This is a genomic window from Rhodospirillales bacterium, from assembly GCA_023898785.1.
Classification (GTDB): domain Bacteria; phylum Pseudomonadota; class Alphaproteobacteria; order Micavibrionales; family Micavibrionaceae; genus TMED27.
This window is the reverse complement of sequence record CP060239.1, coordinates 171,132-286,474: the sequence shown is the minus strand read 5'-3', so window position 1 is coordinate 286,474 and position 115,343 is coordinate 171,132. Positions and strand designations below refer to the sequence as shown.

The window sequence follows — 115,343 nt, the reverse complement described above, 5'->3', positions numbered from 1 at the left end:
TCGCTCTTTGGCCATAATCAGCCGCGAAACCGCCGAATTGCGCAAATCCACAACCATGTCCCAGCGCATCTCGACAACCTGTCGCCACAACTTGACCCAATGCATATTATGCTTTTCTTTCTTAAAGGAAACCAGGCGCTCTAAAAGCGGATAGCCCTCAAATAACGAAGCCGCAAGCGGCCCACAAACAACAGTGACCCGCGCATCTGGATAGCGCTGCTCGATATGGCGCAACAATCCGGTCGATAAAACGGCATCGCCAATGCGCGAAGATGTGATAAAAAGGATCTTCATGGAAACCAATATGCCAGAAAAACCATTCTTCGTAACCCTGAAAAACCGCGGTCTTATCTACTTGGATGGCCCAGACCGTTACGCCTTCCTCCAAGGCCTCATCACCAACGATATTGAAAAACTAACCCCTGAAAAATCACTCTATGCCTGCCTGCTTAGCCCGCAAGGCAAATTTCTGCATGATTTTTTTGTAATTGAAAGCGTTGAAGAGACAACTCTCATCGACTGTGAAGGCGGGGCGCGCGCCCGCGATCTTTTTGAACGTTTAAACACATACAAACTTCGTAAATCGGTCACACTCTCACTCGATGAACATAAAGATGTCTATGCGGTATTCGGTCGAAACTACGGCTGGCCGGATCCTCGCCACTCCAAAATGGGAGACCGCTGCTTTTTTATAGATCAAAGAGATCAAAAAAATATGCCAGAAAAACCATTTGAAGAATGGGACCGCTGCCGCATTGAGCTGACCATCCCCGATGGCAGCCGCGATCTCATCCCCGAAAAATCAACAATGGATGAAGGAAATATGGACCGCTTCAATGCGATTGATTACCAAAAGGGTTGTTATGTCGGACAAGAACTCACCGCCCGCATGCACTATCGCGGCCTCGGTAAAAAGCGCCTGCAAACCGTCTCGCTCAGCGACCTGCCCAACGGCGCAGAACTACGCTCCACCTGCGGTGATATCGGAATAGCTTTAGTGAAATCCTAAATAATCTCTGGCGCCAACTTAACCGCCAACGTAAAAATTAAAAATGCAATAACAAAGGCCATCACGAAAATTACATCTTTACGGCTGAAGAAATGATACATATCGAAGGTTTTCAGAACTTCCCCGTTCTTCTGCTCGCCTTTTTCGCCATGCTTACAGCCACAATGGCCGCCGCAACCACCATCTTTTTCTTTTTTGTCCGTATTTTCACTCATAACACCATCCCTTTTATCACTGTGAGAAAGGCCGTAAGACCGAGGAAGTAATCCATATTCTAGATTGCTTCGCTATCGCTCGCAATGACGATTATAAATTTAAGCCGCCTTTTGCGCCCCGTTTGCCTTAGTCGAGGCCTCAGACTTTCCCAGACGCCCCTCTTCCTGCACCCGAAGGGATGCCTGCGCTGCCGCCAACCGTGCAATCGGTACGCGGTAAGGTGAACAGGACACATAATCAAGACCGACGCGTTCACAAAATGCAATCGAGGCCGGATCGCCGCCATGTTCGCCGCAAATCCCCAGCTTGATTGTCGCATTCGTCTGCCGCCCGCCATGTATCGCCACTTCGATCAAACGCCCGACCCCGTCAACATCCAAAGATGCAAACGGATCGCGTTCATAAATCCCTTGCCCGACATAGGCGGGAAGGAAGTTCGCCGCATCATCCCGGCTCATTCCCAAACACGTTTGCGTCAAATCATTCGTGCCAAAACTAAAGAAATCAGCCGCCTGCGCAATTTCATCCGCCGTCAGCGCCGCGCGCGGCAGCTCAATCATCGTCCCGATCATGTAATCCAGACTCTCACCTTTTTCTTCAAATACCTGCGCCGCCACCGCTTCAACCTTGCCACGTAAAATCTCCAGCTCACGGACCGCACCAACCAGAGGAATCATAATCTCCGGTACAGGCGGCTTGCCAGTCTTGTCCGCAGCCTCCAGCGCACCTTCAAAAATCGCCCGTGCCTGCATCTCGTAAATTTCCGGATAAGTAATCCCGAGGCGGCAACCCCGGTGCCCCAGCATCGGATTGAATTCATGCAGCTCATTCAAACGCTGGCGCACATCCGCCTGGGAAATCCCTGCCGTCTTGGCAAACTGGTCAATATCATCCTGCGCATGCGGCAAAAATTCATGCAACGGCGGATCAAGTAAACGCACCGTCACAGGCAAACCGTTCATGATTTCGAACAACGAGGCAAAATCCCCGCGCTGCGCCGGAAGCAATTTATCCAAAGCCGCCCGGCGTTCCTCCTCATCATTCGCAAAAATCATCTCGCGCACATTCTGAATACGCTCAGCATCAAAAAACATATGCTCGGTCCGGCACAACCCAATCCCTTCCGCTCCGAATTCCCGCGCGGTCTTGGCATCCAAAGGCGTTTCCGCGTTCGTGCGCACTTTCATCCGGCGGCGCTTATCCGCCCATTCCATCAGCATCCCAAAATCACCAGACAACTCAGGCTGAATGGTCGCAACCTCGCCAAACATTACCTCACCGGAAGATCCGTCAATCGTGAGTGTCTCACCTTCTCTGATTTCACGTTCACCAACACGGATCACCTTGCCCTGTACATCGATATGAAGCTCACCGGCTCCAGCCACGCAGCATGTCCCCATGCCCCGCGCCACCACAGCCGCATGAGAGGTCATTCCACCGCGTGAGGTTAAAATCCCGCGCGCCGCATGCATCCCGGCAATATCTTCGGGCGAAGTTTCCTGACGGCACAAAATCACATTTTCCTCGCCATGAGCTCTGACTTCCGCTTCCTCGGAGGTAAACACAACCTTCCCACACGCCGCCCCGGGTGAAGCCGGAAGGCCTCGCGTCAAAACATCCTTTTCGGCTTTTGGATCCAAAGTGGGATGAAGCAGCTGATCCAGACTTTGCGGATCAACGCGCAAAAGCGCCTCATCTTGTGTAATTAAACCTTCTTCAACCATATCCACAGCAACCTTGAGTGCCGCTTTCGCTGTACGCTTGCCACTACGGGTTTGCAGCATGAAAAGCTGGTCCTTTTGCACCGTAAACTCAAGGTCCTGCATATCTTTATAATGTGTCTCAAGCTTGATCCGCACATCATCAAGCTGCTTGAAAACCTCAGGCATAGTCTCTTCCATCGACGGCAGATCACTGCATTCTTTCTCACGGCCCTTCTTGGTCAAAGATTGCGGCGTCCGAATCCCCGCCACAACATCTTCGCCCTGTGCATTAATCAGATATTCGCCATAAAAGTAATTCTCACCCGTAGCCGGATCGCGTGTAAAAGCCACGCCGGTCGCACAATCATCGCCCATATTCCCAAACACCATGGATTGCACATTAACAGCCGTGCCCCAATCTCCTGGAATTTCATTGATCTTACGATAGGTAATCGCGCGCGGCGCCATCCATGAACCAAACACAGCGCCCACAGCGCCCCAAAGCTGCTCATGCGGATCACTCGGAAAAGGCTTGCCGGTTTCACGCTCAACCACCGTCTTATATTCATCGACAATCTCCTGCCAACCTTCAGCAGAGATATCGGTATCCTGAACCAGATCCTCATCACGCTTATAACGTGCAATCACATCTTCAAATTCATGATGATCGACTCCCAAAACCACATCGCCATACATCTGGATAAACCGGCGATACGAATCCCACGCAAAACGCGCATCACCAGAGCGCGCCTCAAGGCCTTTAACCGTCTCGTCATTCAGCCCCAAATTGAGCACCGTATCCATCATCCCCGGCATAGATACGCGCGCACCAGAGCGCACAGACACCAAAAGCGGGTTCTCGGCATTCCCGAACTTCGCGCCCATCTGCGCCTCAATCCGCTCCACCCCCTCTTCAAGTTGTGCTTTAAGCTCCGCCGGATATTGTTCCTCATTCTCGTAATAAGCCGTGCAAACTTCGGTGGTAATCGTAAAACCCGGCGGCACAGGAAGCCCCAAACCGGCCATCTCCGCCAAATTCGCCCCTTTTCCACCCAAAAGATTACACATCGTGGCATCACCTTCATTATGCTCTTTACCGAAGCTATATACCCATTTAGTCATACTCTGCATTCTCCTTGAAGACGACCTTAAAACGCCCAGAACTCATATCATTCACGCAGGGTTTAGCATATTCTTTTAACTTTGCAAATCTTTCACCAGCATCAAACACAGATCGTTATCCACAGGCCGGAATTCCCCGAATGCGACCGGCTGGCGATCATACGTTACACCATGCCCGTCAGGGACATAACCCAGCTTAAAATACAGCCGCTGCGCCGAACCATAAGACGCCGTCAGTCCGACACTGATTCCCATATGAGAGTGGCCTTTTTCCCGCGCCAAACCCTCACATTTTTCAATCATCGCACTAGCTATCCCGCGCTGGCGAAAATCAGGCAGCACGTTCAAATCCTGAATTTCCGGATACCCCATCGCCCGGTAAAACGCATATTTCGGATTCCATGCCAGCATGCAATACCCGGCCATCTGCCCTTCATACTCGGCAATAAAAACCAACCGTTCACCCGCATCCTGATACTCCATTGCCGTTTCAAAATACCCGACATCCTTGGCCGCCTTCATTGCCATCGCCATATCGTGCAACCGCGAAAGATCATCCACGCCTGCTCGCACAATTCTTAGATTTTCCATTTGCATCCCAAAGGCTCCCTTTCGTAATATAAGGCCCATGAATCGCCTCATCACAACCATTTTTTGTTTAAGCCTCCTCATCGCCTTTCCTGCACAGGCCCAGCAGCGCGAGTATAAATCAGGCCTAAACTACACCACACTGGGTAGCAAACCCAAACCTGCGCCTGCGCCAAAACCACAAGTCCACCCAGCCGAAAACGCCATAGAAAGTGAAGAAACACCGGTGACAGAGTTAGAGGATAAAGCAAAAGAATCCCCCGATCCCGCCACGCGCATCTGGAACAAATATAAAGAACTTGCCACAGGCACCGCTGGTGAAAAAGAACAAGCCGCCAAAACAGAAAATAACAAACCGGAAGCACCAGAAAAACCTGATGTACCGCTGAAGCCAAAAACAAAACTCACAAAACAAAGCGCACAAGACCCAAAGCCAAATAATGGGTTCGGTGCAATCCTTGAAAACTGGAAAAATACCAAAGACACCCGCCGCGACATGCGCTCCATGAGCTTTAAAACTCCCGACCTGCCTACCAAACCGTCTGTCGAAAAACCGCAAACACCCTAATGGTCTTGCCTCACACGCAAAAAACTGATTTAAAACTATGTATGACCAAAACCGCTACCCAAAAGGCTGACGCCAGCCCGCTTGATGAATTGAGCGCCCTGCTCGATTCTGATATGCGTGCGGTTAACGCGATGATTTTGGCGCGCATGGACAGCCCCGTAAAACTTATCCCGCAGCTCGCCTCATACCTCATCGCTGCTGGCGGTAAACGGGTCCGCCCGCTCCTGACACTGGCCAGCACAGCCATGTATGAAGGTGAAATGACCCGCGCCCACCGCCTCGCCGCCAGCGTCGAGTTCATCCATACCGCTACCCTGCTCCACGATGATGTCGTTGATGAAAGCCGGGAGCGCCGTGGACAAGACGCTGCCAATCTCATCTTCGGCAATCAGGCCAGCGTACTGGTCGGCGACTTCCTCTTTTCCCGCGCCTTTCAACTGATGACCGAAGACGGTTCGCTCGACATATTGCGCATTCTCTCCGATACTTCGGCCATCATCGCTCAAGGCGAAGTTATGCAGCTCACCACCGCCAACAATCTCAAAACCACAATGAATGATTATATTGAAGTCATTAAAGCCAAAACCGCCGCCCTCTTCGCCGCCGCCTGCGAAGTCGGACCCGTGATCGCCGGGGCGAATACCGCAGCCGCCAGAGCCATGGCCGCCTATGGCATGAATATCGGTATCGCTTTTCAAATCGCCGACGACGCGCTCGATTATATGGCCGCACGTGAAGATCTCGGCAAAACCATCGGCGATGACTTCCGCGAAGGCAAAATGACCGCCCCCGTACTCTTCGCCTTACAAAATGCCAACGATGAAGAGCGTGCATTCTGGACCCGCACCATGAGCAACCGCGAAATCAACGACGATGATTTTGACCACGCCCGTACCTTGATTGAACAAGGCAACATTATCCAACAATGTTTTGATTTAGCCTATACGTACCGTGACAAAGCGATTGAAGCTTTAAAACAAGCGCCCGCATGCGAAATTCGCGACCTGCTCGAATCCCTGACCGATTACACGATCAATCGTAAATCTTAATCTGCAACCACAGCCTCTTCACCAAGATACTCACACCACAGCGCACTGATATTGTCTGTCAATGCACCCAAATCCAACGGCTTGTGAATCACCCCGATGACGCCAAGAGGTTTATAGCGCTCAAGCATCTCCAGTTTTATACTGCCCGTCACAAAGACAATCGGAATATTCCTGCCCATTTCATGCATTTTCAACTGAGCAATTGTCGCAGGACCATCCATATCCGGCATTTTTAAATCCAGCAAAATCAACTCTGGCTGCAATACCCGTAAACGTTGCAACAACTCTTTTCCAGACCCGCACGTTGCCAATGCACCTTCATAACCAAAGCTCTCAAGAGTAACCCGCAGAATTTCCCGTAAATCCTGCTCATCATCAACATAAACAATACGTTCCGGAAGTCTAACCATAAAAATCCCCCTGCATCTTAAGTATAGTATACATACGCGAATATCCGCAAGACCTTGAAAGCTCTTGCCATATACCCTATGGGGGTATATGGTGACAGACATGAGCGACAAACACCCCTGCCACAAAGCTGAAATCCCGAAATTAAACCGTATCACCGGACAAGTTGAGGGCATAAAACGCATGATTGAAGACAGGCGCTATTGCACAGACATTCTCGCCCAACTCCGTGCCGCACGCGCGGCCATCCGGACGGTTGAAGCGCATGTACTCGAAACCCACCTGCATCATTGCGTAACCGAAGCCATGACAGCCGAAAACGCACAAAAAAAAATTGACGAAATCAAAGACCTGTTCAAACGCTATGATGAAGTTTAACCCATGAACGATTGCTGCCATACCTCTACTCAGGAAACCAGCACTAAAAAACGCTTCGACACTATCATGTTCGGCGCGCTTACAATCATAATTGTTACACTGATATTAAATGCGTTTGACTTAAATATCCCCGGCCTGGCAACCTTTGCCAAAACCCAAATCGAACTTCTTATGGCCATGTCATGGGGAGTCGCGCTTGGCCTGCTCAGTGTTGGGCTGATGAATAAAATCCCGCGCACCTATTTCACTGCCATCCTCGGCAATGGAGATAAATTCACAGACATACTCAAAGCCGCCATTGCGGGCGTAATCCTTGATCTATGCAATCATGGCATTCTTGTCATATCAGGAAAATTATACGAACGCGGCCTGTCCATCGCCCAGGTCCTGACCTTTCTCATCGCCAGCCCGTGGAACTCGCTCAGCCTTACATTCATTCTCATCGCGCTTATCGGTTTAAAATGGACGCTGGTTTTCACTCTCGCCTCCGTGGTAATCGCGGTTATTTCCGGTATGATCTACTTAAGACTAGTCAAAGCCGGTAAACTGCCTACCAACCCACACAGTGAAGAAATTCCAGAAGATTTTGACATCCGCGCCGATATGAAAGCCCGGCTCAAAGGCTGGCGCCCGTCATTGAAATGGGCCGGAGAAATCGTGCACGATGGCTGGAAAGACGGACAGATGATCATCCGCTGGATTCTCTTCGGCGCAGTTGTCGCCGCCGCCATGCGCGCATTCATCCCGGCCGAAATGTTCACCCACTGGTTTGGCCCGTCCCTGCTGGGCCTTGGTATCACCATGATCGCCGCCACTATTATTGAGGTTTGTTCCGAAGGCTCCGCACCCATTGCCACTGAAATTATGAACACAGGCGGTGCCCCCGGAAACGGCTTTGCCTTCCTGATGGCAGGGGTTTCAACCGACTACACAGAAATATTAATCGTACGCGAGTTTACAAAATCCTGGAAAATCGCCCTGTCCCTGCCGCTGATTACCGTACCACAAATCATCGTGCTGGGCCTGATTTTTAACACTATACACTAGGGGTCAGCCCCTAATCACTTGCCTCACACGGATAAGCGGAAAACAACCCCAACGCTACGCCGGGAGCCGCAATAAACGGTCCTTGCTCATGATGATGGCTTGCAATATAGCCCCATACTTTTTGATGAATTTCTTTTAAAGGAGTCCCTTCCGGCACACAAAAATCCACACTCGGCGCGGCACCTAACGAACGGATCAAATTATGATAGTCCATTACCCCGGAAATATAAGCCTGACACGCAATATGCCCCCCGGGCAACAATTCCTTGCCCTGCTCGTCTGATCCACAAACCTGCAAAAGATAGTCGCCAGAAAACCGCGCAGCCTGCACAGAGGGAAAATGCATCAAAAAAACAAGAAAAAATAAAAGAGCTCTACTTTTTTTCATTCGACTTTTGCTTGAGTTGTTCAAGCACGGCAAACGGTGAATCTTCAAGGCGTTTCTCAGGTCCTGTACTCATAATTTTAGGACTACGATTAGCTGTCTTGCTCCGCTTGCCTTTGGGCTTATCCTTGAAATTCTTACCTTGCTTTCCTTGTGATTGTTTAAACACAGGTTTATTTTTAGAAAACGCTTTCCCCTTCTTCAACCGAAACGTTGCCAGCTCCGGCTTAACCTGCTCAGCCTTTTCCTGCTCCGGCTTTTCTTGTAGAGCCTTCTCATCTTTTGCTGCGTTCCCAGCATCAGCCTCAGCCACAACTTCTTCTTCCAGAGACTTCACCGCGACCTCAGATTGCGCTTCGCGTCCAGCCTCTTCTACTGCCTCAGCCGGATCATAAACCTTCTGATGCCCCATCGCTTCCAGAACTTCATAAAGCCCTTCGATAGAACAGCCCAGCCATTCAGCCCATTGATGCGCAGCCTTAAACTTGCCGCCTTCCGCCGCGTCATAAACTCCGCTAATCACCCGGTCCAACATATCAATTCGAATTGCGCGCCCGCCATAAACCGGATAGGCAATCGCCTGATAAAACGCTTTATCAACCGCCTTTGAATCAACCGCAAAAGATACAATTCCGTCTTTCGGACAATCCATCGGCAAATCTTTATCGTTCCACAGCCCCCAAAGCAGTGCCCGCAACCGCACCGCCGCAGGCTTGTTCAGAGCCGGAATAAACACCAAAATCGGCCCCAGCCGAATTTTCTTCGCCCGCAAATCCTGCCGATCATCCGCATCCAGTTCACCAATCAAATCCTCAAGCTGTTCACGCGCCGCAATCCCCAGCGCCTGATATACCTGAAACGCAATACCTTTCACCGGAGCCTTGGCATCACCCATATCTTCAAGCGCCACCAACGGCTCCAGAACATTGGCAATATGCCGCTCAAGCCACCCTTCCAGATGTGCACGCAAAGCCACTCTATCAACATCGCCAATTGAAGCCCCGTCCAGCATTACGACCTTGGGCTTCAAAATACGCTCGCCTTTAACCAGCATCGCGATTGCCTCGCCAGGCAGCGGGTTGCTGACTTGTGGCTGATAATGAATCTGAGCGTCTTCCTTCAGCGTATATTGTGTGTCTTGCGCGTTTAACATTGTTCCTTGCAAACCCCATATCAATAAGGCTTCGATATAAACGTAAAGCCGCGCGGATGTCCAATTAAAACATTCATAGCATCCTTATAGATTTTTTGTTTAAATACCCGGGAAAACTTTCCAACCAATTTTGAAAGTGACACTGGTGCTAAAAATAACGCAAACACTTATCCTGGCATTTGTAATCCTCAGCGCATGGCCAACAATGCCCTGCGCACAGGAAATAAATGAAACAGGCGCACAGCACCTCCAAACCATACTCCAAAATATTCTGGATACGCGCGAGCGGCAACGCAGCGAACAAGATAAAAGTACATTCGAAATCGACGGCACCATAGCCGTCGAAGCCGCCGAAACCTATTACGCCATTACCTGGCCGCAAATGAAGCTCCACAGCGTGAATGGAGACACAATCAAAATAGGCCTCATCGCCATGAACGCCGTGCCGCATGATAAACCCGGCCAATATAAAATCACCACCGCCATCCCCACACCGATTATCGGACAGGACAAAGACGGACAGGAAATTCTGCGTATTACCATCGGCATGCAAAAAGCAGCCGGTATTTTTGATGAATCCTTAAATAATTTCATCAAAATAAATACACAACTCAATGATATACAAATTACATTCGATGGTGGCAAAACTTTAGCAACAATTCCAAAACTACAACTCAGCTATAATTTCAGCGAAGATGATAATGCCCGCTGGTCTGGCCCATCATATTTCGAAATTTCAGACCTCAAGCTCACCCGCCCCAGTGAAAGCGCAGCACTTTCCATTGAAAAATTCATTGTCACTAGCCATCTTGACAGCTTTGCAGCACAAGCCTTAAACGGTGGCATACAGCACGGCAAACAAGCCCCGCTTTCGCCGTTGCAATTCTCCGATGGCGCAGAGATAACGCTCGCTATATCAGGCTTGAGTGCATCCAGCCCAAATAGCCCCGAAAAAAACAATAAGAAAAACGAAAGCTTTAGCCTGCAATCAGGCGCTTTTAATTTCAGATACGAAAACGCCTTAAGCGGATCTGCCAAAGCCCATACATCATTCAACTTCCAGAACTTGATTACGAACGACATCCCGCAAGACTTACAAATGCTGCTTCCCCGCACCGGAAGTTTTAGCCTGACGCAACATAACATCCCACTGGCGGAAATTGACGAAACGCTGCAAAATAGCACTGGAGTCTCCGGAAAAATTTTAAGTCTGCCGCTACTTTTAAAAATCCCTTCCATCCTCGCCCAAGCCGGAAGCTATCTGGAAATTCGTGAAGCCTTCTTCGAAAACCCGGAATACCGCATCGATTTTGACAGCATTCTGCACGCCGACCTCACCGCCGTAAACAGCGCCACAGCGACCGGAACACTGCGTTTTGCCGGACTGGATAAAATCCTCTCCCGCGCACAAGTCATCGGCACAAACATTAACAGCTCACCTTACGCATTGCCCGTGCGCGAGTTGGCACGTTTTCTCGAACGCCTAAAACCATTGGGCCGCGTTGAAACCAATGCCGAAGATGGCTTCGTCCACATCTTTAATTTAGAAATGAATAAAAAGGGACAATTTCTGATTAACGGCCAAAACGCCAGCGCACTTTTACAAGAGCCCAAAGAACCTATGCTGCCTGCCCAACAAAAGATTCAGCCTTAAGAATATAAGGAATGAGCGCATTAAGCCGCAACATGCCCTCACGGCTCAATCGCATTTTATCATCATCCAACAAAACCCAACCCTCATTTTGAACAATCTGCAACCGTTCCATATCAATAAATGCGTGCCAATCCTGCCCGCCCTGCACACTTAAATGCTTAAGCTCCACACCTTCACGCAGCCGCAAACCCATCATAAACGCTTCCATAAACCGCTCTTCGCGCGAAAGCATCTGCGCCGGATGCCCCACGTATCCATTCGCCTCAACCCGATCCAGCCAGACCTGCGGCGCACTATGCTCACGCGTTGCCACCCTGCTACCATCATCGCGGCTTAAACGCCCGTGCGCCCCCGGACCAATACCAACATAATCACCATAATGCCAATAAATCAGATTATGCCGCGATTCTTGCCCCGCCCGCGCATGGTTTGACACCTCATAGGCGGGCAGTCCAGCCCCTTCCAAAACATCCTGCGTTAAATTGTAAAACGAGCACGCCTGCTCTTCACCCGGCAAAGCAAACAACCCGCGCGCATGATCAAAATAAAACGGCGTATTGCGCTCAATTATAAGCTGATATAAGGACAAATGCCCACCAGCCAGTTCCACCGCCAGATCAAGTTCCGCCCGCCAAGCCTCCAAGGATTGATTGGGCCGCGCATATATCAAATCAAAGCTGAAACGATCAAAAATTTTGTGCGCAATTTCAATCGCCGTCAGCGCCTCCGCTGCGCTATGCTGGCGGCCTAGAAATTGCAAATCCGTATCATTAAGCGCCTGCACCCCGACAGATACGCGGTTCACACCCGCCGCTTTAAATGCCGCAAACTTCTGCCCTTCAATCGAGGTTGGATTTGCCTCCAGCGTAACCTCCAGATCATTGACCTGCGGCCACAACGCCCGTGCCTTATCAATAATCGCGCCCACAGTTTCCGGCATCATCAACGACGGTGTCCCGCCGCCAAAGAAAATCGAGGTTAACGTTCGCCCGCGCAATTGCTCCGCATAATGCTCCAGCGCCCGCAAATACGCCACCTGCCAGCGCACATGATCAATCGTGTCATGCACATGGGAATTAAAATCACAATACGGACACTTGGACAAACAAAAAGGCCAGTGGATATACACTCCAATCTGGCCTTGAATGTTCATATTTAAAACAATCCGTTAAACTTAATTAACGTTAAACTTCGCTCTGTTGAGCGCTGCCGGCTCAATAGATGCCCCGGTTGTCCCAATCGTATTAAGCATCGATTCAAACACGATAGGTAAAGCAAAGAGCGCTCCACCGGCGGCCAAACGAATAGCCCCATCCTTCAATGGAGTCTGCGATGGGTTTTCAACGTGATCTTTAAGTTTCATCACACCCAAAACACCCATTAACAAACCAATCATATAAGAAATGGATGTAACCATCCCTGGCAATTCTTCAACCGACTCGGTAATATTCCGGGCAATATCACTAAAATCATGCCCCGCGCCAATCTGCGCATTCGCATTCGTCGTACTTGTCAAAAAACCAACAACAAAAGCAGCCTGCAAGTGAACAGCTTTATTTTTTAAAATCTTAAACATTACAACCTCCTTGAATACGCTTTAACACCTTGCATATTGCAGCGATTTTATATAATAAAAATCGCCCAAAAGTCAACTTTTCAGCAAATCCCAATAAAATCTTATGGGCGTAACCCTACACCGCTTCGTCCTCAAAAGTCGCAGCAACAAGCTGGCGAAAAGCGTCAGCGCGGTGCGACATTGCATGCTTCTGATCCGGTTCCATCTGTGCAAAAGTTATCGTCTGCCCCTGAGGGACAAAAATAGGATCATACCCAAAGCCATGCGTTCCACGCGGGGGAAATTCCAGATGACCTTCGGCCCGCCCTTCAAAAATCTCAACATGTCCGTCTGGCCAGGCCAAACAAAGTGCGCAAACAAATGCTGCCGATCTGTCCTCAGCCGTCCCCAGAGCCTCTTCAACCTTATTCATCGCATAGCTAAAATCGCGCGTTCCATCCGGTTTTTGCGCCCAGCGCGCCGAATAAATCCCCGGATCACCGCCCAGCGCCGTAACGCTCAAACCACTATCATCCGCCAGCGCCGGCTTCCCTGAAGCCTTCGCCGCTGCCAAAGCCTTCAACCGTGCATTCCCGGCAAACGTACTTTCCGTTTCTTCCGGTTCAGGCAAGCCCAACTCCCCGGCAGTGTAAAATGTCGAAATATAAGGCCCCAGCAAATCCGCAATCTCACGCGCCTTACCCGCATTATGCGTTGCAAGAACAAGAGATAAAATTTCACGTGCCACTGTCATTCCTCATCGTACATAAATCTAATCTAAAATCAGGATAGAAACTCAGCAGCATACAGTAAAGTAAGAGAACACTAAAAACTAAGACATAAAACAAGGAGCACAACTTATTAAATTATTTACACAACGCTGATCTTCCTCTCTCATAAGAGAAAAGTCATTACCAAAATTCATCAGAGATTCAACGGAATCGCCTTCCAGCTCTTTTAGTAATTCCACGGGCAAAACCGCCGGGGAATGCCCTCCAAAGCCAACAAAAAAGCCTATTCTTTTAACAGCTTGACTAATTTCACCCTCCACATCTTTCACTAACAAACTATTTGCTTCGTCTTCATTTCCTATAGCCATAGCAGCTAAAAAAGCAATAGACATATTAGAAAGTTCTTTCGTCTCATCTGAGTTCAATAACATAACATTTCTCCAACTAAAAAATATTTTCATAACGCAAAAATCGTTCGCCTGCAAGAACAAACGATCTAAAGCCCCAAAACATCTTTCTGAACCGCCGTCAATTCTGCACACCCCTTCTTGGCCAATTCCAGCAATTTCAAAAACTCTTCTTCACTAAACGGCTCTTTTTCCGCAGTCCCTTGAATTTCGACAATTCCGCCACTACCCGTCATCACGAAATTCGCATCCGTTTGCGCTGCGCTATCCTCATCATAATCAAGATCCGAAATACCCGCGCCTTCATAAATCCCGCACGAAACCGCCGAGACTGTATCGTTAATCGGTACAGAAGCCATCGCGCCGGTTTCCACCCAATGCTGAAACGCCAGATGCATTGCCACAAACCCGCCGGTAATCGCCGCCGTACGCGTTCCACCGTCAGCCTGCAACACATCACAATCCACGCGCACCTGCCGCTCGCCCATCTTTTCAAAATCCACGACGGAACGCAGCGCCCGGCCAATCAAACGCTGAATTTCCTGCGTCCGTCCTGATTGCTTGCCTTTTGCAGCTTCCCGGTCCATTCGTAAGCCGGTCGAACGTGGCAACATGCCATATTCTCCCGTTACCCAGCCCGTGCCCGTGCCTTTCATCCAGCCCGGCACACGCTCCTCTGCCGTAGCCAGACACAGCACATGCGTATCTCCAAATTTAATCAGGCAAGAGCCTTCTGCGTGCTTGTTCACATGTGGAAGTATTTCAACATCGCGCATTTCATCAAATGCTCTGCCAGATGGTCGGGCCATAAATAAACTCCAAGATTAAGTGTAATTAACTGTCGCCAGACTAAGCATCACATCCTCCCATCTCAAGAACTTTATTCTACAAAGGTCGTGGATGAACCTGCATTCAGATTGCTGAAACCCTTGCCTGCCTCAAGCATTCTTGGCACGATAAAGGCTCAAAATTGCTGATAGCCATCGGATTAAAGACCATGAAAAAACTGCTCACCCTTGCCCTGCTCCTGTGTTTCCTACACACTGGATTTTCCCCTGACGCCAACGCTCAACTAAGCTTTGACCGCGATGATAACGTCAAAAACTACAATAACGATAACAACAGCGACAGCGACGAAATTGATTTCGACTTCGATTTCAGCGGCGATGGTGAAAAAGACGAAGGCCCTAAAGTCATCAACCCCTTTGATGATAAATACAAACCGGACCTGACAGCCGAAGAAACGGAAGGCGTCAATCTAACCCCCAACTACTTTTATTATTTCACAATACTTCGCAAACCGGATGCTTCCCCGGATGATATAAACCTGTTCATCTTTTCTCCCGGCACCATTGTCGGCTGCCTGAGCAAAGAACCGGCAAGCCTGGAAACAGTTAAATTCAGCCCGACCATGCAAATCAAACTCACAGAAGGGCAAACTGATGTTGATCGCGAAACCGTTCGCTACTTTCACTATGAATGCAAGCCCGAAACCGGCATGGTCGAAATGTATATCACGCTCAGCAAAAAGCAGCTAATCAAAGACAAAATCAAAAAACTCGTTCTGTTAAGTGAAGCCGTCGGCCCCTTCAGTGATATTATTATTGATTTCCATGATAACCATATCGACATAGAATCAAAACTCCACGACCTCGGCTGCTTCGGACTAAAAACTCACGGCATACCGAAAAAATTCACATACTGGCTTTACCCGGAAAATACCATGGTCCTGTTTTCATCCTCTGCAGATATAAAAGAGAAAAAAACGCGTGACAAAGTCATTGCTTTAGCCCGGCGCCATGGCTTAACGCCCCTGGATGAAATTATCCCCGAATTCGAAAAAAGCCACTACCACGATGACAAGCTCTTCGTTGTTGACACAGCCGGGAACTATAAAGACAAACTGCCAAGCATAAGAGACAGATTTGCATTCGGAAAAATACAGGATTCAGAAACATATTTCGGCGCTAAAGGCCCATATACTAAAGTCACAGAAAAAATGATTTATGCGCGCAGCCCCGATATTCACGAATAAACATGAAACCAACAGCGAACTCCTGCCTTGATTCTTCACATGAAAACGGGAATTATGCCTGCATTTAAAGCATACCAAGAAAAAACTTAAGACACATGAACACACCGACACCTGAAAAACCCGCCACTTCCGAACGCGAAGAAACTCTGGCTGAGCGCTCGGCCCGTCTCGAATCCGAAGCAGCCGGCCTGTATAACAAGGACGAACAAGACCCGCTCGCCCCGGAAGCCATCGCAGAAACAGACGAAGAAAGGCAAGACGCTCCGGCAACCGCTTCCGGCGTAGAGCTAGTAGAACTAAAAGCGCTGCAAGAAGAACTCGCCGCCACGCGCGACCAGGCCAAACGCGCTCTGGCCGAAGCCGAAAACACCCGCCGCCGCGCTATCAAAGAACGCGAAGACGCTTCAAAATTCGCAGTCTCCGGATTCGCAAAAGATTTACTGGACGTTTCAGACAACCTGCGCCGCGCTCTGGAAGCCGTGCCCACCGATCTGCTGGAAAGCGCGCCGCGCCTCAAAAACCTTGTCGATGGCATCGAAGCCACGGAGCGCACCCTCCTGCGCACCTTCGAAAAACACGGCATCGAAAAAATCGAACCGCTCGACCAGCCCTTCGACCCGAATTATCACGAAGTGATGTTTGAAGCCCCGGTTCCCGGCAAACCGGCAGGCACCGTTATGCAAGTTATGGAATCCGGATATGTCTTGAATGGCCGTATCCTGCGCCCGGCGCGCGTCGGCGTCGTTAAGGATGATGGCACCACCCCGCCCACAGGCGAAACACCCCCCGGCGGCCATATTGATACGCAGGCTTAAAAAACATCGGTAGAACCAAAGGTCACAAAATGTCTAAACTTCTTTCTTGGGCCTTTTTAACAACATGCGTTTTTTTTACATTACTCCTTGGGTTTTTATATCTGCTCTACATGGAAAGAAGCATCAGTCCGTATGCCCCCCAAATATCCTTCCTTAACTTCCTGTCAGGAGTAAATGTTCTTCCGAAAACACTGAGCACCGTACACCCTGTTATTCAAATCACAAGTCTCACAAGTCTTTTTTTATTTGCCCAACTGGCATATGCACTACTCATACAAAAAACACTTATATGCTCGAAACAAGAAACCAATATTTTTCAAAGTTACAAATGGGCATACAAAACAATTTTCTCAACAAAATGGTTTGTTGTAAGCATAAGCGGCATATTGTGCTTCTTACTTACAGCCCCGAATTTTTATTATTCATACAATATACTACAAGTAGCAACGTTCCTCGCTACAATCTGGCTTGTGGCAATTTTTCCTCTAAGCGCATTCAATCAAGACATAATACACTCAAATCAACCCAAAAACTGGTTAAAACCAGTATGGCCAGGATTTGAAACATATTCTTTATTTCTGCTGTTTTCCTGTTTTTATGTACTGGCAATAGTTAAAGAAATCACCCCCGAAAATCTTATACTCACAGCATTAGCAATAGTTTTCAGCATATCAGGAACATTTATATTCACTTACTTATCTTTTCAAATTCTGCACAACCGATCAGTATATAAAAACGTTTTCAAAACCATTAAAAGAACACTGCCTTCCAGAATTTACATTGGCTGGCTCGCGCTTTTCATCTTACTGCCGTTCTTCGCCGCTATCCCCTTCCTCATAATATTATTTTTCTTATCATGGGGATACAGTGACATATTGCCAAAACTTGTAAGCAGATATAAAAACACTGACATAAACCTTTCAGAGACCTTTAAAAGCTTTCTTAATTGGCTTGATAATTTTTCTTATGGATACGCCGAAAGCACTTATATGCTGATTTGCACTCTACTATTGACGTTTCTAACACTATCTACTGGCAGATATTTTTACTTGTCTTTACAAAACAACACAAAGAAAGAAAGCTAAAAATCACGCCTGTAGAACTTGCAATTTTAAACAACGCTCTTATATTACTCCTTAAGAAGTGCTGTGAAAAACGGGCTTTGAAGTATATAAATCTTGCTTAAGTTAAGGAGATTAAAATGAGCAAAATTATCGGTATCGACCTTGGTACAACCAATTCCTGCGTCGCTGTTATGGACGGCAAGGAAACCCGAATCATCGAAAACGCCGAAGGCGCGCGCACCACCCCATCCATGATCGCCTTTTCCAAAGACGGTGAACGCCTCGTCGGCCAGCCTGCCAAGCGTCAGGCCGTCACCAATCCCGAAAACACGCTTTACGCGATTAAACGCCTGATTGGCCGCCCTTTTAAAGACAAACAGGTCCAGGACATGGCCTCAAAAGCCCCCTTCAAAATTATCGAAGGCGAAAACGGCGATGCCTGGGTTGAAGTAAACGGCGAAAAATACGCCCCATCACAAATCTCGGCGATGCTCCTGCAAAAAATGAAAGAAACCGCGGAAAACTTCCTCGGCGAAAAAGTCACAAAGGCCGTGATCACGGTTCCCGCATACTTCAACGACTCCCAGCGCCAGGCCACCAAAGACGCCGGTAAAATCGCCGGTCTGGAGGTCGAGCGTATTATCAACGAACCCACAGCCGCCGCGCTTGCCTATGGTCTCGATAAAAAAGAACACGGCACGATTGTTGTCTACGACCTTGGCGGCGGGACTTTCGACGTCTCCGTCCTCGAAATCGGCGATGGTGTTTTTGAAGTTAAATCCACCAACGGCGACACATTCCTTGGCGGTGAAGACTTTGACTTGCGCATTATCGATTACCTCGCCGATGAGTTCAAAAAATCCGACTCCATTGATTTGCGTAAAGACAAGCTAGCCCTGCAACGCCTGAAAGAAGCAGCGGAAAAGGCCAAGATTGAACTCTCTTCCACCACGCAAACCGAGGTCAACCTGCCATTCGTCACGGCTGATGCCAACGGACCAAAGCACCTGCAAGTGTCCTTAAGCCGAGCCAAACTCGAAAGTCTGGTTGAAGACCTCATCAAGCGCTCCATCGATCCGGTGAAAAAGGCGCTCAAAGATGCAGGCCTAAAACCCGCCGATATTGACGACATAATCTTGGTCGGCGGAATGACCCGCATGCCGAAAGTCATCGAAACGGTCAAAAACTATTTTGGCAAAGATCCGCACAAAGGTGTTAATCCTGATGAAGTCGTCGCCGACGGCGCAGCTATTCAGGGCGGCGTACTGCAAGGCGACGTTAAAGACGTGCTGCTTCTTGATGTTACCCCGCTCTCACTCGGCATTGAAACCTTAGGCGGCGTCTTCACCCGCCTGATCGAACGCAACACAACCATCCCTACCAAAAAATCGCAAGTCTTCTCCACCGCAGAGGACAGCCAAAACGCAGTAACAATCCGCGTCTTCCAGGGCGAGCGTGAAATGGCCGCTGACAATAAAATTCTCGGCCAGTTTGACCTCGTGGGCATTCCCCCTGCTCCGCGCGGTATCCCACAAATCGAAGTCACTTTCGACATCGATGCCAACGGGATCGTCAATGTCTCTGCAAAAGACAAGGCTACAAACAAGGAACAGCAAATCCGCATTCAAGCCTCTGGCGGCTTATCAGACGCCGATATTGATCAAATGGTCAAAGACGCAGAAAGCCATGCCGATGAGGATAAAAAGAAACGCGAAACTGTTGAAGCCAAAAATGTAGGCGAAAGCATGATTCATGCGACCGAAAAGTCGCTGGAAGAACTTGGCGGAGATTTGCCGAACGACGAAAAAAACAAAGTTGAACAAGCAATTCAGGATCTCAAAGACGTACTCGAAAGCGGAAATGCCGAAGACATCAAAGCCAAAACGGAAAGCCTGTCTCAAGCCAGCATGAAACTGGGGGAACTGGCCTACCGCAAGGCCCAGGAAGAGGCAGCTGGTGAAGCAGAAACGCAAGAAGCCGAACCTGTAGACGCCGATGAAGACGAAGTCATTGAAGCCGATTTCACCGATCTTGAGATCGAAGATGAAGACGGCAAAGATCAAAAGTCTGCTTAAATTAATCCATTACGTCATTGCGAGCGCAAGCGAAGCAATCTAGTATCTGGATTGCCGCGTCGGGCCGAAAAGCCCTCCTCGCAATGACGATTGTTAAAAACTGGGAATACAGGCGTGAAAAACAATACATCATATTACGAGATCCTCAACATCTCTCCGAAAGCTTCGGACGATGAAATCCGCCGTGCCTATCATACACTGGCCAAAAAGTTCCACCCGGATCGAAACCCGCAAAATCGAAGACTGGCCGAACTCCGCTTCCGCGTTATCAGCGAAGCCTATGCCAATCTCAAAACCCGGGAAAAACGCGCCGCCTATAATCGCACCCGCCGTCTACAGGCCCAAAACGACAACAAAAACACTGGCAATTTTTTCTCTCAAATCAGTGAGATTTTTAAGCCCAAAAACAAAGAGATTAAAAATTAATGCCCAATGATTTATACAAAACCCTCGGAGTCGATAAAACCGCCAGCGCCGATGAGCTTAAAAAAGCCTATCGCAAACTGGCTATGAAATATCACCCAGACCAAAATAAAGACAACGCCGAGGCTGAAGCTAAATTCAAAGAAGTCAGCCACGCCTATGATATTCTCAAAGACGAACAAAAACGCGCCGCTTACGACCGTTATGGCGAAGCCGCATTCGACGGTTCTATGGGTACCGGCGGTGCTGGCGGCCCTAGCGGATTCGGCGCAAACGCAGGCGCCTTTTCCGACATCTTCGAAGACATGTTCGGCGAATTCATGGGCGGACGCGCAGGCGCAGGCCGCAGCGGCAAGGCCCGCGGCTCCGACATCCAATACACGTTAGAACTCACACTTGAAGACGCCTACAAGGGCAAAGACGCGCAAATCAAAATCCCCGTCAATGATACCTGCGAAGCGTGCAAAGGCTCTGGCGCACAGAGCGGCACAAGCGCCGGGGATTGCTCAACCTGCGATGGCCAGGGCCGCGTTCGCCAACAACAGGGATTCTTCACCATCGAACGCACCTGCCCGACCTGCCACGGCGCTGGAAAGATCATCACCGACCCGTGCAAAAAGTGCCACGGTCAGGGCCGCATCAAAAAAGACAAAACGCTCAAAGTCAAAATCCCGCCCGGCGTTGATACCGGCCGGCGCATCCGCCTGTCCGGCGAAGGTGAAGCCGGTGTCCAAGGCGGCCCGCGCGGCGATCTTTATGTCTTGCTGGCGATCAAACCGCACAAACTCTTCAAGCGCGATGGCGCAAACCTGTTCTGCCGCGTGCCCATCACCGTTACAAAGGCTGCGCTAGGGGGTGATCTAGAAGTCCCCACCATCGAAGGCAAGGCCACAAAAGTCAAAATCCCGCCCGGCACCCAGACCGGCCAGCAATTCCGCCTCAAAGGCAAAGGTATGCCCATTCTGGGAAGCGACTCAAAAGGCGATCTTTACATCGAAACCTTTGTCGAAACCCCGGTCAACCTGAACAAAAAACAACAAGACATCCTTAAACAACTCGACAAGGATTTCAGCGAAAATAACGGCGGAGGCAAACACTCCCCCGAAGCCAGCGGCTTTTTCACCAAAGTCCGTGAATTCTGGGATGACTTGAAGGATTAGGCTTAATAATTCCCATGGCCCTGGACACCCTTATAACCCCGCTAAATTTCAACGATGCCATCATTGGCAAATCGATCAATGACAAAAAAAGCGGCCTCGACATTATCGTGGGCTATATCAGCGGCATGCCTCCAGATCTGGCAGAAATGGTCGAACAATTTGATTCCATCGGCCTCGCCTTGATGAACCGCGGTATCGGTCAGCATGAACTTGACCAGGCCTGCCAAAAACTGGCCGAACAATGCCAAAATGAAATTTCTTCTCTGCTCATAACCAAAAGCGACCTCCCCTTTGATGCCAGATGGTATCTCATCGGCGATCTTCTCCAGATGCTCGAACTTGCGCGAAAAGACATAATTTCTTTGCCTTTTAGCGATTTCCTGTATGATGAGCTTTCAGATTTTTTAAGAACATATAGATGATAAGTAATTATAATTAATATATTTTTCAGACAGAACGCAAAGGAACGACAAAATGAAAATAGGTGTTACAGGATGCACGGGCCGAGTCGGAAGCCTGATCACGAAAGAACTCCTTTCCGGAGACTGGAAAGAATTAGAGCTGGCTGGCGGCACAGTGCTCAACGAAGATGAAATCACCGATGACTTCTTCATGACCACCGACGCAGAAGACCTCTTCGCCCGCGCCGATACGATCATCGACTTCACATCGCCAAGGGCCGTCCCGACCCACACCGAACTGGCCGCCAAACACGGCACCATTCTGATTATCGGCACCAGCGGCCTGAGCGAAGCTGACGAAGCCCTCGTTAAACAGGCCGCCACAAAAACCCCCGTTGTCTATGCCGCCAATATGAGCGTCGGCGTCAATCTATTGATCGCCTTGGTCGAACAGGCCGCCCGGCGTCTCGATGATAGCTGGGATGCGGAAATCCTCGACTTGCATCATAAATATAAAGTCGATGCCCCTTCCGGCACATCTTACGCCTTAGCCAAAGCCATCCAAAAAGGACGCGGTAAAGCGTTCGACAAACAAGATCTCACATTAGCGCGTGAAGGCCATACCGGTGCGCGCGAAGCTGGAAAGATCGGCTTTTCCGTTCAGCGCGGCGGCGATGTCGTTGCTGAAAATTCCACCATTTTCTTTGGCATGGGGGAACGCCTCGAAATCACGCACAAAGCCACAGACCGCGCCATTTTCGCACGCGGCGCTCTGCGAGCCGCACTCTGGGCCAAGGGCCGCCCCGCCGGCCTGTATTCCATGAATGATGTTTTGGGGCTATAGAGTCAAAACTTATAGCTTCTCCATCCGAAGAATCTTGCGCTTTAAATCCGCGCCCCAGCCATAATTCCCCAGCGCACCGGATTTTTGTACCACGCGGTGACACGGCACGATTAAAGACACGGGGTTTTCCCCCACCGCGCTTCCAACGGCGCGCGCCGCCGCAGGGCGTCCAATATCATTCGCCACATCACCATAACAAAGCTTTTGCCCTTTACGAATCTTCAAAAGCGCCTTCCACACTGCCTTTTGAAACACGCTGCCATGCAAATCAAGCGCAATTTCATTCTCACGCCCCTGCGCCCAGGCCTCCATCACCTGATCCCCCAGATCGCGCAGCTCATCATCATCATGAACAAATTCTGCGCCTTTAAAATGCGCCCGCATCCGCTCCAGCCCATCGCCCTTATATCCGGCGACCATAAAACCGAGCCAGCACAATCCCTTCTCCGTCTTTCCAAGCACCATTTCCCCAAGGCTGGATGGATAAAATCCGTAAATAATTTTTTCCATGACGAATCCCCTTTTGCTTGTTATGTGTTGACCATGACTCTATCGCAAAAAAATATCCAACTTTTTTTCTCCCGCCTGCGCAAAATTCAGCCTGAGCCAAAAAGCGATCTTAAATGGACCAACGCCTACACCTTGCTGGTCGCCGTTACGCTTTCAGCCCAGGCTACCGATGCCGGCGTCAACAAAGCCACGCATGAATTGTTCAAAATCGCCGACACGCCGCAAAAAATGTTGGGACTCGGAATCGACGGCCTTAAAGAGCACATCAAAACCATCGGCCTGTATAACAACAAAGCCAAAAACATCATCGCCATGGCTGAAATTCTGGTCAATGAATATGACGGGCAAGTGCCCGACAGCAGAGATAAACTCATGAAGCTTCCCGGCGTAGGCCGCAAAACCGCCAATGTCGTACTCAATATTGTTTTTAAACAACCGACCATGGCCGTCGACACGCATATTTTCCGCGTCGCCAATCGCACCGGCATGGCTCCGGGCAAAACACCTGAAGCCGTCGAACAAGCCTTGCTGAAAGCCGTGCCCGATGAATTCGCCCTCCACGCCCATCACTGGCTCATCCTGCACGGACGCTATACCTGCAAAGCGCGCAAGCCCGATTGTCCAAGCTGCATTGTCGCAGATCTATGCGAATTTAAAGAAAAAACACATCCGGACTAAAAACTATAAATTTTATAGAAAACTGTAAGATCAGTTCTCGGTTTCATGGGGTGCAATCAGCACCGTCTCATCGAAAAGCAATATGTCGTTAAACAAACATTGCGCACCGACCTTAGGGATATAATATTGCCGAGCCCAGCCTTGTTGCGCTTCAAATTCTTTTCGGCATTTATCGGCGCACTGCGTTTCAGACATCGCAAACAATATCCGCAGACCCGATCCATAGCTGTCTTCATTTTCCGGATCCATATAGCTTTTAAGCTCAACCGTACAATGATTGCGATAAATTTGCGTACACGCAGGCGGATTCAGACATGTTTCGTGCTGCCAGGCACCGCATTTCCCTTGCACGCACTTTAACATGATCTCTCCGGCATATTTCTCGCTCTGCTCCCCGGGAGCAGACACCGCACAATCCATCGCTCTGGGATCAAGCCCACGCTTATTATAATAATAATCCTCGGCAGCCTTATAGTGGTCCTGCGATACGGCAAGCAGGGAATTACAGCCGATATACATCAGTCGGCAGTCCTGATCCGCATCACATGCCCGCCATCGCCCCTTGGGCGGCCAGCCTGCAAATACATCGAGATCAATCTGCCCCACAAGAGAATCGTCCCGATGAGCAAAGAATGAATCGACGAAGGCGATATTCTCTGGATTTTCCATCCCATTTTCATATTGAAGGATTCTAGAGCCAGTCATAACCGTATCGCCAAGATAAAGCCATTTCTGTCCGGGAGAAAAACGAACATGACAGGAACTGCTGCCCGGCTGAACCGTAAAAACATTTCCGGCTGATGCGTTTTTATAGCCCTTTTCAATATTGAAAACGACCTCGCTTTCTTTGAGGCTTTGCACCACTCCTATAAAAACAACGTCTGCCTGATTATAAAGCGTCTCAAAATCCTGTGGTATATAACGGCATGCCCGTGCGGGCGTATAAGCAATTAAAAACAGGAAAAGTAATAACAAAAATTTCATGCTGGCAGTTTTATCAACTTTTCATGTTTTTTCATAGAGTTAATCTCAAACCCTTAGTTCGACTTATAAAATCCATCCAGCCGCACGAAACGCGCCTCCGCATTTGCACGAACCAGATTCTCAAGACACTCCTCCTGAACGTCCTGATCGCTCATGCCTTTTTGGCGCGCCCGCACTTCATAATGCGCCACAGGAGCCTCTGACACCTTTTTCACACCGTCAGCAACCGTAAAATATACATCCAAAACGCACACCTTATTACGATATTGCCAAATCACCGTTGGCAAATCCCGGCGCACCAACTCAGGCTGGCTCAAAACTACACGCACATCGCGAGCGCTAAGAGACAAAAGGCTTTCACTCCCCCCCAACATCACCCGGCGAAGAGCCCGCTTATCGGCGCGCGAATACTCGGCATCACGCACAATCATCTTACCTGCCAAGCCGCTTGCTGCCTGTGCCTGTCCGTAATCTTGTTTCAAACTATGAATAGCAAAGAAAAATCCAACAATAACAAACAATACTATCAGTAAATTCAGCTTACTTTGGTACATAAATAACCGCTCTCTTGTGATTTTTTATTTGCGCCATCAAAGCGCTATCGGCATTTTTGGATATATGGCCCCATCAGGCCCGGTTACAAAAACGTAAAAACGCCCGCCTCAAAAATGCGCCCTTCCCGCATAGCTACATACAAGAAGCCAGGCCCTTATAAAGCCTGGCTTCCAAATGTTCAACAAAAATATCAAGTGTAGCAGTATAAAACCACCTCAAAACGCCTATTCAGCAGCGGCAGCAGCCTTACTGAACAAACCTTCATCATTGTTAGCAGGCTCAGGTTGCCGCTCAACTTTCTCTACTTTGGGCACTGCCGACTTCGTGACCTTTGGAGCTGCCGATGGCTTTTTTGCCGCCGACGGAGCCGCTGACAAAGGCGTAAGCTTACCATCAATAATTGCTCCCGCTTCCAGAGCTATCTCTTTATAAGAGATAGACCCAGTTACTGTTCCCGTTGATGAAACAGTTAAACGGCCACTCACAGTGATATCACCTTCAAAACGACCTGCGATATTGGCTTCGTTGATTTCAACAGTGCCATAGAATGTCCCGCTCTCTGCAATTTCCAGAACATTCGCGCCTTTAAGCGCAGCTTCAACCGTCCCTTCCACCAGCAAATAATCACAAGACTCGATTTCACCAGACATTGTGATACCAGACCCGATTGTCAACCGACGATCAGAACCGGTATCCGCAGGACTGCCGCCCAAACCAGGGTAAGCACCGGGATAACCGCCCGCTGCGCGAACCGGAGCCTGCCCGGGGCGTTGATATGCTCCCATCACTGCTGGCGCACTGCCTTCTTGTTCTGTTGCTGTTTTATCTTGATCTGTCATGGTCCCTTGATCCTCTTCTTGGGGTGTTTCTACTGTGCTTGTTGATGACTTTGGCTCAGCCTTCTCATCTGAGTCAGGCCCTTTAAACTCGGTAATATCGTCCCGCGTCTGTCTCTGAGCATCCTGCTCGTCTGTGGTAGGAGCGGAAACCTTTTCCGGCTCTTGGTCTTCTGATTTAACACGATGAAACATATGGCACGTACCTCTCGATAAAAAAATTTCGCTTGAGCACTCTCTCCAGATTTCAAGCGGTGGTTTAACGATTACTGAGTATAGACCGAACGCTAGCATGCGATCAAAAACACCGCAAGACCCGTTTTAAGAACTTTCTTATAATCCACTGAATTCAATAAATATTTTTTTGTGAACTAAGATTCTATCTTAACAAAAAATTAACCTAAATTATGAATAATGGTGGGACGATAATAGGGGAAGTGTAAAACACGATGGCAAAGTCAGGTTTCAGTTTTTTAAGCTTGCTGGGCATTACCGATTCACCGGAAAGCTCACCGGAAAGCTTGCCTAAAAACGCAGCCAACAATCACGTTTACGACGTTCAGATTGTCCCTGGTGAAAGTAAAGCCGAAAGCACCGCAAAAATTACCGTCGACAAAGGCGCCGTTGAACAGATTGAAGGCGACACACTTGAAGACAAAGCTCAAGCCATTGAAAAAGAACTCAATGAGGCGAACCAGCAATACGACATCGCCGGTCCAGCAGAATATGACGTTGCCATCGTCTGCGACGACACATCCCCTCAATCAACCGCACCGGTTGCGCCTGCTGCACCCGTAGAGATCAAACATTTCCGCCAGGAAGAATCTGTTATGGGCATTCAAAGCTATCTCATCGGCAGAGGCCATGAACGTGTTGGAGATAAACACAATAATCCCGACGGAATGTTCGGCAACGGCTCAAACAAAGCTCTGGCCGAAGAAATCAAAAGCTTTCAACAACAAAACGGCATAGAGCCAACCGGCGAATACAATGACGCAACCCGTCAAGCCTATCTGACACAAGCTGCAAAAATGGAAGGCGGCTCGGCCGGGCGCGATGCCCTTGAAGGGTTCGTCGAAGGGCTTGATGCTATGAAAAATAAAGACATTGATGGTCACAGTGCCCTTGATCGTGTTTACCACCCGGAACAAGCTGTAGAACAAGCCCCACAAGCAGGTATGTGTAAAATCACAATCGATACCTCCATACTGGATAGCACGTTTAGCGTCAAACCCACTTAGAAATAACCAGCACGCTCCACTCAATGAAAATAGTCATAAATAACCTGTGCAAGAGATTCTGAAATACCTTCAACCTTTTGCAGATCTTCCACCCCCGCGCCAGCCACCGCCTTAGCCGATCCAAAATAATTGAGCAACGCCTTCTTGCGCTTTCCCCCCACGCCAGGCACCCCGTCAAGCGGCGAAGCGTTAATCTGTTTTTGCCGCCGCGCCCGGTGCGTCCCAATAGCAAACCGGTGCGCCTCATCACGCAAACGCTGCAAATAATGCAAAACCGGATCATTCACCGGCAATTGAAAACTCGCCCGTCCAACCATATGAAACTGTTCACGGCCCGCATTACGATCCGGTCCCTTTGAAATCGCCACCAGCGTGAGCGCATCAAGTACGCCGTAATCCTCCAACACTTCGGCACAAGCGCTAAGCTGCCCTTTACCGCCATCAATCAATAATAAATCCGGCCAATTCGGTCCGGACATTTCCGGCGCCTCTTTCAGCGCACGCTTAAAGCGCCGCTCCAGAACTTCGCGCATCATGCCGTAATCATCGCCGGCTTCAGCCCGTTTAATATTAAATTTCCTATACGCCCCCGTATTAAACCCGTCCGGCCCGGCCACAATCATACCGCCGACCATATTCGTCCCCGAAATATGCGAGTTATCATAAACTTCGATCCGCTTGGGAAGCTCATCCATCCCGAACAGATCCGCCACCCCGGCGAGCAACTTCGCCTCACCGGCTTTTTCAACCAGATTACGGGCCAGCGCCTCACGCGCATTGCGCAGGGCAAAATCGACAATCCGCTTACGCCCGCCTCGCTGGGGCTTTGAAATCACAACCTTATGCGAAACCTTTGAGCTAAACGCCTCCTCAAGCAACGCCTTCTCTTCCGGCAATACATTAACCAGCACATTTTTAGGAACCAGCTTATTCTCATAGAACTGCGCCATAAACGCCGCCATCACATTCGCAGGCTCCTCATCCCGGTCATGACGGGGAAAATAAGACCAGTTACCGTAATTGCGCCCGCCGCGAAAGAAAAACACCTGCACACAAGACCGCCCCTCTTTCTGCGCCAGCGCCATCACATCGACATTCCCCAGCCCGGCAACATTAATGTCCTGCCGCGCATGAATAGAGCTAAGCGCCTGAATCCTGTCCCGATACACCGCCGCCGCTTCATAATTCTGCGCACTACAGGCCGTCTGCATTTTCTCCACCATGCGCGTTTGTACGGCCTGACTTTTACCATCGAGAAAATCTTGCGCTTCCATAATCTGCCGCGCATATTCTTTCTTGCTCACCTTCCCCACACACGGCGCAGTGCAGCGCTTAATATGATACTGCAAACATGGCCGCGTGCGCTGTGCAAAATAACCATCCGAACAATTACGAAGCAAAAACACCCGCTGCAAAACCCCAATCGTCCGGTTGACATCACCCGCACTCGCAAACGGCCCGTAATATTGCCCTTTGCGCTTTTTTGCCCCGCGATGCTTCACCACCTGCGGGAAATCATGATCCTCCGTCATCAGGATATAGGGAAAACTCTTATCATCACGCAAAAGCACATTATATTTAGGATTAAACTTCTTAATCAGGTTCGATTCCAGCAATAACGCTTCGGCTTCCGTATGCGTATGAACAAACTCCATAGCTCTGGTGATGCTAATCATCCGCTGTAACCGGATCGGCAATGTTTCAGGGCGCGTATAATTCACCACGCGTTTTTTCAGGGATTTTGCTTTACCGACATAAAGAACCTCCCCGCCCTCGCAAAGCATTCGATACACCCCCGGCGTATCAGGCAGCTTTTTCACATAGCCCTTAATAATACGTGCGCCGAGTTCAACCGGCGAAATTTTAACTACATCATCCATGGCCGTTAATTTAAGACCTCCCCCTTCAGGATGCAATGGCGCGGCAGCACAACCACCATACCAAAGGTTACATAACATTTTTCCCTTGACATCCAAAAGGAAATATCAACTATTAGTTGCATAAAAAAACAAAACAAAAAGCAACACCATAATTTAAGGTGTGACGTGTGTTCAAAAAATACCAAGGGAGGATTTCATGCAACACCACCAAATCCGGTCTACTGTAGACAATACCGTTCTGTTTGAAGGACGCTTTGAAAACTTCAAAGCCTGTCTCGAACAAGCGGTTGCAGATCGGGTTGCACTTCACTGTGTAAACCTGCGTAACCAAAACCTGACCAACGCCAATCTCGACGATGCGCTCATGCCCGGTGCCGATTTTTCCGGCACCAACCTCACCGGCGCTAATATGTCAGAATCCTATCTTAAGGGCGCAGACTTCAAAAGCACCGTGCTCTATAACACCTGCTTCTACGATTCAAACCTAAGCGCCTGCAATTTCGAAGGTGCCGCCTTCGGGGCCACAGATATTCACGGCACCATCCTCAGCCACGCGCAATTTTCAACGCTCTCATGTTTCTGTCTCGACTTCGTGCGCGCCAGAGCCATGAGCGGCTGCATCTTCATTAACCCCGATGGCCGTATATGCGAAATGTCCAAGCCACCCATCGTCGTACGCGGCGCTGGAAATGCCCCTATTATTTTGCTCGACAACAAAATCAAATCTGGCCACAACATCATCGACCACAAACGACTGCGCCCGCTGATAGAAAAGCTCTCTGTTCGCACCCTGCGAAAGCGCATTGCCACGTGAATTTTGTATTTTGTGTATTGTTTTGCGCTTTTGGAAATTGAATGGCTTGAAAATAACGCCCGCACGCCCTATGAATGAACGCTGCATGGGCCTGTGGCGGAATGGTAGACGCTGCGGACTTAAAATCCGTTGGGAGTAATCCCGTGGGGGTTCAAGTCCCCCCAGGCCCACCATCTAAACTTAATCGCCATCAATCATCCACAGGCACCTGAAAGCTCAAACTCTGCGCACCACCGCCACAGCGCTCTACCAACGCCAAAACCTCCTTCGTCGCCGCGCGAATAGTCGCCTCATCAGTTCCGCGCAAAACCACGCTCACATTCAACGCCCCTCCGCGAAAGGACGGGTAACTCCCGATATCAACCGTTTCATAACGCCCCTGAATTTCGCGCAGCCCTTCCGCCACAATGCTTTCTTTCAGATCACAAAACACAGTATTGGATAAAATCGCCGCGCCTGGCTTAATCTCGGCAATCACATGCTCCAGCATCGCGCGCATAATCCGCGGTACGCCGGCCATCACAAACACATTTTCAATTGCAAACCCCGGCGCACCCGACACAGGGTTAAGCAACAAACGCGCCCCGCGCGGCATATTGGCCATGCGCGCGCGTGTCTCGTTCAACTCATCCGGCCCATAATAATCCAGCAACACATGATACGCTTCCGCATGCCGCTCAAACACAACTCCCATCGCCTTGGCTATGCTGGTTGCCGTAATATCGTCATGTGTCGGACCAATCCCACCCGTCGTAAACACGTAATCATATTCGTCGCGCAAAACATTCACCGCCTCAATAATCTTTTCCTCAATATCCGGCACCACGCGCACCTCAGCCAAAGGCACGCCATGTTTAGTCATATGCTCGGCAATCCAGTTAATATTCTTGTCAGACGTGCGCCCGGAAAGAATTTCATTACCGATAACAACAAGTGAAGATCTCTGTCCCATCCAGAATTTCCTTGGTTTTTATACTGCTCACACTATTATAGGCGTTCTGGGATAAAGATATATTGAATTTTAAAGCAGATAGACCGATTTATGAACACCGCCAATACATACACATCAGAAGGTATCGAACTCCACGCCGACAACGCCGACTTCGAAGGCATGCGGAGAGCCGGAAAACTCGCCGCTACTATTCTCGATGAAGTCACACCACTTGTCGTGCCCGGCGTCACTACCGAAGAGCTCGATAAATTCTGTCATGAATACGCCCTCAAACATAACGCCATCCCCGCCCCGCTGGGTTACGGCGAAGGACCGGGCCGCCCCCCCTTCCCCAAGGCCACCTGCACCTCGGTCAATCATGTCGTATGCCACGGTATCCCGAACGAGAAAACCTTACGCGAAGGCGACATCGTCAATATCGACGTCACCGTCATCCTCGATGGCTGGCACGGCGATACCTCGCGTATGTATATGGTGGGCAATAAACATTCGGTCAAAGCCAAGCGGCTTGTAGACGTCACCTATGACGCCATGATGCGCGGCATCGAGGCCGTTAAGCCCGGTGCAACCCTCGGCGATGTTGGCTACGCCATCCAGTCTTATGCCGAAAGTGAGCGCTTTGGCGTTGTCACCGATTTCTGCGGTCACGGGCTGGGCAAGGTCTTCCATGCGCCCCCTTCCGTCATGCATATCGGCCAGCCCGGCAAAGGCACGGTGTTAGAGCCCGGCATGTTCTTCACGATTGAGCCCATGATCAACGCGGGAGATTATCGCACCAAAGTCCTGCCCGATGGCTGGACCGCCATTACCAAAGACCGCTCGCTATCGGCGCAGTTCGAACATTCCCTCGCCGTCACTGACGACGGCTTCGAAATCTTCACCCTTTCTCCAAAGGGGTACACAAAGCCTCCTTATGAATAAGGATGAGATGAAATGATGTTTGAGATAATATCCGCTGTTTGGCTTATAACCTTTGCTATAAATTACCTATATATTACACGACATGATGAAGAAGCCTCTCAAACATTTGTCTTGTTTATGCTTCCTCTTTCAGGAAAACCAATCCAGATAATAGTGTCGTTTGTTGCAAGCTCAATAATGACCGGATGTGTTGCAGTCTTATTAATTATGGTAGACCATTATTTTTTGGATACACAGTTTTGAGTTTTTAAATTAAGCCATGACCGCCGCACAGAAAGCACAAAAACCACACTATCGCGGCCACCGTGATCGCCTGCGTGAACGCTTCGCCAAAACCCCTGACGCACTGGCCGATTACGAACTGCTCGAACTCGTTCTTTTCCTCGCCATCCCGCAAAAAGACGTCAAACCGCTGGCTAAAGACCTCCTCAAACGCTTCGGCAGCCTGTCCGAAATCATGCACGCGCCCATCGAAGAACTCACCCGCGTCGAAGGCATAAAAGACAAAACCGCGCTGGCCCTCAAATCCATCACCGCGCTATCCAACCGCGCCGCCAAAAACGAACTGATAAACAAACCCGTCCTCAATTCCTGGACCCGCCTGATGGATTATTGCCACGCCACAATGGCCCATGAAACGCGGGAGCATTTCCGCATTCTCTTCCTCAATAAAAAGAACGAACTCATCGCCGATGAAATTCAGGGCTCCGGCACGGTTGACCACACCCCGGCCTATCCGCGTGAAATCATGAAACGCGCACTTGAACTCGGCGCGACCGCGCTCATCCTCATGCATAACCACCCCAGCGGCGATCCCAAACCCTCCCAAGCCGATGTCGATATGACCACCCAGATCATCAGCGCCGGGCAGCCTTTCAACATCGTTATCCACGACCATATCGTCATGTCCAAAAACGGCTATTCCAGTTTTAAAAATATGGGATTACTCTAAAGGCCATGCTCTCCATAATCCGTCATTGCGAGCGTAGCGAAGCAATCCAGAATCTGGATTGCCGCGTCAGACCTCCGGTCTTCCTCGCTTGCACCCTTCAGGGTGCAATGACGATACTAGCATGTCTTATCTTATCCGCCTGCGCGCCGCAGCTTCCCACTTCGGAAAAGCTGGAACAGATCCGCCTCGCCAAACAGGACGCTTTGGCCACTGAAATAACCGCCAGCGGCCTGACACTGGGCCAACCCACTTACATCCGCGTCTTCAAATCCGAAAATCTCGTCGAAACATGGGTGCAAGATGAAACAACCGGCCGCTACGCCCCGTTCAAAACCTACCCCATCTGCAATTACTCCGGCCTGCTCGGCCCCAAACTGATGGAAGGCGACCGCCAGGCCCCCGAAGGCTTCTATACCGTCACAGCCCGGCAAATGAACCCGTGGAGCCAATACCACCTGTCCTTTGACATCGGCTACCCCAACGCATTCGACCGCGCATTGGGGCACACCGGCTCAAACCTGATGATCCATGGCGACTGCAAATCCGACGGCTGCTATGCGCTCACCGATCCGGCCATCGAAGAAGTCTACCTCCTCACCGAAGCCTCAATCCGCGAAGGCCACCCCGTGCCCGTGCACATCTTCCCGTTCCGCATGCATGCCCGGAATATGGCCCAGCACAACGCCAGTCCATGGTCCCCCTTCTGGCAGAACCTGCGCGAAGGCTACGACGCCTTTGAAATCACCAGAATTCCACCGGAAATTCGCGTTCAAACCGACCTTACCGGCGCAATGTACATATTCGAAGAACAAAACTTTAAAACAGCCTTGTATTAGAAAGTTAATCCAAATGAGCCTAAGTGACAAAAATCCCTCAATTGATCGCTTCTTCGATCCAGTTATAAACTGCACATCTCACAACGAACTCAGAACATGGCTTAAAAAACAAAATGAAGAGGACATCAGAACTTTTTTAGACACATATAATTTTGACACCAACCAGGCGGAAAAAAGTATTTTACGACAAGAGTTAGAAAGACGAAGCTCTATTAAAAATCAAAAAGACAAATGGATTGACAGAATTATCGGATTTGTATTTGGAATATTATCTGGATTTTTAATCAACTCATTTTAAATGTCATTGCGAGCGCAGCGAAGCAATCCGGAATCCGGATTGCTTCGCTGCGCTCGCAATGACAATAAATAATAAATGCCCCTTGGTGCCTTGGTGTCTTGGTGGTAAAACTCTCTCGCAACAAACAATTCTAAAGAGACGAACAATGATCCCACGCTATTCCCGCCCTGAAATGGCCAATATTTTCGAACAAGAAAACAAATTCAGCATCTGGCTGGAGGTAGAGACTCTCGCCCTTGAAAAAATGGCCGATCTCGGTATCGTCCCTGAAAGCGCAGCCATTGCCCTGCGCGGAAAAGGCGACTTCGACATCGCCCGCATCGATGAGATCGAGGCCGAAGTCAAACACGACGTCATCGCCTTCCTCACCTCCGTCGCCGAACATGTCGGCGAGGAATCCCGCTTCGTCCATCAAGGCATGACCAGCTCCGACGTGATCGACACCTCTTTCGCCGTCATGCTGACCCAGGCCGCCGATCTGATTATCGAGGATCTCGACAAACTCCTCGCTGCGCTCAAGAAACAGGCTCTGGCCCATAAAGACACGCTGTGCATTGGCCGCTCCCACGGTATTCAGGGCGAGCCCACAACCTTTGGCCTGAAAATGGCCGGCCACTACGCCGCCTTCGCCCGCGCGAAAAAGCGCATGATCGCCGCGAAAGAAGAAATCTCAACCATTACAATCTCAGGCGCTGTAGGCACCTACCCCGTCCTGCCGCCAGAAGTCGAACAATATGTGGCCGATAAACTCGGCCTCAAGCCCGAAACCGTCGCCACACAAGTCATCCCCCGCGACCGCCACGCCATGTTCTTTGCCACGCTCGGCGTCATCGCCAGCTCAATCGAAAACCTCGCCGTCGAGATCCGCCACCTCCAGCGCACCGAAGTCCGCGAGGCGGAAGAATATTTCGACCCTGGTCAGAAAGGCTCCTCTGCCATGCCGCATAAGCGAAATCCCATCGGCAGCGAAAACATGACCGGGCAAGCCCGCATCATCCGCGCCGCCGTCATTCCGGCCCTCGAAAATGTCGCCCTGTGGCATGAACGCGACATCTCACACTCCTCCGTTGAGCGCACGATATTGCCCGATGCCCTCATCTCGGCTGACTACGCAATCAATCGCCTCGCCGGAATTATCGACCGCCTGCTCGTTTACCCAGAGCGCATGATACACAATCTGGAAATGACCGGCGGACTGCTCTTCTCTCAACGCGTCATGCTCGCCCTCACCCAGGAAGGTATCTCCCGCGAGGACGCCTACCGCATCGTTCAGAAAAACGCCATGGCCGTTTGGGAAGACCGCGCCAACGGCAAAGGCTCCAAAACCTTACGCGGCGAACTGGAAAACGACGCGGCTGTCACGGATAAACTTGACTCCGCCGCCTTTGAGGCTATCTTCAACTACGATGCTTACACCAAAAATATCGAAAGCATCATCAACCGCGCACTTGCTTAAGGAGACCTGCCATGAAAGGTGACAAAAAAGTAATCCAATACCTCAATGATGCCCTCAAAAAAGAGCTCGGCGCGATCAACCAGTATTTCCTGCATTCGCGCATACTCGAAGATTGGGGCATCACCAAACTCGCCAAACACGAATACAACGAATCGATCGAGGAAATGCACCACGCTGATGAACTCATCAAACGCATTCTCTTCCTTGGCGGCCTGCCAAACCTGCAGGAAGTCGCCAAGCTTTATATCGGCGAAACCGTCAAGGAAACCCTTGAATGCGACCTCAAAATTGAACTCGAAGGCGTAACCGGTTACAAAGAAGGCATTAAATACTGCCGTGAAGTCGACGACTTCGTAACCGAAGATCTGTTCAAAAAAATCCTCGCAGAAGAAGAAGGCCACGTCGATTATCTCGAAACCCAGCTTGAAATGATCCAGCAAATGGGCCTCGAAAACTACATTCAGATCAACTCCCAAAGTCCGCTCGACACCGAAGGAGAATAGGACTTTGAAGGAATCATCCCTCCTTCAGCTTCGCTTAAGCTTGAAATGAGAAAATAAAGCTATTGAGAATGATTTTCATTACTGATATTGTGACGATAATGATTCTTAATAACAGCTTTTAAACCCAAGGATTGAGTGTCCACAATGTTCGTGTGTCTATGTCACCCCTTCAACGATAAAAAGGTTAAAGACCATCTCGACGGCCACGGAAAACGTGCCCGTGTCGGTGACACCTACCGCGCCTGCTCCGGCGGCGAAAACCCCGAATGCTGCCAATGTCTCTCCACCCTCAAAGACATCGTCAAAGATCACAACAAAACTGTGACAGCTTAAACACACCAACTCGCGCTACAAACGCATTCTCTCTTGCATTCCCCACACCCCTATGGCACCACTTTAGAACACATTTTTTTAAACAATATTAGGGGAATACCACATGTTTAAGAAACTCATTCTGACTGCCGGGAGCTTGCTACTCATGACCACAACATCAAACGCGGCCAGTGACGCCGATACTCTGAAACTCGAACTATCAACCGGAGGAACGGTCAGCATCGAAATGCTGCCCGACCGTGCGCCTGCACATGTTGAGCGCATCAAAAAACTCACCCGCGAAGGCTTTTACGACGGCATCGTCTTTCACCGCGTTATCGACGGCTTCATGGCCCAAACCGGCGACCCAACCGGCACCGGAACAGGCGGTTCAAGCGAGCCTGACCTGCCTGCCGAATTCACCGACTACGCATACAAACGCGGCACAATCGGCATGGCCCGCACAGCCAACCCAAACAGCGCGAATTCTCAGTTTTTCATATGCTTTTCCGATGATGGCTGCTCCTTCCTGACCGGCCAATACACGGTATGGGGCCAGGTTACAGGCGGTATGGAATTTGTTGATGCGATTACCCGCGGTGAGCCGCCTGCCAACCCTGACAAAATCATCAAAGCGATGATTGCCAGCGACGCGACAAATAATTCAGCCGCAGCAGAGACACCTGCTGCGCCAGAAACCAAAGCGCCTGCCGAAGCTGAAATCACAGAACCTGCCGCTGGTGAACCTTCTGCAGAAGAATCCGACAACAGCGAAGCCGCTGCTGAGTAAACGGCTAAAATGAAAACGATTGGAATACTTGGAGGGATGAGCTGGGTATCATCCCTCCATTACTACAAATGGCTCAATGAACTGGCGCAGGACCACCTTGGTCCGATCAATAATTCCAAAATCCTGCTCAATTCCGTAGACTGGCAAAAAATCCAAAAATTTCAGAAAGACGACGACTGGAATGACGCTGGCAATTACTTGGCCGCCGAAGCCAGAAAACTCGAATCCATCGGCGCGGAACTAATGCTCATCGGCACCAACACCATGCACAAAGTCGCAGATCAGATCCAGGCCGCAATCAATATCCCGCTACTCCACATCGCTGACGCCGCTGCCATGCGCATCAAAGCGCAAGGCCTAAACACCATCGCCCTGCTCGGCACTACCTTCACCATGGAACAAGACTTTTACAAATCCCGCCTCGAAAATTCAGGCATCAAAGTCCTTATCCCCGAAAATCAAAACGACCGCGACAAAATCAACGCGATCATTTTTGACGAACTCTGCCAGAACGTTAAAAAAACAGAATCAAAAACCGAATATATCCGCATCACTCAGGAAATGCTCGACCAAGGCGCCCAAGGCCTCATCATGGGCTGCACCGAAATCACCACCCTGATCGGCGCGGACGATTTTGACAAACCCGTTTTCGACACCACCCGCATCCATGTCGAAGAAGCTTTCGAACTCGCACAGGAGAACTAATCCATGTCTAACAACTGGTGGCGCGGTGCCGCCATTTACCAAATCTACCCCCGTTCCTTCTTCGACACCAACGGCGACGGCATCGGCGATCTTCCCGGCATTACCGAAAAACTCGATTACATCGCCTCACTAGGCGTTGACGGAATCTGGATTTCACCCTTTTTCACCTCACCGATGAAAGATTTTGGCTATGACGTATCCGATTACCATGACGTCGACCCCATGTTCGGATCGCTCGAAGACTTCAAAACCATGCTCGTCAAAGCCCACAAGCTTAACCTCAAAGTCATCATTGATCTCGTTCTGTCCCATACCTCCGACCAACACCCATGGTTTAAAGACCCCCCAAAAAAAGACTGGTATATCTGGGCCGACCCTCGGCCCGACATGTTCGGCGAAAGAGTCCCGCCCAATAACTGGGTCTCCGTCTTCGGCGGCCCGGCCTGGACATATGACGAAAACCGCGGCCAATACTACCTGCACAACTTCCTTCCCGAACAACCCGACCTGAATTTCCACAACCCCGATGTCCAAAATGCCATGCTTGATGTCTGCAAATTCTGGCTGTATATCGGCGTCGACGGATTCCGCCTTGATGTCGTCAATTTCTACTTCCATGACCGGGAATTGCGCGACAACCCACCGCGCGACGCCGACCTTGGCCCAGCCACCCAATACGAAGGCGACGATCCCTACTCTGCCCAAAACCACATCTACGACAAAACTCGCCCCGAAAACCCGATATTCATACAGCGCGTCCGCGCACTAATAGACCAATACCCTGAACGCATTATCATCGGTGAAGGCGGCGACGATCACTTCTTCAAACTCGCCGCCGATTATTGCAGCGGCGACAAACGCCTTCATACCATATACAGCCCCCAACTCTGCGCCGGAGCCCATAAGCGCCTCACCGCCGATCTTATCCGCGATCCCGTTGAAAATTTTCTAAACCAGGCCCCCGGCGCATGGCCCACATGGGCCTTTTCCAACCACGATGTTGTCCGCGCCGCTTCACGCTGGTGCGATAAAGGCGAAGGATTCGACCATAACCCGCGTCTGTCCAAAACCCTCATCGCACTACTGGGATGCCTGCAAGGCTCTTTCTTCCTCTATCAAGGCGAGGAGCTCGGCCTGCCAGAAGCAAAGCTGAAATTCGAAGATTTACAAGATCCATGGGGCAAACATCTCTGGCCCGACTGGCAAGGCCGTGATGGCTGCCGAACCCCCCTGCCGTGGAATAAAATGCCGCAAGCCGGTTTTACAACCGGCAAGCCATGGCTGCCAATGGCCGAAACACACCTGCCCCTCAACATTGAAAAACAAGACAGCGATCCAACCTCCGCACTCAATTTTACCCGCAAATTTCTAAGCTGGCGCAAAAATCAGCCCGCCCTCATTTCCGGCACCATCACCTTTCTCGAAACAGACTCAGATACTCTGCTGGCCCTTGAGCGTAAAAATAAAGGTCAAACTCTGATCTGCATTTTTAATCTGGAAAATGCCAGCCAGACACTGCCGCCATTTCTTTTACCCGATAATATAGAAACAACCTTCCCGACCAAAAACCAATCCACAGCCCCCATGGCCCCGTATGACTTTCAAATCTGGAGATACACTTAATCTCTAGGCTTAGCTTTCTTTTGTGAACTCTTCTGAGTCTTCTCAACAGGCTCAGTCTCTTCTTTTTGCGGCTGCGGCTCTGACTCTTCACCATCGCCCGCATCAAGATCATCATCCTCAAGCTGCAAGCCACTTGCGCCCGCCTCCACCGTATCATCAAGCACCAAAGAAGAATCTTTCCCCACCCCGCGCACCTCTTCCGCCTTAAGCTTTTTGGCTTCATCGGAAGACACTTCCAAGGTCTTCGCCGCCTTCAACAATAGCTTCACAAACCTGTCCAAATATTCTGCAGAAATCATAGGATCGGCCATATCAACGCGCAATAACATCCGATCCCCCTTGAAGATTAAAACCATACAAGAGTTTTTAATCTTCATAAGTTTGACAAGTAATTCAATCCGCTCATCTGTAAGATATGCATCCAAAACAAACCGGTTATCCCCCACAACCAAATATTCCAGGCTCCAATCTTTGTGCTTAGGGCGAACTTCCATCTTAAAATTCAACGTTTTGATGAAGGAAATCATCTGACCACTCGCAATAGCACCGTCTATCGGCATAGTGCTATGCAACCCGACCTCAACAGCCGTCAATTTACGGCTTGAACGCATATCGGGATTCAAATGCTCACTGGTAAAAAAACTGACCTTATAGGAATCAATGTTCCCTTCCATCTCCGCCCCCTCCATCATGGAGTTAGGCTTAAAGCGCAATTTATGCTTGGCGGCAAAGGCTTTCCACGTCTTCTTCTGCTGATACAAAATCAACAAAGACCACCCTAAAAAACCAAGCAAAGCCGCAGAGATAAAAAACCAAAGTACAAACCAGATCGACAAGACGAAAACTCCTTGAACATATACGCAAAAACGCTGCGCACATCTCTTTCTACAAAAAGTTTAATCAATCATCGCACCCTTGGCCAGCGCCGTAAAAAGATATAAACGAAAAAAGCTATTCTACACAAAGACAGCCATATATCACGATGACGAAAACAAGGAATGTTCCAACGCGTCCAAATCCCGTGACAATGCTTTCAGCAAATCTTCCATCATTTCGCGACGCGCCGGATCTGTTTCAGAACCGCAATCAACAAAATAATGAGTCGCACAAAGCTGTGCTACACAAAGACGGCACCGTTCCAGCGCCAATTCTTGACAGAATCGGGGGTATTCCATAATAACTCTCCACACACAAAAAAAATTCAACTAGAGCATTCTAATATTTCATTTTAAAAAATAATGCAAGTTTTCTTTCAATCCCTCTTTGACTTTTTCGCTCATATAAATAGATTACTAATATAAAAAGGATGTAAGCACACATGATCTCAATCGAACAATGCAGAGGCGCACGCGGAATCCTGGGATGGACTCAGCAAAACCTCGCTGATGCCTCTGGACTTTCCAAAACGGCTATCAATAATTTTGAAAAAGGTCATTCCGACATCAAGGCAGAATCCCTGCGCGCGATCCGCATGGCCTTCGAAAGCGCCGAAATGGAATTCCTGGGGCAAAACGGTATTCGCAAGAAAACCGAAGATGTTCGCATCCTCCACGGACCGGAATCCATGAGCATCCTCCTCGAAGACATCCAAAGCACCATGGCTGCGCGAAACGGAGAAATCCTGATCATGAACGCTAACAACAACCTGTCCAGCCAGGTTCCAACGCAAAAACTCTTTGATCACATTGATCTGATTAAAACCAACCATATCCGCCAACGCATTTTATGCCCTGAAGGCACCAAAAACATACTCAGCCCGAATGATGAATGTCGCTGGGTTCCTGCAGACATAGGCCAGCGCTGCATACTCACATTCATATACACTGGCAAAGTAGCCTTCCAGCTTTGGGATCAATCTATAATCATCATCATCGACAGCAACATCGCTCACGAATCCGAGAAAAAACGCTTCGAACATATCTGGGCAAACGCCATGCCCTCCACAGAGCAAAAAAGCAACGCCTCAAAACAAGTACAAACATAAAAATACGGGTCCTACCTAAGCAGGGCCCGTATTTTATTTCTCACGCAATATCAATAAATCGACACGCGAATTTTACGCCTTAATGATAGTGGACCTCTTCTTGATCTGCAAATCCACTTTGCAATGAAAATTGTTGTAAATTTCGTGGCATATTAAGATGTAACGCCTGCCCGGATACCGGTATATTTTGAATCTCCTGCTGTATCTGGATCTTTGACGCCAAATCACCAACCTGAGACAAAAGATCCTCAGCATGAGCAACCAGAGCTTCAGCCTTACCGGTACTGATCAGATCATGCGCAGCCGATTTCTCCATTTTCTCAGCCACAATCTCTTCATGCCCGCTAACCAAATCAACCTTTTTCTCCAGTTTGTGAATAGCATCACTAAAGAAACCGGTCTGCTGATCAACAACACTGACCTTTTTATCAAGCTTGGCCACCGTATCGCTAAACACATTGGCCTGTTCACCAACATTGTTAACCTTGGCATCCAACGCCGTAATCGACTCGCTGAATTTACTGGCCTGGCCATCAACAACATCAACTTTTTGCTCCAGCTTGTGAATAGCATCGCTGAAAAAACCAGTCTGTTTGCTGATAATTTCAAACCCGTTCCGAAGCCTTTCAAACCCGGCCCCAAGAACCAGAGACGTTCCAACGGCGGCAACCGCGGAGAACACAGCCATCATTAGTGAGACAGCCACTATAGTTTCGACATCCATTGTCATGAATACACCCTTTCTCTTATGTTATAAAATATGATAACCAAGGGACTTTCTTTTGCACTTTACGAAGACCTCTCAGCCATTTACAGTGATACATTGATCACAAAATTTAAGATGCCGTGAACGCACCCATAATTATTATGTTAAATATAATCGTTTAATTTTTGGTGAGTTTTCAATCCAATAAACATCAAAACTATTTCAAATTTGAACAAGCCCCTTGGTTTTTACGTGCCTATAAAGTTTTTCAAAACTTTTAAATACACAAAGAGAAATTCGGCGAAAATTTGAGTTTTCGAGAACCGAAACAGAACATACATAAAAGTATTTGAGTATCGGAAGCGCAGAAAACTCAAATTTGCAACCAATTTATCACAGTGTATTTGAAAGTTTTATTTTTCCTGCTGCTCACGGAAGATCTCTTCCGCTTTTTGTGGCTGCGGCTCCACAGGCGCAGGAATATCTTCAATAATGTCCTTGGTTTCCTGCAATGGCTGCGGCGCCGGACGTGCAGCCACAGGCTGCAACTTCATCTCTTTTTTGGGCAACATCTTCGCCAAAACATAAGCATGCCCACTCCCAGCTGTACGCTGATTGCCATATGGAAACATAGTGTCGGTTTGAACCAGTTCAAATCCCTCCCCGCAAGCGCCAAGCAAAAATGGAGAAACCAAAAGAAGTGCACGAGCCGTTTTCATCGCAAAAAATCCTGAAATATCAATGTTAAAACAAGGAAAGCAGTGAGGATGCATGAACACCATCCAAGCCCTACTATAGCGCGATCAACATAAAATCACAATGGCTTATAAAATATAAGATTTTTACAAACACCCACAGATATACTCACAGCCTTATTCAGATGATTATGATGCGCGGTACAAAACCAGATGCCCCATCGGATGCCCTTTGCGCAAAGTCGGATACGCAAAATCCCCATCCTCGTCGCGCACCATCCCGATTTTCTCCATCAACTGAATAGAGCGTGTATTGTCATACACCGTAAACCCGACAATCTCTTTAAGCTTCAAATCCGTGAGGCCATAATCCAAAACAGCGCTCGCCGCCTCACTGCCATAGCCCTTTCCCCAAAACTCATAATCCAGACGCCATGCAATTTCCGTCGCAGGCTTCTTCGGCGATGTAAAATGCGCGGTAAAACGCACAGTATCAAGCCCGACAAACCCGGCGAACTGCCCGCTTTCTTTGACCTCAACGGCAAATAACCCATATCCTTTCCGCGCAAGGTGATCTTCAAAATGCCCAACCAGCTTATTACTGGCTTTTTCATCCAGTGGCCGCGGCATATATTCCATCACCAGCGGATCGGCATTCAGCCGCGCAAACGGCGCACGGTCTTCCTCTTTCCAATCACGCAAAAGCAGACGATCTGTCTCAATATAAATATTCATGGCGCAAAACTATCCCTATAATCCCTTCCAAACAAGCCCGAACTTTTCTCCTCCCCATAAAAACATCATACAATTTGTATGACTTGTGGAAATAGACTGACAAAACATTGCCCCGAACCTGCAAAAATGCCAGAATAGCGCAGGGAGGACATAATGAAATTTCTTTTAGCGCTCTCATGCGCAGCCACGCTTTCATTAACTGCCATACACAGCTTCGCAAATGACATGCCGCTGCCCGAGCGCAAACCTTCATATACCAACGTCAACGCTGACCACAAAACCTTAAGCAAAGCAAAATTTCTACTTGAACAAATTAGCATTGAGCTCAAAAAACCGGTTGAAAAAGTAAGCGCGAAACCAACGCCAGAGCCGCCACCCACAACAACACCCCCGCAAGACACACAGCCATATGAACTAACAGAAAACCTCCAAATCAGCCGTCAAGGCGACACCAATATGCATTGTGGCGCCCTATCCAGTGAAGCCATGCGCATGCGCGATGTAATCTACGCCACACAGGAAATCAAAGCCAAATCCAGAATACAAAGTCACGCGGTAACAGCCGCAGGCGCAATAGGATCCTTGCTCATCGGCTCGGTCACCGGCGGCATCGGGCTAGCTGTTGGCGGCTTTTTACTAGACCATAACGTCGGACACAACGCCAACGAAGCCGATAACATTCAGGACATCGCAGAGCAGCGCCGCACCTTGATGATGGGGATATACAACGCCAAAGGCTGCGAAGGCCCGCTAGACCATGCCATGCAAAACCCGGAAATTTTCGATCCACTCGCACGTATCGCATCGATAGAATCCGCCGCCGGTGATATAGATGGCCACGACTTCAACGATTAATCCATATCCTTAGATTGAAATCTCTACAAAAATTCGCTATAAAAACAGCCTATCGCAATATCTTGAGGAAAATCATCATGAAACGCACCGCCATAGCCCTGTCTTATTTAGCTGCATTGACACTTCCAACCGCCTCTCAGGCACAAAGCTTTCTCGACCGGATAGACAACGCCGTTTCAAAAGTGGAAAACACAATCGCCCGCACCGAAAGAACAATCACACGCACCGAAAACACTGCCGAGCGCCTCAATGACAAAATCCCCGAAGCCGGCGCAGAAACACCTGCAGAAGAAATACCCGCCCAAGAACAAACAAGTGCAAATAATGGCGTAACAGCCGAAGATCAGCGTATTCTCGATCAAGCCAAGAAAATCGAAGAAGAACGCGTTTTGCGCGAAGCTGAAAAAATCAGAACGCGCCGCACAAACACAAACGGGCGCTAATCAGATCAATGAACACCCCCGCCCCAAGGGGCGAGGTATCATGTCATTGCGAACCGCCAAAGATGGTGAAGCAATCCAGAATTTATCCTTGTGGCACTGGATCGCTTCGGTGCGCTCGCGATGACGATTACGTCGTAAGCGGCGAGGAATTAAACCTGAAAAAGATTAATATTTGGATTATTGCAAAGAGCCGGGCAAATGCCCCGGCTTTGGCTGTGCGCGCATAATATCACTCTTGCGGCTTTCCAGAACCTTGCCGCTATGCGCATCGACGAGCACCTCGTGATAGCCATCCTCAATCTTAAACATAACCGCAAACACGCGCTGACCGTTATATTCAGAGCGATAAACCTCCACATCACTGGACGGCGGCGCATAATCCAGTGCCACAGAAATCGCCTGTGCACGGCGAATCTCAGATTTTTGAACCGGAGCATTCTTCACCCCCTCTTCCTCCGTTGAAGGCGAAGGCGCAACTTTGCGCTGCACCGGCAACGGCGGCGGCGTCACAATTTTTGGCGCAGGCAGAGGCACAGCCACAACTTTTTTCGGCGCAGATTTTTTAGAAGGCACCGCCTTGGCTTTTTTCACCGGAGCTGGCTCCGCTTTAGCCTTGGGCATTTCAACAGGCGCTTGCGCCGCCGGTTTCGGCTCTGGTTCCGACGCAGATTGCCGCAAATCAATCACATCGACACTGCCATCTTCCTGAATAATCCGGATCGTATGACCTTCATCCTGCGCCAACGCCGGAAAAGAAAATATCAGCAAAACTGCCAAAATCAAATATCGCATAGCGCCAGTATAATCGATTCCTCGGCCAAAGGAAGTGAACCCTCTTTTTCAGTCTGCTTTTTCCTCTGCCAGCTTCTCCAGCAGCTTTTGCTTCTCCGCCCAGCGCTCGCGTGATAAACACGCCAATCTTCTCATTATACCGCCATGCGCTCACTCCTTTTACTACGGCTAAAAGCCATATTATAGGAATTTATTCATATTTTGTCAAGCCTTCGAATAAGTTTGACATATGCGCCAAGACCTGCGCTTAATGCCATCACGTTTGACTATACGACGACTTGATACACGACTTTTAAGAGACGCCGCCTTTCAACAGCGGCACTGGTTAAAACCTCCCCTTTTAGAAAATCTGTTTGATTGACGTTTCGGGCCTTAAGGCATTTTTTCGCCTTTCCGCCTGATCAGACACAAGCCCAAGACTAAGGTGGACGAGGGCTTCAACCCGATTTGCTAAAGGAAAAAATATCATGGCAACCGGAACAGTAAAATGGTTTAACACCAACAAAGGCTTCGGCTTTATCCAACCTGACGATGGCGGCAAGGACGTATTCGTCCACATCACCGCTGTTGAGCGCTCAGCCGAGATCAGCTACCTGAACGAAGGCGACAAGATCGAATACGACGTACAAAGCGAAAAAGGCAAAGAGTCTGCACAGAATTTGCGCAAGGCCGCTTAATGAATATTGTCACAGCGAAAGAACCTCGCAAACCCGTTCAAGCCGGCGACTACGGTAAACACGCCGAACTGCCGACCAAGGACGAAGCCCCTAAGCCACCACAAAATACCGACGGTCGCAAGACCCTCGCCCTTTGGAGTTAAAGCGTAATTACCGAATTGAGAAACGGCCGTCACAAGATGGCCGTTTTTTATAAAATGATGCAGCCTAGAAAAAACCAGTTTAGCTAGCATTTTCTTCCAAATGTTTTTTATCAATCTCAAATCTAAAAGGAACAAACACGGTTACCAAAAGCATAAAATGTGATCTTTAGCCATTCGCTCACTATAAACCTAATTCGTTCTCTTCCAACTGCTTAATCTCGTCCCTCAACCTTGCAGCTTCTTCAAATTCCAAGTTCTCGGCGGCCTCCAGCATCTTTTTGCGCATTGCCTCAATATGCTTGCGCAGCTTCGCCAGGTTATCACCATGCTCATGCAAAAACGCCTGCACCGCACTGTCCGCGGCCAGCGGCACAGCGACATGATCACCCTGCTCATACACACTGTCGAGAATGCTGGATAAATTCTTTTTCACGCTTTCCGGCGTAATGCCGTGCTCTGCGTTATATTCGAGCTGCTTCTCACGCCGGCGCGCGGTTTCATCAATCGCATATTGCATACTATCCGTGATGCGATCAGCATACAAAATCGCCTTGCCTTCAACATTGCGCGCCGCGCGCCCCACCGTCTGCACCAGCGAGGTTTTCGAACGCAGAAAGCCCTCCTTATCAGCATCCAAAATCATCACCCGCTTGCATTCAGGAATATCCAGCCCCTCACGCAGCAGGTTAATCCCGACCAGCACGTCAAACACGCCTTTGCGCAAATCCTGCATAATCTCGATGCGCTCCAGCGTATCGACATCCGAATGGATATAGCGCACGGCAATACCGTTCTCGTTTAAATATTCAGTCAGCGCCTCGGCCATCTTCTTGGTCAGCGTCGTCACCAGCATCCGCCCGCCTTCGGCGATCACCGCCTTGGCCTCATGCATGAGGTCGTCAACCTGATGGGTAGTCGGACGGATTTCCACCTCAGGGTCGATCAATCCCGTTGGGCGCACGACCTGCTCAACAAATTCACCCCCCGTTTGCTCCAGCTCCCACGGACCCGGCGTGGCAGAGACAAAAATAGTCTGATGACGCATCGCATTCCACTCATCAAATTTCAGCGGACGGTTATCCACCGCTGCCGGCAACCGAAACCCGTATTCCACCAGCGTAGATTTACGCCCAAAGTCCCCGTTATACATCGCCCGCAATTGCGGCAACATCACATGGCTTTCATCCAGAAACATCAGCGCATTATCCGGCAGATATTCAATCAGCGTTGGCGGCGGCTCACCCGGTGCCCGGCCCGTGAGATAGCGGGAATAATTCTCGATCCCCTGACACATGCCCGTAGCCTCCAGCATTTCAATATCAAACTGCGTGCGTTGGTCCAGACGTTGCGCCTCAAGCAGCTTTCCATCGGCCTCAAGATCCGACAGCCGGGTTTTCAAATCGGCCTTAATGTTTTTAATCGCTTGGGCCATCGTCGGCCCCGGCGTAATATAGTGCGAGTTCGCAAACACCCGCACGCCTTCCAGCGCGTTGAACTTCTCACCCGTGAGCGGATCGAACTCGACAATCGTTTCCAGCTCATCGCCGAAGAAATCAAACCGCCACGCCCGGTCTTCGAAGTGCGCAGGAAACAGCTCGACGCAATCCCCGCGCACACGGAAACTCCCGCGCTCAAATGCAATGTCGTTGCGAATATATTGCAGCTCGATCAACTTGCGGATGAATTCATCGCGGTCTAGCGCAGCGCCCTTTTCCACGCCGAACGCCATCGCCATGTAATCTTCTTTCGAGCCAATTCCGTAAATGCAGGAAACCGAGGCGACGATAATCACATCCTTGCGCTCGAACAGCGCACGCGTCGCCGCATGGCGCATCCGGTCGATCTGCTCGTTAATCGAGCTGTCTTTCTCGATGAACGTATCGCTGCGCGGCACATAGGCCTCAGGCTGGTAATAATCGTAATAAGACACGAAATATTCCACCGCGTTATCGGGAAAAAAACTTTTGAATTCGCCGTAAAGCTGCGCCGCCAGCGTCTTGTTCGGCGCAAGGATCAGCGCCGGGCGCTGCGTCTGCTCAATAATATGCGCCATGGTGAAGGTCTTGCCCGAGCCGGTCACCCCCAGCAGCACCTGATCGGAAAGCCCGTCATTAATCCCTCTCACCAGCGCTTTGATCGCCCCCGGCTGGTCCCCCGACGGGGTAAAGTCGGAATGGATCCTGAACGGCTGTGAGCGATCAAAAGCCCTTCCCGCCTCAATTTGCGCCTGCACCGGCGCATCGTTGTTGTGAATCATCGCTTTCATAAGGGTTTATATAGGCCAAAACCGCGAAGAGGCCAAAAGAAAACGCGGGACCGATCAGCCCCGCGCCTTTATTCTTAAAAGAGAGCACAAACGCACTATTTCTTTGGAGTGGGTTTGCCTTTAGATCCAGGTTTTGTCGCCATGATCTTGTATCCTCTCAATATAACTGCCTTAAGCAGCAGCAGCGATTGTCAGAGCAATTCCGACAACATCATCAATATACACTGAGTCTTCCCGTCCCAATACAAGATTTTTCACGTATCAAAAAAAACGCCGCCAAGGATATCCTCAGCGGCGCTTTGCATTTATAAGACGTTAAAGTCTACTTCTTCTTTGCCGTCATTTTTTTCTTAGGCGCAGGCTTCTTGGCGACTTTCTTCACCGTTTTCGCTTTGCTGGCCGCACGTTTGACCGGCGCTTTAGCATTGCTGTTTGCAGGCGCTTTTGTCACCTTTGCCTTACGAACGACCGCTTTTGTCACAGTCTTCTTCTTAGCGGCAGGTTTCTTTTTAGCTGCAGGCTTTTTCTTGGCCGGAGCCTTCTTGGCTACAGCTTTCTTAGCCGCTGGCTTCTTGGCTGGAGCCTTCTTGGCTACAGCTTTCTTAGCTGCAGGCTTCTTTGCTGCAGGCTTTTTCTTGGCCGGAGCCTTCTTTGCTACAGCTTTCTTAGCCGCTGGCTTCTTGGCCGGAGCCTTCTTTGCTACAGCTTTCTTAGCCGCTGGCTTCTTGGCCGCTGGCTTCTTGGCCGGAGCCTTCTTTGCTACAGCTTTCTTAGCTGCTGGCTTCTTAGGCGCTGCTTTTTTATTAGTGTTAGCCGCAGGCTTCTTAGCAGCTGTCTTTTTCACAGTTGCTTTTTTGGCCGGAGCTTTTTTGGCCGGAGCTTTTTTAGCCACAGGCTTTTTCGCAGCAGCTGCTTTGGTTGTTGAAGTCTTAGCCGCAGGCTTTTTAGCCGTCGTCTTTTTGGCAGCAGGTTTCTTAGCCGCCGGTTTCTTTTTCGTGGTTGCCATGAGTTTTCTCCTGAAATGTTTTGCAAGTGGTCAGAACTGACCGAAAGGAAGGGTGAAATAAATTGGACAAAAGTAGTTACTCTTCCGATAAATATACTGTGAATCGCCTTATTCTCCAAAGGTTTTTTTTCACACGCCTTTTGCCTAAAAAATAATCGCAAAAAAACAAACCCGATTTTTTATTTTTGATGATGAATTTCAACAAACTTTTTGCACACCGTCATCACGCATGTAAAGTAAATTACGATCAAATCGAAAGACCCAAAATGAATATTATCGGACTTCTTTATTCCACAGTCGGAATTGTTGTTTTGTTTGGATACATGCCGCAAATCTCCAAACTCTGGAAAAGCGAAACTGATTGCCGCGAAATCTCAATCACCTCATGGATGATTTGGAATTACACTGCAATTGTAAGTTTACTTTATAGTGTTTTTGATTTAGCCGACATAAAATTCAGCCTCGTCAACAGCGTCAATGTCGCATGCATAAATATTATTATATTACTCACCCTCTATAAACGAAGCGCGTACAAAAAGCGCCGCAACCAAAATCAAAACTTGTAGCTTTCATCAAGACGCTTTGCATTCTTATTAATTCTTGCTAAGCTCGCGATATTCCAGATAATCAACAAAGGACAAAGCCTATGAAAGCTGCTTTAAAAACATGTATATTGGGACTGGCCGTTTTGGGCTTGTCTGCTTGCGAAACAGGTATGGGGTTTTATGATGATGCCCCGCCTTACGAAATCGAACGCACCGCTACCCACATGCAAAGTACGCCTGCTCCTGCTCCGGTTGCCGAAACACCTGCAACGCCAGAGCCATGCTCAAAACCATGCATGGAATGCGACTACTCAGAATGGGAAGCGCGAGCCCTTCAGGCCGAACATGACCTGAGAATGTGCCAGGAAGCCACCGATCGCGTTCGTGACGCATATCGCGAAGAACTAAAGAAATAACAATTTTAACCGGATTTTAAAAAGCCGGGCACGATTATGTGGCCCGGCTTTTTATATATTTGAAAATGCAAAAGAATTTGATAAGCGTAAAGCCATGACTGATATAGACAAAGAAATTGCCCCAGAAATTGCACAAGCATGCCGCGCCTGGCCGTTCGAAGAAGCGCGGCAGATTATCAAACGCCTGCGCGCCATGAACCGTGGTGAAATCAAACCCGGCCCCAAAGGCTATGTACTGTTTGAAACCGGCTACGGCCCCTCAGGTCTGCCGCATATAGGCACTTTTGGCGAGGTCGCCCGAACAACCATGGTCCTGCGCGCTTTTAAACGCCTCGCCCCCGAAATTCCGGTTAAACTGACCTGTTTTTCCGACGACATGGACGGACTGCGCAAAGTCCCAACAAATGTCCCCAACCCCGAACTTCTGACCAAAGCCCTCGGTATGCCACTCTCATCAGTGCCCAACCCGTTCGAAAGCGATCACTTAAGCTTCGCCGAGCATAACAATGACCGCCTGAAAGAATTTCTGGACAGCTTTGGCTTTGAATACGAATTCTTAAGCTCCACCGCAGATTGTTATACCAACGGTCGCTTTAACGATGCCCTACGCATCATGCTCGAAAAATACAATGAGGTCCGCGAAGCCGTACTGCCAATCTTGGGAGCCGAACGCACCGAAACCTATTCCCCCCTCTTCCCGATTGTACAAAAGAAATCCGCCGATGATCACCACCCGATCATCCTGCACAACGCCCTCCTGCGCGAAGTCATTGATGCCGATAAAGGCATCGCTACCTTCGAAGTTCTCGACGACAGTGAAAAAGAACGCTCAGGCTACAGCGCCGGAGAAACAATCACGCAAAGCATCTTTGACGGAGGCTGTAAAGCGCAATGGCGTGCAGACTGGGCATTGCGTTGGTATGCATTGGATGTCGATTACGAAATGGCCGGTAAAGACCTTGTCACCGCCGCAGATATTGCCGCCAAGATCGTCCAGATTCTCGGCGCCGAGAAAAACATGATGGGCCCCGCCGGTTTCAGATACGAACTGTTCCTCGACGAAAAAGGTCAAAAAATTTCCAAATCCAAAGGCAACGGCCTGTCCATGGAAGACTGGCTCACCTACGCCCCTCATGAAAGCCTCGCCTATTATATGTATCAACGCCCGACCACGGCCAAAAAACTCTATTTTGATATTATCCCCAAAGCTGTCGATGAATATATCCAGTTCGTAGAAAAACTGCCCGAACAAGATGCGGCCAAAAAACTGGAAAACCCGGCCTGGTATATCCACGATGGCGCCATTCCGAACGCCCAGCACACGCCGATCTCATTTGCGCTCCTGCTCAACTTGGTAAATGCCGCAAATACCGATGATCCGGCCACGCTGTGGAAATTCATTCAAACCGCCGCGCCCGATGCCACCCCTGAAAGCGCACCGTTTTTAGATCGCCTCGTCGATTATGCTATCCGCTATTACACAGACTTCATCCTGCCCGAAAAACAATACCGCGCCCCTGATGCCCGCGAAACCGCTGCGCTCGGAGCGCTCGCCACCACGTTGGAGAATATGGACTCTGGTCTGCCCGCCGAAGAATATATGACCGAAGTTTTCAGCGCCGGTAAAAACAACGGCTATGAAAAAGACGAACTCCGCGACTGGTTCAAAGCCATATATGAAGTCTGTCTCGGCCAGTCTCAAGGCCCCAGATTTGGTTCTTTCATTAAGCTCTACGGTGTAGAAGATACGGTAAATTTAATTCGAAACGCCTTAAGCGGAGAATTTACAAAAGCCGCTTAAGCTATTAAAAACAAATAAAAATTTACCTTACATAAAACACTCATAAAATTTTATCTAAATTTTACATAAATTTAAACTAAATTAACTATTTCGGATTTAATATAAAACTATAAACAGATTTTTGACTTAAATTACGGTGTGTAAATGTTTGGTTCTCAATATCTTCAAATAAAACCTGAAAAAGTCCTTCAGCGGCTTAAAGATTTTGAACTTTTCTGCCTTGGAGAAAAAAACCTTTCTCCTGAGATGTTTAAAGGCCTCAACGAAGACCTTTCCTTAAGTGCGATTTTACACATCGGCAAACGCCATTTCCGTAGAGATATAGATGGCAACCATTTAATTTGGCAGGGGCTGGACAAACGAGAGCATGATTTAGGCCCCATTGATGACTTAAAAATTACCCAAGCCTGTCCGGGTTATCACAAAGCCCGAACTCTAGCGCTGGCCGGCGATGATGTACTGGGAAGCGATATTGTCAACATCCCCACCCACAAAAGACAAGTCGTGATAGTTAAAATGAAAGACGGTACATCAGGCGTCGGCCCCAATTACAAAATGGCTCTGCGCAATGCTGCGCTCAAGATGCATCTTAAATATGCTTTTGAAAGAACCAATAGATCCGATATTTGGAAACAATACTACGGCAATTGTTAGGAGGAAGATTACAAGCCCTGCACGGCTTTTGCCGAACGCTTTAATTTAGAAAAATCAAACCCGTCTTCGGGAAACTCGAATTTATCGAGATCATAACCGTCCCCCTTTTTAAGGCCGCAACCCCGCTGCCAAAATGTTACAATTTTTTCCAGATCAGGGCGAGGCCGCTCCTGCGCCGCCGCTGCCGGGCTGCCCACATGCATAAACCCGGCCACAACATCGCGTTCATCCAATCCAAACGCAGAGCACGTCCGCCCATCATACGCATACCACTCGCTGAGCCACTGCACCCCAAAGCCCAGCGCATTAGCCGCCAGCACAAAATTCTGCGCCGCAGAGCCTGCGCTCATCATCTGTTCCCACAAAGGATGCTTGCTAGGCCGTGCGCGCATCACAATCCCCACCACCAACGGCGAACGTAAAAACCGCTGGCGCTCAACCTCAATTTTATCTTCGCTCGCATCCGGATTATCCGCCTTAAAAATCTCCGCCAGAATATCCCCGGCCTGCCCCCGCGCATCGCCTTCAAACACCAGAAAATAAAACGGACACAATTTACCATGATCCGGCACCCGCGCCGCAGCCGTTAACAATGTCTGCAGTTGCTCCGCATCCGGCCCCGGCTCCACAAATTCACCCACCTTCAAACTCCGGCGTTTTAATAAGTAATCCAGCATCTCAAAACTGGGTTTCGCAGCAATTAGGTCCATGCTATATCCTTGGCTTGCATACACATTGAAGAACGACAATATTGCCAAAGGAGCGGCAAAATCAATGGATAAAAATCTGGACGAACTCAAAAACATGGTGGTTGATGTGTGGACACACGGCCTTTTCGGCGTTGACATTGGCTCAATCATCATCGCCTTGGGAATCTTACTCAGCTTTTTGCTCATCCGCGGCATCTTCAGCAAATTCGTTCTGGCCAAGCTCCATGACTGGGCGGCAAAATCCACCACCAAGCTCGATGATAAAATCGTCGATGCGCTGATCCCGCCAATCAAATTCATCCCTGTTATTCTCGGAATATTCTTCGCCAGCCAGTATATGGGCCTCAGCGACGATGCAAACGAATTGATCATGCGGGTTGAACGCTCCTTGATCGCCTTCACCATCTTCTGGGCATTGCATCGCGCCGCCGACCCTTTAAGCCACGGCCTCAAAAAGCTTGAAAAACTACTGACCCGAGCGATGATGCAATGGATCTTCAAGACGATTAAAGTCCTCGTCGTGTTCGTCGGCGCCGCCGTCATTCTGGAAATCTGGGGCATCGCCGTCGGCCCGCTCCTCGCCGGTCTCGGCCTGTTTGGCGCAGCCGTAGCATTGGGAGCGCAGGACCTGTTCAAAAACCTGATTGGCGGCATCACGATTATCGCCGAAAAACGCTTTCACCCCGGCGAATGGATTTTGGTCGAAGGCGTCGTCGAAGGCACGGTCGAAGAAATTGGTTTTCGCTCCACCAAAGTGCGCCGCTTTGACAAAGCCCCGGTGCATGTACCAAATTCACAGCTTTCCGATGCCGTAGTCACCAACTTTTCCCGCATGACCCACCGCCGCATCAAATGGGCCATCGGCGTCGAATACCGCACAACCGTTGAGCAGCTCCAGATCATCCGCGATGGCATCATGAATTATATCGTAGAAAACGATGCTTTCGCCCGGTCCGATGAAATCTCAACCTTCGTGCGCGTCGACAGTTTCAACGCCAGCTCAATCGATTTCCTCGTCTATTGCTTCACCAAAACAACCGATTGGGGACAGTGGCTGGAAATCAAGGAAGCCTTCGCGCTTGAAATAAAACAAATCGTTGAGGACAAAGCCGGCACCGGCTTCGCCTTCCCGTCACAATCAATTTATGTGGAATCCCTGCCCGGCGACGCCGCGGAAGTTTTTGTCCCTCCGAAGGGGTAAATTTCTAAGGGGGACCACTCGGTACAACAGGTGTAGGCACTGGCACAACAGCTTCTTTATCAGACTGCCCCCCCACATATTCAGGAACACGCCGTTGCCCCACATCCAGATAATTATCAACATAGGCTTGAGCCGCTTTATTGCTCAAAAATACACCTTCCCGATTCATCTGATCCAGTGTCGAATGCATCAATTGGGGATCGGAGTCTAAAAGCTCACGCGCTTCATGACGATCCGTCGAAACCATCTCTGCAACCTTATCGACCACAGCATCATGAACATGCCGATGCCCAGAGACCTGATCTTCAGGCGAAACAAACGGATCAGAATGCAAATCCATATTCCCCGCATGATCAGGATCATCCAAAGCAATAGCCCCAAATGCACGGGCATCTCGCGTCACTTGGGCAGATTCAGCGCCAACATCAGGAAACACATATTGAACAGCTTCATGACCAACAGCATCCGCCTCCTGTTCTTCATTCAAAACCCTAGGCATCGTACGCTCAGTATCAGGATGTTGAAGCCCGCAATGTGCTGCTTCATGAAGAATGCCTTCCGCTACCACCGCCTTATCAAGAACTTCGCTTTCAGGAATATTGATCTGTGTTTTAACCAACTCGCCATCAGGTGTCTTGCTAAAGCCCTTCACCCCACCCACACGCCGAAAATAACTATCCGCAGTATCATCCGTACGCGGTAATGTGATCACACAATAAGACTGACCATTCTCATGATGATAAAGCTGCGCCGAAGCATCTTCGTTATAAGCATGCTGTGCAGCCTTCGGGACTATGATTGGGGGCGCATCTTTAAATCCGGTACGAAACGCATCAAAGGCCTCTCCGTAATGCGCATAATCATCGCCATGCAAAATATTAGAAGTGCCGTAACGCTGAGCATCAATTTTCTCAATTTCCGGACGAATATCGTCATCCGAAATAAAAATCACATTATCCGCGCCGGAAATCTCTGCGACCACACCAAGCAATTTTGGATCGAGCTGATCGATACTTTGTTGGGTTTGCGGAGATACATATATATTTTGGGTCTGAGTTCGTTCAGGAATTCCGACATCAGCAAAACGGCTCGCAAGACTGGGGTGTCTTACAATCACATCGTGCCCGCTCTCTTTTCCAAAGCCCCAAAAATCCATATAGCCGCTTTTCTTTTTCGCTCGAACTCACCACAATTCTATAGGAAAACCGTTAAAGAAGGCTTTATCAGGGGCTTTTTGCGCGCAAAATCGGCTTTTTGCAGCTATTGGCCTTCGAAAATGCTAATTCTAAGGCATGTTGATTCAAACCGCGCCAGCGCCAACCACCGCCATCACCCTGCCCGATATTCCGGCGCTGTACGTGAATGCGCGCAGCGCTTATATGCTCACCGCCGACGGCGAGCTTAAAACGCTATCCCATGATCAGGCCGCAGCCCTCATCCATAAAAAACCGGCATTAGTTTGCCACGCACCCTTTTGCCGTGCCAAACTTGGTAACGATGTGCAATTCGCCGCCTTTGACGTGCTCGAACTTTTCGCCTTTGTCCACCCGGCGACCTTTTCAACCCCAACTGTAAACGGCCTGTGCAAAACACTGGGCCTAGCCGAACCAACCAGCCTCGACGACGCGCCAATGAGCTTGCTGGACATTACCCGCGCCCTGCTCGGTGATCTGCGCGCCGACCCGCATAAGGCCAAGGCCGATCCACTCGAAATCGCCCGCGTCATGGGCCTGAACGGCAAAGGCTGGGCGTGGACGCCCTTCGTATTTTCCGCGCTGGGACAGCCATATGATGAAGACGTGCCCGTCAATTCAAAAACCGGATTAAACATCTGGAAAAACCTGCCCGAATGGGCCGAAGAAGCCCCTCCTCCACCTGCCTCTCACCATGGCGTAACCGAGGACGAAGCGCGCGAGCGCCTCGCCAAACTCCTCGGCCCCGAAGCCGAAAAACGCGAAGAACAAATGCAATATGCCAGCATGATTGCAAAGGCATTTACACCGCCAATCTCCTCCCAACACAATAATCCCCTCCCCCTTGGGGGGGAGGGTCAGGGTGGGGAGGCATCTTTACACCCTCCCCCTATCCCCCTCCCTCAAGGGAGGGGGGACTCCTCTTTTATTACCCCAACATCCATCATCCATTATTCCCACATCATCCTCGCCGAAGCAGGTACCGGCGTTGGTAAAACCCTTGGCTATCTTGCCCCGGCGAGCGTCTGGGCGGAAAAGAACCAAGGAACGGTGTGGATTTCCACCTACACCAAAAACCTCCAGCGCCAGATCGATCAGGAACTCGACCGCCTCTATCCCAACCCTGAGCTAAAAACCGTCCATGTGGCCACCCGCAAGGGCCGCGAGAACTATCTCTGCTTGCTGAACCTCGAAGAGGCAGCCGCCGGAGCGGCGCTCGCCAAACACCCAGATGCGGTTATAGCCGCCGGAATCATGGCGCGTTGGACCGCAGCCAGCAAAGACGGCGACCTCACCGGCGCGGACTATCCCGGCTGGCTGGCTGGCCTCTTGGGATACCGCCACACGTCCGCTCTGGCCGATCGCCGCGGCGAATGCATCTACTCCGCCTGCGATCATTACCACAAATGCTTTGTCGAACGCTCCGTGCGCAGCGCCGCCCACGCCCGCATCGTCGTCGCTAATCACGCACTGGTCATGATCTCCGCCGCACTCTCTACCCCCGGCGAAGACATGCCAACACGCTATATTTTCGATGAGGGCCACCATCTCTTCGAAGCCGCCGACAGCGCCTTTGCCGCCCACCTCACCGCGCGTGAGGCCCGCGACCTGCGCCGCTGGATTCTCGGCAATGAAAGCGGCCGCCGCGCCAGCCGCGCCCGTGGCCTCAAACGCCGCGCCGAAGACTTAACAGAAGGCATGCAAGACGCCGAAGAGCTTCTGCGCAAAATCTTAAACGTCGCCGAATGCCTGCCGATGGATGGATGGACCCGGCGCCTGCGCGACGGCCTCCCCTCCGGTCCAACCGAGCAATTTCTCGCGCAAATTTATAAGCAAATCCACGCCCGCGCTAATGGCCGTGACGGGCCATATTCACTAGAAACCGAACTTTTACCGGTAGACCCCGATGTGCTCACAGCCTCCCATAATCTCAAAACCGCACTACAACATTTACAAAAACCGATGCAAAGCCTTGCGCGCATTTTCAAAAAGAAACTCGCCAATGATGAAGGCCTCCTCGATACCGACACCCGCAAACGCCTCGAAGCCCTCAGCTCTTCTCTGGAGCGCCGTGCCACCCTGACGCTCCAGGCCTGGATACAAATGCTCGAAAACCTTGATAAAGGACCCTCCTCTGATAGTACTTCAGAATTTATCGACTGGATGGAAATCCAGCGCATTGACGGACACGCCGTCGATGTCGGGTTGTATCGCCACCATATCGACCCGATGCAGCCCTTCGCCACCAGCATCCGGCCTCACATCCACGGTATGGCAGTAACCTCAGCCACCTTGCGCGATTCCTCACAGGAAGATCAAGCCGATTGGACCAGTGCCTTGAAACGCACGGGCGCGGCCTATCTCAATCCCAACACAGAAACCCACAGCTTTGCCTCACCATTTGATTACGCAAACCAGACCAAAATTTTCGTTATCAATAATGTCAATAAACACGATCTCGATCAGGTCGCCGGGGCCTATCGCGCTCTGTTCAAGGCCGCAGGCGGCGGAGCACTCGGTCTTTTCACGGCCATATCGCGCCTGCGCGCTGTCCAGTCCCACATCGTCGATGAATTGGAACAATCCGGCCTGCCGCTCTACGCCCAACATGTTGATGAAATCGACACCGGCACGCTGGTCGATATGTTTCGTGAAAATGAACATGCCTGCCTGCTTGGCACCGATGCCGTGCGCGACGGGGTAGATGTTCCGGGCAATGCCTTGCGCCTGATTGTTTTTGACCGCGTTCCCTGGCCACGCCCGACTATATTGCACAAAGCCCGCCGCTATGCGTTCGGCGGGCGCGCCTATGACGAAATGATCACCCGCCTCAAACTCAAACAAGCCTTCGGCCGCCTCATCCGCAGCGAGGGCGATAAAGGCGTGTTTGTCATGCTCGATTCCGGCCTGCCCACCCGCCTGCAAAGCGCCTTTCCCAAGAATGTAGAGGTAGTAAAAACAGGCCTTTCCGAAGTCATCACCGCCATTCAGAAACATTTAGACACATAAGAACCTCACGCCGTCATTGCGAAGAGCGTCAGCGACGCGGCAATCTATCACAAAAAGCTCTTACAAGAGATGGATTGCTTCGCTTGCGCTCGCAATGACGAAAATCTCGAAAATGTGGATAAAATTCATTTTAGAATTCTCTTATAGACAGAATCGCCCAAAACTAAAAATGTTGCTGTGAACAAAAATGCAGTCTAAACTGCTCGCAATAGCAAAAAATACAACAACAGGGAATGTTTGCGTGAAGGGAGCCAGCATAATGACGCCTTTTATCCGGGAACTGCCAATCCGCGATCCTCTAGAGGCGTTCAGCGCCCTTGAACATTTACCATACTCCCTGCTGTTCGACAGCGCTGATCGTGACCATCCCAATGCCCGCTATTCCTTTGTCGTCTCCCACCCGATTGAAACACTGGAATATAAAGACGGCTCTATGCAAATCACCAATTGGGAAGAACAACTGAATATCGAAGGCGAGCCCTTCAAAATCATCAAAGAGCGCATAAAAAAATGGGTTCCTGAAAGCCAGCCCGTTCGTGGCTTGCCACCATTTCAGGGCGGACTGGCTGGTTATTTTGGCTACGATGTTGGCCGCGCACTGGAGAAACTTCCCCAAGACGCCGCCGACAACCCCGATATGCCCGATCTTGCGCTGGGCATTTACGATCAGGTACTGGCCTTCGACCATAAAAAAAATCAGGCCTGGATTATCACTCACGCGCCCAGTTATCACGAAGCCCGCCGTAAACAAGACTACGTACTGGGCCTGATCAAACACCCAACCCACCACGCGCCGCATCAGAACACCCATCTCGAATGGGAATCCAATTTCGATGCCTGCGATTACATGAATATGGTTGATAAGGTTATTGAATACATAAAGGCCGGTGATATTTTTCAAGCCAACGTATCCCAGCGTTTTGACGCAAACCTGCCGGAAGGTTTCAGCCCCTTTGCCCATTACCGCCATTTGCGCGAAGTAAATCCGGCCCCGTTCGCCGCCTATATGAACTGTGGGGACATAAAAATCTCTTCCGCCTCGCCAGAACGTTTCCTAACCGTCAAGGATAGCCGCGTTGAAACCCGTCCCATCAAGGGCACCCGCCCCCATATCGCCAACACCGCACTGGATCAAAAATACCGCTACGAGCTCGAAAATAGCGACAAAGACCGCGCCGAAAACACCATGATCGTTGATTTACTGCGCAACGATCTGTCAAAAGTCTGTAAAGTTAAATCGATCAAGGTCAGCGAGTTATGCAAGCTCGAGACCTTCGCCAGCGTGCATCATCTGGTCTCCACCATACACGGTGAACTCAAAAGCGGCAAAACTCCGCTTGACCTGATGAAAGCCTGCTTCCCCGGTGGCTCCATCACCGGCGCACCCAAAATCCGCGCCATGGAAATTATCGAAGAACTGGAACCTTCGCGGCGCGGTCCCTATTGCGGGGCCATGGGGTATATTGGCTTTGACGGCGCCATGGACAGCAACATCCTCATCCGCACATTGGTTTATGAAGACCGGAAAGTCAGCTTCCAGGTCGGCGGCGGCATTGTCGCCGATTCAAAGCCCGAAGACGAATATCAGGAAACCTTCTATAAAGCCGAAGGCCTCTTCCGCAGCTTCGAGCCCCCGCGCCACGAAACCGAAGAAGAAATTTTACGAGTGGGTTAATTCCACTTCCGCGTTATTCTGCACTTCGTTTGTAAGTACACCTTGATCGACACCCGCCCTGCAAAAAGAAAGATATTCTTTCCAAACCGGCTTCCTTTCCTCAATAGCAAAAAGTGCGTGCTGGTCTCTGTAACCTCCACCCTCTGGAACTTGTTCAAAAGCGCTTTGCAAAGCAATAGCAACACGCATCCGCTCTTCTTTCTTACCATTCAACCGTTCTAAAGCCTCAGCCTCTTGCATAATAACTTTAACAAAACGATGCGTTTTAACTACATCTGTTTCCCCTTCAGATACAGAAGCGAACCTATCAACAATACGCTGCACATCAGAATCTTCTAACAATCCACACCATACAACGCTTTTTGATACGTCATGACGTGCATCCCCGTTATATTGTCCGGAAAGTCCTGAAACAGCTTTGTTCAACGCTTCAGACACAACAGACCGACCACGATCACCAATCGAACGTAAACTATCCGCCTCATCCTCTAAGGCATGGCGAAGACATTGAAACCGATCAAGATCGCTCCAGCGTGTTCCTGCAGTAACCGCATTAAAACGCGTTAAAATCCGAGCAACAGCGCGATCTTCGTCAACAGCTTTTATTATCGCTACAATTTTCGGCATACAATATCCTCCTGCTTTGAAGGAATTCTTATACAGTTTTTATAGCAAATAACAACTCAAAAATGCACAATGGTACAGAATTTTCATATATTGCCAGCAGCCCCTTCAATATGCTTTAAAGAGCCATGTTTTTGGTCATCGACAATTACGACTCCTTCGTTCACAACCTCGCGCGGTATTTCGAAATCGCCGGGGTCAAAACTAAAATCGTCCGCAACGACGCCATCACGCTTAAAGAAATAAAAGCCCTAAAACCCGAAGCGCTGATCCTTTCCCCCGGCCCATGCACCCCGAAAGAAGCAGGCATATGTATTGAAGCCGTCAAAACGCTCGGCCCCACGCTGCCTATCCTCGGCGTATGTCTCGGTCACCAGGCCATCGGTGAAGCCTACGGCGCCCTTACCCTGCGCGCGCAAACACCTGTTCACGGCAAATCCACCACGATCACACACAACGCACAAGAGCTATTCAAAGACCTGCCCTCACCGCTAAATGTCGGGCGCTACCATTCCCTGATCGTACAACTATCTAAAATCTGCCCACTCGTAACAGACGCCCAAACACAAAGCGGTGAAATCATGGCCCTCAGCCATCCCGCCCATCCAGTTTACGGCGTACAATTTCACCCGGAATCTGTCTTGACACAGAGCGGGCAAAATCTTGTAAATAACTTTGTAGAGCTTGCAAAACGATGGCATAGTCCTGATGTCATCCCCGCCTTGTGCGGGGATCCGGATGCCCGCATAAAGCGGGCATGACAATATTGGAAAAAGCATGAACAACATCAAAACCCTCACAGTTTATCTCGGCTCTTCCGGCCATGCACGGCCCGTATTTAAAGATGCAGCACGTGCCCTCGGCCAAATTATCGGTGAAAAGAACATGCGCCTAACCTATGGCGGCATGGATGCCGGGTTAATGGGCTTGCTGGCCAAAGGGGCACTGGATGGCGGCGCCCACGTTACCGGCATCATCCCGCGCAAGCTCAAAGACAGCGAGCGCATCCTGCCCGGCCTGTCCGAAACCATAATGGTCGAGGACCTCTGGGACCGCAAAAAACGCATGTTCCAAATGGCCGATGCGGTCATCTCCCTGCCCGGCGGTTTTGGCACGCTCGATGAAAGCCTTGAAATGCTCTATTGGGCACAGCTCGGCTTGCATATCAAACCGCTCATACTGGTCAATGTCGAAGGCTATTGGAACGATTTGATCGCCTACCTCAATACCCTGCCCGATTTCGACCCGCGCTTCCTGATCGTCATCGAGAACACCGAAGACATTTTCCCGGCGCTGGAAAATTACCAGCCACCCACCGATATTTATGAAGAGCCGGATCACTACCCCCACTTCGAAGATGAAATCACCAGAGGCACCGATGAGCCCATCATCATCGACATCCCCAGCGTTGAAAACTCATACTACGCCGCCTGCGCGCTCGGCCTGAAACAATTGCACAAACATAAACGCGCAATCGGCTTTCTGAATCAGGACGGAGAATTCGACAATCTTCTGAAATGGATCACCCACGCAGCCAAAGAAACTTTTATCACCAGGCACTGTCTGGAGCTTTTCACTGTCGGAAGCGAAGAAGCAGCCTTACATGAAGCGCTAAAACATCAGAAATTCATAGAAATAGACCTCCACGGCGCCAAATGGGGACCGCGGGAAGGATGACCCTCAACACAATCCTTAAAAAAGCGTAAGTCCATCGCTAGAAAAATTTACAGGTCTACCATATGACTTTTCTGACTGAATCTCATAGGGCAAAGGAAGAAAATCTTGTTGATTTTCTCCAAGAAATGCCTTGTCATACTCTTCGCTCATGATCCTATCCAATGTTTGAAGATAAGCCTGCATTTCAGGCAATTCTTCAATCCCTAAAATCGTAGCAAGATCTATTGCAAAATACACGGGCACAAGCTCGTCCCGCCGCGCGGCATACCCTTCAAGAAACTGCTTATCAACCGCATTTTCTGGACGCTCAACGCCTAAAAAGTGCATAATACTCATCTTAAGATAATCATCGGAATAATAACGATCAAACCATTCCGGCTCTTCCGCTATCATTTGCCCGTGCAACTCAAAAACATCTCTTAAAAAAATCCCTGTCTTATAAATACTTTCATAAATTTTCCGAGAAACATTTTGCCGGTCTACAGTGCCACAAAACAATGTTTCATATTTTTCCGCCAGCGCCGTGCGCAAAGCACCATAACGATCCGCCAGATTTTTAATTTCAAGACCGTTAAAACCAAGCGTCCGCTTCGATAGAGAATACAACGCCGGATCCTCCGCAGTAATCTGATTGTAATCATTCATCGCATATTCATGCGCCATCTTTCCAGAGCAATCAAAATTCGTTGTTGGCTCTGCATCAGGAGTAAGCGACAAAATATCATTATTTTGCGCCCCCTCAGCCGCCTGCGCAAACGCAGCGCTGGCACTAACACTCAAAACAACAGCAACCAAAGCAGCAGGAACTTTTTTCATGAAAATTGAATCCTTTTTTCAAATTAAAAAACGGACCATAAAGAAAATAATAGCGTTATGTCAATAAAATAAAGACTTAAGCCGCCAGTTTGCCCGTCACGGCGGAAAGCTTGGCCTTAAGCAGCACCAGACGCTTTTCGATGCGCGCCTTGTCGGCGGCTTCCTCGGCGATACCCAGATCTTCATTGAGATCGGCAATTTTCTGCTCAATCTTTGTTTGATCGAGGTCGCTCACAAGAACGGCTTCTTCAGCCAGCACCGTGCATTGCTCCGCGCTTACGTCCGCAAACCCGCCCGCAATAAAAATCTTGCGCGCCTCGCCACCGGCCTGCTCATAAAGCTCAACAACACCGGGACGCAAAGACGCTACCAACGAAGCATGCCCGGCCAGCACGCCAAACTCCCCTTCATCACCGGGAATAACAGCCATATGCACCGGCTGGGAAACCAGCTTTTCCTCAGGAGACACCAGTTCAAATTGAATATTATTTTCCATAATACTGACCCTTTTTGGTTTGCGTTGTCGTTAATTTACTTAAGCTTACTTAGCTTTCTGAATATTTTCTTTGCTCAATAAGTTTTTGCATGTACCGCACCTCAAACTGTAAAACGGGATGCAGATAATCCAAAAACCACAAGTCAACAAAATCATTAACAATGTACCCAACCCCATGGGCCGCACAGGAAGAACTTCTTTTTCGCAATTGTTACAATACACTTTGTTCATAACTAAAATCTCACCCTTACTGTCATCCCCGCACAAGGCGGGGATCCGGATGCCCGCATAAAAGCGGGCATGACAGAATGAAAGTTATGCCGCCTCTGCCGCCATTTTCTTGGCTTTTTCAACCGCCTGATCGATCGTGCCAATCATATAGAACGCGCTTTCCGGCAGGTGGTCGTATTGCCCGTCAACAATCGCTTTAAAGCCTTTGATCGTGTCTTCAAGCTGACAGAACACACCCGGCGTACCGGTAAAGACCTCGGCCACATGGAACGGCTGTGACAAGAAACGCTGGATTTTCCGCGCGCGCGCCACAACCAGCTTGTCTTCTTCAGAAAGCTCATCCATCCCGAGAATAGCGATGATGTCCTGCAGGTTTTTATATTGCTGCAAAGTCTGCTGAACGCGGTTGGCCACGTCATAATGCTCCTGTCCGATGATACGTGGGTCAAGAATACGGCTGGTCGAATCCAGCGGATCCACAGCCGGATAAATACCCATTTCCGAAATTGCACGAGACAGCACCGTCGTAGCGTCCAGGTGCGCAAATGTTGTGGCCGGAGCCGGATCGGTCAAGTCATCCGCAGGCACGTAAACCGCCTGAATGGAGGTGATCGAGCCTTTATTCGTGGACGTAATGCGCTCTTGCATATTCCCCATCTCGGTGGACAGTGTTGGCTGATAACCCACAGCGGACGGAATGCGCCCCAGCAACGCAGACACTTCGGAACCCGCTTGTGTAAAGCGGAAGATATTGTCGAGGAAGAACAAAACGTCCTGACCTTCTTCGTCGCGGAAATATTCCGCCATGGTCAGCGCAGACAGCGCAACGCGCGCACGCGCGCCCGGCGGCTCGTTCATTTGACCGAACACAAGCGCCACTTTGGAGTTTTTGTAATCATGCTCTTTAATAACGCCTGCATCCATCATTTCGTGGTAAAGGTCGTTCCCTTCGCGGGTTCGCTCACCGACGCCGCCAAACACAGACACGCCGCCGTGGCCTTTCGCGATATTATTAATCAATTCCTGAATGGTCACAGTCTTACCCACGCCCGCGCCGCCAAACAGACCGATCTTACCGCCTTTGGCATAAGGACACAGCAGGTCAACGACCTTAATCCCCGTCACAAGCTGCTCAACTTCGGTCGCCTGATCTTCAAACGCCGGCGCTGCGCGGTGAATTTCCCAGCGCGCTTTTGTTTTCAGCGCAGGCCCTTCATCAATCACCTCACCCGTCACATTCATAATGCGTGAAAGCACTTCCGGGCCAACCGGCACAGAGATCCCCGCGCCCGTGTCAACCACTTCCGCGCCGCGCACCAGACCGTCTGTCATATCCATCGCAATCGCGCGCACAGTGTTCTCACCAAGGTGCTGTGCCACTTCCAGAACCAGGCGGTTGCCCTGATTGTCCGTCTCCAGCGCGTTCAAAATCGCCGGCACTTCGCCTTCGTTGAACTGCACATCCACAACCGCCCCCAAAACCTGGAGAATAGTGCCAACCGCACCTGTTGCTTTGCTTTTTGCTTTCGCTTTCGCCATTTTTTTGTCCTCTTATCGTTTAACTCTTACTCACCCGGGGCACGGGTGAAATTCATACTGTCTGTCCCGCTTTCACGACTAGGAAACACAGGCTTTCCGCTCGCTGTGCGACGAGATTTAACCCACCATCCATCTCTACGTCTTTCAGCAGTTTCCTGCACTTCTTGCCAATCCCTATTAACAGCAACTTTAACTTTAACTTCATCAGTCATATCAAATACTCCTTCTACTCAATCTTACACCGCCTCCGCGCCGGAGATGATCTCAATCAATTCCTTGGTAATGTAAGCCTGACGCGCACGGTTATAGGCCAGCGTAAGACTATCAATCATTTCCCCGGCATTGCGCGTCGCATTATCCATCGCCGTCATCCGCGCCGCCTGCTCACCGGCAGAGCTATCCAGCAAGCTGCGGAAAATCTGCACACCAATATTCCGCGGCAACAAGGCATTCAAAATCTGCTCTTCCTCTGGCTCAAAATCATACGGAGAGCTTAAACCCTCTTTGGTCTTTCCCGCCTTTTTCGGAGCTTTTTCCACCCCTTCGCTCTCCGGCAAAGCAAAAGGAATAATCTGCTGCACAGAAGGCTTTTGCGTCAACACGGAAACAAATTCGTTATAAACCAGATGACACACGTCAAATCCGCCAGCATCAAACCGCTCCAACACATATTCGGTAACCTTGCTGGCATCGGCAAACTCGACCTTTGACGCTCCCGTGACCCCGATAAACTTTTGCTCAATTTTCTTTCCAAAATCACTACGCAGCAAATCCCGTCCCTTACGCCCGACACAGACAATTGAAACATCCTTGCCCATGTCTTGAAGTTCTTTAATCTTCGCCCGCGCTTTCTTAACAAGGTTTCCATTAAACCCGCCGCAAAGCCCACGGTCAGCCGTCACAATCACCAGCAAATGCTTCTGATCACTGCCCGTTCCAGCCAGTAATGGAGAACTCGCATCGCTCACCACAACGCCGCCAGCAACGCGCGCCATCATATCGGCCATGCACTGCGCATAAGGCTGAGACGCTTCGGCTTGTTCCTGCGCCTTGCGCAACTTGGATGCCGCAACCATCTTCATCGCAGAGGTGATCTTGCGGGTCGATTTAACGGACGCTATCCGGTCTCTATAATCTCTTAAGCTTGGCATAACGACACCTCACCATCACGCTGGGCGTATAATGGACCAGACAGCGCTCTTCCCATAGCATAAACTAAAGCAGCATGTTTAGGGTCATCAAGGGGAATACCGCGCGGTTCACCATGATCAGCAGAAGAAAAAGCTATGAGCAACTCCATTCTCCCACCCCGGTCATCGTCAAACACATGAGAATCCACGCACAACGCACCACATCTACGAGCCGCAGTAAAAGCTTTTTCCAAATCTCCCAAAACATCATTTTCCATAGCTTAAGCTGCCGCTTTCTCACCAGCAAAACCATTGGTAAAATCACCAATAAATTCACGCAGCTTGGCTTCCAGCTCATCAGAAATTTTCTTTTCTTCCGCAAGCCTGTCAAGAAGACCCTGCCCCGATGAGCGCAATGTCTCCAGCAAGCGCGCCTCATAAGTCTCTACATCGGAAACGGCAATCCCGTCGAGATAACCTTTAGTTCCGGCAAAAATCACTACAACCTGTTCTTCAACGGTCAGCGGAGAATATTGCGGCTGCTTCAAAAGCACGGTCAAACGCTCACCACGCGCCAGCAATTTCTGCGTCGAGGCGTCCAGATCAGATGCAAACTGCGCAAACGCCTCCATTTCGCGATATTGCGCAAGTTCAAGTTTAATCGAACCTGCAACCTGTTTCATCGCCTTGATCTGCGCCGCAGAGCCAACGCGTGACACAGACAAACCAACGTTAATCGCCGGACGAATACCTTTATAAAACAGCCCCGTCTCCAGGAAGATCTGACCATCGGTGATCGAAATCACGTTGGTTGGAATATAGGCCGACACATCACCGGCCTGTGTTTCAATGATTGGCAAAGCGGTCAAAGACCCGCCACCTTGATCATTTGACATTTTCGCCGCACGCTCCAGCAAGCGAGAGTGAATATAGAACACATCGCCCGGATATGCTTCACGGCCAGGAGGACGACGAAGCAGCAAGGACATTTGGCGATACGCTACGGCTTGTTTCGAAAGATCGTCATAAACAACTAGACCATGCAGACCGTTATCACGGAAATACTCACCCATGGCCGCGCCGGTATAGGCCGCCAGATATTGCATCGGCGCTGGATCAGAAGCCGTCGCAGCGACCACGATAGAATATTCCATCGCACCCTGCTCTTCGAGTTCCTTCACAAGTTGCGCCACAGTCGAACGCTTCTGACCGATGGCAATGTAAATACAATACAAATGCTTCTTCTCATCAGACGCTTTGTTGATCGTGCGCTGATTAATGATCGTATCAATCGCAACAGCCGTTTTCCCGGTCTGACGGTCGCCAATAATCAATTCGCGTTGGCCCCGGCCAACAGGAACAAGCGCATCGACAGCCTTAAGACCTGATTGCATCGGCTCAAACACAGATTGACGAGGAATAATCCCCGGCGCTTTCACTTCAACGCGGCTGGTTTGCTTTGCCTTGATCGGACCTTTACCGTCAATCGGATTCCCCAGACCGTCCACAACGCGGCCCAAAAGCTCTTTCCCAACAGGAACCTCAACGATCTTCCCGGTCCGGCGCACGATGTCGCCTTCTTTAATGTTACGGTCATCGCCAAACACCACAACCCCGACATTGTCGGCCTCAAGGTTCAGCGCCATACCTTTAATACTGCCAGGAAATTCAACCATCTCCCCGGCCTGAACATTATCCAGCCCGTAAACGCGCGCCACACCGTCACCGATGGACAAAACCTTCCCAATTTCGGCCACATCCGCCTGCGCACCAAAATCGGCGATCTGTTTTTTGAGAATCTCGGAGATTTCTGCTGCTTTGATTTCCATTATTTCAAATCCTCTTTCTTATAAACCGCGAATACACACGAATGAACGCGAATATTCAAGATAAAACAATACGTTTCCAGTCTAGTTTTGAATGCTTAAAATTTAGGATTAAACCAACATCCAAACCTGTCGCCTTCAAATAATTTAAAACCTGTCCTTGCTCGTTCGAACCGATTTTATCAATTGTTTTTAACTCAACAATAACCTTACCAAACACTATAAAATCAGGAACATAAAGCCCAACATTCTGGCTTTTATAGTGAACTTCAAAACCGGGCTGCTGAGAAAACGGAATATCTTTTAAACCAAACTCAACAGCCAACGCGTTTTCATAGACTTTTTCCGCAAAACCACGGCCAAGCTCATTAAGAACAGACATAGCACACCCCGTTATCTGATAAACTTCATCCTTTAACAATAACGGTTCATTCATAGTCATAAATTCGTGTCTATTCGTGTTCATTCGCGGTTTTTTACCCAACCTCTTTCAATGAGACATTCTCGTTCGCACCGCCGCCCATGGAGACTTTCAAACGCTCCAGCTTCCGGCGCACGGAATCATCAATCATATAAGACCCGACTGTCACCACCATACCGCCCAGAATATCTGGCTTCACATTCGCGCACACAGCAACCTCTTTACCGATCGCCTTGGACAATGCCGCCTCCAGCTCTTTCTGCTGCTTCGCAGACAAATCTTGCGCCACATCGACATTCACGGCAATCGCCCCGCGTCGCTTATCCAGAGCCGCCGCAAAGGCTTCAAGTATTTTGGGCAAACCGCCCAACCGGCCATTCTTAACCAACAGCCCTAAAAAATTTTTGGTAATATCCTGGAATTTAGCATGATCGGCCAAAGTCCCCATAGCTTTCAACAAAGAATCCTCAGCATAAAGCGGGCTACGAATCGCCCCGCGCAAATCATCGGAAGCCTCAACCATCGCCTTCAATTCCTGAAGATCTTTCTCAACTTTATCCAGCTTCTTTGTCTTTTCAGCCAGTTCCATCAATGCATTAGCATAGCGTTGACTCACAACAGAAGAGGCTTGGCTTGATGATGACACGCTCTATGGCTCCCTTTGAGTTCTTTTTCCGTGTTGGGCGAGGATTTAGCATAGCGCGCCGACCATGACAAGCCCAAAAACCTTATTAAAGGACGTTTTCAATGCAATGTGTTGCCTCCTGAAAAACCGCACAAAATCCATCCTGTTAACACACAAACTATATTCTAAAAAATGCACCTTGAACCAACTCAAATAAACGCTATACAAAACACATGATTTCACGCAAAGGCACCTTCGCCCTTTTTACCCTAATTATCCTTGAAGGATATGTAGTTCTATCCTCAGAACTCATAGCCATTCGCCTAAACCTGCCTTTTGTAGGCAGCGGCACCGACACCATTTCAATTATCATTGCTGCAATTTTGATGCCCTTGGCCTTTGGCTATCACGCAGGCGGACGGTTTAAACCAGGAAATCATATAATATTCCCCGGCTTTAAAAATCATATAAACATACGCGAAAAACTTATTATCAACCTACTGACGGCGCTCATATTCTTACTATTCGCTTTATCCTATAGCTTCATTGATCTGTTTTTTAACACTATATATGAAACAGGATTTAAAAACCGCATCATTGCCACTACGCTCTACGCCATGCTCTTTCTAGTCATGCCCGTATACCTCCTAGGACAAACCATCCCTTTAAGCTGTAATTTTTTTAAGCAGAAAAAACTGGCCAAAATCACAGGGAAAATCTTATTTTGTTCCACTCTTGGGTCTTTTGCCGGAGCAATTTTTTCAACCTTGGTGCTCATGAGCCATATTGGCGTCCACAACACCGCCATCATCAATTTTTTCATTTTGGGATTATTAATTACCCTCCTAAGCCGCGAACGCATGTCCCTGCGCATTGCCCTGACCTGGACGCTTATACTCGCCGGAGTAATGACCAATTCTTCACAGGCAATGAGAAGAGAACACTCCATTGTAGAAAACAACCAATACAACACGATTTCCATTATTCAAGATCATAATGAACGCCATCTGGTCTTGAATGGAAACATGTCCTCAATGTACTCAGATGATCATCGTAAATATAAATATGTTCAGTTTATTGAACAAATAGCACTTGGCCCCATTTGGAACGAAACCGACAACCCGAAAGACATTTTAGTTATCGGCGCGGGCGCTTTCACCCTGGGATATGGTGATAAAGGCAATCACTATGAATATGTTGATATAGACAAAAGCCTCAAAGATATCGCCGAAAAATTTATTCTGAAACAACCTTTACAAAATAACCAGACCTTCCATCCTCTACCCGCCCGTGCATTTTTGACACAAACGAATAAAAAATACGATGTTATTATTCTGGATGCCTATCAAGGAATTGCCAGCATCCCTGAACATCTCATCACACGTGAATTCTTTGCTGAAATTAAAGATCATCTAAAAGACGATGGAAAAATGTTAGGAAATTTTGCCGTAATACCTAACTTCAAATCAGCATTCAGCCGCAATCTGGACAACACCATTCGCAGCGTATTTCCACACGTTTCACGTCACTCAATCCATGATTACTACGCCCTATGGCAAGAAGAAGACAGCACCATAACAAACATGATTTATATTTACAGCAACAATCCTGACACCGACACAAAAACAATCTATTCCGATTTAAAAAACAGATCGTTCCTCGATGATCCCGGTGAGACCGATTAGCATCACAGGCCTATAGCAAAAATGAAAGCAACTGAGAAAAGGCAAAAACCTTAAACTCGCCAAAAGCAAAACGCGATGGATCAACAGCCATAACAACCGCGCGAAATACCAAAAGATGCAAAACATAAAACTCTAAAGTCCGCCGCCCCAAAAGCATAAGCAAAAGCGCCGGAGGAAAAGAGCGCACATTCACCTTCTCAAACACATGAATATTAAAGCGATAAAGCAGGAAGCTTAAAACGACCATCCCAGCGACAAAAAAGAAAAATTGCCCCGCAGATAAACTCGGCAGCAATAAACTCTGCACAAGAATATACGCAAAACTACCGGCTGCAAAAAACGCCCAGACCATCCAGCTCGGCGCGGCCACATCGCCTTTATGCCGCCGCAAGGCCCCCATAAGTGTAAACAAAAACCCCAACGTCCCATATTCGATAAAAACCAGACTCGGCGGCGCTGCAAATGAAAGCAAAAAGAACATGCCCAAAAATGCTTCTGTGTTGCGTAGAGCATGCCTATAGAGCCAATCAACCGACAACCGTGCCAAAATAAGTGTAAAAAGAATATTGAGAGGAAACAGATACTCCCCGGAGACAAGAGTAGAGCCCGCCACCACCAGCGCCAGTATCCAAAACAGCCGTGGAACCTCACGCGTCTTCGCATAACCGATCAGAAAAAACCAGACCGGCACACTCAAACGCCCAATCACCCGCAGCCAAATCTCTTCAGGAAAGAAAAAATAACCGACATGATCCACGACCATTAAAACCAGCGCCAGCGCTTTCAGAAGATCATACGACGTCAGCGCAGAAGATATTTTCTGAGTTTTTAAAACCCCGCTCAAAGCCATCGCCAGTTCCACAACCCATATTCATGAAGTCCCAAAGCCATCGCCGTAAATTTAAACGCCATAAGATGCAAAACATAAATGACCAGTGAATGACGCCCAAACAACCGAAGCATCCCGCTTAAAACCGGCCCCAAACGATCATCAAGCCCCTCATGAATTTTTGGCTTAAACGGGCTAAGCAGCAATAAGAAAACAGCCGTAACACCAGCCGATACAAACAAAAACTGCGCCGTCGAAAAGCCAAAAGCCGCCGCCTCAATCCCGGCATAAACCAGAATAACCCCGACCATGTAACGCTCTTGTAATTTCTGAACCGCCGCATCATCTTTGGGCCAATGCCGTACCATATACCCGAACCCGGCAATCAAAAACGCCATCGTCCCGTAATCAAATATCACAAAAGTCGGGAGGACCAACGCCGATAAAACGCCAAAAGCCAGCCAAAACCGAGACAATTCCGGCACCAGATAAACCATGACCTTATCAAGAACCAAACGCGTCAGTCCAATCGTCACCAGAATATCCAGCGCCAACACCGCATCGCCGGTAATAAAATCCGTAAGCGTTAGCACCACCGCCCCCAGCCAGAAAACCGCAGGCACCTCCCGGCTGCGCGCATAACCGATGAGAAAAATCCACACCGGAAAGCTCATTCGTCCAACCACGCGCCACCACAAATCATCCGGAAAAAACACCATGCCAATGTGATCAATAATCATCGTGATCAGGGCAAAGCTTTTCAGAAGATCATAAGAAGTAATCTGGGTTGGTAAGGCCTTGGCGTTCATAAAAGAATGCTCTCATAAAATACGCCTAAAAGGAAGACAACCCCGCTCAAACCCCCAACCGTAAACAATATTTGACATAAGGTTGAATTTTTGGCATATTACGCGCCATAGGATTTAAAAGAATTATTCAACACAAAAATTTGGAGACAACCATGCCCGGCGCAATATCATCACTAACATCTAAATTCCCGGCACTAAACATATTCACAGGAGAGCAAGACGATATTCCAGAAGACGCGTTGACAGAATCAAGGTTGCCCGAAAATTACGGCCGAACACAAACCTTAGAAAAAGCTATTCAACACCGACTGGATCAGGCCCGCATCACTGATGAAGACCTCAATCCCAAACCTGTTCACGAACTCAGAATCGCGGGACTTCTTTAACTCCTATAAAAAACTCTGCGGATCGATGTCAATATAAACCCGCACGGTTGACGGCACTTTGACCGCGCCGACCCAATACGCAATAGTCTTTTGAATATCCAGCGCCTTGTCCGCCTGCACCAGTAAACGATAGCGATATTTCCCGCGCAGCCGCGCAAACGGCGCAGGCGCAGGTCCCAGCGTCGTAATCCCCCCACCTTCTGTAGAGCTTTGCGGCGCAGACCGCCCCAGCGCCTTAGCCACCTCGAACGCTTGGCGCTCATCACGCCCTGAAACAATAATCCCGACCAATCGGCTATAAGGCGGCATATGCGCCGCTTCTCGCTCCGCCGCTTCCGTCTCCAAAAACGGATCACGCAAACCTTCGGCCAGCGCTTTCATAATCCTATGCTCCGGCATGAAGGTCTGGAGCAAGACGCGGCCCCGCTTATCCTCACGCCCGGCGCGCCCTGCCACTTGGTGCAGTAATTGATAACACCGCTCCGCCGCGCGCAGCTCGCCGCCTTGCAAGCCCAAATCCGCATCGACCACGCCAACCAACGTCAAATTCGGGAAATGATGCCCCTTGGCAATAATCTGCGTCCCGATAATAATATCGATCTTGTCATCCTTAATGTCCTGCAACATCTTGCTGAGCGCCTCACTGTTTTCCGCCGTATCACTGGCCAGCATCAAAATCCGCGCTTCGGGAAACAGGCTGTGCACCTCCTCATAAATGCGCTCCACCCCCGGCCCGCACGCCGCAAAACTATCCTCCTCCTGACATTCCGGGCAAGCTTTCGGCATACGCTGCGCATATCCACAATGATGACACTGAAGCGCCCCGGTTTTCTTATGTTCCACCAGCCACGCCGTGCAACGCGGACACTCCATCCGATGCCCGCAGCTCCGGCACAGCGTCAGCGGTGCATAGCCCCTCCGGTTTAAAAACAATAACGCCTGCTCCCCGCGTTCCAGCGTCTCGGCAATTGCCTGCTTCAAACCGGCAGAAATGAAATGCTGTGCATCAGGCTTCTGGTTTTTATCGCGCATATCAACGAGTTCGATATCCGGCATTCGCGCCCCGCCAAACCGGTCCGGCAAATGCAAATGCTCATACCGGCCAATCCATGCATTATGCACCGTCTCAAGGCTCGGCGTCGCGGAAACTAACACCACCGGAAAACTGCCCAGAAGCGCCCGCACCACCGCCATATCCCGCGCATGATAAATCACGCCGTCCTCCTGCTTATAGGCTGACTCATGCTCCTCATCGACAATAATCAACCCCAAATCCTGATAGGGTAAAAACAGCGCCGATCGCGCCCCAACCACAACCTTTGTATGACCTTCCGCTACGCCGCGCCACGTCGTTTTGCGCGTCCCACCCGATAAATGCGAATGCCAGAGCGCTGGCGCACAGCCAAAACGAGCCACGAACCGATCCAAAAACGCATTCGACAGCGCAATTTCCGGCAATAAAATAAGAACCTGCCGACCCTGTTTTAAAACCTCCGCCACCGCTTCAAAATAAACTTCCGTCTTCCCCGCGCCTGTCACCCCATCAAGCAAAACCGCATGAAATTCCTTCGCCTTCACAGCCTCTGTAAGCCGCCCGGCCACCGCATCCTGATCTTCCGACAGTGCCGCCCCACTTCGCAAAGCATCAGGCCGCCTGCACGGCGCGGGGTTAAAAATCTCTACCTCTTTGACCAGCCCTTTCCCGGCCAACCCTTTGACAACGCCTGCACTAACATCGGCCATGCGCACAACATCTGCCGCAATCCGGGGGCTTCCATCGGCCAAAACATCCAGAACTTGCTGTTGTTTAACAGTAACGTCATTGCGAGGAGGATCGCCAGATCCGACGCGGCAATCTACATCCTCTAGATTGCTTCGCTCCGCTCGCAATGACGAAGCTATGACATACCCCTTCGCTGGCTTTGGTAAATTCAGCCCCGCCGGAACCGACAGCGCCATCTTCAACACAAAGCCCTTCGGCGACATCGTATAACGCGCCACCCAGTCGATAAATTCGCGCATCACACCGGGCATCGGCTTAATATTATGCTTGCACACAACCGCCTTAAGCTTGCCCAGCTTCACATCACCCGCAGGCTCACCCCACACCACCGCCGGAACCTCTCTCCCCCCCAAAGGCACGGTCACATAATCACCGGGGACCAAATCCAACCCTTCCGGCACAATATAATCGTAAGCCTTATCCACCGGATACGGCACCAGCACAGACATCACTGCCCCCGGCAAAGCCTGCGCTTTTTGCTCTTCAACCTCTTGAAAAAGATTCTGCATCTGATAGTTATAAGCAAATTTTACTGGGCTATATAGTCGTTTCCTCTTACTTTTACAGCAGGCGCAAGCGACGACGAGTAGAAACCCTACTTTAGGAGCACAGCAACACCCTGTAAAAATAAGAGGAAACGACTATCATGAAGTTTTTTGTCGACACCGGTGATATTGATGAAATCAAGGCTCTGGCCGCAACAGGCATGGTTGACGGGGTCACCACCAACCCATCGCTTATCGCCAAATCAGGTAAAGACTTCAAAGAGGTCATTCAGGCAATCTGCGCCATTGTCGATGGCCCCGTCAGCGCCGAAGTCGCCGCCACCGATTACGAAACCATGCGCGCCGAAGCTGAGGTTATCCGCAAATGGGGCGACAACATTGCCGTGAAAGTGCCGCTAACCGAAGACGGCCTGCGCGTGTGTAAAGAACTTTCCGATGATGGCACAATGGTCAATGTGACGCTGTGCTTCTCTCCGGCTCAGGCGATTTTGGCCGCCAAGGCCGGCGCGTCTTTTGTCTCTCCGTTCGTAGGCCGCCTCGACGATATTTCTCAGGACGGACTGCAACTCATTTCCGATATTGTGCGTATCTACGATAATTATCCGCAATTCGATACAGAAGTGCTGGTCGCAAGCATTCGCAACCCCTTGCACATCGTCGAAAGCGCAAAAATGGGCGCCCATGTGATGACCGCTCCCCCATCGGTCATTCGCCAGCTTTACAAGCACCCGCTAACGACCTCCGGCCTCGCCGCCTTCGTCGAGGACTGGAAAAAAACCGGGCAATCCATCCTGTAAATTACCATAAGTTGACTCTTCGCCAATTTGAGATTACAACCAGACTATGAAGAATAGATACCCACGGGTAAACCCGTGGTGTTCTGTCCTACGGACCGCATAACAAAGGATAGCAAACATGTCCAAAATACCAGACGCGCTGGCCCCACAATTTGAAAGCATGGTTAAAGTGGCCGCAGGTGCAACTGCTGCCGCAGTTTTAGCAGTTGCAGTGTACGCTGCATTCGGCAATGAAAAACCAGCAGAACAACAAGAGCCAACAAATATGACAACGCATCAGACAGAGCCTTCCCGCTAAACTTTATCGCTACGGCTATTCTCTTAAGCTATGCGCTATGATAGGCTGGGAGCATGACTAATGCTCTAACCGACCCTGCCGAAAAACCCATGATCACCAAAGACGACCTCGTTGCCTTTTTAAAGGACAACCCGAACTTCCTGTCCAAAAACCCGGACGTGGTCGAGCTTTTGCTCCCGCCGAAAAAACGCCCCGTGCGCGGCCAGCCCGCCGATTTCCAATCTTATATGATTGAGCGCCTTAAAACCGACAAGGACGAGGCCCTGCAAACCACCCGCGAGATCGTCGAAAGCTCACGCGCCAATATGAATAACCAGCAGCGAATCCATGCGGCGATTCTGCGCCTGCTCGAAGCGCAAAACTTCCATAATTTCATCCACGCCATCACCATGGATCTGGCCGATTTACTCGATGTTGACATTGCCGTACTGGTCGTTGAAGCCGATGGAAAAAGCGTTCCCCACATTCAAACCACCGGCATCACTGTCCTGCCCGAAGGCACCGTCGATCAATGGATGGGCGATAAACCCGTTCTGCTTCAAGATAATATCAGCGGCATCGAAGCCATTTATGGCGGCGGCGCGGCGCTGGTCAAATCGCAAATCCTGCTGCGCGTGGATATATCCATGGACACCCCGCCTGCCATTCTGGCCTTCGGAAGCCGTAACCCCGATATGTTCAACGAAGATCAGGCCACCGACCAGATCCTCTTCCTCGCCCGCGTTATCGAACGCACATTCAGGATGTGGCTCAGTGTCTAGGCCAGACGTCTTAAACTTTTGCCTGTGTTCAATATGAAAGACGAAACCCTCGCCCTCTGCGCCGCTGACCTGGCCGAAACCCTACAAAAATGGCAGGATTATCTGCGCCATGAAAAACAGCTCTCGCGCCATACGCTACGGGCCTATAACAGCGATCTCAATGCATTCTTAAACTTCTTATCCGTACATTTGAACAAAAATCCGGGACTGAACGACCTGTCTGAGACATCGATCCGCGACTTCCGCGCATGGATGTCCCGCCGCGCTATGGATGGCGCAGGCAATGCCACCCGTGCCCGCGCCCTCTCAGGCATTAAAAACTTCCTGAGCTGGCTCGATAAACAAGGCATCATGCACAACGCCGCCATCTCCACAGTGCGTAGCCCCAAACTCCCACACAAAATCCCGCGCCCTCTACACCAAAAACAAGCCCGCAATGTACTGGAATCCGCCGATTTATTGGCCAAAGAAGACTGGATCGGCCAGCGCGACCGCGCCCTCTTCACCTTGCTCTATGGCTGCGGCCTGCGCATTGATGAGGCGCTGAGTCTGAATATTGCAGACATGCCAAAGGACGGTTTCATCCGCGTCATCGGCAAGGGCAACAAAGAGCGGCAAGTCCCGGTCATTGAGATTGTTGAAAAAACGATCGAGGCGTATTGGGAAATTTGTCCTTATCACCAAACGTCATTGCGAGCGAAGCGAAGCAATCCAGAAATAGATTGCCGCGTCGAACCCAACGGTTCTCCTCGCAATGACAATAAACCCTTATTTCTCGGCACACGCGGACGGCGCCTCAATCAAGGCGTCGCGCAAAAAGCCATGCGGACCCTGCGCACCACCCTCGACCTGCCAGAAAACGCCACGCCCCACGCCCTGCGCCACAGCTTTGCCACACACCTGCTGCAAAACGGCGCGAATTTACGCGAAATTCAGGAATTGCTGGGCCATGCGAGCCTGTCGACGACCCAGCGCTATACGGAAGTCAACGCCGAAGAATTGCTGCGAATCTACAAAGCCGCCCATCCACGGGCTTAACGCCCAAGCTCAATTGGATCATGAGGCGTTTCGCAAAAATGCACTCTATCCTCCAAGGGAAGGTATCCCAATTTGACTCCTTCGGAAAACCCCTTCTTAAGATCACCTTGAGAACAAGGACATATAATAGCGTGTCCCTCGAATTTCTGTTGCAGCGTTATTCCTGTATGAGCTTCACGCACAACATGATTTCCCACAACTTCGCTAGGCACTCCACACCTCTGAGAACGGGGAGTATAACTAACACTGCCGGGATCTGAGACAACAACAAAACCTTTTTTCAACCCGTCTATAGCACCAATATTAACAACCGGAAGATCACCTGCCAAATAATGCGTTTTAACATCAGATCCCATTTCCATTCTCCTTTTTCATTAGAATATATACCTCTTATATAATCTTATGAAAAAAGGCAACATTTTTCTTAATCAAATATGAATCGCCCGCCTGTCCACCTCCAACCAACCACAAAGGAAGGCGCAAAAAGTGACAAAACATGCTTTTTTATTGCTATATGAGATTTTTATGTTATACAAAACAGCGTATTTTTTAAATAACAGCGAAGAAATTCAAATGTTAACTTACGAAGATCTGAAAGATTTTCAGGATGATAGAGGCGGTACGCCCACCCCACCAGAACACAAAAAAGCAGAGGCTCTCAACCGTCGCATAAACGGGTCCGGCAACACCGGTTTTCAGGGCAAAGTTGTTGACGGCATCATAATTATGCCTTCAACACTTACAATTTTATCTTCAAACATTAAAAACTTGAAAGAGGCGCTCCGCTGTTTCCCGGAATACGATCTTGAGACACAAATTGATAATCCTGAAGCCGTCAAAGTAAAAGGAAATCTCGATCGCCTGAAAAAAGATGAGGTCATTGTTGCATGCACATTGGATATGAGAACGCACAATCCGAAATTTGTCTCTCTCTGGTTAAAAAGCGACCTTGTTGCCCTGCAATTCAATGAACAGGCACGCCCCCTTCTGGATGATTCTAAACCGTTTTCTCTGGAAAGGGATACAAACCACGCAATTATCGAAGCTCCAAAATGCAAAACTACGGGAAACAAGGACCAATTCTATATTATATTTTCCCGCGCAACCGGGGAAGCCGCAGAAAAAATGAAACAAAGAGGATATCTTCTCACAGAAAGACCGCGCATAAAGGACATTCCAATGCCAAGCGGGAAAAGAATGGCGGCAAACCTCCTTTGTGCACTTGGATGTGATCTTTAAAAACAATCCTTATAATTAGAGCATCAAATATGAATCGGGCGCTTATGCACCGCCAGCGCGGCTTCCTTTACCACTTCGGTCAAGGTCGGATGCGCATGGCAGGTCCGCGCGATATCCTCCGCCGTGCCCTGAAATTCCATCACACTGACCACTTCCTGAATAAGATCACCGGCATTCGGGCCGATCATATGAGCGCCCAAAACGCGATCTGTTTCCGCGCAGGCCAGAATTTTCACAAACCCATCCATCGCATTCATCGCACGGGCGCGGCCATTGGCCATGAAGGGGAATTTCCCGACATTGTATTTCACGCCTGCATCTTTGAGCTGCTCTTCGGTTTGCCCGACATTCGCCACTTCCGGCCACGTATAAACAACGCCGGGGATCAGATTATAATCAATATGCCCGGATTGCCCGGCCAGCATCTCAGCCAGAATAACGCCCTCATCCTCGGCCTTGTGCGCCAGCATCGGCCCCACAATCACATCGCCAATCGCATAGATCCCCTCCACAGAGGTTTCAAAAAATTCATCTGTTTTGATTTGCCCGCGCTCGCTCATTTCCACGCCAAGCTTATCCAGTCCCAAACCATCCGTATAGGGTTTGCGCCCCACCGCCATCAGCACAATATCGACGCTCATCTTTTCCTCCGCACCACCGGAAGCTGGCTCCATCATCAGATCCACACCTGTAGCGCTCGCTTTGGCGCTCGTCACCTTCATCCCGGTCTTAAACTCAATGCCCTGCTTCTTGAATATCTTCTGCGATTCTTTGCGCACCTCGCCGTCCATACCGGGCAGGATTTGATCGAGAAATTCAACCACGGTCACTTGTGCACCCAAACGCCGCCAGACGGTGCCAAGCTCCAGCCCGATCACGCCGCCGCCAATCACAACCATATTTTTTGGCACTTCGGTAAGCGCCAGCGCACCGGTCGAAGACACGATTTTCTTCTCATCAATTTCAATACCAGGCAATGAAATAACATCGCTGCCTGTCGCAATCACGATTGAATCGGCTTCATATTCATCGCTTCCGATTTTAATTTTACCAGCCGACACAATCTCCGCCGCCCCTTCAAGGCGCGTCACCTTGTTTTTCTTAAACAAAAATTCAATGCCCTTGGTATTGGCCTCAACCACATCATCCTTAAAACCCATCATTTTTTTGAGGTTCAGCTTCGGCTTTGTATCAATGCCAATATCAGAAAAATGATGTTCGGCCTCTTCAAACTTTTCGGAAGCAGACAGCAATGCCTTCGACGGTATGCACCCGACATTCAAACAGGTCCCGCCCAGCGTTTTACGCTTTTCCACACACGCAACCTTAAGGCCCAGCTGCGCCGCGCGGATCGCACACACATAGCCGCCCGGCCCCGCACCAATCACAATCACATCAAATTTTTCAGCCATAGGAATTCTTCTCTATTCTGGTGTTCAAAACTATTTTAAACTACGCGAAACAGAGTAAAAAACAAGCCTCTATTCCATGCCGAAAAACATCTACGCCCACATGCAGACCGCAGTCGATATCGTGACCACCAGCGATCACCCGACCAACAAGATCGCCGCCACCATCGCCGGAGAAAATTGGGCCTTAAGCTGCGTCAATCACTGGCCGCCGGTCATCGCAGAGAAAATCGGTCGTGAAGCAGACATCGGCAATTCCTCCGGCACCATCCATGCCGAAACCGCCTGCATCATCGGCGCCGGTCAGGCTGGGCATAAGACCGATGGCACATCCATATTCATCACCGACCCGCCCTGCCCCAACTGCATGAAAAACCTAGCAGAGGCCGGGATCACCAAACTTTATATAGACCATAAAGGCTTCGACAAAGACTGGATACGACGGCGAGGCGATGATTTTGAAAATATGTCGATGCGCATAGCCGCCAAGGCCGGCATGGATGTGTTTGTAATTTACCGCAAAGAAGAACGTTTTGAGGTTATCTCCCGCCACGCGCCGGGCTATAAACCCAGCAATGAAAACCCTATCAAAATTCGTCATTGCGAAGAGGAGCAACCGACGAAGCAATCCATAGAGGCGTTCTGGATTGCTTCGCTATCGCTCGCAATGACGCAGCACCGCGACGAACCCTTCGCACTCGCCTTGGCCGCCGACAAAGACGGACAGGTTTTTTCGATTGCCGCCAACTGCCACCCGACCATCGGCTACACTTCACAAACGCTCGAACACCCCGACAATAAATACAGCTATATCCTTGAGCCCGTAAACCGCCTGTTGATGAACGCGCCGCGCTATGGTCTACATATCGACCCGGCCCATATTTACTCTTCCCGCGTGCCCAGCGCGCGCGAACTGGTCAATATGATCGGCGCAGGCCTCACCCAGATCCAGATCGGCGACATGAACGAAAGCCGCGATGAATGTGGACCGAAAGCGTTGGAACTGCTTGAAAATGCAGACATTCTCACAGTCAAAAACCAAAGCAAACAGAATTTGTACGGTAAATAGGAAGACAAGGCGAGCTGCACGGAGCGTATTAAACATACGTGAGTACAGCGAGACCGCAGTCTAACGCATTCATCCGTGCAAATATGGAGCGTTAAACATCCAGAACCAGACGCGCAGGGTCTTCAATCGCCTGTTTGATCCGCACGAGGAAACTGACCGCTTCGCGCCCATCTATAATCCGGTGATCGTAAGAATGGGCCAGATACATGATCGGACGCGCCTCAATAGCCCCATTCGGCATAACCATCGGACGCTGCACAATATTATGCATCCCGAGAATCGCCGACTGCGGCGCGTTCAAAATCGGCGTAGACAGCATCGAACCGAAAATTCCGCCATTGGTAATGGTAAACGTCCCGCCGGTCATCTCGTCAATCGACAACTTCCCGTCACGCGCCCGCACGCCCAGATCAACAATCTTGGCCTCAATCTCGGCCATGCTCATCTGGTCCGCATCGCGTATCACAGGCACAACCAAACCCTGCGGCGTTGAGACAGCCACGCCGATATCATAATAATTTTTATAAACGATGTCTGTACCGTCAATTTCGGCATTTACCGCCGGGAATTCTTTCAGCGCATTAATCGCCGCCTTCACGAAGAACGACATAAAGCCCAGCTTAATACCGTGCTTCTTTACAAATTGGTCCTGATAAGCTTTTCGCAGTTCCATCACTGGGCCCATATCCACCTCGTTAAAGGTGGTCAGCATCGCCGCATTGTTTTGCGCCTCTTTCAAACGCGTTGCGATCACCTGACGCAGCTTGGTCATACGCACACGCTCCTCACGCGGGCCCGTTTCAGTGCGCGGGGGATGAGCATCTGAAGCCGGGGCGGGCGCACTTGGCGGTGGACTCAATGACGCAGCCTTCGCCCCCTTGTTATCAGCAATAAATTTCTGCACATCTTCTTTGCTCAAGCGCTCACCACTGGCCGGAACTTGCGCCGCCTCAAGATTGTTATCAGACAGCATCTTGCGTACAGAAGGAGACGTCTTGGCATCTGCTGAAGCTTCCGGCGCCGATGCGACCTCTTCCTTCGCAGGTGCAGGAGCCGCTTCAACAGTTTTAGGCGCTTCCTCTTTCGGAGCCTCATCTTTTGCCGGAGCCGCAGGCGTATCATTGGCAGCCGCCCCCTCACCCATCTCACCGAGCAAAGCTCCAACCTCAACGGTTTCGCCTTCACCCACAGTAATCTTGACAATCACGCCATCAGCCGGAGCATTCACTTCCAGCGTCACCTTGTCAGTTTCCAGCTCAACAATCGGCTCATCGGCCTTCACCGCTTCGCCTTCTTTTTTCAACCATTGCGCGACAGTCGCTTCGCTAACGGATTCACCTAATGTGGGAACAACAATCTGGGTCATGAGTATCCTGCTCGTGTTTATAAATATGCTCTTAAAAATCTACGCTGAGGTCGTACCAAAGGCAAGCATGAACACCGATAAATACAGCTAAAAATGTTGCCAGCCTGTTTTGGAAAAAGACATTTCATGACCATCCTGATCAAAAACCTTCACACCCGCCACAGCCTCAAAAACACCGACCACAGACAACGCCACACCCAAAGCCCCCGCCTGTTTTTGGAACGCTTCAACATCTGAAGGAGAAACAGCCATAGCCAATTCATAATCCTCCCCCCATGTCAGAAGGTCTTCGGAACTGGCCTTTCCATCCCTAAGCGCAGCGCGCCCCTTATCGGATAGCGGAATTTTATCGAATTCCAGCCGCGCCCCCAGCCCGGAAACACTGCAAATATGCCCAAGATCAGCCAAAATTCCATCAGAAATATCCACCGCGGCCTTCGCATATTTCCGCACCAAAGGCGCCAGCACCACCGGCGGCGAAGGCATATGCAAACGGCTTAAATACGCATCCCCCAGTATGCCGGTAATCACCACCACATCGCCGGCGCGCGCACCCGATCGCAAAACAGCCCTGCCCGTCGGCACCAAGCCCATCGCCGTAATCGAAACGCTTAAGCCCCCCGCGCGCATCCCCGTCGTATCCCCGCCGGACAGCGCGATATTATAAAGCGCTTGATCCGCCGCCAAACCATCGGCAAACCCGGCTAGCCAATCTTCATCCAGATCTTTCGGCAAAGCCAGATTGAGCTGATAAGCCAGAGGATCTGCACCGCTGGACACCAAATCTGAAACGTTAGAGCGCAAACATTTCCGCCCCGCATCAAACGCGCTCATCTCCTCAACGAAATGATCCCCGCGGTTAGAAGTATCACTACTCACCACCAATTGATGCCCGGCCGGAATGTCCAGCACCGCAGTATCGTTCTTCAACCCGTCCATCGACAGCGGCGCAAAATATTTTTCTATGAGATCAAATTCAGCCATTTCTACTCCTGTCATTGCGAGCGCGAAGCAAATGCATAGCATTTGTTCGCATTTTTATAAACAAACAAACCTGCGATTTTCTTTGCGCGAAGCAATCCAGAAAAACAATTCTATAGATTGCCCCGTCGGCTTTCAGCCTCCTCGCAATGACAATTGAAACGCCCGCGCAGCCGCTTCCACGTCCGGCGCTTCACTGATGCTGCGCATCATCGCCACGCCGTGCGCCCCGGCCTCCAGAACGGCCCGCGCATTTTCCGGCGCAATCCCGCCGATCCCCACAACAAGCACAGGCGATAATTCAACCAGCGCCGCAAACTTTTCCGCTCCCAAAACCGGCTTGCCCTTATCAGTTTGGGTTTCATAAAACGGCCCCGTGCCGACATAATCAACCACGCCCGGATCAATCGCCGCCATATGTTCGGGTGTAAACGCCGTCTGGCCGATAATTGCCGCCGCGCCCAGTTTCGCCCGCGCCTCTTCCGGCGAACTGTCCCCCTGCCCCAGATGCACCCCAGCCGCACCCACAGCCTGAGCCACATCGATATGATCATTGATAATAAAAGCAACGCCCGGCGTCATCCATTCCTGTAACATCGCCGCCTCAGCCAGAATATCCGGCATCGGATCAAACTTGTTGCGATACTGCACCATCGTAACGCCCCCGCGCAAAGCCGCAGCCACGACATCAACAATATCCCGCCCCGCACATAACAACGGATCAGCCACAAAATAGATGGAGGGGTTGAAAGGTTTCACCATGGTGTAAGCTATAATAATAGTAAGACACAAACAGCAGAACTTAATCTGGATCGATATATGTCGCTTGCAAATCCAAGTCCGGTTTTCTGACAGAAGAAGAGTTAAGCGATTCTAATCGCCAGTGTAACCAGTCCAAACCAAAATTAAAACGGTCGCGCAAAGTAAGACATCCACCTTTTTGGCGTTGCCCCCTTTCATGAAGGGCACGCTTCTGACGCATTCGACCACAAAATTGGTTATGCAATCGATCAAACGATTGGTCGGGATTTGTATCTCCATAAAGATGTTCATAGATACCCACGGGTAAACCCGTGGTTCTATGGGGCTGCGCCGCGCTTTGTGCATTACAATTCCTCGCGGAATTGACCTGAATCCCGGTGTCCTTGACGTTCTACATAACGGCGAATAACGTGCTCATCAACGCCTATCTGCGCAGCCCTTTGGAGATATAATCCATATTTCCCCAAAAATTTCGGATCACTTGCATACATGTCATCAGCATCCAGCCCTGCTATATATGCGAAGTTCGCCTCCCGTATGCCCCGATTACGCGTAGCAGATTGCCCCTTGTTTTCCTGATGTAAACCCCTCACATTCGCGTTGTTACGAGCTTCAATTCTATCCAAACATTTCAGGGTTTCTTCGTCAGTAGAGCCATCATTAATAATAATGACTTCAAACTCATCATGCGCCAAATTCTGCCGAAGAACCGAACTCACAGCACTCTCAAGATAGTCTCCGGCATTAAAACAAGGAACAACGACACTTACACCATAGGGAAGTAGCGCCCTACAACCATCCGTCACTTCGAATTCAAGCTTCATTTCACAATCCTTAAGCTAAGATTATGAAAAATAACGCATCAATAGGGTAATTGCAAACTAAACGCTTAGCGCCTCATCGACCAGCTTCGCCTGCTCTTGCATATGCCGGCTCATCAACCCCGTTGCCGGCGCGGACGCAGACTTACGCCCGACATAGCTTGGCCGCTTCGCCTTGCCACCAGCCTCACCCAGAGCTTTTTCAATCCGCCGGTCAACAAAGAACCAATAACCCTGGTTTTCCGGCTCTTCCTGACACCATACCACATCGGCATTTTTGTAAGGCTTAAGCTCTTCGGCCAGCGCGCTTTGCGGGAACGGATAAATCTGCTCCAGACGCAAAAGCAAAACATCGTCGATCTCCCGGTCCCGCCGCTCAACCAGCAAGTCATAATAAACCTTCCCGGTGCATAAAATAACGCGCTTGATTTTTTCCGGCGGAACCAGTTTATCCTGATCACTATCCCACAAGAAGCGGTGGAAAGTGCTGCCGTCGGTAAACATATCGATATCCGACACCGCCAGCTTATGCCGCAACAAGGATTTCGGCGTCATCATAATCAAAGGCTTGCGGAAATCACGCAGCATTTGTCGGCGCAGCGCATGAAAATAATTCGCCGGCGTGGTGCAGTTACACACCTGCCAGTTATCTTCCGACGCCATTTGTAAGAACCGCTCAGGCCGCGCCGAGGAATGCTCGGGCCCCTGCCCTTCGAACCCGTGCGGCAAAAGCAAAACAAGACCCGACATGCGCAGCCATTTACTCTCCCCGGAGGAAATAAACTGGTCGATCATCACCTGCGCGCCATTCGCAAAATCACCAAACTGCGCTTCCCACAATGTCAGGGTTTTCGGATCGGCCAGCGAATACCCATATTCAAACCCCAGCACAGCCATTTCGGACAAAGGTGAATCATGCGCCTCAAAACGCGGCTGGTCCGGCGCAATATGTTTCAACGGAATATGCTTTTCCTCGTTTTCCTGATCATACCAGATCGCATGGCGGTGCGAGAACGTCCCGCGCCCGACATCCTGACCGGATAAACGCACGGCATAACCATCCTCAAGCAATGAACCAAACGCCAGCGCTTCGGCCGTCGCCCAGTCAAACCCTTCACCAGTTTCCAGCATCTTGGTCTTAGCATCGAGCACACGTTGCAATTTGCGGTTAATTGCAAACCCCTCCGGCACGGTTATCAGCGTCTTTCCAATCGCCTGTAATTCCTCTGCAGAAATCCCCGTTTCTCCACGACGCGCATCCCCAGACGCCACTTTTAGACCCTCCCAGGCACCGCCGAGAAAATCAGCCGCATTCGGCGCATAATCTTTCGTAGCTTGAAACGCCTCTTCGAGATAGGCGTCAAACTCGTTCACCATAGCCTCGCCCTCCTCCTCAGTGATAACGCGCTCCTCAACAAGCTGATTGGCATATTTCTTACGTGTGGGCACCTGGTCGGCAATTTTTTTGTACATCAAAGGCTGAGTAAAGGCCGGCTCATCGCCTTCATTGTGACCATAGCGGCGATAGCAATACATATCGATCACCACATCACGCTTGAATTTCTGACGAAACTCGGTCGCGATCCGCGCCACATGCACCACAGCTTCCGGATCATCGCCATTCACATGGAAAATCGGCACCGAGAGCATCTTCGCCACATCTGTGCAATACGGACCGGAGCGCGAAAATTTCGGCATCGTCGTAAAACCGATCTGGTTGTTAATCACAATGTGAATTGTCCCCCCCACGCGGTAACCGGAAAGCTCTGAAATCATCAGCGTTTCCGCCGTCACGCCTTGCCCCGCAAACGCGGCATCGCCGTGCAAAACAAGCGGCAACACACTCGTAGACTCTACCCCGCCGCGTTGAATTTGCTTCGCGCGCGCCTTGCCAATCACCACCGGGTTTACAAACTCAAGGTGCGACGGATTCGCCGTCAAGGACAGGTGAATATTATTACCGTCAAAATCGCGATCGCTAGAAGTCCCAAGGTGGTATTTCACATCACCGGAACCAAGCACATCGCCGGGCGTTGAAGAATGCCCCTGAAACTCGGCAAAAATTGTTGTAAACGGTTTTCCCATCACATTGGCCAGCACATTCAAACGACCCCGGTGTGCCATCCCGATCACGATTTCCTCCAGACCAAGCTGCCCGCCGCGCTTCATAATCTGTTCCATCAACGGAATCAAAGCCTCTCCGCCATCAACCCCAAAGCGCTTCGTGCCAGGATATTTTTTATGCAGGAATTGCTCAAAATGCTCCGCCGCAATCAAACGCTGTAAAATCGCGCGCTTACCATTCACCGTAAATTCAGTGCGGTTATGCGGCGCCTCAATGCGCTCTTGCACCCATTGCTTTTCATTCGGATCAGAAAGATGCAAAAATTCAACACCGATTTTCCCGCAATAGGTTTCCTGCAACACCCCAACAATTTCATTGATAGACGCATACTCCAGCCCCAAAACCCCGCCGATATAAATCGGCCGGTTCATATCAGATGGCGTAAAACCGTAATGCGAAGGTTCAAGCTCCGGATGGAATGTTTTCTCCCGCATTTCCAACGGATCGAGATCGGCCATCAAATGCCCACGCATGCGATAAGAGCGGATCAACATCAAAGCACGAATGGAATCGCTCGCAGCCTGCTTTGATTCCTCATGCGAAGGCCTGTCACCAGCGCGGCGCCGCGGCGCATCAGAATCATTCGCCGGATCCTCTACCGCAACGCCAAACCGCCGCGCCGCTTTTGAATTTTCCGGCGGCGTCCAGCTTGCCCCGCCCAGCTCCTGCAAAAGAGCCGTCTCGCTATCATCAAGACCGTCGAAAAAATCCCGCCAGCTCGCATCTACCATATGCGGATCGGCCAGAAACTGCCCGTAAAGATGCGCAATATACTCGCTGTTCGGACCGGACAGGAACGTACGGTTTTCAGATGATTGTGTCACAAATTTAGGCCTCCTAGCCGCTTAGAAATTCTATCAATATGAGCCGAATATTCTACTACACAGAAACAGACAAGAAAACTACAGCGTTAACGCCGTGCGAAGTTGTGAAATCGCGCTATCTTCAGCCGCACTGATATTCATCGGATGATCTGCATCGTCTTGGGTCAAAGACGACAGATTCTTGGTAACTTTTGCCAAGATACTGCCAAAAATACCACCCCCTTCATCCGGGTCGTCAAACTCACCAAATTCTCCATAGGCCTGCGCTACAGTCGTCGCAATCTCCATCAACGCCGCTCTATAATTTTTAAGTTCTTCGTCTGAAACACGCGACTTCAACACCTTAACTGCCTGCTCGGCCTCTTCAGGAACATGCCAACTTTGTGCCGCCCACTGCGACCATTGTTCTCGCATTTCGACAGTTTCACGCATAATCTCTGCAGTAAAAGGTTTAGAAATATGCAGACCAGCAATAGCCATGATGCATTCTTCCAATCTATCCATTTCCTGTTTATCATCACGCTCACCACCCTCATCATCGGCATAGCTGACAAACACGCCGACCTTATAAGGCAAGCACACCAGCAACGCGCGATCCGTATCCGAAAAATCTGAAAGGCTACTCATAATGAATTCCCTATATGCTGTAATCTACCTTCAAAGCGCTGGCCAAACGGTCTAATGCCCTGCGCTCATCCGTACTGATATTCAAAAACTGCTCAAAAGATTTAACCGGTTTTTTCTTAAGCCGAGCTTTAAGGACAGTCAAAGCATAGGCCAGAAAAAGCTTAAACTTCTCAGCGCCGGAAGGCTTGTCATGCTCACGAAACGCCACAGCAACCGCTTCCCCCAACTCCATCAGACGCATCGCATAAACTTTCACATCCTTCTCATCAACATGAGCACTCAAAACCTGTAAAGCCTCGGCACATTCTCCCGGAATTTTTTCAAGATCACCAGACCAGTTCACCCACTCATCTTTGCGTTTTAAGGTCTCACACATAATATATTGCAAAAGCTCGGAACCAAAAACCTGCTGGGAAAAACCATCAATCAAATTCGCCAGCGCCGTCAGCTCCTTCTGATGCGCCTCTTCCCCACCTTCGTCATCGCTGTAACTCACCCAAAGCCCGGCCCGATAGGGCAGACTGACAATCAAGGTGCGCTGTTGCGCGCTCAACTGATCCAAAACGCTCATAATAAAAAGGCTCCCCGGCTCCGCCGTAGCTTATTTCTTAAGTCTACAACGAAACCTGAGGAGCATCAAAGAGGGAAATACGGTTTTTGGAAAAGCCCGGCCATGGTATCCCCTTAGGGGGCGGGTGGGGTTATGGGGTAGTGAGGGGGGGGGTGCGGGGACTGACAAAGCCACATGGACCTCCCATAAAACCGTATCTCCTTACTTCCAGTGCTTGCTTAAAACTTTACTCTAAAATGGCAAAGCAGATTGAACATGCTCAAACAATCGACTAAATGCCGTATCATCAATCAACCAAACCATGCTGTAAACATAAGTACTTGTAATCATTCCATATATATAATTAAACATCTCATTCTTCCTTTTTATGCGTTGTGAGCAAGCCATCATACTTACCCGCTTCATCCTGTAAGAAAGCGTTGCAACCCCTATGCCAAAATTTACATAATGCAATCACCCCCTTTCAAGGGGGGAGGTTAGGAGAGGGGTAATTTCGTTACCCCATAAAAAACGCCCCCCACCCAAACCCTCCCCCTGACCAGGGGGAGGGTTTGGGTGGGGGGATCATTTTATGTAAGCTTGGCTATATTTCTCCGATGAATAAGATTCCTCTACTGCTCAGAATGACAGGTAAGTATTTGATAATAAATGGTATCTACAAGAATCTAAAAAACAAAGAAACACGAAACCCCGTTTTTAAAACGGGGTCCATATAGACTTTTGTAATATTCCATGGACCCCGCATCAAGTGCGGGGTTTCGAGTTTTTACAGTTTTGCAAAAAAGAAAAAATCACGAATCTGGTAATAACTCTTCATTTTCAGTGAGATAAACAGACCGTCACACCACCCCGCACCCGGCCATTTTTGCCGCAAATCCTGCCGCCCGGCAATATTTTCCGTAATGTAAGTAGCTGTTAATCCAATCTTAAATAGCTGCAGCTATCCTGAACCAACGGACAACAGGAAAAACAAAAAAATGTCTGCAGAACTCATATTTGAACAACTATACAAAAATATCGTCAGCAACCTTCATTCACCTGTGAGAAAAACATCCGTTGAAGAAAGAGCTGCAAACTTCATTAACTACACCAAAATCAATGCAAAGTTCTATCAAAAAACATCAGAACAACTGCTTGAAGAACTCGAAAACTCGTCCGCAGATCCCGCTACAGTAAAAGCTCTTAAAACCCATGTTCAAAAACTTAAAGCCTCTGGAAAAGTCTCCGAAGATGTCGCCCGCATTTTCCTTGGCATAATTAAAAACGACAGTTTCAAAGCCACAACAACATTATACAACAATGCCATAGCCATACCGGTCAAAATCCCCCAAGACCACATAAAGATGTTAGGCGATGCGTATTTAGCGGCAAAACAAGATGTCATGCGACACATCCCCTCAGCGGAAGGTAGTGCTCACGACTTCTTCAATGCCCGCCAAGCGCACCCTACCCATTCGAGAATTTACATCTCGCCAAAGCCCGAATATGCGGCCGACGCAATGCGCGCATGGAAAGACGCTCTGTTCGAAACTGGGACACAACGCGACATTTACTTCAAATTTACTGATGAACCACGCAGATACGACAAAATCGTCATCTATGCAAACAGCGGTACTGAAGAACAAATAAAAAAAGCCGTCGAGGCTTTCCAAAACAAATTCCCAGCTGAAAAACTTCTGACGATGCCCTCAACAAAGGCAATCGCAAAAGGCATAAGCTACGCTCACAACCCACAATCATTGAACACGCTATTGGGAAGTCTGGGATATGACAAAATTTCCTATAACCAAATGATCACCCAGCTTTTTCAAAAATCTTTTGGCCTCTCGCAATGGGCCGCACAAAAAGCAGGCAACAATGCCCCCACTCCGGGAGAGTTAAAACCCAAAGCAAAGCAATATTTCAAAGAATTCGTAGAAGTCTCCGGCATTAACCCCGACACGATGATCGCAAAGCACACCGAACTTAAACGCAAAAGCTGGACAAGCTGGCTAACAAAACAATCCGATAAACTTGCCCACGCCGCAAAATTTGTCGGCAAACGCATCCCGGTCATCGGCGCTTTCGTCACCGCCGCCTTCACACTCGCCGAAACAGGAAAACATGCTCTGAAAGGCGACTTCGAAATGGCCGGCGCAGTGCTAACCACAGGCCTTGCCGAAACAGCTGGAAATGTTGTTGGTTTTGGATTAGGCGACGCCGCACGCGAGGGGACACGAAAACTCTTTATAGAAGCCGCCGGAGAAGAATTCGCAGAAATCGAAAAATCCGGTCTGCGGGAAATTGCCGAAGGCGCGTTCGAACTGGCAAACAATGCTTACGATACCTTCACCGATCCGGACGAATCCCTACCTGAAAACCCGGTAGAAAACTCCGGGCCAAAACCACCATCAATGGCCTAAGCCGCCATGGCTTCCACGACCGCTTGCCCCAACCCGGCAGGGCTTTCGGAAACCACAAAACCGCACTCGCGCATTTTCTTCATCTTCGCCGGCGCCGTATCATCTGCGCCGGAAATCAGCGCACCCGCATGGCCCATGCGTTTGCCCGGAGGCGCAGTCGCCCCGGCGATAAACCCGGCAATCGGCTTCTTGGTTTTCAGGCCCTGATAATATTCCGCCGCTTCAATCTCGGCTGTCCCGCCAATCTCACCGATCATCAAAATCGCTTCGGTTTCCGGGTCATTCATAAACATATCGATACAATCGATAAAGTTCGTCCCGTTCACCGGATCCCCGCCAATGCCGATACAGGTCGATTGCCCAAGACCGACCGCGCCGGTCTGCGCCACAGCTTCATACGTCAGCGTCCCGGAACGCGAGACAATCCCGACCTTGCCGCGCGTATGAATATGCCCGGGCATAATCCCGATCTTGCACTCATCCGGCGTAATAATCCCCGGACAGTTCGGGCCGATCAAACGAGTTTTGGAGCCTTTCAGCGCCGCCTTCACCTTCACCATATCCAGCACCGGAATGCCTTCGGTGATGCAAATCGCCAGCTCCATCTCGGCCTCAATAGCCTCAACAATCGCCGCAGCCGCAAATGGCGGCGGCACATAGATCACCGTCGCATTGCAGCCCGTAGCGTCCTTGGCTTCTTTCACCGTATTGAAAACCGGCAAGCCCAAATGCTCCTGCCCGCCTTTTTTCGGTGTTACCCCGCCAACCATGTTGGTACCGTAAGCAATCGCTTGCTCACTATGAAACGTGCCTTGTGCCCCGGTAAAACCTTGGCAAATCACTTTGGTATTTTTATCAACGAGTACGGACATAAGATTCCTCAATTTTCTAGCGTTGCGCTCTCTTTTTTATATAGCGCCCTGAAGTAAAATCAACATCCCAGCATCAGGTTTTCAACATTGGGCACAAAAAAATTCCCGCACATCGGCGGGAATTGCAAACTCTTATGCTCTTTCAAATTAAGAACCTTGCCCTTTCAGAGCACCAATTACTGTGAATAAACCCGGCAACCAAAACAATCTGGCGTTTCAAAGAAAATCCCAGATCACCTCAAAGCCATTAGCGATAACGCAAGACCTTAGAGAGTCGAAGCAGGATCATCATAAACAATACCAACCTGATCAAAAGCAACACTCCCTGGCGCTTCACCCACAAGCTCATCGCCCACTTGAGAAGCCGCAGTAGATTTTCCGCGCTGAAACATCTCCGCTAATTTGTTTCCAGAAACAAGCCCCGTATACCGCACCTTCCCCGTTCCATCATCAGCCATACATTTTTCTCCTTAAGTTAAAACAAAAACTAAGCCGCCGCTTGGGCTTTTTCAGTCGCCGCGACCACCTTGCTCGCCGCATCTTCCAGATCATCCGCAGAAATAATCGGCAAACCGGAACTTGCCATAAGCGCTTTGCCTTTGTCAACATTTGTCCCCTCCAAACGCACGACCAGCGGCACACTCAAATTCACTTCCTTGGCCGCCGCAATCACGCCCTCAGCGATCACATCACATTTCATGATTCCACCAAAGATATTCACAAGAATTCCCTTTACGTTCGGATCGGATAAAATGATTTTAAACGCGACCGTCACGCGCTCAGCCGTGGCGCCGCCACCGACATCAAGAAAGTTCGCCGGCTCGCCGCCTTTCAGCTTGATTATATCCATCGTCGCCATCGCAAGACCCGCCCCATTGACCATACAGCCAATATTGCCGTCCAAACGCACATAAGACAGCTCATTATCCGCCGCGATTTTCTCGTTCTCGTCCTCTTCGCTCTCGTCACGAAGCGCAACGATATCTGGATGACGGAACAACGCGTTATCGTCAAAGTTAAACTTCGCATCCAACGCCATCACTTCATCCCCAGCCAGAATCATCGGATTGATCTCAACGATTGAGGCATCCAGCTCCATGTAGCATTTGTAAAGATTTTCAAAGAACGGAATGGCGCTGTCTTTCGCCGCACCGCTCAGCTGCAGAGCATCGGCCAGCTTTTCAGCATCGGCCTTGGTAATGCCGCCGACCGGATCAATCGCCACCTTGACGATCTTTTCCGGATGCGTTTCGGCAACTTCCTCAATATCCATTCCGCCCTCGGTGGAAACCATAAAGGTCACCTTGGCTGTAGCCCGATCCAGCAATAACGAACAATAATATTCCTTGGAAATATCCACCCCGTCCGTCACATAAAGACGCTGAACCTCTTTCCCTTCCGGGCCGGTTTGCTTGGTCACCAATATGTTGCCCATCATCGCTTCAGCCGCCGCGCGCACATCCTCAATGCTCTTACACAAACGAACGCCGCCCTTGTTATCCGCAGCGCCCTTAAAGTGGCCAGCCCCGCGCCCACCCGCATGGATCTGCGCCTTCACAACAAACAGGCTCGTCCCGCCGGCCTGAAGCTCTTCCGCCGCTTTAACAGCTTCATCAACGCTCATCGCAGCAATGCCTTTAGGCACCGCAACGCCATATTTCTCTAACAGCTCTTTGGCCTGATATTCATGGATATTCATGGATAAGTTGCTCCAGTAGTTTGGGTAAAGAATCTCACCCGCAAGACTAATGCACTCTGCGCGCATTGCAACCCGTAAACAGCCCTGCATACATGTTTTTGCGCCAATATTTCCCAATTTCTTAACAGGCCATTAACCATATCTTAAATTTTATCCATTACGATGCGATATATGAAAATAGATGGTGCGGCATAAACGCATCCGGACAAACGGTAAGAACAAGGGTTGATAAATGGCAGAAAACGCCGAAATCTCTGCAAATGCAGATTCAGTAAAAACACTGGATTTCGACGGCATTTTAGCCACAACAACAACCTTTGCAATCTCTCCAACAGGTTTAATCTCCGAGGCGAATTGGAAACTCATTGGCAATCTCGGCAGGCAGAATTTAACCGGCGCATTCTCGGGAATCGCCACCAGCCATGAAGGAAAAGAAACCGAAGAAGAGCGCGAAGAAAGAAAGTTCCGCGAAAAACTCGCAACCACCCTCCTGCTGAGCGAAATCGACCGCATGATCGCAGAAATCGAAGAACAAATCGCAAACCACGAAAAGCAAATCGCAATACTACTCAAAGACATTTCAGGCCTAGAAAAAGAAAATGTAGAACTGCTGGCCGAAATTAAAAAACTAAAGACAACCGCTTTACCGGCCAATGATGAAGCCCGTGAAGCACTCAAAGAATCGTACAAAACCTATTGCGACGGACTTAAAAACCTTCTTGATGAAGACACGCAAGCAACGCTCGATAGACTTAAAGAAATCGAAGGAACCTTTATTACCGTACGCGCCGATATTAAAGGGATCGACGGCCAGCGCCGCTACATCGTTTTCAAAGACGAACAGAGCAAAAATTACATCAAACACCCCAAAACAGGTAAAGCGCTTTATATAAACGAACTAGATCAGCCTAAAATGAAGCTTGTCGATAAACTTGAAGGCAAAAGCTACTCGATGCAGGACGACATTACCATGCAAGAAGCGCAAAAAGACCGGCGTTTTGGCAATGACGCCCATGAAGGCGAAGTCGAATGGTTTTATGACGGACAAAATGATCTGTTAAAGGCTCTTCCTGAAGGTGATCTGCGCAATGATATCATCGGCTTCCGCGATACTTTACGCTATCAGGAAATCCAGCTTTTCAAACTCGACCAAGACCGAGAGAAAATGCTCGAAAAAATTGCGCGTCTGGAAAAAAGAGTGGCCGAAAACAAGCGCACAATAAACAAAAATGAAGAAAAAATTGCACATCACAGACAAAAAATTGAAACACTTAAAGAACAACTAAGCGCGTTGGATGAACGCCGCAATGAGCTAATCTCACAAACAGCCCGCATACAAGAATACACCGAAGAAAAACGCGAAGAATTAACAAAGCTCTTCACCCGCGCCGCCGAAATGCAAAAAGCCGGCAAAACAGATGCGGAAATCCTTCACGAATTAAAAGAAATAGACAAAAGCAAAACCAACGCTCTGGCCACCATCGCCATGCAAATGTTCAAAATGCGCCAGAATGTCGAAAACAAACAGACAGAGCATAGCAACGTCACAGAAACAATTGAAAATATTGAAAAAATAATCAAAGACTACCCTGATCGCCACGAATTCCTGAAAAAACATTTTGGTATCAATGTCTTTGCAGTGGCCGGAGCGTGGCTAAACCCGATTACCTTGAGCGATGAAGGCGTCTATCGCGACAATGAAACAGGCCAGCTTTATACCTACAACGCAAAAACAAACGCCCGCACCTATATCGAAAACCCTGTAATCGTTGCCGAACTGTATAAACGCGCCTATATCGATGGCGAATTATTCACGAACGAAACACCAACAGGCGACGATCCAGACAATGCATTCTCGCAAACATGGGACGCAAAGCTCTCCACAAAACAAACCACAGCAAGCTTGAAAAGCGCAGAAGCTAAAGCTGAATTTAACCTGCAAGCCGCGCGTAGCGAAGCCGCAGCCCTGGAGCAAAAAACCGGCATTTCTCTATCCCTGTCCGCAGCACGTGACGAAAAAGCCGGTGAATTATCTCTTGTTTACAATCGAAACGAAACCGCACAACCTAACGCGCCCGCAGAAACCAATATATTACATAAAAATCAAATACTTGCAGACCCATCGACAACAAACACACCACAATAAAATCACCCATTTGCGCCCCGGAACCTCTAAAATTTATTTTCAAAGCGTTAATAAAACTTAAACTTTTAAGTATTATGATAAACGCGTGCAAATGTTTTTCAAACAAGGTTTGGAAATCCAAAGAAAAATAAAAAAGGGTGTGGGACTAAGTGTCGCTACTAAGTTACATAGAAGATAAAAAACCACAAATTTTGCCGGAGAATGCGCCTGCAAACACGATGGCTTTTGCATCCCCGCAAAACACCCGCGACATCCTCCAGCAAACAACCACACTAAATACAATTTCACCTGACAAATTCTCTGCCAATCAGTTAGATCGTGCACAAGCAGCGTTGGAAAAAGCGCCGCCGGAAGTCGTACGCGAACTCATCGCAGATATAGCCGATATAGAAACGAATGTACAAAGCCCGCAATTCGAAGCCCTCTTCGGCACCGATGGTCCGGCTGTGCAATTCATACTCCAGAATTTAGCGCTGCAAGGCGCAGGCGGCTCTTTTGTAACCGCACAATCATCCACCTACGCCGCATTAGACCAAGATGCCCGGAAAGAACGCGAACAACGCCTGAGAGACACATTAATAGGCGGCATATTGTTTCCACCCGAAATCGAAGAATTCTTCAATCAAAATCAAAACATGTTCGATGCCGCAGCAGCAAGCATTCTTGCAACCGATGATGTTGCGGAACAAGCCAAAATCAGAGCGCAGCTTCATGAGGAACTCTTTGATAAAATGCGTGAAAACCCTGAGTTCGATAAATACACAGATGAACAGCTCCATGATATGATTGATGCAAAATTCGCGGAGTCTTTGGCACAACAATTACGACAACAAAATCCCGAATTATCTGCCGCACAAGCGCGCGCACAAGCTGAAGCAATGATCCAAAGAATGGACGAATATGCCGCAAACGACCCGGCTTTTGCACAAACTTATAATCAATATAAAAACAACTCTGTTGCCGCTCTTTACGCTCAAGAACAAGGCATAACCGAGCGAATTGCAAAACTACCCGACGAACAGCGCAAAATCATGGAAGGCGTTCAAAGCTTCAGAAAGGACTTCGTAGCTGTCCTGGCCTTGGGTGAAGCCCGTCTCGTTTATGAAGAAATAGAAAATCCCGGCGTATATTACGTCAAAGATGATGACGGTAATAATGTTTACATTGATGATCTCGACCCCGAATACAAAGACCAGGCATACATAGACATAGACCGTCAATTAGGTCAGATGTTTGCTAACCAAGACCTGGAAGGCGCCGCATATGCGGTAAAATCTGTTGCATTATACAATCAGGATGAAACCCTACAAACCATGTACGTGGAACTGACCGATGGCCTGTATGATCAATATGCCAGCCAATACGATCTGGCAAACCAGCTTACATTTTTACAAAATGAGTTATCAGCTTTAGAAAACATCATAGCTGACAAAAACACTGATGAAGCAACATCAGACGCTGCCTTTGACCGTTACCTTGAAATTCAGGATCAAATTGATGAATCTCTGTCAAGCAACCAGGACGAAAACGGCAACCTGACTCTTGATGCTCCTCACCCGGAAACGATGGCACAAGAACAAAAAGTTATAGACCGCGCCCGCTCTTATGCCGCAGAACAACGCTCTCTAGGCAACACACAGACAACCTCAAACGACGTTACCGACGCTGCGAGACCATTAAGCGAAAAAGAACAAGCCCTTGCAGAAAAGGCTGTAGAACAAGAAGGTCTCGCAATCGAAGAGCCTTTCAACCCAAATCAGTACCAATCAGCAGCAGACCAATATGTACCGATAGAAAAACCGGCGGCAACAAATACGCACCCCCCCGCTCCGGCAGCAGACACAAACCTCAAATCAGACTCGGAATTCGACAAACAATTTGCTGAAAACAAGCACATGCTAACCGAACAGGAAGATCCCTCGGCTAATAATGATCTGAATATCGACATGGATGCATTCTCGCCAACAGCAAATACCGGAAGCTCCAGCCCCGGCATGATGAGCTAAAACGACCGTCACCCTGCCGTTACCATACAATATTAACCAAAAATTAACCCTTTTTGCCCATAATAGGGGAAACGAAAAAGAACAAAAAATAAAACGGCAGTAAAAAAGAGGGTGTGACCATGGCTGATATAACAGATTCAGCGACATCTCCCGACAGTGAAAAAAAGAGCGTGGCGCCACAAGAAAGCAACGATAAAACACTTACGCCCAAATTCAAAGCCGCAGATAACGGCAAAACGCAGCCGGATACAAACACTTCCAAGAACGATGCGCCGACCGCAAATGCTGGAAACGCAGATGACAAGATCAAACCGAAATTTGAAGAAGTCACAAAAAAGCCCGCAGAAGAACAAAAGAAAAAGAAAAAATACGAAGAGCCACCGCTGCGCGAACTCACCGACCCGGAAATATCTAGCGGCTACCGGTGGATCAAAGATAAAGATGGAAAAATCACCGGACGCGCCAAACACTCCGACGGTCAATTAGATTTTGGTGAAGCCTTTTCAAAACTCATGCATGTCATTGCCCTGCTTTTATCTGGTGACGAAATGGCTCCCTACATGATAGACGCAATCTATCCACCAGAGCCAAAACACAAAGACATCAACGACATTCTCGCCGACAACCAGTCCGGTTCTCCTTCCAAAATCGCCGACACGCAAAAAGAAGCCTTGAAACGTAAAAAAGAAGCTCTCAAAGAAGTCATCGAAGACAAGAACCACCCGGACCGCCAGCTTGCACCAGAAGATTTTGTCAGCAAATATATCGGCGACAAAGAAGCCATCAAAGCGATCGAACCGCAAATCAGCAAACTCTTTGATTTGATCCTGTCCAAAGAATCAAAAGGCAATCTCGATGTCGTTAACGATTACACAGGCGGCACCGGGTTGCATCCGGGAGACACAACGCGAGGCGGCTTGTATGTTGGCATCCTCCTCGACAAAGACGGAAAACAAACATTTGATCCAAGCCGGGCAGTAGAACGCAAAAAATTCTCAGAATCAACCATCAACCAGGTAATTGCCTGGCAAGATAAATACAAAGATGAGCAACGCGCTTATTACAAAGAGCATAATATCCGCGGGGCAGATGGCAAATACAAACTTCCCTCTTCTGCTCTTGGTATGTACCAGTACACTGGCAACACACTCGAATGGCACATAAAGGAAGGTCATATTGATGGCAATCGTATTTTTGACCTTGACGCACAAACTGAACTAGCCGCCAAACGCTTAATGTGGCGCATTAATAATGCAACCAAAGGCTCCAAAACCATAGACAAAGTCCAGAAAAACCTTGAAAAAGAATTCAAAAACGAATGGGAAGGACTAAAAAGTAAGGATATTAAAGAGGCACTTTCCAACATCACGCGTGAAATGGCCGAAAATTTAAATCAAAATCCAGAACCGCCGCAGCAAGTCGCCATCGCACCGCCGACCATCACTAAAACCTAAAATCTGGCAAACGATTTACCTCGAATTCAGGCTAAACTTATTTAAATCAATACAATCCGTATCGTATAAAAACAAAACGCCGGCCTGCATAAATGCACAGCCGACGCCTGCTTTAGCAAAACTGAAACGATCTTACGCCGCTTTACTCTGGCTACCGAGCAAAGCCTCAACAGCCTTTCTCTCTTCACGCAGCTCTGCATCCGTGGCATCCATGCGCGCGCGTGAAAACGCATTAATCTCCAACCCTTGCACGATTTTGTATGTTCCATCGCCCGGACATGTACACGGATAACCGTAAATCACGCCTTCCTCAATGCCATATGATCCATCCGAAGGCACCGCCATGGACACCCAGTCTCCTTGCGGCGTGCCCAGCGCCCAATTGCGCATGTGATCAATCGCCGCGCTCGCCGCGCTCGCCGCAGAAGACGCCCCTCGCGCCTTGATAATCGCCGCCCCGCGCTGCTGCACCGTCGGAATAAAATCGCTCTCATACCAGGCTTGATCAACCTTCGACATCGCGGCTTCACTCTTCACGCTCACATGATGCAGATCAGGATATTGCGTCGAACTGTGATTACCCCAGATCGTCATTTTTTTAATGTCTGTCGAATGCGCACCCGTCTTTTCCGCGAGCTGCGAAATCGCCCGGTTATGATCGAGCCGCACCATCGCGCTGAAAGATTCCGCCGGCAAATCAGGCGCATTTTCTTTCGCAATCAGACAGTTCGTATTCGCCGGATTCCCAACCACCAAAACTTTTACATCGCGGCTGGCATAATCATTCAACGCCTTGCCCTGCGGCCCGAAAATCCCGCCATTGGCGGTGAGCAAATCACTGCGCTCCATCCCCTCTTTGCGCGGCATCGACCCGACCAGAAGCGCATAATCTACATCTTTGAACGCCACGTCGAGTTGATCCGTCGCCACAATGCCCTGCAAAAGCGGAAATGCGCAATCATTCAGCTCCATCACCACGCCTTGCACGGCGCCCATCGCCGGTGGAATTTCAAGCAGATGCAAAATCACCGGCTGGTCATCGCCAAGCATCGCCCCCGAGGCAATACGAAACAACAATGCATACCCAATTTGACCGGCACTACCGGTCACCACAACACGTTTAGGAGCTTTCATGATAAGAGAATCCTTTCTTTAATTTCTATCGCTTATTTATAAACCAATAACAAAAATAAAACCACAGTGGCGCATAACCACTGGGGACACTTACTTCAACCCCAAAAACTCAAGCTGCCAGTTCAGATCCTCCTCAGAAAGCGGATAATCCGTCCCGCCCTTGGGATAAAGGATCTCTTTTGGATTTACGCGGCCTGCCTCTTTTTGCAGCGCCAACGCCAATCGCATCGACAGCCCCGCATGCCAGGCCAAAGCGACAATCGGCTTGGCCGCGCCCATATCAAAAACCTTTTGCACCTGACTCGCCGTTGTTTTGCCAAGATACGCAATCGCCTCGGCGACGAATTCCTTCTCACGCATCGCCAGCGCATCGGAAATCGTCTCCTCATTCAATCCGCCTTCTTGTATTAACCGTGCCAGCTTATCACGCGGCGTTTCATCCGCTCCATCATCAACAAAATCCACGCGCCGGCGAAACACCGCCGCCAGTTCTTCCGTCGTATTTTCGTCAAAATCACCACGCTTGAGCAGTAAATCACGCACCGACGCGTCCACAAATTCCGCCAGATCCCGCGCAATCGATACCGATAAAGACTTGCGCACCGCCATCGGCTTTTGCCATTCCGGCAAGGTGCGGGCAATCTCGACAATCCGGTGCAAGAGATTATCCGAGATAAGCGCTCCGTCATTGCCAATCAACGCGCTCCCACCATAGCTATCACGCGTTTCAACCACCGCTTCGGACAATTCCTCGCTCACGCTGTCCCGGCTGGCGATCGCCTCAATCACCCAACTGGCCGGATGACTTTTGAGAATATCCAGCAAATCCGCATTCGACAAAGCGCTGCAAAACCGTAAAATCGGCTCCGACACCTGCTGCTCCACGTCCCGCGCGAGCTGCCCGGCGATTTTCGGCGGCGTATGCGCATGGTCTTTCAGCGTTGAAGACAACGCCACCCGGATCTTCAACACCTCATCCAGCGCCAGCGTCCCCAAAGCCTGCACGACAAACGCATAAAGCTGGCTTTGCTGGTCCTGCGAAACATCAGGCAAAAGATCGACCAACCGCCCGGCCAGCGCCAGCCGCACATCGGAATCGCTATCCCCTGCCAGAATGCTCGACACCTGCACCGGCATCGCTTCATTTTCCGCCACAGCCTTGCGCACCTTAGGCGACGGGTCCTTTTCCGCCAGATAATACAGGATTTCCTTATTGGTCTTGGTATTCGAAGCCAGAGACAACCGCTCTTTCACATTCGCCGAGGCCAACGCCGCGCGCTGCTGCTCATAGCTTTTCGGCGTTTTGCCAAAGAATTTACTGAACATAAAAATCATACGTCAAGTGTAACGAAGGCGAACAAAAATGCATTAGATTTTTGATTGACATAAAATAAAAAAATATGCTTTAAAACACAAAACCATAAAAATAAAGGAACTCAAAATGTCAGCATACACAAATAAAGCAGGCTCAAGAGTAAGAGGTGCATTTAATGCCAAAAGTATAAAACACAACACACCTCTATCGGTGTACATTTCTCCTAAAATAAATAAATCAACATCTGACGACACAACAGAAAGAAGGAAACAATATCAAGTAAGCTTTGCTGCTGCGATTACAAGAATTAGATTACGTCTCAATGAGCTAGGCATCCGGGAAAACACCACAGCTAATACGCCATCTCATATCGCCGTCTTTGTCAACAAATCACAATTACAAAAGTTAGCTGACCACCCCGATATTCAGAAATTTAAAATGAATCCTACAGATGAAGGTCACGTCGAAGGAAGAACTATAAACTTGATTTAAAATCAGCTTTATCCGCGCCTCAAATACTCTGCGCTTTGCATCTCCTGCAACCGCGATACCGTGCGTTTAAATTCAAACGCGTAATCATGCCCTCGGTAAAGTTCGTCAGGCAGGGCATCAGCCGTCATCACCAACTTCGTCCCGGCCTCATAAAGCGTATCAATTAAAATCATAAGCCGCTTGGCTTCATTGCGCCGGTCGTAACCCAGCGTCGGAACCCCCTCGACAAACACCGTATGGTAATTGTTGGTAATCTCCAGATAATCCTCCGCCCCGTGCGGCTGTTCACACAACTGCGCAAAAGAAAATCGTGCAACGCCACGCGCAACCGCATCCACCCGAATTGTACGCCCCTTGACCTCCAACATATCCGTATCAGGCAAAGCATTATCCGTTAGACCGTTAAACACCGTATTGGCATGACGCATCGTCTCATGGCCCAGCGGCCAGAAATACGTCCCTTCCTGCGCCAGGAATTTAGTGCGATAATCCGTCGAGCTATCCAGGTACAAAACTTCCATTTTTTCTTTAAGCAGCGCAATAAACGGCAAAAAACGATCGCGCTGCAAACCGCCCTCATAAAGACGATCAGGCTCCCAGTTACTCGTCGCCACCACCACCACGCCACGCTCAAACAAATGGCGGAAGAGCCGCCCCAAAATCATGGCATCGGCGACATCGGTCACGTGAAATTCATCAAAACACAGCACCCGCGCCCGCTCGACAATCCGCTCTGCGAACAGCGGTAAGATCCCATCCATCCCCTCGCACACATCCGCGCTATTGCGCCGCGCATGGTGATAATCATGCAATTCAAGCATAAAGGCATGAAAATGCACCCGCCTTTTCGGAATGCTGTTGGGCAAGCAATCATAAAACAAATCCATCAGCATCGATTTGCCGCGCCCCACCCCGCCATACATATACAACCCGCGCGCCGGACCCGGCGCCGTATTCAAAAACGGAATTTTCTCCTTAATAGCCCGCCACCCCCGGCAAGCCGCAGAATGCTCGGAAATCTCCACCAACTCCCAATAAAGCCGCTCCAGCGACTTCACGGCCCTTTGCTGTGCAGGATCAGGCTTTAAGATGCCTTCATCAAGACGGCTCTGATAGAGTTTTTGCGGAGCTTTTCTTTGCGGCATGACGGATAAGAAAAATTGAAAGTTCGTACAGCCCCAATATTGGCACAGCCAGCAGAATTTGGCTAATCACATCCGGCGGTGTGATAAAAGCAGCCACAATAAATGTAATGATCAGCGCATATTTGCGTTTAGACGCCAGCCACTCAGCGCTCACCAGCCCCGCCTTCCCCATCAGCGTCAACGCGACCGGAAGCTGAAAACACAGGCCAAACGCAAAAATCAGCGTCATAATCAAATCAAGATACTCACTCACCCGCGCCTCAAGCTGAATCGGCAGCGCGGTTTCCTCTGCGCTCGTCTGGAAGGACAGGAAAAACGGCCAGGCCATCGGCAACACGATATAATACACCACCGCCCCTCCGGCAAAAAACAATATCGGAGTCGCCACCATAAACGGCAGGAAAGCCTTTCGTTCATTGTCATACAAACCCGGCGCAATAAACCCCCAGATCTGCACCAGCAAAATCGGAAAGGTCAGGAAAATCCCGGCGAAAAACGCCACCTTCAGATAGGTAAAAAATGCTTCCGTAAGGCCGGTATAAATCAGGCGCTGGCTATCACCCTCGCCCATCGCCCCGGCCAAAGGCGCCACCAGAAAACTGTAAATCTGCTCGACAAAACCAAAACATATACCTGTGCCTAAAATCATCGCACCAAACACCCACATCAAGCGCTGACGCAACTCAATCAAATGATGGGTCAACGGCTGAGCGGTGTTTTCAGTCATTTTTGTATACTCCCGTCATTGCGAGCACAGCGAAGCAATCCAACTCCGCAGATGGATTGCCACGTCGGCCTTTCGGCCTCCTCGCAATGACGATTATTTAGCTTCACTTTAAATCTTCCTGATTCTGTTTCAAAGGCTTCATCACGTCCTCATCTTCGGCAGCCTCGTCGAAATCGGATGACCCATCATGCCGCACTTCGAAATTCACCGCCTCGTTCAGCCCTTCCGCATCCATAAACTCATCAAATTGCCGGGAAATCGAATATTTCATATATTGGAAACGCCGGAACAACCGCCCCATGCCGCGCATCAGGCCGGGAATTTCCTTTGGCCCAAGGGCAAACACCACCACAGCCATCACCAAAAACAACTCTGCCCAGCCAAAATCAAGCATATCAGCCTAAACGGATCTCCATATTTGTACTATCGGCAGTAAACCCTGCCTCCTCAAACAAAGCAACGCTTTTAGAATCATTAACCGGAATCTCCACAAGCATATGTTCAATCCCCTTATCTGTAGCCCACGCCTGTGCTTGCTTCAACAAACTCGGATTCATTTTTGCACCACTGCCGGGGCGAAAAAGAACATGCGCCTCTCTTTCAAAATTCGACCAACTTAAAGAAGAGCGCTTTTTAGACACGACAGCAATAGCTTCATTCGGCTCGAACACCGTGCTTCCTTCAAAACCCATCACATGATGCGAATCAAAAACCTTATTATTATAACCACCAAAATTAATGCTTCTGGGACTAAAGCCAACCGCCTTATAAAAAGCAAGGCTCACCTTATTTTTATTCACGATCTTCGTATATAGAGATTCATGCCCGGCATTCTCAGCCCAGCCTTTAGCCGCGTCCAATAACGCAGTCCCGATTCCTTCTTCTCGATATTTATCAGGAAAAACAACAATATTATCCAGATAAGCTTCCGTAACGCGCGCCCTGCTACCAGGAAATTTTTTTGTCTCCGGCCACGCGAAAACAGCACCGACCGGAGTCCCTTCCCGCTCCGCCACTTTAATGCAGTAACGATTCTCAACATAGGAACGAAGACCGGGAACTTCCCGCCCCAAAGCCAGCGCATTAAACTGCCAGCGCGGCGCAATTTCGTCCACTTCCCGGTATAAACCCGGCTCCATTTTGCAATGATCACGATTTACTTGCGCAAACGCTGCACACAGAAAATCATAATCAAATTTAACCGCATCACGAATTATCGTACTTATAAGCTTACTCCTAATATAAAAAAGCTAGCTCGATAAAGCACAAACACAAAAAAACATCAATAAAATATGGAAATTTCAATCATCTTTTTTAGATTGATCGTCGATCGACTTGGGTACGTCATCATCGTCTTTAAGCCCCTGCTTAAAGCTCTTAATTCCCTTGGCCAGATTTTCGGCAATCATCGGCAAACGGGCCGCACCAAACACAACCAAGATCAACAAGACAACGATCAGAATTTGTAACGGTCCCGGTGCCATGGATTTAAATCTCCTCTAATTCCTCTTCGGCGCGTTCCTGCTCGTAATCAGCCTCGGCCTTTTCCAGCGCTTCGCGCTCAATCTCGCCCGGCTCATCCGCATCCTGTTCTACGCGGCTCAAAGCCTCTTGTCCAGCAAACAGATCATCACTGCCCGGAATGGCCTCAATCGCAGGGCGGCGATCCAGCAGGCCCGAGGCCTTCAAATCATCCAGCCCCGGCAGATCCATCACCGATTCCAAAGAGAACTGATCCAAAAACGCATTCGTCGTCACCCACGTCAAAGGCCGACCCGGCGTTTCACGCCGCCGTCCCGGCTTCACCCAGCCCGCCTCAATCAAGGCATCCAGCGTCCCGCGATGCGTCGCCACCCCGCGAATATTCTCAACTTCGGCCCGCGTCACCGGCTGGTGATAGGCAATAATCGCCAGCGTTTCCAGCGCCGCACGCGACAGCTTTTTCGAAACCTCTTTCTCAATCGCCAACGCCTCGGCCAGATCGGCAGACGTGCGAAACGCCCACTTACCGTCAATCTCAACCAAATTCACCCCGCGCCCTTCATAATCGCGCTTCAGGCTCATCAACGCCGCCCCGACATCCGCACCATCCGGTGTATATTCATGCAAATCCGCCGTAGCCAGCGGCTCGGCACTGGCAAACAACAACGCCTCGACGATGCGGGTAAGTTCATCCATGGCAATCATTCGGAGTATGACTTCATCGTCGCAAATCCATCACGCATTTCATGACGCATCGGCTTAAGCTCTGCAATATCGCTTTGCAGCTTTTTCAGCACCTCATAAAGCAATTCATTCGTAATCTGAGCCATATGTCAAACTCCTGTTTTCATCATAGCGTAAACTTGACTTATTCATCATCCGCGACCACGCCGCGCATATAAATCGGACGAAACAGCCCATCTTGTTTATATATGAAAATGGTCTGTTCAAAATTTATATTCAGAGAGATAAGCATAAAACTACAACTCCGCAAAAGGGAGCAAAAATAAATTTATATCCTCTGCTCATAGACATTTCATTTTCTTGCTTTGCAACAAGCAAAACTCCTTTAATACTTAAAAATAAAACTATTAAACTTACTACTATCAACCATATCCATCTTAAATAGAAAATATAATTTGGTGTATAAAGAACATCACTGTAGATCCCGTCAATAAAATAAATTACACATATATAAAAAAAGAATAAGTTTATTAGAGAAACGATAATAGGAATTACTAATGTTATTATAATTGATGTTGCTTTGTTCATCCTCCCCCCCCCTTCAAAACTTGCAGCCATTAACTGATTATGCAAACCTACGCTTTATCCCCTGCAATAACGCCGCGCATATAAATCGGACGGAACAGCCCATCCTGCTTAATCTCCAGTTTGCCTTGCTTAACCAGCTCCAGCCCGGCCGTAAAGGTCGAGGCCAGCGCGCTGCGCCCAAACAGCTTACTTCTAACCCCTTCCGGCATAAAGCTTTCCAGCGTGCTCCACACCGAATGCATCCCCTTACGCGGCAATTGCCCGAGCATCCGGCTCAGCCGTGACATCGCGTTTTCCATGCTCATCAGGTTAAAGGTCGGCAAATCGTAACTTTGTCCTTCAATCCGCTTTTTGATATCGCCATAGGCTTTCAGCAAATCATACAGCTTCACATCCCAGCGCGTAGTCGTATGCACCCGCACCCCTTCGGGCGCGCCGCGAGCAAAGACCTGCTGGCCAAGCTGTGGCTGGCCTATCAGCCTATCCGCCGCATTTTGCATCGCCTCAAGGCGGCGAAGCTGGAATTGCAAAGCCTCAGCCATTTCTTCCGCACTCGGATCAACCTCATTGTTTTCACGAGGTAAAAGCAGGCGCGATTTCAGATAAGCCAACCACGCCGCCATCACCAGATATTCCGCCGCCAGATCAAGGTTAAGTTCCTTGGCTCGCTCCATAAAGCTTAGATACTGGCGCACCAACTGCAAAATCGACACTTGCAACAGATCAACCTTTTGGTTGCGCGCCAGCTCCAACAAAACATCGATTGGCCCTTCATAACCGTCGATATTCAGCAACAATGCATCCGCCTCGCTCACCTTTTCGGCACGCGGCGGGTCTTCCTGAAATTCGGAATTTTGAATCGCAATGTCGTTCATGCCGCCATACTGGCGCGGCCAAGCGAATTTTGCAAGCGTTTGCGCGCCTTGCGCGAGAGGTTAGGCACAGTTTTTACGATCTTTTCCATCACCGCCAAATCGCCTGCGCAATACAAAGCCGCATCACACCCCGCCTCAATCGTGAGCGCCGCACGAGCTGCAATCGGCCCATAAGCGCCCAGCGCCTCCATATCCAGGTCATCGGAAACCAAAAACCCATCAAAACCAATATCTTGCCGAATGATCTTCTCAATAACATCTGAAGAAACCGATGCCGGGCGTTCATTATCGATCTGATCATAAACAATATGCGCTACCATCGCCCAAACACGACACCCAACATCACTTTCAACAACGATACGAAACGGATCGAAATCATTTTTTTGTAGAGTTTCCAAACTTTCAGCAACGTGCGGTAAGTCCTTGTGACTATCCACTTTTCCGCGCCCATGCCCTGGAATGTGTTTAATCACCGGCATAATCCCCGCAGCCAGCAAATGCCTACATACAGAAAGCCCAAGCCGTCCAACAACTTGGCCGTCATTGCTAAATGCCCGATCACCAATCGCCTCATGCGTGTCATCCTGCAAAACATCCAGCACCGGTGCGCAATTCACATTCACCCCGACCTCAACCAGTTCCTCAGCCAACTGCAAAATCGTAAACCGTAAATCCTCCAGCGCCCCGTCCATATCCTCCCGCGCCTTGTCACCAAAGCTTTTCATGGGAGGATACTGCCGCCACATAGGCGGCTTCAGGCGCTGCACCCGCCCGCCTTCCTGATCAATCAGGATCGGGCAATGCCAGCCCACGCAAGCGCGCAATTCATCACACAAAGCCTTAACCTGCCCTGGACTCTCACAATTACGCACAAACAGGATAAACCCGACCGGATGCGCCTCTTTAAAAAACGCACGCTCATCCCCCGACAAGACTGCGCCCGCACACGACAAAATCACCGCTTTTATCAAATCGAAACTCTTCGCCTCTTACCCATAACTTAGATATCATCATGCTGGATAGAAAAACGGCACATATAGCATTTAAAAACTATCAGCACCCTTTTCTCAAAAAATTCAACAGCCACGCGCTGATCTGGAAAAGCATTTTGGGCCAAAATTGTAAGCTCTTCTTTAGTGTAGGTACGCAAGTTACTAACAAAACCATCATACGCAACGATAAGGGGTATAACGGGAATGAAAGAAAACAAAAATTTCTGCCAGCGCCGCTTTTTCGCAAAAAAAGGCGCGAGCATGCTAAAAGGCACCCCAAAAAGAAGAAAAATATAACTAAGTGGGTCGTATCGCGATGTGAATTCAAAAACACTAAGAGATCGCCCTTTCTCTAAGACAGAACGAATCAACATCACCGCACGATCCTCCTTAAAGTGATGAAATGCCGTAAACATCGTATAATCACAATTATCAGCATTATCAGGAAGAGCAAGCGCATCGACAGAATGCTCTGTGTAATCAAAACACTTGTATCTCTCTTTGAGCACTTCCAAGGACGCAACATCAGGACAAAGATCTGTCCCAATAATTTTAACACGGGTATCAGCGCGTTTTTTCTCCAGATATTTTAAAAAAAACTCAATAGATTCCCCTCCACCCGTAGCCAGATCACAAATAACACCACAGCGTAAATCATCAGCAATTTGTTGTGCAAAAGGATGGTACGGTCGAAAAACTCTATAAAATAGGGAAAGGCAATCCATAAATCCCTCCCGCATCCAGCCTGCAAACCAAGACTGGTCACAGAATTCAAACAAATGTAACCGCTTTTGAAAAACGAGGCCGTTATCACTAAACATTATACCTCCATTCTGCCCAAAGATGTTATTACTGCGTCACCAGACACCCGCCCGGTTTTTGCGCTTTAATAGAATCGCAAATCTCGCCCGCACTGGCCTTGCTCATAGGCCCGGCCTGAATACGGTAGAACGTCCCACGCTCACCCAGATCAGCCGATTGAACGCGGTGAGACGCACTGCCAAGCTCGGCATCAAAAGCCTTCTTCAATTTACCCCACTCGGCCTCAGCCCCGCTCAAAGACTTCACACTCCCAAGCTGCACATAGTAGGAGCCCGGCGTAATGTTAAAATCACGCCCCACCTCTCTTGCAGCATTCCCGGCCGCAGGAGCCACAGACGCCGCGCGCGTCGCCACATCATTGGCGCTCGCGACAGCCTGACCGTCTTTCTTATCAAGCACGGAACGCACAAAATCGAGTGTTTCAGGGTTTTCACCCGGCTTGTGAATAATTTTACGGCGCTCTACATCATCAACTGGCGGTGGTGGTTTCGGAGCCACTACCTGCGCAACCTCACGGCCCGCAGCCTCCGAAGCAACATCTTCACTCTGCTTGGCAATCTTCTGGAGGGTTACAGGCGCAGTTTCGCTCTCTTCGCCCACCACACGGTCTTCCTCAACAGCCTCTTCAACCTGACGCGCAAACGCCGCCAGCTTATCAACAGGCTCTTCCTCAGCCAGCAAATCCTCAAGCGGCGCAGGTTCAGACGGACCTTCCCCGCTCATCGCAGAAAAAACTGTACTGTCGCGATTAGGAATGCTCATCCCGCCCGGATCGCTAGGAATTTCTTTATAGGCCAACGTTTCCGCTTTCACAACGGGAATATCATTCTGATCAGGCGAATCGGGATACACGGCAATAATCACCCCGGCAAAAGCAACGCCCGCAATCACAAACGCCGCAGTTGCAAATAAAGGACTGGAAAATTTCTGCGCAATCCTTTCCCCTAAAAGCTTTTCAACAATACCTCTTCTCGCCGACGGCGTATCAAAACTATGCAACCCATACTGATGTGGCGGTTGCTGGCCAAAACGTGGGTAATTCGGATCCTGATTCATTTTTCGTCCCTCACAAAAACACAGTGATTCTTAAATTTAAGCTGCTCAAAGTTTATTTCAGATCCCAATACAGATCAAATAAACGCTCATGCTCCCGAATAGCGTAACGGTCAGTCATCCCGGCAATATAGTCAGCCACAATCCGCACACGAATCTGCTCATTCTCTATGCCTCCAGCCTCACGCACACGCCGTTGCCAATTGTTGGGAAGCACTTCATAGTTTTTCGTAAAAGCTGTGAATAAGTCACAGATAATCCGCTCGACCTTCAAATGAATCCGGTTCATCGTATAATGGTGATACATCCGCTCAAACAAAAACCCGCGCAGTTCATCAACCTTTTCACGCATATCCTCGCTGAAAGCCACCATTTGCCGCCCCGCCGCGCGAATATCGTCTGGGCTTTGCGGATTTGAATCCTGCAAGCGCGATTCGGTCTCTTCCAAAACATCCTCAACCATCGCGCCGATCATCTCGCGAATCATTTCCTGCACCAGCACATGACTGTTCAAATCACCATATTCATCGCGCACACCGGCAATCACTTCTCCAAGCAAACGCACCTCTTCAAGATCCTTGAGGCTGAACAAATGCGCGCGCAGCCCATCCTCAACGTCATGATTATTGTAAGCAATATCATCGGAAAGCGCCGCCACCTGCGCCTCAATGCTGGCAAAACTATCCAGCCCCAGATCAATCTGCTCCTGCAACTCGCGCACTGCAATATCAGCTCCGCTGGGTGACATATCATGCGGCCCGTTATGCTTCACCACCCCTTCCAGCGTTTCCCAAGTCAGATTGAGCCCAACCCAGCGCGGATATTTCCGCTCCAGAGTCGTCAACACGCGCAAGGACTGGTCGTTATGCTCAAACCCGCCATAGGGCGCCATGCACTTGGCCAGATACTCTTCACCGATATGAGCAAACGGCGTATGGCCCAGATCATGCGCCAGCGCGATCGCCTCGGCCAGATCCTCATTCACCATCAGCGCCCGCGCAATCGAGCGTGTAATCTGCGCCACCTCCAGCGTATGGGTAAGCCGTGTGCGGTAATGATCCCCCTCATCATAGACAAACACTTGCGTTTTATATTTCAACCGCCGAAACGCACTGGCATGAATAATCCGGTCCCGGTCCCGTTGAAACGCGCTGCGATGCGCACTGTCCTTTTCCTCATGCACCCGGCCACGAGATTGTTCCGGCACGCACGCATACGCCGCCAACGGCAACGCACAATAATTATAGGAAGGTTGTGGGTTTGGACTGTTCATCTGAAACTCTAACGCTATATAATAGAGTTATGAGCTTAAACATTGACGAAAGCGCCATCAAGCGCATTGAACACTTACGCACAACCAAAGACCAACCGGGCCTTTGCCTACGCATCACGGTTGAGGGCGGCGGGTGTTCAGGCTTTCAATACATCATGGAACTCACCGAAAGCGCGAAAAGCAAAGACCTAACCTTTGCCGATTGCATCGTCACCGACGACATTTCCCTGCCCTTCCTCGAAGGTGCAACCATCAAATTCAAAGACGACCTAATCGGCTCTGAATTCATCATCGATAACCCCAATGCCCAATCCGGTTGCGGTTGCGGTAGTTCTTTTTCGGTATAACCAACACCGTCATCACAACACAAAGATTGCATGGACAAGCCATGCAATAACGAAGAATCTGTGTTGATCTGTGTTCATCCGTGGTTAAACTTCCTTCCATGAAGATAGCCTCATGGAATGTGAACTCTCTGAAAGCTCGCCGCGCGCATGTTGAAAACTATCTTGCAAGCAGCGGGCTGGATGTCCTGATGGTGCAGGAACTCAAAGGCCTCGACTTCCCACATGAGGACTTTGAAAAGCTCGGCTGGCATACTGCCGCCGTCACACAGAAAACCTATAACGGCGTCGCCATCTTCTCCAAAACCCCGGTTAAGGTGATCAAAGACGCCCTGCCCGGCGATAAAGACGATGAACAAGCCCGCTATCTCGAATTTGAAACCGGCGGCATACGCCTGATCGATATATACCTGCCCAACGGCAACCCCGTCGGTACCGAAAAATTCACCTATAAACTCGACTGGATAGAGCGCCTGTATAAACGCCTGAAAACCCTGCGCGAAGACAACATCCCCTTTGCCATTGGCGGCGATTTCAACGTCATCCCAGAAGACAAAGATTGTTACGATCCTAAAAAATGGATGGACGATGCCCTCTTCCAGCCTGAATCCCGCGCCGCCTTCCG

121 protein-coding genes and 1 tRNA gene (2 of these 122 cut by a window edge) are annotated in these 115,343 nt (G+C 49.6%); 54 read left to right on the top strand and 68 right to left on the bottom strand.

Annotated features, from left to right (window positions below; all coding sequences use genetic code 11):
- Window positions 1-294: the 5' end (the start) of a glycosyltransferase family 9 protein gene (locus tag H6859_01525; GenBank protein USO05911.1), read on the bottom strand. The gene continues 672 nt to the left of window position 1, outside the view; 294 of the gene's 966 nt are visible here — the first part of the coding sequence; it begins with the start codon at window positions 292-294; its stop codon lies off the left edge, out of view.
- On the opposite strand from H6859_01525, the gene H6859_01520 reads away from it, so the two are divergent.
- Window positions 293-1,009: a folate-binding protein YgfZ gene (locus H6859_01520; protein ID USO05910.1), complete on the top strand. Its 717-nt coding sequence runs from the start codon at window positions 293-295 to the stop codon at window positions 1,007-1,009. The two genes, H6859_01525 and H6859_01520, sit on opposite strands and share 2 nt — an antisense overlap.
- On the opposite strand, the gene H6859_01515 is transcribed toward H6859_01520, so the two are convergent.
- The 3 genes from H6859_01515 to H6859_01505 form a co-directional block, all read right to left on the bottom strand.
- Window positions 1,006-1,224: a hypothetical protein gene (locus tag H6859_01515; GenBank protein USO05909.1), complete on the bottom strand. Its 219-nt coding sequence runs from the start codon at window positions 1,222-1,224 to the stop codon at window positions 1,006-1,008. The two genes, H6859_01520 and H6859_01515, sit on opposite strands and share 4 nt — an antisense overlap.
- A 99-nt stretch (window positions 1,225-1,323) precedes the next feature.
- Window positions 1,324-4,050: a pyruvate, phosphate dikinase gene (locus H6859_01510; GenBank protein USO05908.1), complete on the bottom strand. Its 2,727-nt coding sequence runs from the start codon at window positions 4,048-4,050 to the stop codon at window positions 1,324-1,326.
- A gap of 75 nt (window positions 4,051-4,125) precedes the next feature.
- A complete protein-coding gene (locus H6859_01505; GenBank protein ID USO05907.1) occupies window positions 4,126-4,641 on the bottom strand; it encodes a GNAT family N-acetyltransferase in 516 nt (171 codons plus the stop codon).
- A gap of 37 nt (window positions 4,642-4,678) precedes the next feature.
- Here H6859_01505 and H6859_01500 point away from each other — a divergent pair, with 37 nt between their 5' ends.
- Window positions 4,679-5,206 (top strand): hypothetical protein, encoded by a 528-nt coding sequence (locus tag H6859_01500; GenBank protein USO05906.1) that lies wholly within the window; start codon window positions 4,679-4,681, stop codon window positions 5,204-5,206.
- Window positions 5,207-5,247: 41 nt separating this feature from the next.
- Window positions 5,248-6,255, top strand: coding sequence for a polyprenyl synthetase family protein (locus tag H6859_01495; protein USO05905.1), 1,008 nt, complete (start codon window positions 5,248-5,250; stop codon window positions 6,253-6,255).
- Here the strand turns inward: H6859_01495 and H6859_01490 are convergent.
- Window positions 6,252-6,665: a response regulator gene (locus tag H6859_01490; protein USO05904.1), complete on the bottom strand. Its 414-nt coding sequence runs from the start codon at window positions 6,663-6,665 to the stop codon at window positions 6,252-6,254. The two genes, H6859_01495 and H6859_01490, sit on opposite strands and share 4 nt — an antisense overlap.
- Window positions 6,666-6,765: 100 nt before the next feature.
- On the opposite strand from H6859_01490, the gene H6859_01485 reads away from it, so the two are divergent.
- Window positions 6,766-7,041 carry a metal-sensitive transcriptional regulator gene (locus H6859_01485; protein ID USO05903.1) on the top strand — a complete coding sequence of 92 codons (276 nt, stop codon included), beginning with the start codon at window positions 6,766-6,768 and terminating at the stop codon, window positions 7,039-7,041.
- 3 nt (window positions 7,042-7,044) lie between these two features.
- Window positions 7,045-8,088, top strand: coding sequence for a permease (locus H6859_01480; protein ID USO05902.1), 1,044 nt, complete (start codon window positions 7,045-7,047; stop codon window positions 8,086-8,088).
- 10 nt (window positions 8,089-8,098) lie between these two features.
- Here H6859_01480 and H6859_01475 read toward each other — a convergent pair whose 3' ends face one another.
- Window positions 8,099-8,476 (bottom strand): hypothetical protein, encoded by a 378-nt coding sequence (locus H6859_01475; GenBank protein ID USO05901.1) that lies wholly within the window; start codon window positions 8,474-8,476, stop codon window positions 8,099-8,101.
- Window positions 8,463-9,626 (bottom strand): hypothetical protein, encoded by a 1,164-nt coding sequence (locus H6859_01470; GenBank protein ID USO05900.1) that lies wholly within the window; start codon window positions 9,624-9,626, stop codon window positions 8,463-8,465. The genes H6859_01475 and H6859_01470 overlap by 14 nt, the downstream gene beginning before the upstream one ends.
- Window positions 9,627-9,831: 205 nt before the next feature.
- Here H6859_01470 and H6859_01465 point away from each other — a divergent pair, with 205 nt between their 5' ends.
- Entirely contained in the window at window positions 9,832-11,280 is a 1,449-nt protein-coding gene (locus H6859_01465; GenBank protein ID USO05899.1) for a hypothetical protein, read from the top strand.
- On the opposite strand, the gene H6859_01460 is transcribed toward H6859_01465, so the two are convergent.
- The 5 genes from H6859_01460 to rph form a co-directional block, all read right to left on the bottom strand.
- The gene (locus tag H6859_01460; protein USO05898.1) at window positions 11,246-12,433 is read right to left on the bottom strand and encodes a coproporphyrinogen III oxidase; all 1,188 of its coding nucleotides are present in this window, start codon (window positions 12,431-12,433) and stop codon (window positions 11,246-11,248) included. The two genes, H6859_01465 and H6859_01460, sit on opposite strands and share 35 nt — an antisense overlap.
- 21 nt (window positions 12,434-12,454) lie before the next feature.
- Window positions 12,455-12,856 carry a hypothetical protein gene (locus tag H6859_01455; GenBank protein ID USO05897.1) on the bottom strand — a complete coding sequence of 134 codons (402 nt, stop codon included), beginning with the start codon at window positions 12,854-12,856 and terminating at the stop codon, window positions 12,455-12,457.
- A 115-nt stretch (window positions 12,857-12,971) separates the two neighbouring features.
- On the bottom strand, window positions 12,972-13,589 hold the full coding sequence (rdgB, locus tag H6859_01450) for an RdgB/HAM1 family non-canonical purine NTP pyrophosphatase (protein ID USO05896.1): 618 nt from the start codon (window positions 13,587-13,589) through the stop codon (window positions 12,972-12,974).
- Window positions 13,590-13,667: 78 nt separating this feature from the next.
- Window positions 13,668-14,027 carry a hypothetical protein gene (locus H6859_01445; GenBank protein ID USO05895.1) on the bottom strand — a complete coding sequence of 120 codons (360 nt, stop codon included), beginning with the start codon at window positions 14,025-14,027 and terminating at the stop codon, window positions 13,668-13,670.
- Window positions 14,028-14,062: 35 nt separating this feature from the next.
- The gene (rph, locus tag H6859_01440; GenBank protein USO05894.1) at window positions 14,063-14,782 is read right to left on the bottom strand and encodes a ribonuclease PH; all 720 of its coding nucleotides are present in this window, start codon (window positions 14,780-14,782) and stop codon (window positions 14,063-14,065) included.
- A gap of 188 nt (window positions 14,783-14,970) precedes the next feature.
- Here rph and H6859_01435 point away from each other — a divergent pair, with 188 nt between their 5' ends.
- From H6859_01435 to H6859_01405, 7 genes are all read left to right on the top strand, one after another.
- The gene (locus tag H6859_01435; GenBank protein USO05893.1) at window positions 14,971-16,008 is read left to right on the top strand and encodes a hypothetical protein; all 1,038 of its coding nucleotides are present in this window, start codon (window positions 14,971-14,973) and stop codon (window positions 16,006-16,008) included.
- Between the two features lie 95 nt (window positions 16,009-16,103).
- Window positions 16,104-16,823: a nucleotide exchange factor GrpE gene (gene grpE / locus H6859_01430; protein USO05892.1), complete on the top strand. Its 720-nt coding sequence runs from the start codon at window positions 16,104-16,106 to the stop codon at window positions 16,821-16,823.
- Window positions 16,824-18,024: 1,201 nt separating this feature from the next.
- Window positions 18,025-19,962: a molecular chaperone DnaK gene (dnaK, locus tag H6859_01425; GenBank protein USO05891.1), complete on the top strand. Its 1,938-nt coding sequence runs from the start codon at window positions 18,025-18,027 to the stop codon at window positions 19,960-19,962.
- A gap of 114 nt (window positions 19,963-20,076) precedes the next feature.
- The gene (locus tag H6859_01420; GenBank protein USO05890.1) at window positions 20,077-20,388 is read left to right on the top strand and encodes a J domain-containing protein; all 312 of its coding nucleotides are present in this window, start codon (window positions 20,077-20,079) and stop codon (window positions 20,386-20,388) included.
- Window positions 20,388-21,545, top strand: coding sequence for a molecular chaperone DnaJ (gene dnaJ / locus H6859_01415; protein ID USO05889.1), 1,158 nt, complete (start codon window positions 20,388-20,390; stop codon window positions 21,543-21,545). The genes H6859_01420 and dnaJ overlap by 1 nt, the downstream gene beginning before the upstream one ends.
- A 14-nt stretch (window positions 21,546-21,559) precedes the next feature.
- Window positions 21,560-21,967: a hypothetical protein gene (locus H6859_01410; protein ID USO05888.1), complete on the top strand. Its 408-nt coding sequence runs from the start codon at window positions 21,560-21,562 to the stop codon at window positions 21,965-21,967.
- A gap of 52 nt (window positions 21,968-22,019) precedes the next feature.
- Window positions 22,020-22,790, top strand: a complete 771-nt coding sequence (locus H6859_01405; protein ID USO05887.1) for a 4-hydroxy-tetrahydrodipicolinate reductase — start codon at window positions 22,020-22,022, stop codon at window positions 22,788-22,790.
- 9 nt (window positions 22,791-22,799) lie between these two features.
- Here the strand turns inward: H6859_01405 and H6859_01400 are convergent, their stop codons facing one another.
- Window positions 22,800-23,300 carry a methylated-DNA--[protein]-cysteine S-methyltransferase gene (locus H6859_01400; GenBank protein USO05886.1) on the bottom strand — a complete coding sequence of 167 codons (501 nt, stop codon included), beginning with the start codon at window positions 23,298-23,300 and terminating at the stop codon, window positions 22,800-22,802.
- A 33-nt stretch (window positions 23,301-23,333) separates the two neighbouring features.
- On the opposite strand from H6859_01400, the gene nth reads away from it, so the two are divergent.
- A complete protein-coding gene (gene nth / locus H6859_01395; protein USO05885.1) occupies window positions 23,334-23,978 on the top strand; it encodes an endonuclease III in 645 nt (214 codons plus the stop codon).
- 30 nt (window positions 23,979-24,008) lie between these two features.
- On the opposite strand, the gene H6859_01390 is transcribed toward nth, so the two are convergent.
- The 3 genes from H6859_01390 to H6859_01380 form a co-directional block, all read right to left on the bottom strand.
- Window positions 24,009-24,962, bottom strand: coding sequence for a hypothetical protein (locus H6859_01390; protein ID USO05884.1), 954 nt, complete (start codon window positions 24,960-24,962; stop codon window positions 24,009-24,011).
- 53 nt (window positions 24,963-25,015) lie between these two features.
- Entirely contained in the window at window positions 25,016-25,516 is a 501-nt protein-coding gene (locus H6859_01385; GenBank protein ID USO05883.1) for a hypothetical protein, read from the bottom strand.
- Between the two features lie 225 nt (window positions 25,517-25,741).
- Window positions 25,742-26,356 (bottom strand): polymer-forming cytoskeletal protein, encoded by a 615-nt coding sequence (locus H6859_01380; GenBank protein USO06655.1) that lies wholly within the window; start codon window positions 26,354-26,356, stop codon window positions 25,742-25,744.
- 446 nt (window positions 26,357-26,802) lie between these two features.
- Here H6859_01380 and H6859_01375 point away from each other — a divergent pair, with 446 nt between their 5' ends.
- Window positions 26,803-27,594 (top strand): peptidoglycan-binding protein, encoded by a 792-nt coding sequence (locus tag H6859_01375; GenBank protein ID USO05882.1) that lies wholly within the window; start codon window positions 26,803-26,805, stop codon window positions 27,592-27,594.
- Between the two features lie 20 nt (window positions 27,595-27,614).
- On the opposite strand, the gene uvrC is transcribed toward H6859_01375, so the two are convergent.
- Window positions 27,615-29,552, bottom strand: a complete 1,938-nt coding sequence (gene uvrC, locus H6859_01370; protein USO05881.1) for an excinuclease ABC subunit UvrC — start codon at window positions 29,550-29,552, stop codon at window positions 27,615-27,617.
- A gap of 118 nt (window positions 29,553-29,670) precedes the next feature.
- Between uvrC and H6859_01365 the strand changes: the two genes are divergently transcribed.
- Together H6859_01365 and H6859_01360 are read left to right on the top strand one after the other, a co-directional pair.
- A complete protein-coding gene (locus tag H6859_01365) occupies window positions 29,671-30,288 on the top strand; it encodes a pentapeptide repeat-containing protein (protein USO05880.1) in 618 nt (205 codons plus the stop codon).
- A gap of 87 nt (window positions 30,289-30,375) precedes the next feature.
- Window positions 30,376-30,461, top strand: a tRNA-Leu gene (locus H6859_01360).
- Window positions 30,462-30,478: 17 nt separating this feature from the next.
- On the opposite strand, the gene H6859_01355 is transcribed toward H6859_01360, so the two are convergent.
- Window positions 30,479-31,240, bottom strand: a complete 762-nt coding sequence (locus H6859_01355; GenBank protein USO05879.1) for a competence/damage-inducible protein A — start codon at window positions 31,238-31,240, stop codon at window positions 30,479-30,481.
- A gap of 90 nt (window positions 31,241-31,330) precedes the next feature.
- Here H6859_01355 and map point away from each other — a divergent pair, with 90 nt between their 5' ends.
- The 6 genes from map (at window position 31,331) to bfr (ending at window position 36,206) form a co-directional block, all read left to right on the top strand.
- Window positions 31,331-32,161 (top strand): type I methionyl aminopeptidase, encoded by an 831-nt coding sequence (gene map / locus H6859_01350; protein USO05878.1) that lies wholly within the window; start codon window positions 31,331-31,333, stop codon window positions 32,159-32,161.
- A 259-nt stretch (window positions 32,162-32,420) separates the two neighbouring features.
- Window positions 32,421-33,113, top strand: coding sequence for a DNA repair protein RadC (gene radC, locus H6859_01345; protein ID USO05877.1), 693 nt, complete (start codon window positions 32,421-32,423; stop codon window positions 33,111-33,113).
- Between the two features lie 107 nt (window positions 33,114-33,220).
- Window positions 33,221-33,949, top strand: a complete 729-nt coding sequence (locus H6859_01340; GenBank protein ID USO06654.1) for a murein L,D-transpeptidase — start codon at window positions 33,221-33,223, stop codon at window positions 33,947-33,949.
- A gap of 13 nt (window positions 33,950-33,962) precedes the next feature.
- Window positions 33,963-34,247 (top strand): hypothetical protein, encoded by a 285-nt coding sequence (locus H6859_01335; protein ID USO05876.1) that lies wholly within the window; start codon window positions 33,963-33,965, stop codon window positions 34,245-34,247.
- 145 nt (window positions 34,248-34,392) lie between these two features.
- A complete protein-coding gene (locus tag H6859_01330) occupies window positions 34,393-35,703 on the top strand; it encodes an adenylosuccinate lyase (GenBank protein USO05875.1) in 1,311 nt (436 codons plus the stop codon).
- An 11-nt stretch (window positions 35,704-35,714) separates the two neighbouring features.
- The gene (gene bfr, locus H6859_01325; protein USO05874.1) at window positions 35,715-36,206 is read left to right on the top strand and encodes a bacterioferritin; all 492 of its coding nucleotides are present in this window, start codon (window positions 35,715-35,717) and stop codon (window positions 36,204-36,206) included.
- Between the two features lie 156 nt (window positions 36,207-36,362).
- Here bfr and H6859_01320 read toward each other — a convergent pair whose 3' ends face one another.
- Window positions 36,363-36,518, bottom strand: a complete 156-nt coding sequence (locus H6859_01320; protein ID USO05873.1) for a hypothetical protein — start codon at window positions 36,516-36,518, stop codon at window positions 36,363-36,365.
- Between the two features lie 124 nt (window positions 36,519-36,642).
- On the opposite strand from H6859_01320, the gene H6859_01315 reads away from it, so the two are divergent.
- The 3 genes from H6859_01315 to H6859_01305 are packed head-to-tail and all read left to right on the top strand — an operon-like array spanning window position 36,643 to window position 39,636.
- On the top strand, window positions 36,643-37,308 hold the full coding sequence (locus H6859_01315) for a peptidylprolyl isomerase (protein ID USO05872.1): 666 nt from the start codon (window positions 36,643-36,645) through the stop codon (window positions 37,306-37,308).
- Window positions 37,309-37,317: 9 nt separating this feature from the next.
- Complete coding sequence (locus H6859_01310) at window positions 37,318-38,013, top strand: aspartate/glutamate racemase family protein (protein ID USO05871.1); 696 nt, start codon at window positions 37,318-37,320, stop codon at window positions 38,011-38,013.
- Between the two features lie 3 nt (window positions 38,014-38,016).
- Complete coding sequence (locus tag H6859_01305; GenBank protein ID USO05870.1) at window positions 38,017-39,636, top strand: alpha glucosidase; 1,620 nt, start codon at window positions 38,017-38,019, stop codon at window positions 39,634-39,636.
- On the opposite strand, the gene H6859_01300 is transcribed toward H6859_01305, so the two are convergent.
- Together H6859_01300 and H6859_01295 are read right to left on the bottom strand one after the other, a co-directional pair.
- A complete protein-coding gene (locus H6859_01300; protein ID USO05869.1) occupies window positions 39,633-40,472 on the bottom strand; it encodes a hypothetical protein in 840 nt (279 codons plus the stop codon). The two genes, H6859_01305 and H6859_01300, sit on opposite strands and share 4 nt — an antisense overlap.
- A gap of 141 nt (window positions 40,473-40,613) precedes the next feature.
- Window positions 40,614-40,811, bottom strand: a complete 198-nt coding sequence (locus tag H6859_01295) for a hypothetical protein (GenBank protein USO05868.1) — start codon at window positions 40,809-40,811, stop codon at window positions 40,614-40,616.
- Between the two features lie 143 nt (window positions 40,812-40,954).
- On the opposite strand from H6859_01295, the gene H6859_01290 reads away from it, so the two are divergent.
- On the top strand, window positions 40,955-41,620 hold the full coding sequence (locus H6859_01290) for a helix-turn-helix transcriptional regulator (GenBank protein USO05867.1): 666 nt from the start codon (window positions 40,955-40,957) through the stop codon (window positions 41,618-41,620).
- Window positions 41,621-41,699: 79 nt separating this feature from the next.
- On the opposite strand, the gene H6859_01285 is transcribed toward H6859_01290, so the two are convergent.
- The 3 genes from H6859_01285 to H6859_01275 all read right to left on the bottom strand — a co-directional run bounded on the left by H6859_01285 (window position 41,700) and on the right by H6859_01275 (window position 43,756).
- On the bottom strand, window positions 41,700-42,350 hold the full coding sequence (locus H6859_01285) for a hypothetical protein (GenBank protein ID USO05866.1): 651 nt from the start codon (window positions 42,348-42,350) through the stop codon (window positions 41,700-41,702).
- Between the two features lie 389 nt (window positions 42,351-42,739).
- Window positions 42,740-43,045 carry a hypothetical protein gene (locus H6859_01280; protein ID USO05865.1) on the bottom strand — a complete coding sequence of 102 codons (306 nt, stop codon included), beginning with the start codon at window positions 43,043-43,045 and terminating at the stop codon, window positions 42,740-42,742.
- Window positions 43,046-43,210: 165 nt separating this feature from the next.
- Window positions 43,211-43,756, bottom strand: a complete 546-nt coding sequence (locus H6859_01275; protein USO05864.1) for a GNAT family N-acetyltransferase — start codon at window positions 43,754-43,756, stop codon at window positions 43,211-43,213.
- A 153-nt stretch (window positions 43,757-43,909) separates the two neighbouring features.
- Between H6859_01275 and H6859_01270 the strand changes: the two genes are divergently transcribed.
- Together H6859_01270 and H6859_01265 are read left to right on the top strand one after the other, a co-directional pair.
- The gene (locus H6859_01270; GenBank protein ID USO05863.1) at window positions 43,910-44,611 is read left to right on the top strand and encodes a hypothetical protein; all 702 of its coding nucleotides are present in this window, start codon (window positions 43,910-43,912) and stop codon (window positions 44,609-44,611) included.
- Between the two features lie 77 nt (window positions 44,612-44,688).
- The gene (locus tag H6859_01265) at window positions 44,689-45,054 is read left to right on the top strand and encodes a hypothetical protein (protein USO05862.1); all 366 of its coding nucleotides are present in this window, start codon (window positions 44,689-44,691) and stop codon (window positions 45,052-45,054) included.
- 177 nt (window positions 45,055-45,231) lie between these two features.
- On the opposite strand, the gene H6859_01260 is transcribed toward H6859_01265, so the two are convergent.
- The gene (locus H6859_01260) at window positions 45,232-45,846 is read right to left on the bottom strand and encodes a PepSY domain-containing protein (protein ID USO05861.1); all 615 of its coding nucleotides are present in this window, start codon (window positions 45,844-45,846) and stop codon (window positions 45,232-45,234) included.
- Window positions 45,847-46,313: 467 nt separating this feature from the next.
- On the opposite strand from H6859_01260, the gene H6859_01255 reads away from it, so the two are divergent.
- Entirely contained in the window at window positions 46,314-46,523 is a 210-nt protein-coding gene (locus H6859_01255; protein ID USO05860.1) for a cold-shock protein, read from the top strand.
- Window positions 46,523-46,666 carry a hypothetical protein gene (locus H6859_01250; GenBank protein ID USO05859.1) on the top strand — a complete coding sequence of 48 codons (144 nt, stop codon included), beginning with the start codon at window positions 46,523-46,525 and terminating at the stop codon, window positions 46,664-46,666. The genes H6859_01255 and H6859_01250 overlap by 1 nt, the downstream gene beginning before the upstream one ends.
- Before the next feature lie 181 nt (window positions 46,667-46,847).
- Here H6859_01250 and uvrB read toward each other — a convergent pair whose 3' ends face one another.
- Window positions 46,848-48,923, bottom strand: a complete 2,076-nt coding sequence (gene uvrB, locus H6859_01245; protein ID USO05858.1) for an excinuclease ABC subunit UvrB — start codon at window positions 48,921-48,923, stop codon at window positions 46,848-46,850.
- Window positions 48,924-49,254: 331 nt separating this feature from the next.
- Window positions 49,255-49,938: a histone H1-like repetitive region-containing protein gene (locus tag H6859_01240; protein ID USO05857.1), complete on the bottom strand. Its 684-nt coding sequence runs from the start codon at window positions 49,936-49,938 to the stop codon at window positions 49,255-49,257.
- A gap of 646 nt (window positions 49,939-50,584) precedes the next feature.
- Here H6859_01240 and H6859_01235 point away from each other — a divergent pair.
- The 3 genes from H6859_01235 (at window position 50,585) to H6859_01225 (ending at window position 53,354) form a co-directional block, all read left to right on the top strand.
- Window positions 50,585-50,899 carry a hypothetical protein gene (locus H6859_01235; protein ID USO05856.1) on the top strand — a complete coding sequence of 105 codons (315 nt, stop codon included), beginning with the start codon at window positions 50,585-50,587 and terminating at the stop codon, window positions 50,897-50,899.
- A gap of 94 nt (window positions 50,900-50,993) precedes the next feature.
- Entirely contained in the window at window positions 50,994-52,700 is a 1,707-nt protein-coding gene (locus H6859_01230; protein USO05855.1) for a lysine--tRNA ligase, read from the top strand.
- A gap of 144 nt (window positions 52,701-52,844) precedes the next feature.
- The gene (locus H6859_01225; protein ID USO05854.1) at window positions 52,845-53,354 is read left to right on the top strand and encodes a hypothetical protein; all 510 of its coding nucleotides are present in this window, start codon (window positions 52,845-52,847) and stop codon (window positions 53,352-53,354) included.
- Window positions 53,355-53,362: 8 nt separating this feature from the next.
- Here the strand turns inward: H6859_01225 and H6859_01220 are convergent, their stop codons facing one another.
- Window positions 53,363-54,031, bottom strand: a complete 669-nt coding sequence (locus tag H6859_01220) for a nitroreductase (protein ID USO06653.1) — start codon at window positions 54,029-54,031, stop codon at window positions 53,363-53,365.
- A gap of 97 nt (window positions 54,032-54,128) precedes the next feature.
- Here H6859_01220 and H6859_01215 point away from each other — a divergent pair, with 97 nt between their 5' ends.
- A complete protein-coding gene (locus tag H6859_01215) occupies window positions 54,129-55,265 on the top strand; it encodes a mechanosensitive ion channel family protein (protein ID USO05853.1) in 1,137 nt (378 codons plus the stop codon).
- A gap of 4 nt (window positions 55,266-55,269) precedes the next feature.
- Here the strand turns inward: H6859_01215 and H6859_01210 are convergent, their stop codons facing one another.
- A complete protein-coding gene (locus H6859_01210) occupies window positions 55,270-56,421 on the bottom strand; it encodes a hypothetical protein (GenBank protein ID USO05852.1) in 1,152 nt (383 codons plus the stop codon).
- Between the two features lie 475 nt (window positions 56,422-56,896).
- Between H6859_01210 and H6859_01205 the strand changes: the two genes are divergently transcribed.
- Both H6859_01205 and pabB read left to right on the top strand, forming a co-directional pair.
- Window positions 56,897-59,467: an ATP-dependent DNA helicase gene (locus tag H6859_01205; protein ID USO06652.1), complete on the top strand. Its 2,571-nt coding sequence runs from the start codon at window positions 56,897-56,899 to the stop codon at window positions 59,465-59,467.
- A 259-nt stretch (window positions 59,468-59,726) separates the two neighbouring features.
- Window positions 59,727-61,142: an aminodeoxychorismate synthase component I gene (pabB, locus tag H6859_01200; protein ID USO05851.1), complete on the top strand. Its 1,416-nt coding sequence runs from the start codon at window positions 59,727-59,729 to the stop codon at window positions 61,140-61,142.
- On the opposite strand, the gene H6859_01195 is transcribed toward pabB, so the two are convergent.
- The gene (locus H6859_01195) at window positions 61,128-61,769 is read right to left on the bottom strand and encodes a hypothetical protein (protein ID USO05850.1); all 642 of its coding nucleotides are present in this window, start codon (window positions 61,767-61,769) and stop codon (window positions 61,128-61,130) included. The two genes, pabB and H6859_01195, sit on opposite strands and share 15 nt — an antisense overlap.
- A gap of 125 nt (window positions 61,770-61,894) precedes the next feature.
- Here H6859_01195 and H6859_01190 point away from each other — a divergent pair, with 125 nt between their 5' ends.
- Together H6859_01190 and H6859_01185 are read left to right on the top strand one after the other, a co-directional pair.
- Window positions 61,895-62,527, top strand: coding sequence for an aminodeoxychorismate/anthranilate synthase component II (locus H6859_01190; protein USO05849.1), 633 nt, complete (start codon window positions 61,895-61,897; stop codon window positions 62,525-62,527).
- 16 nt (window positions 62,528-62,543) lie between these two features.
- Window positions 62,544-63,443 carry a TIGR00730 family Rossman fold protein gene (locus H6859_01185; protein USO05848.1) on the top strand — a complete coding sequence of 300 codons (900 nt, stop codon included), beginning with the start codon at window positions 62,544-62,546 and terminating at the stop codon, window positions 63,441-63,443.
- A gap of 15 nt (window positions 63,444-63,458) precedes the next feature.
- Here the strand turns inward: H6859_01185 and H6859_01180 are convergent, their stop codons facing one another.
- The 9 genes from H6859_01180 to H6859_01140 all read right to left on the bottom strand — a co-directional run bounded on the left by H6859_01180 (window position 63,459) and on the right by H6859_01140 (window position 70,548).
- Window positions 63,459-64,259 (bottom strand): hypothetical protein, encoded by an 801-nt coding sequence (locus H6859_01180; protein USO05847.1) that lies wholly within the window; start codon window positions 64,257-64,259, stop codon window positions 63,459-63,461.
- Between the two features lie 76 nt (window positions 64,260-64,335).
- A complete protein-coding gene (atpC, locus tag H6859_01175) occupies window positions 64,336-64,755 on the bottom strand; it encodes an ATP synthase F1 subunit epsilon (protein USO05846.1) in 420 nt (139 codons plus the stop codon).
- 315 nt (window positions 64,756-65,070) lie between these two features.
- Window positions 65,071-66,525, bottom strand: a complete 1,455-nt coding sequence (gene atpD / locus H6859_01170) for a F0F1 ATP synthase subunit beta (protein ID USO05845.1) — start codon at window positions 66,523-66,525, stop codon at window positions 65,071-65,073.
- A gap of 26 nt (window positions 66,526-66,551) precedes the next feature.
- The gene (locus tag H6859_01165; GenBank protein ID USO05844.1) at window positions 66,552-66,737 is read right to left on the bottom strand and encodes a hypothetical protein; all 186 of its coding nucleotides are present in this window, start codon (window positions 66,735-66,737) and stop codon (window positions 66,552-66,554) included.
- A 24-nt stretch (window positions 66,738-66,761) separates the two neighbouring features.
- Window positions 66,762-67,676, bottom strand: a complete 915-nt coding sequence (locus H6859_01160) for a F0F1 ATP synthase subunit gamma (protein ID USO05843.1) — start codon at window positions 67,674-67,676, stop codon at window positions 66,762-66,764.
- Window positions 67,664-67,933, bottom strand: a complete 270-nt coding sequence (locus H6859_01155) for a hypothetical protein (protein USO05842.1) — start codon at window positions 67,931-67,933, stop codon at window positions 67,664-67,666. The genes H6859_01160 and H6859_01155 overlap by 13 nt, the downstream gene beginning before the upstream one ends.
- 3 nt (window positions 67,934-67,936) lie before the next feature.
- Complete coding sequence (locus tag H6859_01150; GenBank protein USO05841.1) at window positions 67,937-69,484, bottom strand: F0F1 ATP synthase subunit alpha; 1,548 nt, start codon at window positions 69,482-69,484, stop codon at window positions 67,937-67,939.
- Window positions 69,485-69,539: 55 nt separating this feature from the next.
- Entirely contained in the window at window positions 69,540-69,947 is a 408-nt protein-coding gene (locus tag H6859_01145; protein USO05840.1) for a GxxExxY protein, read from the bottom strand.
- Between the two features lie 10 nt (window positions 69,948-69,957).
- Window positions 69,958-70,548 carry a F0F1 ATP synthase subunit delta gene (locus tag H6859_01140; protein ID USO05839.1) on the bottom strand — a complete coding sequence of 197 codons (591 nt, stop codon included), beginning with the start codon at window positions 70,546-70,548 and terminating at the stop codon, window positions 69,958-69,960.
- Window positions 70,549-70,760: 212 nt separating this feature from the next.
- Between H6859_01140 and H6859_01135 the strand changes: the two genes are divergently transcribed.
- Window positions 70,761-72,212, top strand: coding sequence for a fused MFS/spermidine synthase (locus H6859_01135; protein ID USO05838.1), 1,452 nt, complete (start codon window positions 70,761-70,763; stop codon window positions 72,210-72,212).
- 10 nt (window positions 72,213-72,222) lie between these two features.
- Here the strand turns inward: H6859_01135 and H6859_01130 are convergent, their stop codons facing one another.
- Both H6859_01130 and H6859_01125 read right to left on the bottom strand, forming a co-directional pair.
- Window positions 72,223-73,074: a hypothetical protein gene (locus tag H6859_01130; protein ID USO05837.1), complete on the bottom strand. Its 852-nt coding sequence runs from the start codon at window positions 73,072-73,074 to the stop codon at window positions 72,223-72,225.
- Window positions 73,053-73,850: a hypothetical protein gene (locus H6859_01125; protein USO05836.1), complete on the bottom strand. Its 798-nt coding sequence runs from the start codon at window positions 73,848-73,850 to the stop codon at window positions 73,053-73,055. Before H6859_01125 ends, H6859_01130 begins: the two co-directional genes overlap by 22 nt.
- Window positions 73,851-74,002: 152 nt before the next feature.
- Here H6859_01125 and H6859_01120 point away from each other — a divergent pair, with 152 nt between their 5' ends.
- Window positions 74,003-74,236 (top strand): hypothetical protein, encoded by a 234-nt coding sequence (locus tag H6859_01120; protein USO05835.1) that lies wholly within the window; start codon window positions 74,003-74,005, stop codon window positions 74,234-74,236.
- Window positions 74,237-74,239: 3 nt separating this feature from the next.
- Here H6859_01120 and H6859_01115 read toward each other — a convergent pair whose 3' ends face one another.
- Window positions 74,240-76,528 (bottom strand): primosomal protein N', encoded by a 2,289-nt coding sequence (locus tag H6859_01115; protein ID USO05834.1) that lies wholly within the window; start codon window positions 76,526-76,528, stop codon window positions 74,240-74,242.
- Between the two features lie 137 nt (window positions 76,529-76,665).
- Between H6859_01115 and fsa the strand changes: the two genes are divergently transcribed.
- From fsa to H6859_01095, 4 genes are all read left to right on the top strand, one after another.
- Entirely contained in the window at window positions 76,666-77,322 is a 657-nt protein-coding gene (gene fsa / locus H6859_01110) for a fructose-6-phosphate aldolase (protein USO05833.1), read from the top strand.
- A gap of 118 nt (window positions 77,323-77,440) precedes the next feature.
- Window positions 77,441-77,620, top strand: a complete 180-nt coding sequence (locus tag H6859_01105; GenBank protein ID USO05832.1) for a hypothetical protein — start codon at window positions 77,441-77,443, stop codon at window positions 77,618-77,620.
- 53 nt (window positions 77,621-77,673) lie between these two features.
- Window positions 77,674-78,381 carry a DUF484 family protein gene (locus H6859_01100; protein ID USO05831.1) on the top strand — a complete coding sequence of 236 codons (708 nt, stop codon included), beginning with the start codon at window positions 77,674-77,676 and terminating at the stop codon, window positions 78,379-78,381.
- Between the two features lie 33 nt (window positions 78,382-78,414).
- Window positions 78,415-79,419 carry a tyrosine recombinase XerC gene (locus tag H6859_01095; protein USO05830.1) on the top strand — a complete coding sequence of 335 codons (1,005 nt, stop codon included), beginning with the start codon at window positions 78,415-78,417 and terminating at the stop codon, window positions 79,417-79,419.
- Here H6859_01095 and H6859_01090 read toward each other — a convergent pair.
- Window positions 79,416-79,775, bottom strand: coding sequence for a hypothetical protein (locus H6859_01090; GenBank protein ID USO05829.1), 360 nt, complete (start codon window positions 79,773-79,775; stop codon window positions 79,416-79,418). The two genes, H6859_01095 and H6859_01090, sit on opposite strands and share 4 nt — an antisense overlap.
- 130 nt (window positions 79,776-79,905) lie before the next feature.
- Between H6859_01090 and H6859_01085 the strand changes: the two genes are divergently transcribed.
- Entirely contained in the window at window positions 79,906-80,658 is a 753-nt protein-coding gene (locus tag H6859_01085) for a hypothetical protein (GenBank protein ID USO05828.1), read from the top strand.
- Between the two features lie 23 nt (window positions 80,659-80,681).
- On the opposite strand, the gene H6859_01080 is transcribed toward H6859_01085, so the two are convergent.
- The gene (locus tag H6859_01080) at window positions 80,682-82,070 is read right to left on the bottom strand and encodes a dihydrolipoyl dehydrogenase (protein ID USO05827.1); all 1,389 of its coding nucleotides are present in this window, start codon (window positions 82,068-82,070) and stop codon (window positions 80,682-80,684) included.
- Window positions 82,071-82,146: 76 nt separating this feature from the next.
- Between H6859_01080 and H6859_01075 the strand changes: the two genes are divergently transcribed.
- Window positions 82,147-83,136 (top strand): deoxycytidylate deaminase, encoded by a 990-nt coding sequence (locus H6859_01075; protein USO05826.1) that lies wholly within the window; start codon window positions 82,147-82,149, stop codon window positions 83,134-83,136.
- Window positions 83,137-83,227: 91 nt separating this feature from the next.
- On the opposite strand, the gene odhB is transcribed toward H6859_01075, so the two are convergent.
- From odhB to H6859_01040, 7 genes are all read right to left on the bottom strand, one after another.
- On the bottom strand, window positions 83,228-84,502 hold the full coding sequence (odhB, locus tag H6859_01070) for a 2-oxoglutarate dehydrogenase complex dihydrolipoyllysine-residue succinyltransferase (GenBank protein USO05825.1): 1,275 nt from the start codon (window positions 84,500-84,502) through the stop codon (window positions 83,228-83,230).
- An 87-nt stretch (window positions 84,503-84,589) separates the two neighbouring features.
- Entirely contained in the window at window positions 84,590-85,486 is an 897-nt protein-coding gene (gene thiL / locus H6859_01065; GenBank protein ID USO05824.1) for a thiamine-phosphate kinase, read from the bottom strand.
- A gap of 132 nt (window positions 85,487-85,618) precedes the next feature.
- Window positions 85,619-86,245, bottom strand: coding sequence for a thiamine phosphate synthase (thiE, locus tag H6859_01060; GenBank protein USO05823.1), 627 nt, complete (start codon window positions 86,243-86,245; stop codon window positions 85,619-85,621).
- 344 nt (window positions 86,246-86,589) lie between these two features.
- Window positions 86,590-87,069: a glycosyltransferase family 2 protein gene (locus H6859_01055; protein USO05822.1), complete on the bottom strand. Its 480-nt coding sequence runs from the start codon at window positions 87,067-87,069 to the stop codon at window positions 86,590-86,592.
- Between the two features lie 57 nt (window positions 87,070-87,126).
- The gene (locus tag H6859_01050; GenBank protein ID USO05821.1) at window positions 87,127-90,015 is read right to left on the bottom strand and encodes a 2-oxoglutarate dehydrogenase E1 component; all 2,889 of its coding nucleotides are present in this window, start codon (window positions 90,013-90,015) and stop codon (window positions 87,127-87,129) included.
- A gap of 78 nt (window positions 90,016-90,093) precedes the next feature.
- Window positions 90,094-90,642: a hypothetical protein gene (locus H6859_01045; GenBank protein USO05820.1), complete on the bottom strand. Its 549-nt coding sequence runs from the start codon at window positions 90,640-90,642 to the stop codon at window positions 90,094-90,096.
- A 10-nt stretch (window positions 90,643-90,652) separates the two neighbouring features.
- The gene (locus H6859_01040) at window positions 90,653-91,213 is read right to left on the bottom strand and encodes a hypothetical protein (GenBank protein USO05819.1); all 561 of its coding nucleotides are present in this window, start codon (window positions 91,211-91,213) and stop codon (window positions 90,653-90,655) included.
- A 977-nt stretch (window positions 91,214-92,190) separates the two neighbouring features.
- Here H6859_01040 and H6859_01035 point away from each other — a divergent pair.
- Window positions 92,191-93,615, top strand: coding sequence for a hypothetical protein (locus tag H6859_01035; GenBank protein ID USO05818.1), 1,425 nt, complete (start codon window positions 92,191-92,193; stop codon window positions 93,613-93,615).
- Here H6859_01035 and sucD read toward each other — a convergent pair.
- The 3 genes from sucD to sucC all read right to left on the bottom strand — a co-directional run bounded on the left by sucD (window position 93,612) and on the right by sucC (window position 96,186).
- Window positions 93,612-94,487, bottom strand: coding sequence for a succinate--CoA ligase subunit alpha (sucD, locus tag H6859_01030; GenBank protein ID USO05817.1), 876 nt, complete (start codon window positions 94,485-94,487; stop codon window positions 93,612-93,614). The two genes, H6859_01035 and sucD, sit on opposite strands and share 4 nt — an antisense overlap.
- A gap of 266 nt (window positions 94,488-94,753) precedes the next feature.
- A complete protein-coding gene (locus tag H6859_01025; protein USO05816.1) occupies window positions 94,754-94,945 on the bottom strand; it encodes a hypothetical protein in 192 nt (63 codons plus the stop codon).
- 29 nt (window positions 94,946-94,974) lie between these two features.
- A complete protein-coding gene (sucC, locus tag H6859_01020; GenBank protein ID USO05815.1) occupies window positions 94,975-96,186 on the bottom strand; it encodes an ADP-forming succinate--CoA ligase subunit beta in 1,212 nt (403 codons plus the stop codon).
- A 232-nt stretch (window positions 96,187-96,418) separates the two neighbouring features.
- Here sucC and H6859_01015 point away from each other — a divergent pair, with 232 nt between their 5' ends.
- The 3 genes from H6859_01015 (at window position 96,419) to H6859_01005 (ending at window position 101,792) form a co-directional block, all read left to right on the top strand.
- Window positions 96,419-98,332, top strand: coding sequence for a hypothetical protein (locus H6859_01015; protein ID USO05814.1), 1,914 nt, complete (start codon window positions 96,419-96,421; stop codon window positions 98,330-98,332).
- A 149-nt stretch (window positions 98,333-98,481) separates the two neighbouring features.
- On the top strand, window positions 98,482-100,338 hold the full coding sequence (locus H6859_01010) for a hypothetical protein (protein ID USO05813.1): 1,857 nt from the start codon (window positions 98,482-98,484) through the stop codon (window positions 100,336-100,338).
- A 119-nt stretch (window positions 100,339-100,457) separates the two neighbouring features.
- On the top strand, window positions 100,458-101,792 hold the full coding sequence (locus tag H6859_01005) for a hypothetical protein (GenBank protein USO05812.1): 1,335 nt from the start codon (window positions 100,458-100,460) through the stop codon (window positions 101,790-101,792).
- A gap of 132 nt (window positions 101,793-101,924) precedes the next feature.
- Here H6859_01005 and H6859_01000 read toward each other — a convergent pair whose 3' ends face one another.
- A complete protein-coding gene (locus tag H6859_01000; protein USO06651.1) occupies window positions 101,925-102,929 on the bottom strand; it encodes a malate dehydrogenase in 1,005 nt (334 codons plus the stop codon).
- 87 nt (window positions 102,930-103,016) lie between these two features.
- On the bottom strand, window positions 103,017-104,261 hold the full coding sequence (locus H6859_00995; protein USO05811.1) for a DUF2336 domain-containing protein: 1,245 nt from the start codon (window positions 104,259-104,261) through the stop codon (window positions 103,017-103,019).
- Window positions 104,262-104,367: 106 nt separating this feature from the next.
- Here H6859_00995 and H6859_00990 point away from each other — a divergent pair, with 106 nt between their 5' ends.
- Window positions 104,368-104,733 carry a hypothetical protein gene (locus H6859_00990; GenBank protein USO05810.1) on the top strand — a complete coding sequence of 122 codons (366 nt, stop codon included), beginning with the start codon at window positions 104,368-104,370 and terminating at the stop codon, window positions 104,731-104,733.
- An 8-nt stretch (window positions 104,734-104,741) separates the two neighbouring features.
- Here the strand turns inward: H6859_00990 and H6859_00985 are convergent, their stop codons facing one another.
- The 12 genes from H6859_00985 to H6859_00930 all read right to left on the bottom strand — a co-directional run bounded on the left by H6859_00985 (window position 104,742) and on the right by H6859_00930 (window position 114,374).
- Complete coding sequence (locus tag H6859_00985; GenBank protein USO05809.1) at window positions 104,742-105,878, bottom strand: cell division protein ZapE; 1,137 nt, start codon at window positions 105,876-105,878, stop codon at window positions 104,742-104,744.
- The gene (gene tatC / locus H6859_00980) at window positions 105,832-106,605 is read right to left on the bottom strand and encodes a twin-arginine translocase subunit TatC (GenBank protein ID USO05808.1); all 774 of its coding nucleotides are present in this window, start codon (window positions 106,603-106,605) and stop codon (window positions 105,832-105,834) included. Before tatC ends, H6859_00985 begins: the two co-directional genes overlap by 47 nt.
- A gap of 103 nt (window positions 106,606-106,708) precedes the next feature.
- Complete coding sequence (locus H6859_00975; GenBank protein ID USO05807.1) at window positions 106,709-106,999, bottom strand: twin-arginine translocase TatA/TatE family subunit; 291 nt, start codon at window positions 106,997-106,999, stop codon at window positions 106,709-106,711.
- A gap of 1 nt (window position 107,000) precedes the next feature.
- Complete coding sequence (locus tag H6859_00970; GenBank protein ID USO05806.1) at window positions 107,001-107,744, bottom strand: GNAT family N-acetyltransferase; 744 nt, start codon at window positions 107,742-107,744, stop codon at window positions 107,001-107,003.
- Window positions 107,745-107,906: 162 nt separating this feature from the next.
- Entirely contained in the window at window positions 107,907-108,089 is a 183-nt protein-coding gene (tatA, locus tag H6859_00965; protein USO05805.1) for a twin-arginine translocase TatA/TatE family subunit, read from the bottom strand.
- A gap of 4 nt (window positions 108,090-108,093) precedes the next feature.
- The gene (gene scpB, locus H6859_00960) at window positions 108,094-108,792 is read right to left on the bottom strand and encodes an SMC-Scp complex subunit ScpB (protein ID USO05804.1); all 699 of its coding nucleotides are present in this window, start codon (window positions 108,790-108,792) and stop codon (window positions 108,094-108,096) included.
- Window positions 108,793-109,047: 255 nt separating this feature from the next.
- Entirely contained in the window at window positions 109,048-109,359 is a 312-nt protein-coding gene (locus tag H6859_00955) for a hypothetical protein (protein ID USO05803.1), read from the bottom strand.
- A gap of 47 nt (window positions 109,360-109,406) precedes the next feature.
- A complete protein-coding gene (locus H6859_00950; GenBank protein ID USO05802.1) occupies window positions 109,407-110,234 on the bottom strand; it encodes a segregation/condensation protein A in 828 nt (275 codons plus the stop codon).
- Window positions 110,231-111,205 carry a beta-N-acetylhexosaminidase gene (gene nagZ, locus H6859_00945; protein USO05801.1) on the bottom strand — a complete coding sequence of 325 codons (975 nt, stop codon included), beginning with the start codon at window positions 111,203-111,205 and terminating at the stop codon, window positions 110,231-110,233. Before nagZ ends, H6859_00950 begins: the two co-directional genes overlap by 4 nt.
- A 29-nt stretch (window positions 111,206-111,234) precedes the next feature.
- Window positions 111,235-112,047, bottom strand: coding sequence for a class I SAM-dependent methyltransferase (locus H6859_00940; GenBank protein ID USO05800.1), 813 nt, complete (start codon window positions 112,045-112,047; stop codon window positions 111,235-111,237).
- 28 nt (window positions 112,048-112,075) lie between these two features.
- A complete protein-coding gene (locus H6859_00935) occupies window positions 112,076-113,104 on the bottom strand; it encodes an SPOR domain-containing protein (GenBank protein USO05799.1) in 1,029 nt (342 codons plus the stop codon).
- 52 nt (window positions 113,105-113,156) lie between these two features.
- On the bottom strand, window positions 113,157-114,374 hold the full coding sequence (locus H6859_00930) for a deoxyguanosinetriphosphate triphosphohydrolase (protein USO05798.1): 1,218 nt from the start codon (window positions 114,372-114,374) through the stop codon (window positions 113,157-113,159).
- A 29-nt stretch (window positions 114,375-114,403) separates the two neighbouring features.
- On the opposite strand from H6859_00930, the gene H6859_00925 reads away from it, so the two are divergent.
- Window positions 114,404-114,721, top strand: coding sequence for an iron-sulfur cluster assembly accessory protein (locus H6859_00925; protein ID USO05797.1), 318 nt, complete (start codon window positions 114,404-114,406; stop codon window positions 114,719-114,721).
- Between the two features lie 98 nt (window positions 114,722-114,819).
- On the top strand, window positions 114,820-115,343 hold the 5' portion of the coding sequence (xth, locus tag H6859_00920) for an exodeoxyribonuclease III (GenBank protein USO05796.1). It continues 241 nt past the right edge of the window; the window shows 524 of its 765 coding nt (coding positions 1-524); its start codon is at window positions 114,820-114,822; the stop codon falls past the right edge of the window.

Bases quoted from the DNA above. Each gene is read 5' to 3' on its own strand.
- H6859_01520 (USO05910.1), top strand. From the start codon at position 293: ATGGAAACCAATATGCCAGAAAAACCATTCTTCGTAACCCTGAAAAAC.
- H6859_01515 (USO05909.1), bottom strand. From the start codon at position 1,224: ATGAGTGAAAATACGGACAAAAAAGAAAAAGATGGTGGTTGCGGCGGC.
- H6859_01510 (USO05908.1), bottom strand. From the start codon at position 4,050: ATGACTAAATGGGTATATAGCTTCGGTAAAGAGCATAATGAAGGTGAT.
- H6859_01505 (USO05907.1), bottom strand. From the start codon at position 4,641: ATGGAAAATCTAAGAATTGTGCGAGCAGGCGTGGATGATCTTTCGCGG.
- H6859_01500 (USO05906.1), top strand. From the start codon at position 4,679: ATGAATCGCCTCATCACAACCATTTTTTGTTTAAGCCTCCTCATCGCC.
- H6859_01495 (USO05905.1), top strand. From the start codon at position 5,248: ATGACCAAAACCGCTACCCAAAAGGCTGACGCCAGCCCGCTTGATGAA.
- H6859_01490 (USO05904.1), bottom strand. From the start codon at position 6,665: ATGGTTAGACTTCCGGAACGTATTGTTTATGTTGATGATGAGCAGGAT.
- H6859_01485 (USO05903.1), top strand. From the start codon at position 6,766: ATGAGCGACAAACACCCCTGCCACAAAGCTGAAATCCCGAAATTAAAC.
- H6859_01480 (USO05902.1), top strand. From the start codon at position 7,045: ATGAACGATTGCTGCCATACCTCTACTCAGGAAACCAGCACTAAAAAA.
- H6859_01475 (USO05901.1), bottom strand. From the start codon at position 8,476: ATGAAAAAAAGTAGAGCTCTTTTATTTTTTCTTGTTTTTTTGATGCAT.
- H6859_01470 (USO05900.1), bottom strand. From the start codon at position 9,626: ATGTTAAACGCGCAAGACACACAATATACGCTGAAGGAAGACGCTCAG.
- H6859_01465 (USO05899.1), top strand. From the start codon at position 9,832: ATGCCCTGCGCACAGGAAATAAATGAAACAGGCGCACAGCACCTCCAA.
- H6859_01460 (USO05898.1), bottom strand. From the start codon at position 12,433: ATGAACATTCAAGGCCAGATTGGAGTGTATATCCACTGGCCTTTTTGT.
- H6859_01455 (USO05897.1), bottom strand. From the start codon at position 12,856: ATGTTTAAGATTTTAAAAAATAAAGCTGTTCACTTGCAGGCTGCTTTT.
- rdgB (USO05896.1), bottom strand. From the start codon at position 13,589: ATGACAGTGGCACGTGAAATTTTATCTCTTGTTCTTGCAACGCATAAT.
- H6859_01445 (USO05895.1), bottom strand. From the start codon at position 14,027: ATGAAAATATTTTTTAGTTGGAGAAATGTTATGTTATTGAACTCAGAT.
- rph (USO05894.1), bottom strand. From the start codon at position 14,782: ATGGCCCGACCATCTGGCAGAGCATTTGATGAAATGCGCGATGTTGAA.
- H6859_01435 (USO05893.1), top strand. From the start codon at position 14,971: ATGAAAAAACTGCTCACCCTTGCCCTGCTCCTGTGTTTCCTACACACT.
- grpE (USO05892.1), top strand. From the start codon at position 16,104: ATGAACACACCGACACCTGAAAAACCCGCCACTTCCGAACGCGAAGAA.
- dnaK (USO05891.1), top strand. From the start codon at position 18,025: ATGAGCAAAATTATCGGTATCGACCTTGGTACAACCAATTCCTGCGTC.
- dnaJ (USO05889.1), top strand. From the start codon at position 20,388: ATGCCCAATGATTTATACAAAACCCTCGGAGTCGATAAAACCGCCAGC.
- H6859_01410 (USO05888.1), top strand. From the start codon at position 21,560: ATGGCCCTGGACACCCTTATAACCCCGCTAAATTTCAACGATGCCATC.
- H6859_01405 (USO05887.1), top strand. From the start codon at position 22,020: ATGAAAATAGGTGTTACAGGATGCACGGGCCGAGTCGGAAGCCTGATC.
- H6859_01400 (USO05886.1), bottom strand. From the start codon at position 23,300: ATGGAAAAAATTATTTACGGATTTTATCCATCCAGCCTTGGGGAAATG.
- nth (USO05885.1), top strand. From the start codon at position 23,334: ATGACTCTATCGCAAAAAAATATCCAACTTTTTTTCTCCCGCCTGCGC.
- H6859_01390 (USO05884.1), bottom strand. From the start codon at position 24,962: ATGAAATTTTTGTTATTACTTTTCCTGTTTTTAATTGCTTATACGCCC.
- H6859_01385 (USO05883.1), bottom strand. From the start codon at position 25,516: ATGTACCAAAGTAAGCTGAATTTACTGATAGTATTGTTTGTTATTGTT.
- H6859_01380 (USO06655.1), bottom strand. From the start codon at position 26,356: ATGACAGATCAAGATAAAACAGCAACAGAACAAGAAGGCAGTGCGCCA.
- H6859_01375 (USO05882.1), top strand. From the start codon at position 26,803: ATGGCAAAGTCAGGTTTCAGTTTTTTAAGCTTGCTGGGCATTACCGAT.
- uvrC (USO05881.1), bottom strand. From the start codon at position 29,552: ATGTTATGTAACCTTTGGTATGGTGGTTGTGCTGCCGCGCCATTGCAT.
- H6859_01365 (USO05880.1), top strand. From the start codon at position 29,671: ATGCAACACCACCAAATCCGGTCTACTGTAGACAATACCGTTCTGTTT.
- H6859_01355 (USO05879.1), bottom strand. From the start codon at position 31,240: ATGGGACAGAGATCTTCACTTGTTGTTATCGGTAATGAAATTCTTTCC.
- map (USO05878.1), top strand. From the start codon at position 31,331: ATGAACACCGCCAATACATACACATCAGAAGGTATCGAACTCCACGCC.
- radC (USO05877.1), top strand. From the start codon at position 32,421: ATGACCGCCGCACAGAAAGCACAAAAACCACACTATCGCGGCCACCGT.
- H6859_01340 (USO06654.1), top strand. From the start codon at position 33,221: ATGACGATACTAGCATGTCTTATCTTATCCGCCTGCGCGCCGCAGCTT.
- H6859_01335 (USO05876.1), top strand. From the start codon at position 33,963: ATGAGCCTAAGTGACAAAAATCCCTCAATTGATCGCTTCTTCGATCCA.
- H6859_01330 (USO05875.1), top strand. From the start codon at position 34,393: ATGATCCCACGCTATTCCCGCCCTGAAATGGCCAATATTTTCGAACAA.
- bfr (USO05874.1), top strand. From the start codon at position 35,715: ATGAAAGGTGACAAAAAAGTAATCCAATACCTCAATGATGCCCTCAAA.
- H6859_01315 (USO05872.1), top strand. From the start codon at position 36,643: ATGTTTAAGAAACTCATTCTGACTGCCGGGAGCTTGCTACTCATGACC.
- H6859_01310 (USO05871.1), top strand. From the start codon at position 37,318: ATGAAAACGATTGGAATACTTGGAGGGATGAGCTGGGTATCATCCCTC.
- H6859_01305 (USO05870.1), top strand. From the start codon at position 38,017: ATGTCTAACAACTGGTGGCGCGGTGCCGCCATTTACCAAATCTACCCC.
- H6859_01295 (USO05868.1), bottom strand. From the start codon at position 40,811: ATGGAATACCCCCGATTCTGTCAAGAATTGGCGCTGGAACGGTGCCGT.
- H6859_01290 (USO05867.1), top strand. From the start codon at position 40,955: ATGATCTCAATCGAACAATGCAGAGGCGCACGCGGAATCCTGGGATGG.
- H6859_01285 (USO05866.1), bottom strand. From the start codon at position 42,350: ATGACAATGGATGTCGAAACTATAGTGGCTGTCTCACTAATGATGGCT.
- H6859_01280 (USO05865.1), bottom strand. From the start codon at position 43,045: ATGAAAACGGCTCGTGCACTTCTTTTGGTTTCTCCATTTTTGCTTGGC.
- H6859_01275 (USO05864.1), bottom strand. From the start codon at position 43,756: ATGAATATTTATATTGAGACAGATCGTCTGCTTTTGCGTGATTGGAAA.
- H6859_01270 (USO05863.1), top strand. From the start codon at position 43,910: ATGAAATTTCTTTTAGCGCTCTCATGCGCAGCCACGCTTTCATTAACT.
- H6859_01265 (USO05862.1), top strand. From the start codon at position 44,689: ATGAAACGCACCGCCATAGCCCTGTCTTATTTAGCTGCATTGACACTT.
- H6859_01260 (USO05861.1), bottom strand. From the start codon at position 45,846: ATGCGATATTTGATTTTGGCAGTTTTGCTGATATTTTCTTTTCCGGCG.
- H6859_01255 (USO05860.1), top strand. From the start codon at position 46,314: ATGGCAACCGGAACAGTAAAATGGTTTAACACCAACAAAGGCTTCGGC.
- H6859_01250 (USO05859.1), top strand. From the start codon at position 46,523: ATGAATATTGTCACAGCGAAAGAACCTCGCAAACCCGTTCAAGCCGGC.
- uvrB (USO05858.1), bottom strand. From the start codon at position 48,923: ATGATTCACAACAACGATGCGCCGGTGCAGGCGCAAATTGAGGCGGGA.
- H6859_01240 (USO05857.1), bottom strand. From the start codon at position 49,938: ATGGCAACCACGAAAAAGAAACCGGCGGCTAAGAAACCTGCTGCCAAA.
- H6859_01235 (USO05856.1), top strand. From the start codon at position 50,585: ATGAAAGCTGCTTTAAAAACATGTATATTGGGACTGGCCGTTTTGGGC.
- H6859_01230 (USO05855.1), top strand. From the start codon at position 50,994: ATGACTGATATAGACAAAGAAATTGCCCCAGAAATTGCACAAGCATGC.
- H6859_01225 (USO05854.1), top strand. From the start codon at position 52,845: ATGTTTGGTTCTCAATATCTTCAAATAAAACCTGAAAAAGTCCTTCAG.
- H6859_01220 (USO06653.1), bottom strand. From the start codon at position 54,031: ATGCTGGATTACTTATTAAAACGCCGGAGTTTGAAGGTGGGTGAATTT.
- H6859_01215 (USO05853.1), top strand. From the start codon at position 54,129: ATGGATAAAAATCTGGACGAACTCAAAAACATGGTGGTTGATGTGTGG.
- H6859_01210 (USO05852.1), bottom strand. From the start codon at position 56,421: ATGGATTTTTGGGGCTTTGGAAAAGAGAGCGGGCACGATGTGATTGTA.
- H6859_01205 (USO06652.1), top strand. From the start codon at position 56,897: ATGAGCTTGCTGGACATTACCCGCGCCCTGCTCGGTGATCTGCGCGCC.
- pabB (USO05851.1), top strand. From the start codon at position 59,727: ATGACGCCTTTTATCCGGGAACTGCCAATCCGCGATCCTCTAGAGGCG.
- H6859_01195 (USO05850.1), bottom strand. From the start codon at position 61,769: ATGCCGAAAATTGTAGCGATAATAAAAGCTGTTGACGAAGATCGCGCT.
- H6859_01190 (USO05849.1), top strand. From the start codon at position 61,895: ATGTTTTTGGTCATCGACAATTACGACTCCTTCGTTCACAACCTCGCG.
- H6859_01185 (USO05848.1), top strand. From the start codon at position 62,544: ATGAACAACATCAAAACCCTCACAGTTTATCTCGGCTCTTCCGGCCAT.
- H6859_01180 (USO05847.1), bottom strand. From the start codon at position 64,259: ATGAAAAAAGTTCCTGCTGCTTTGGTTGCTGTTGTTTTGAGTGTTAGT.
- atpC (USO05846.1), bottom strand. From the start codon at position 64,755: ATGGAAAATAATATTCAATTTGAACTGGTGTCTCCTGAGGAAAAGCTG.
- atpD (USO05845.1), bottom strand. From the start codon at position 66,525: ATGGCGAAAGCGAAAGCAAAAAGCAAAGCAACAGGTGCGGTTGGCACT.
- H6859_01165 (USO05844.1), bottom strand. From the start codon at position 66,737: ATGACTGATGAAGTTAAAGTTAAAGTTGCTGTTAATAGGGATTGGCAA.
- H6859_01160 (USO05843.1), bottom strand. From the start codon at position 67,676: ATGCCAAGCTTAAGAGATTATAGAGACCGGATAGCGTCCGTTAAATCG.
- H6859_01155 (USO05842.1), bottom strand. From the start codon at position 67,933: ATGGAAAATGATGTTTTGGGAGATTTGGAAAAAGCTTTTACTGCGGCT.
- H6859_01150 (USO05841.1), bottom strand. From the start codon at position 69,484: ATGGAAATCAAAGCAGCAGAAATCTCCGAGATTCTCAAAAAACAGATC.
- H6859_01145 (USO05840.1), bottom strand. From the start codon at position 69,947: ATGAACACGAATAGACACGAATTTATGACTATGAATGAACCGTTATTG.
- H6859_01135 (USO05838.1), top strand. From the start codon at position 70,761: ATGATTTCACGCAAAGGCACCTTCGCCCTTTTTACCCTAATTATCCTT.
- H6859_01125 (USO05836.1), bottom strand. From the start codon at position 73,850: ATGAACGCCAAGGCCTTACCAACCCAGATTACTTCTTATGATCTTCTG.
- H6859_01120 (USO05835.1), top strand. From the start codon at position 74,003: ATGCCCGGCGCAATATCATCACTAACATCTAAATTCCCGGCACTAAAC.
- H6859_01115 (USO05834.1), bottom strand. From the start codon at position 76,528: ATGCAGAATCTTTTTCAAGAGGTTGAAGAGCAAAAAGCGCAGGCTTTG.
- fsa (USO05833.1), top strand. From the start codon at position 76,666: ATGAAGTTTTTTGTCGACACCGGTGATATTGATGAAATCAAGGCTCTG.
- H6859_01105 (USO05832.1), top strand. From the start codon at position 77,441: ATGTCCAAAATACCAGACGCGCTGGCCCCACAATTTGAAAGCATGGTT.
- H6859_01100 (USO05831.1), top strand. From the start codon at position 77,674: ATGACTAATGCTCTAACCGACCCTGCCGAAAAACCCATGATCACCAAA.
- H6859_01095 (USO05830.1), top strand. From the start codon at position 78,415: ATGAAAGACGAAACCCTCGCCCTCTGCGCCGCTGACCTGGCCGAAACC.
- H6859_01090 (USO05829.1), bottom strand. From the start codon at position 79,775: ATGGGATCTGATGTTAAAACGCATTATTTGGCAGGTGATCTTCCGGTT.
- H6859_01080 (USO05827.1), bottom strand. From the start codon at position 82,070: ATGGCTGAAAAATTTGATGTGATTGTGATTGGTGCGGGGCCGGGCGGC.
- H6859_01075 (USO05826.1), top strand. From the start codon at position 82,147: ATGCCGAAAAACATCTACGCCCACATGCAGACCGCAGTCGATATCGTG.
- odhB (USO05825.1), bottom strand. From the start codon at position 84,502: ATGACCCAGATTGTTGTTCCCACATTAGGTGAATCCGTTAGCGAAGCG.
- thiL (USO05824.1), bottom strand. From the start codon at position 85,486: ATGGCTGAATTTGATCTCATAGAAAAATATTTTGCGCCGCTGTCGATG.
- thiE (USO05823.1), bottom strand. From the start codon at position 86,245: ATGGTGAAACCTTTCAACCCCTCCATCTATTTTGTGGCTGATCCGTTG.
- H6859_01055 (USO05822.1), bottom strand. From the start codon at position 87,069: ATGAAGCTTGAATTCGAAGTGACGGATGGTTGTAGGGCGCTACTTCCC.
- H6859_01045 (USO05820.1), bottom strand. From the start codon at position 90,642: ATGAGTAGCCTTTCAGATTTTTCGGATACGGATCGCGCGTTGCTGGTG.
- H6859_01040 (USO05819.1), bottom strand. From the start codon at position 91,213: ATGAGCGTTTTGGATCAGTTGAGCGCGCAACAGCGCACCTTGATTGTC.
- H6859_01035 (USO05818.1), top strand. From the start codon at position 92,191: ATGTCTGCAGAACTCATATTTGAACAACTATACAAAAATATCGTCAGC.
- sucD (USO05817.1), bottom strand. From the start codon at position 94,487: ATGTCCGTACTCGTTGATAAAAATACCAAAGTGATTTGCCAAGGTTTT.
- H6859_01025 (USO05816.1), bottom strand. From the start codon at position 94,945: ATGGCTGATGATGGAACGGGGAAGGTGCGGTATACGGGGCTTGTTTCT.
- sucC (USO05815.1), bottom strand. From the start codon at position 96,186: ATGAATATCCATGAATATCAGGCCAAAGAGCTGTTAGAGAAATATGGC.
- H6859_01015 (USO05814.1), top strand. From the start codon at position 96,419: ATGGCAGAAAACGCCGAAATCTCTGCAAATGCAGATTCAGTAAAAACA.
- H6859_01005 (USO05812.1), top strand. From the start codon at position 100,458: ATGGCTGATATAACAGATTCAGCGACATCTCCCGACAGTGAAAAAAAG.
- H6859_00995 (USO05811.1), bottom strand. From the start codon at position 104,261: ATGATTTTTATGTTCAGTAAATTCTTTGGCAAAACGCCGAAAAGCTAT.
- H6859_00990 (USO05810.1), top strand. From the start codon at position 104,368: ATGTCAGCATACACAAATAAAGCAGGCTCAAGAGTAAGAGGTGCATTT.
- H6859_00985 (USO05809.1), bottom strand. From the start codon at position 105,878: ATGCCGCAAAGAAAAGCTCCGCAAAAACTCTATCAGAGCCGTCTTGAT.
- tatC (USO05808.1), bottom strand. From the start codon at position 106,605: ATGACTGAAAACACCGCTCAGCCGTTGACCCATCATTTGATTGAGTTG.
- H6859_00975 (USO05807.1), bottom strand. From the start codon at position 106,999: ATGCTTGATTTTGGCTGGGCAGAGTTGTTTTTGGTGATGGCTGTGGTG.
- H6859_00970 (USO05806.1), bottom strand. From the start codon at position 107,744: ATGGAGCCGGGTTTATACCGGGAAGTGGACGAAATTGCGCCGCGCTGG.
- tatA (USO05805.1), bottom strand. From the start codon at position 108,089: ATGGCACCGGGACCGTTACAAATTCTGATCGTTGTCTTGTTGATCTTG.
- scpB (USO05804.1), bottom strand. From the start codon at position 108,792: ATGATTGCCATGGATGAACTTACCCGCATCGTCGAGGCGTTGTTGTTT.
- H6859_00955 (USO05803.1), bottom strand. From the start codon at position 109,359: ATGAACAAAGCAACATCAATTATAATAACATTAGTAATTCCTATTATC.
- H6859_00950 (USO05802.1), bottom strand. From the start codon at position 110,234: ATGAACGACATTGCGATTCAAAATTCCGAATTTCAGGAAGACCCGCCG.
- H6859_00940 (USO05800.1), bottom strand. From the start codon at position 112,047: ATGTTTAGTGATAACGGCCTCGTTTTTCAAAAGCGGTTACATTTGTTT.
- H6859_00935 (USO05799.1), bottom strand. From the start codon at position 113,104: ATGAATCAGGATCCGAATTACCCACGTTTTGGCCAGCAACCGCCACAT.
- H6859_00930 (USO05798.1), bottom strand. From the start codon at position 114,374: ATGAACAGTCCAAACCCACAACCTTCCTATAATTATTGTGCGTTGCCG.
- H6859_00925 (USO05797.1), top strand. From the start codon at position 114,404: ATGAGCTTAAACATTGACGAAAGCGCCATCAAGCGCATTGAACACTTA.